Source organism: Brevibacillus fortis (assembly GCF_046196545.1).
GTDB classification, from domain to species: Bacteria; Bacillota; Bacilli; order Brevibacillales; family Brevibacillaceae; genus Brevibacillus; species Brevibacillus fortis_A.
This window is the reverse complement of sequence record NZ_CP176370.1, coordinates 4099264-4212003: the sequence shown is the minus strand read 5'-3', so window position 1 is coordinate 4212003 and position 112740 is coordinate 4099264. Positions and strand designations below refer to the sequence as shown.

Below are 112740 nucleotides of genomic sequence, written 5' to 3'. Positions count from 1 at the left end.
TTCACCAACCTTTGATGCTGAACGGGCACTGCGGGAGCACCGCGAGAAGCTCCTGGAAAGGCGAGCGCAATTGGATGCGTTAATCGCCAATGTCAATTTGACCTTAGCACAAAGAGAGGGGACCAAAACGATGAGTGACAAGCAAAAATTCGAAGGCTTCAAGCAAAAGTTGATTGATGACAACGAGGCTCAGTATGGAGAAGAAATTCGTGCAAAATATGGAAGTGAACAGGTTGACAAATCCAATCAGAAAATTAAAGGAATGACCGAGCGGGAGTACGCTGCACTTGAGCAGTTGAATGAAGAACTGCATGAGACGTTGGCACAGGCTTTTGCGACGGGAGATCCTGCTCATGAGCTTGCCCAAAAAGCAGCGGATCTTCACCGTCAATGGCTTAACTTTTATTGGGACAGCTACAGCAAAGAAGCGCACGCAGGTCTTGCCCAGATGTACGTCGATGACCCGCGTTTTACCGCTTACTATGACAAGGATCAGCCTGGTGTAGCCGAGTTTCTCAGAGATGCAGTGGTCATTTATACGAGCAAGTAAAGAGATTTCAAAAAAAAGAAGCTGCGAGTAGGGCAGCTTCTTTGCGTTTTACTTTTCGTTATCCCCTCCTACTGCGGGAAAAAGCTTTTGTCCCAATGGGGTTGGCAATCCATCCATGCTTACTACATTGTTTTCCTTTTGATAATCAAGCAGTTCTTGTTCGTCTTTAGCCAAGGTCCATTTCTGAAGGGTGTCTCGTTCTTTTGAAAAGGAATAGAAGGGGATAGCCCAGCCGCAAGAGGTCTTTACTTCCTGTATGTTGACGGTAATGATTTGACGAGCACCGGGCAGAAGCGGGAAGTCTTTTACGAGTTCATCCCACCGAGGCGTATCTGGGAGAATAACCGTTCCTTTGCCGAATAGGCGCATGATGAGAGGGGGGCCTTCAAATGCACAGAACATGAGAGTTATCCTGCCATTTTCCTGGAGATGAGCGCTGGTTTCGTTTCCACTTCCAGTCAGGTCCAAATAGGCGACCTCGGTAGGCGATAATATGCGAAAAGAATCGTATCCTTTCGGCGAAAGATTCACGTGACCATCTGTGTCCATAGGAGCAGAGGCAACAAAAAACATATGTTGCTTCTTGATGAACGCCTCATGCTCAGGTCGTAATTCAGAAAAAAGCTTCCCCATTTTCGCACTCCTCCAGATAATGGAATTGTTTTTGCTGCCCTCATATTATCATGAAAATATGAAGATTTTGTGTTATGCATTCCCAACCCGTCCAAAATAGATGGTAAAGTGTAAATATTCACGCAACACAATAACTACACGAGACTTTTGAAAAGGAGGAGTATTTACATGCAAGCAACAGAGCCAATTTATTTAGGGGAACGCATCCATTTAATAGACGGTTTCGATATGGGCTGGGCGGAACGTACGGGGACGTATGTGATCGCGGAAGAGGAGCTCACATTGGTAGAAACAGGGCCAAGCCCCTCCGTCCCATACATCAAGGCCGGTCTCGCCAAGCTCGGTTATACACCGGAACAAGTAAAATACATCATCGTGACGCACATTCACTTGGATCATGCAGGAGGAGTAGGACTGTTTCTGAAGGATTGTCCGAACGCAAAGGTCGTTGTCCACCCGAAAGGTGCACGCCATCTCATAGATCCGAGCCGACTGATCGCAGGTGCGAGAGCGGTGTATCATGATGATTTTGATCGATTGTTTGATCCGATTGAGGCAGTTCCCGAGGAGCGGATTTTGATTCGCGGGGACGGTGATACATTAAAGATCGGAGAGAATTGCGTATTGGAGTTTCTGGACTCCCCAGGTCACGCCAATCATCACTACAGCATCTACGATCCCGTAAGCCGCGGCATGTTCACAGGTGATACGGCAGGTGTGCTCTATCCACAGCTTAAAAAGGATAGCATACACCTTGTGCTGCCATCTACTTCGCCGAATCAGTTTGACCCTGATGCCATGTTGGCGTCTTTAAGCCGCTTTGAAGCGCGCAAGCTGAGTCGAATTTACTTTGGTCATTTTGGGATGTCAGAGCAGGTTGACGACGTGTACCGCCAATTACGTGAGTGGCTCCCCGTATTTGTGGCGGAAGGAGAATCAGCGATTTCAGCTGGACAAACATATGTTGAGCTGTCTCATAAGTTATTTGGACAAGTCTCGGATCATCTACAGTCACAAGGCGTTAATGATGATCACGAAGTTTTTGAAGTACTCAAGCTCGATTTACAAGTATGCTCCATGGGCATTCTAGATTATTTGCACAAACGAGGGGAATAGCTTGCCAAAGCTTTACATTTGCCTGAACCTTTTGTTCAGGCGTTTTTCATTTTTAGCAGGCAAGAAAGTATTGGCTTATGTGTTTGTCATTCTTTTTTCATCCAAGGAATGCTATGATGTAGGATGAGTCATGGACTGTGACAATTTCAAACGTAACAGCAAATAGGTGCCTCGTCTTTTTAACAAAAAGATCGGGTGAAAAGGGAAGTCGGTGAAAATCCGACGCGGTCCCGCCACTGTAAATCGGCTCGTTCCTCAGCCGTAAGCCAGGAGACCTGCCTGTTTGTTTTAGTGCCTGTTGCCTTCGCGGAAAGGATCGGCCTATTTCAGGAAGCAGACCATCTTTGTCTGTTTGCCCTGAGGTGCCGACCCTTTGATTTCCGAATGGAAGCAAGGGTCGATTTTTTTATTGGAAGGAACAGTCAATCAGACATGCAGAAAGGAAGTTCTACATATGAAACGTTCATTGCGATTCATGATCCCACTACTAGTTGCGGCAAGCCTCGCAGGTTGTGCGGGTAACGATAACAGCCAGCCAGCACCAGGTGGACAAACAAGTGCACCGCAGACAGCACCGCAAGAGAATGCGGCCGAGCAGCCTGCAAAACAAACAACGTATCCCTTGACAGTCACGGATGCGACAGGAAAGGAAGTAACCTTTGCAAAAGCTCCTGAGCGAATCGTCTCAACATCACCTGCCGAGACAGAGATTTTGTTCGCATTAGGGTTGGAAAATCGGATCGTAGCTGTCTCAGACTATGATGATTATCCAGATGCGGCGAAGGCAAAACCGAAAATTGGCGGAGTCGTCAAACCAAATGAAGAAGCCATTCTCGCTCAAACGCCGGATATGGTCGTCGGTGGGATTTCGATGGAAAAGCCAGTAGCTGACAAGCTCAAATCTCTCGGAATGCCAGTCTATATTACCCATCCGACAAAGATGGATGACATCCTAAACAATGTTTTGGCGATGGGAGTTATCACGAATAAACAGGAACAAGCCGAAAAAGTCGTTGCGCAAATGAAGAAAGATATCGCGTACGTTCAAGAAGCAGTGAAAAATGTAAAACCGGAAGAGAAGAAGAAGGTATACCTGGAATTTTCCCCAGGCTGGACAGTCGGAAAAGGCGAATTCATGGATGAACTCATCACACTGGCTGGAGCGACAAATATTGCCTCCGACACCGAAGGATGGAATCCGATCAGTGAAGAAAAGATTTTGCAAAACGATCCAGACGTCATTTTGTATGCGAGCGGAATTACCGATGAAAAGACTGGCGTCAAGCTGGAGGATATGATCGCGAATCGCAATGGCTGGGATAAAATGAAGGCGATCCGTGAAAAACAAATCTTTGGCATGGACCAAAATATTTTGTCCCGTCCTGGTCCGCGTATTACTCAAGGCTTGATCGAAGTAGCCAAGGCGATTTACCCTGACTTGGTGAAGTAAAATGAAGAAACAATTGTTCCTATGGGGAGGAGTCAGCTGTCTCGTCCTTCTGGCATCGATAGTCATCAGCATCTCGATGGGGGCGGCACAACTCCCCATTTCGCAAGTATGGCTCATCCTGCTCCATCAAATCCCTGGCTTGTCTGAATGGGTCACCGTAACGTGGCCGGAGTCATCTGAGCAAATCGTCATGAAGGTTCGTTTTCCACGCGTTGTATTGGCTGTCTTGATTGGCGCCTGCTTGTCACTTGCGGGAGCGGGCTTTCAGGGAGTTTTGCGCAATCCGCTCGCCGATCCGTTTACGATGGGCGTGGCATCGGGTTCTGCTGTAGGAGCAGCCTTCTTGATCCTTTTTGGCTTGCAAATCACCTTTTTGGGTGCATGGAGCACACCTGTCGTCGCTTTTCTTACAGGGCTGCTCAGTTTATGGATCGTACTCGGACTCGCGAATACGCAAGGAAAGCTGCAAACGGAGACTCTGATTTTGTCTGGTGTCGTGGTACAGGCTTTTCTCGGCTCGCTCGTTTCGTTTATGGTGTCACTATCCGACCAGACGGTGAATGAGATCGTGTTCTGGCTGATGGGTAGCCTGTCATTTCGCGGCTGGGCCTTTACGTACGTCTTGATTCCGTACTTGGTCATAGGTGGAATGGTACTTGTGAGCTATGCGCGTTCCTTGAACCTATTTGCGTTAGGGGAGCGGCAGGCTGCGCATCTCGGCGTCCATGTGGATCGAACGAAGCTGGTGGTTCTGGTCGTCTCGACTCTTCTGACTGCAGCGGCGGTTTCTATCGCGGGAATTATCGGGTTCGTTGGCCTGGTGGTACCGCATCTCGTCCGATTGCTGGTTGGTCCTGACCATCGTATTTTACTGCCGATGGCTGCGATCTGCGGTGGTATTTATGTGCTGTGGGCCGACACTCTTGCCAGAATGCTGCTGAGTCCAACGGAAATCCCGCTCGGTGTCGTGACAGCATTTCTGGGAGCACCGTTTTTCGCCTATTTATTGAAGCAAAATAAACGCTTTAGGAAGAGGTAACGTAAGCAATGATCAATGTGCGCAACTTGCAAAAATCGTATCAGGATACGCCAGTTTTGCACGGCATCGATTTTTGCGTGGACAAGGGAGAATTTTTTGGCATCATCGGACCGAATGGAAGCGGTAAATCTACCTTGCTGAAAATGATTTCAGGTGTCATCAAGGCAGATGCAGGAGACATTTTGCTTCAAGAGAAAAAGCTTCATTCCTATCCACGCAAAGAGCTTGCCAAAATACTGGCTGTATTGGAGCAAGAGGGTCTGCCGCCAGTGGGCTTTCGTGTCCGAGAGGTGTTGGAGATGGGGCGTTTTCCTTACCAAAATTGGCTGGGGGAAGAGAAGCAGGATGTCGCATCGCTCATTGATGAAATCGTACAGATGCTCGGTCTTGAACATTTGGAAGAGCGCACACTGGATCAGTTGAGTGGTGGGGAAAAGCAGCGCGTAGCTTTGGGGAAGGCATTGATCCAAAGACCTCAGGTGCTGTTGCTCGATGAACCCACGACTTACCTCGATATCGGGTACCAGATTCAACTCATGGACATCGTGCGAAAATGGCAAAAGACGACGCAGGTGACGGTCATTGCTGTGCTGCATGATCTGAATCTGGCCTCCCTATACTGCGATCGTATCTTGATGCTGCATAAAGGAAAGCAGATAAGCGTCGGCGCACCAAAAGACATCTTGCAAAGTGACAGAATAGAGGCTGTATACGGAACCAGACCGATTGTCATGGAGCATCCTGTCCATCATTTGCCGCAAATTATTTTGCAATCGCAAGTATAAGAAGTTGGTTTAAGGAGACAGAAGCATGATCGTACTCATTACAGGCGGAGCACGCAGCGGAAAAAGCACGTTTGCCGAAAAATATGCGGCACATTTGGGCTCCTCGGGTGTTTACATCGCGACCGCACAAATCACTGATGAGGAAATGGAAGAGCGGATCTTGCACCATCGAGACCGCCGCTTGCAGTCTGGCTTCCTTTGGCAAACGATCGAGGAGCCGTACGCATTGACAGAGTGGCTTGCGAAGCTCGGAGCACAAAAGGACATACAAGAAGAACAGACAGTGATTTTGGTTGATTGCTTGATCCTTTGGGCGTCCAATTGGCTCTTGCATTATGAAGAGGAGCAGCCGTTTGAGCAAGTGCTCCAGCAGGTGGATATGCTGGTCAAAAAGTTAAAAGACTTCCCAGGGACGGTTTTGCTGGTGACAAACGAAGTAGGCGACGGACTCGTCCCACAACATCCGTTGGGCCGTATGTTCCGTGACTTGGCGGGCTTGATGAATCAACGCGTGGCAGCCGTTGCTGATCAAGTTTTTCTTGTCACAGCAGGGATTCCGGTGGAGCTAAAAGGACAAGCATTCCGATTTTAACTCGGTGAAAAGACGGTTTCGAGTCGTTTTTTCACCTTTTTTATGATATAATACAAGAAAAGCCATGGAAGGGATCAGGATACCATGCGTCCCCATAGGACGATCTGGAAACGTTTTGACCTCTCCTACATCTAGCTTCGTAGTAGTCGATCGTCACTGAAGACGACTAACCTACTACGAAAGCGAGGCCCTTTGTATGAATAGCGACTTATACTTGCGATGTTCCTCGGTAGTCGGTTGGTCGTCTGTGCCTAAACCGACAAAATTGCGAGGAAACCATGATGAGGAGAGCGCTGCAGTTATCTAAGCGTTACAGTATGATTTTGTTTGGAGCTTGTTTACTTGCTTTTGCGTATTATCACATTAACTTTCAGAACCATTTGTCTGAAGGTGGGTTTGTTGGCTTGGGGTTATTGGCGAAATACGCCTTTGACTTGTCGCCAGCGATGGTGATGCTTTTGCTGGATATCCCACTGTTTTTGGTTGCCTGGTTAGTAAGAGGCCGCCAGTTCATTTGGGACACGATCTTTGCATCACTTGCTTTTACCGTATTTTACGATTTGTTTGAACGATTTTCACCGATTGTCATGGATATGAGCAGAATGATGCCGCTGGCGTCTGTCTTGGCCGGTGTATTGACCGGACTGGGTACCGGATTGGTTCTGCGCTATGGAGCTGCGACAGGTGGAGACGATATTTTCTCCCTGTTGATCAGTAAGTACACGGGATTGTCCATTGGTACGGTCTTTCTTTTACTAGACGTCATTGTGCTTTGCATGTCGTTCTGGTTCGTACCGATGAAAGAGATGATGTATACCATTTTGGCCGTTGTCATTTCCAGCCAAGTCATCACCTGGACCGTCAATCATGGTGCAGGAATGGAGGTCATGGAAGAGGAGCACGGGCATGGAAGCGTCTCGATGACCCACCGGTAATGAGTAGATATTCAGTTGAAAAACATGCCTATACAAAAGCAAGCAAAAGGCCAAGTCGGTTTTCATGTCGACTTGGTCTTTTGAACGTTTATGACCGTTTTTGTACATAATATCCTGCTTTCCTAGTGGATACTAACCAACACAGATACTATCGATGGAAAGGACCTGCCATGAGCGATCCGTTTTTTAGCAACTACAAAGCATTCGTTGTCATACCAGCGGATGAGAAGCAAATGGGACCGGAGCCTTTTGACCCGAAGGATTACGCCAGCCATTTCATCCTGACGTTTTCGTTGTACGATGCGGTTATTTCCTCTTGGAGGGAAGCGACAAAGTATAAAGTGCAGGCAAAAAAGGGTTTGTTGAATGTGATCGATGGTTTCAACGCCAAGCGCCGTGGTACAGCCCGTCTGCATTTGTTGGAAATGGAAGAAGACCAGGCGTATTTCGTCCTGGCCTTGTCGTTGAAAATCCAAAAAGACAATGAGAAAGCGGTCATGGAGATGATCACGAATCTGCTGGAGAAAGATTTCGCAACCGACTTGTTGATCGGAGAGACCTGGTATCAAATCATTGGTGCCAAAGGGAAATTCGAGCGGAAGCTGTTCTCCTACAGCGTCCAGCCCTACGATTATCGACCGAAGTAATCAGCTAGTGCTTCTGTAATCGCCTGCGCAGCTTTGTCCTGATAGGACGATGTACGGACGATGCCTTCATCTTTTGGATTCGATAGGAAGCCAAGCTCAATTAAGACGGATGGATCATTGTTTTCGCGCAGGACGTGATAATTGCCGAATGAAATGCCATTGCTTCTTAAACCGATGCCACCCGCCAAGCGAGACTCAATTGCTCGAGCTAACGGCTCGTCTTTGTCTTGCGAATAATAAAACGTGAGGGTACCGCTATTTGGCTTCACAGAAGAATTGTAATGGATGCTAATGAAGGCATCCGCTCCCTTTGATTCGCTAAAAGTGACACGCTGTGCTAGCGAAGGTTTTTGTGTGTCACTTGTCCTCGTCATGAAGACTTGCGCACCGCGTTGTCGCAGTTTGCTGGCGAGCAGCATGGACGTTTTGTAATTCAACGTTTTTTCCATGCTATTCCACTTGGTTCCCTGTGTCCCGACATCGGAGCCACCATGTCCTGGGTCGATGACGATGACTTTTCCTTTTAAGCCTGGGGTTTTGGAGCTTTTGGACACCGGAGCGTTGGCCTTGGCATCGCCAATATACGTCGCAGACACCCAGCCTGTTTGTCCGTTGGAAGTTCTCGCTTGGATCCAGTCTCCTTGCTTTTTCAAAATGTCTAAACGGGTTCCTCGGGGCAGCGAAAGGATAATCTCATGGCTCGTGCTTGGTCCTTTTCGCATTCGAAGCGAATCGGCCAAAACCGTGCCTTGCTTGCTTTTGACAGTGGCTGTATTGGCTGATGAAGAAGCGGAACCCGCACTCGTTACGGCTCCTTTTTGCAAGTAATACCCCGCGACCCAGCCTACCTTTTGATTGTATCTAATTTTTGCCCAACCGTATGCTTCATCGGTAATCGTCACGACCGCTCCATACGACACGGTAGCGACAATAGAAGCATTGGGGGCTGGTTCACTGCGAACGTTCAGAGAGGTTGCGACCACTTTTGCCTGAATGACACTTGCTGCTTGCGTCGGCTCCGTAATAAACGGCCATGACAGACTAAGCCATAGCCCACATATGAGAGACGCCTTTTTACATGTTGTTTTCATCATTTCTACCTCTGACTTAGATTAGCTACTATCTCACCTGAACTATCATAAGGGAAATGCAGGAAATCGAATAGGGTATGATTTCCTGATTTTTTGGGACAATCAAAGTGGCGTTTCGGTATATCTTGCCAAGGCGTTCGTTGCTGACTCTGCCATTCGCTGTTTGAGTTGATCGTTTTCTATTACTTTTACCCGCAGGCCGAGAAAACGAATGCGCGATAAAATAAACTCCTGCTCGTCAGATAGAAAGTGCAGGGTGATCGTATACACCTGTGATTCGGGATCAAAAGCGACCTCTTTGTCAAAGCAGGAAAAGGCGTACAATATGCGCTGGAGCTCAGCGTTGTAACGTCGGATGATCACAATTTTTGCCATCTGCTTGCGCTGTTGGATCTGTTCCGAAATGGTCGGTAAAAAACTGTCATACCATACATCTTCTATGAAAAGCTCATCGACGGAGCGAATGAGATGCAGCGGAGTCGTGATCAGGCGATTGGAAGTCATATTCAGCCAGATCAGGTACCAGGCCTTCTTGGCAAGCGAATATTCCAGCTTGTAGGGAACCCCTCGCTGATTGCGAAAAACCGGGCCTTTGTTCGTGGCTGCGGTTATTTTTATGTGATTCTTGCCGAGAATGATTCGTCGCAGGGTGCGCACGAGTGGACTCCAGAGCTGTTTGGCCTGTGTTTGCGCTTTTTCCACGAATCGTTCTTGTTCGGTCGATTCACTTTCTGGTATGTGTGTCAAACGGCGAAGCTTATCGAGTGTAGCTGGCTCGAAAATTTCTGCCGCAGATGGATTCGCCAGCATCAGGGCGAGCCATGCTTTTTCGTGTGAGGTTACCGGATAAACACCTGCTTCATCCAGCCGCGTCACTAGCTGGTAATTATGTATCTTATCAAACAGATTCATAGTAGGCGAGCAGCTCCTCCCATTCTTTTTGGAATTGCTTGCGAAGAAACAGCGGTTCAAGAACTTCGACGCTTGAACCGAAGCTGCGAATCCACGGTGTAATTTCCATCGTGCTGTTCACGGTTATCTCGTACACAAAGCTCTCCCGTGATTCCTCGGTCACAATCCCCCATTGCCCTTGTGCCTCCACTCGCTCTTGGATAAAGGAATGGGGCGTGTTGCGAGGCTGAAAAAAGCGAAGGCGTACGGTTACGAGTTTTCCGGTATCAATCAGCCAACTATGGGCAATGCGCTCATCCGCACTTGCTTGCAAGGAAGAGAAGATTTCCGGAGTAACGGACCTGCCTGTTACGAGCTTGGTCATGCCTTCCACACGGTATTTGCGCAGCGGACCATTGCCGCATCCTTGTGCCAGCAAGTACCATCTGCCGTATTGATGATCAAAAATAACCCGGAGAGGAATCACTTTTTGATGTAGTCCCGATGTATCCCGCTGGAAAGTCGGATTCGTATTTTGGGAATCGTAAAACTTTCTGCGTTTGGGCGTGTAGTAGTGAAATTCAACGGTTTTTCGCTGGCGAATGGCTTCCGTGAGAAGCAAAGCTTGATATTCATCGAGAATACGTGAGACGAAATGATATTTATATAAAAACGCAGATGCATCGGTCAGCTTCAAGCGAAATTTGAGATAGCGCTTCACTTTTTCTTGCAGAAGATAACCAGGGACAGCCGGCAGTTGTGTATTGGCCATGAAGTCGATGAAATCATACAGATCCAATAGCTCGTCGTCTGTCAGCGAGTCCAGTAGCTCACCGTCGAACTGATAGAGGTACGGTCTGACCTCACTAACATTTTTTATCACGCCAATTTCTTCGAGGTACTTCATGTCCTGGCGAATTGTTTTTTCATCGGGCTCTGTATCCACAAACGTATCCAGCAAGTCTTTAATGGAGAGAGGATGTTGTCTGAGCTTTTCCAAGATGTGCGACAGTCGCTCTACTTCCGAATCCTTCAATGATTTTGCATGGTACAAAAACATCAAGAAATTGTCCGTCACCTCAAAATAGTTGTAACGAAGCTGCGCGTAATACTCTTTTTTCTCCTCATCGCCGACATGCTGATAAAAGGTTGATTGGATGTCCTTCAGCTTTTTTATCGTTTTATCAAGCGTATGAACGGAGATCCCGAGCCGCTCGGCTAACTGGTGCCGATTGTAGGCACCAGCGGTCAAAAACAGGAGACGGAGCAATTGCAGCTCTTTGTCAAAGCTTTCGCGTGCCATTACATTCATCCTTATTCATTCGTCATTTATTTCCAAATTAGTCCTCATATTACGAAGAGGCTGAAGAGAAGTCAATGATAAAAAGAGGTTCGTAATACTTTTACCATGTTCAAACCACATGCGCGGATGGAAAATAAGGGTATGAAAAACAGCGCAGGCTGTGAGAGACAGGAGAAATGGATGATGAAAACAATTTTGCATGGAAACAACCATCGTGAAGTGAAGCTGGAGCATGGAGATGTGCACGTTTTTGCGAATGACGAAGTCTTTGCGAGCTTCGGGGAACGCGTATATCAAATGGCAGACAATAATTTGCGTATTCCGCGAAATGTTTATTTTTCGTATACTCCCGATGCGCATGTGGGCGTTGGGACCTGCATTGGGACGACAGCGGTTTGGAATCTTGCCGATGGATTTGTCTCGCCTTCCATCGTCGGATCAGATATTGGATGTGGAATGCGTGTGCATCTGACTCCGTTGCATCGAGACGACCTCAAAGACAAGAGCCTAAAACGTGCATTGATTGAAGCGATCGAAGCGTACGTCCCGACAAACGAACGGGGAAATACGCATTTTACAGATATTCGCTTGGAGGAAGTAGTGAAGCATGGTTTAAAAGGACTGCCTGGCAACTACATTCCGGATGCAGAAGAAGCGCCTGACACCCTAAGTCGTTCTTTCTCGCATGTGGAAAAGTACACATTTGAATTCGACCATTCCTTCCTGGAGCAAATACCGCAAAAAGCTTGGAGTCGTGCGTGGGGCCAGTTGGGAACATTGGGGGGCGGTAACCACTTTATTGAAATCCAGCATATCGAGATCGCGGAGGAGAACAGGGAGATTGCGAAAGCGTGGGGACTGTTCGACGGTCAGGTTGTCATCATGATTCATTCCGGTTCGCGGGCGTGGGGGGCAATGCTAGGGCGGGATTACACCAAAAGCTTCAAGGAAGCCATGTACAAATGGGGGATTCATAATCCCGAGCCAAGCCTGGTATATGCTCCGATTCAAAGTGGGGAAGGGCAACAGTATTTGAATTTGATGTACTCCGCGCTGAACTTTGCGGTAACGAATCGGCATATGATCGGATTTTCAGTGGAGCAGGCGTTTCGGGATATTTTCGGTAGTGAGATGCGTACACCAGTCCTGTATGATTTGATGCATAATTACGCCTTGAAAGAATTCCATCGCAACACACCGATGCTCGTCCACCGCAAAGGAGCGACGAAGGCGTTGCCAGCAGGCCATTTCCAAAATCCGAAGGCTTACCGTGAAACAGGACACCCAGCTTTGATTCCAGGTTCTATGGGAACATCGTCCTATATCATGGTCGGATCGGACACCGGAGCCAAAAACTTTTACTCGATCTGCCATGGTGCAGGGCGTGTTCGTTCCCGCAAAGCAACGAAGGAGCTTGTGACCATCGATCAATTCGAGCAGGCAATGCGCGTGGGACAGGAAGACGAGATCATGGTGAATCACCGTTCGCTTGCTTCTATCCTTGATGAATGCCCACAAGCCTATAAAGATGTGGATCAAATCATCGATTCGGTTGTGGGAGCAAATCTTGCATCTGTCGTAGCAAAATGTAACCCTCTTATTGCCATAAAAGGAGTATAATGAAGAGTGGCTTCCTGAAAAATTAGGGGGGCCACCTTTTGTGATTTAACTTACACTAAATAATAAAAATCAATTGTGAACAAATTGCGTGAGAAGTTTCAAAAAATAGGTTCGAATGTAACATAAATTGCTTCGCTTCCTCAACCGATACCAAAAGAGAGACAAAATAGGGGAGATAGGGGAACAGATATGCCTACATACTATTACTTCACCTGCCTAAAATGCCGAACCCGGGGGGGAGTTTTCGGCGAACAGGCCTGGGGCTGGGGAAACTTTGACATGATCGAGTCCTTCAAATACCTGGCTCACCACATCCGTACATGCGGAGAGGATTCGATTCGCGTGATTTCTGAGGATGTAGATGATTATGTAGATCAGCTGCACGGAGAATACAACACCTTCCTTGAGCAAACGAAGCATATATTTCCACATTCCAAAGATTGGGAGTTCCTTGATCGATGGAAAACATTAAAAGTAGACGAAATGAAGCTAAAATGGGTCGAGGAAAACCGGATCATGCATCCAGATGATCGGATAAAAATATGCGGAGTCCTTGATGCCGTAAACATCTTGAAAGAAGGGGCGGGAAGAGTCTCCTTCAGTGCTAGCGTGACGGATGATGATGGGAAAGTGTGGAAAATTGTAGCTGACATGCGCGAATTACCTATCATAAAACACCCGTATATCATCATTGGTGTCATGCAAGAGCATTCTATATTAGGGGAAGTCATCGAGGTGTACAAGATGATTCCACGAGTCGCCGTCCAAGACGAAAGGGGTAACGATCATGATTCTGGAGACAATCGGGCAATTACTAATTAAAGTGCGCGAGGAAAATCCACTTGTACATAACATGACGAACGTAGTTGTCACGAACTTTACAGCGAACGGCTTGTTAGCCCTTGGTGCATCACCTGTCATGGCGTACGCCAAACAAGAGGTGGCAGACATGGCAAAGATCGCCGGAGCACTTGTATTGAATATAGGGACGTTGAATGAGCATGAGATCGAAGCGATGCTGATCGCAGGAAAATCGGCGAATCAGCATGGCGTGCCTGTTTTGTTTGATCCAGTGGGAGCGGGAGCAACATCGTACCGAACTGAGACAAGTCAACATCTTGCAAAGGAACTCGACCTTACCCTCATGAGAGGAAATGCTGCCGAGATTGCCAATGTCATCGGGGAGCGATGGGAGATTAAAGGTGTAGATGCGAAGGAAACGGGCGGAGATGTCGCGGACCTAGCGAGAGCAGCAGCGAAAAAGCTAAGGACAATCGTCGCGATTACAGGCAAGGTCGATGTGATTTCGGATGGAGAAACGACTTACTCGATCCGTAATGGACATCCAATCTTAACGAAGGTGACCGGAACTGGCTGTTTGTTAACGTCTGTTATGGGAGCGTTTGCAGCCATTGCAAATGACAAGCTGATCGCAGGAGCTGCAGCATTGGTATGCTACGGTGTTGCTGCGCAGATGGCAGCAGAGAAAACAGCAGGAGTAGGTCCAGGTAGTTTCCAAGGCGAATTTTTGAATGCCTTGCATAACTTGACCGCAGACGATGTTCGCCGTTTTGGGTACATCGAAAAAAAAGAATAAAAATTCCCCTTTAAAAAAGGGGAGGAAAATGGCCGTAGAACGATTAAGCTAGATATGTTAGACAGTAGCTGTAATTTCGCAGTGAATAAGACAGCAGCTTCTTCTGGTGCTCTGATAGTGCTAGGAATATAAATTCTACTTGATCATCATCGTATGGACGGACATAAAAACGGGAAATACCATGACAAATAATTTCTCTCTTTAACGTCAGCGCCACATTGGCGTCTGTTCGTATGTGCAATTCCACGCTGCGTACCCTCCTTGGACATTCAATAGAGTACCAAAAAAAACCAAGGAAAAACAAGGGAATTATGTCTGATTCATGTCCAAGTTGTTACCACTTTTTGTATGAAAACTGACAAGGAGAACGATTCAGAAAAACTAGCGGGGATTGCTGGGAAAGCACCTTGTTCGAGAGAAAAAATTCGAGATGATTCCGGCCATTCTCCCTTTTTCCGTTGAGTTATTTACTTTATTTCGAAGGCAGCGTACGAGCTCCTGATCGCAATGACAAGAAAAATAGCCGTGCTTTCGATAGCAATCATCATGCCTCTTGCAGCATCTGTCGATGTCATCTATCGGAGCACCTGGCCCGGAGCATCCAGGCCCACACCAGTTTCCGTACAAACAGGGGAAACCTACTGATCGGCGTTTTCTTTTTGACAACTGACATCACTCCGTCTTGTAAAGGAATACTACTTGTATCATATTGAACAGAAAGTGAAGTTGCTTTAGGCAATCTCCCTTTTTTCGTTTCGATAGATATTCGCCTGATACGAATGGCACGGAGGTCGACTGAGGGGAAAACTTTCAAAATATCACTTGAAATCATGTTTTGAATATGATAGATTAATTCTTGCCGAAGCGAACGCTTGCAGGCTCGATGGATGGATGTCCGAGCGGCCGAAGGAGCACGATTGGAAATCGTGTAGGCGGTGTCGAACCGTCTCGTGGGTTCAAATCCCACTCCATCCGCCATCAAACTTGGCCCGTTGGTGAAGCGGTTTAACACAGCAGCCTTTCACGCTGTCATACAGGGGTTCGAATCCCCTACGGGTCACTTACACCCCACGAAGTGAAGTGAATGCTTTGTAGCAACACGAGTACTTTGCAGGGGCCCCAACAACTGGTTTGGGGTATGGAGGCTTAGCTCAGCTGGGAGAGCATCTGCCTTACAAGCAGAGGGTCGGCGGTTCGATCCCGTCAGCCTCCACCATTTTTATATGCGGTCGTGGCGGAATTGGCAGACGCGCTAGATTCAGGTTCTAGTGGTGGCAACACCGTGGAGGTTCAAGTCCTCTCGACCGCACCAAGCAAACCCTATACATGGCGGTCGTGGCGAAGGGGTTAACGCACCGGATTGTGGCTCCGGCACTCGTGGGTTCAAGTCCCATCGATCGCCCCATATATGTTTAAAATGAAATAGCCCAGCGGTGGCTCCTGTAAAGGAACTCCGGCTGGGCTTTCTTTGTATTCGTCTACGAATGAGCAACAGGCTGATAAAAGTGAAGGCGATTGCCAAAAGGATCGGTCACGCTCACTTCACGCGTTCCCCACGGCGTCTCCTCTAAACCGGGACAAGCGTACTTGTATCCTTGACGTAGCAGTGACTGATGAAAAAGCTCAATGTTCTCTACCTGTACGCGAATCGCTGAGCCAGGACAAGCATCCCCGTGATGCTCGGAGAGATGAAGCGTGCAAGATGGAGAGGAAATTTGCATGTACAAAGGAAAATGATCCTCGTAACGATGCTCCCAATCAATCTGAAAACCTAGAAACTCCACATAAAACTCTCTTGCCTTCTCAACGTCAAACATGCGAAAAATAGGTGTTATGATCTGATTCATTTACCCAAAAACCTCCGGATTGTATTGATGGATGCGAGGTGCACCCCTTCGTGAAAAATCGTTCGGACAAGCACTTGTGCAATCGTATGCATGCCGGATTCAGTTGCGGGAAACTCTTCTTCTAATCGATCCTTGTAAGCGGCTTGTATCTTCTGAGGTTGTTCTTGTAATAAGGAGACGAGCACTGCGAGTTTCGGTGGCGGTGTATCCCAGTCAGCAGGCTTTGTCCCAAAGTTAAACCATTCGTTGAAGCCAGGGGGGATTGGGACCGTTTCTTTTGTAAGGTGAGCGATCCATAAATACTGATCGAGATAGATGTGCCCCAGATTCCACAAGATATTGTTGGAGAAACCATCGGGTATGAGATTCACCTCTTCATCCGTCAAACCTTCAATTGCTTTTAACGTCTCCTGTCGATAATCCTCTAGCTGCTGGAATAACACCCTATGCCGCTTTTCCATACTTTTCCTCCTTGAGTGGCAGTCTTCGCAAATAGATTCGAGTCAAAGAATCTACCTTCCTTCTATAAGAAGGGGTGTACCAACAAAAAAAGCGTACAGAACCAGCTCGTCTGCACGCGATTTATATGCTGTTTAAAGGAAACGGAAATGGCGCTACATTCTTTCCCGCTCGAGGGCGTGAGAAGGGGAGAATAGTTTCCGCCATTTTACTTGCGGTACGCAAATGGCAGCGAGGATCATAAATACGCCACCCCATTGAGGGAGAGAAACAGTCTCTTGAAGCACGAAGCTCGACAAGAGCACGACTGTGGGTAGCTCGACTGCACTTAAAATGGTAGCCAGTCCATTTCCGATCCGCGGCACACCGACAGCTAAGCAGAAGATCGGGATGACCGAACCGAAGATCGCAACCAAAAGACCGAGCGGCAGCAATCCTTGCAGAAGCTGACCATTTACCAGGAAAGTCGGTGGATAAACGATCGAGAGCATCAGGGCAGCCATACTAATCGAAATCGCGCTTCGCAAGAATGGGTCCATTCCAGGGAGAATTCGCCCGCTGAAGAAAATGACCAGGGCAAAGGTCGCGCCTGACATCAGACCGAAGATCAGTCCGACCATGTCTACACTCTGAATGCCACTTTCGCCAAGTCCGCTTGCAAGAACCGTCCCTGCTCCAAGCATAACCAGAGACACCCATTTTTCAGCGGTCGGCCATTTGCGATCCACAATCGCCTCCAGCAAGACACCGATCCAGGTAAACTGAAAGAGGAGAACGATTGCGAGCGAAGCAGAGACTCGGCTAACAGCCTGGTGGTAAAAAAGACTGGTTGAGGCCATCATGAGGCTGGCTGGTGCCAAAAGCAACAAATACTTGAACGAAAACCGTTGCTTGGAGAAAAAGATGGCCATGACCGTCATAATCAAGCCGCCAAAAATCAATTGGCTTCCGCTCATTTCAAATGGCGTAAAACCGAGTTGAAAAGCATGCTTCATGAAGATCGAGAGGACACCGTAGCTGCACGCACCGAGTAAAACTAATAAGATAGATCGCCAGTATGTCATAAGTAAAAGTTCCTTTCGTATGACTAAACTCGGAAGAATAATGACTATTGTACTACAGGTCTAAAAGTGGTACAATAAAATTTTTGTCTACTCTTTAGTGTGCTACTAAGGTAATTAGCTAGCTGCATGCATTGGTAATATGGTAACGGATGAAAGTGTAGGGAACTGCTTATTCTTCGTGAGAATACATAGCTGATTTTTCATATTTCCGTTACACTACTCCATAGAGAAGAAGTTCAAAAAGTCGTCTATAGAGAAAGAGAAGGCGAAACACATGGAGGAGCAAGGATGAGACAGGGGATTATTTACGCGATGGTGGCGTATTTGGCTTGGGGGTTACTCCCGCTCTATTGGAAGCTGTTTCAGGCAATGGGGGCATGGGAGATACTCGCTCACCGAATCGTCTGGTCGATTATTTTTGTCGCAATCATTATTCAGGTAACGAAACGCTGGCGCAGTATGTGGGGAGCGGTTACTGGTTTTAAAATGCTCGGAGCATTAGCGATATGTTCACTGCTAATCAGCGCAAACTGGCTCATTTTTATCTGGGCAGTGAACAACGATCAAGTCATGCAAACGAGTCTTGGCTACTATATGAATCCTCTCATCACCGTACTGCTCGGAGTCATTTTCTTAAAAGAGAAAATGCATGCTGGGCAATGGCTCGCCCTTATACTCGCGGCTTTCGGAGTCGTGTTCATCACCTTCCAATACGGTGAGATTCCATGGGTCTCTCTATCGCTTGCCCTGACCTTTGCTTTTTACAGCTTGGCGAAAAAGCTCGTCCGAATGGAGGCGATGATCGGACTGGCGTGGGAGACGCTGTTTGTGGCGCCTATTGCTTTCGGTTATCTGTTGATGCTACAGGTCAGTGGGACGGAGACGATGACATCCTTAGCGTGGTGGCAACTTTTGTTGCTGACGCTTGCGGGGTTAGCTACTGCCATGCCGCTCTACTGGTTCGCCCAAGCAACGACTAGACTCCCACTTTCCGTTGTGGGCTTCATTCAATACTTGGCGCCTACGATATCGCTCCTATCAGCTGTTTTCTTGTTTGGAGAGACTTTCACCCAAACACATCTCATCAGCTTTGGATTCATCTGGTCTGCGCTCATCGTATTTACGGTGTCTTCTGTACGCATGAAACGAAAAGCTACCCTAATCAATACCGAGGTCGCTATCAAAAAACAAGCGTAAACATAAGAAAACTCCTGACCCACCGAGATAGACTCGGATACGGTCAGGAGTTTTTGTTTACAAGGATGTCATTAGCAAATCGCTTCGCCGTGTTTTTTCATGCGGTACGCACCGTGATTCGTAGGTCCCACATATTTATTGAGCGCAAACGAGTGGCGAATCGCTTCGGTGATAAATTCTTTGGCAACAGCTACTGCGTTGTGTACGGAGCTTCCTTTTGCCAATTCAGCACAGATTGCAGCTGAGAACGTGCAGCCGGCACCATGAGTAAAGCTCGTTTCAAAGCGCTCTGATTCCAAAACCTCGATCGTTTTCCCGTCATAAAAAACATCTACGGCATTGCCGCTTTGAAGCTTGCTGCCGCCTTTTACAACGACATAAGAGGTGCCGAAGTCGTGGATGCGTTTTGCCGCTTCCTTCATGTCATCGACACTTTTCAGTGCGCCCATTTGGCTGAGAATACCAGCTTCGAACAGGTTAGGAGTCGCAACTGTTGCGTGTGGGAGCAAGACTTCACGCAGGCTGACTGCAATTTCTGGATGGAGTGCTTCATCTGCACCCTTACAGATCATCACAGGGTCAACGACAACATTTTTCAAATCGTATTGTTTTATTTTACGGGTAGCGAGGTCAACGAGTTCAGTGGTTCCGAGCATCCCTGTTTTTACAGCATCTACGCCAATTCCTGCGAGTACGGTTTCGATTTGTTTTTCCAGGATCGCAACATCGATCGGAAACACTTCGTGAAACCATTCGTTATGTGGATCTTGGGCTACGATAACGGTGAGGGCGGTCATCCCGAAAACACCAAGCTCCTGAAACGTTTTGAGGTCTGCTTGCTGACCAGCTCCGCCGCTGGTGTCGGAACCTGCAATGGTGAGTGCTTTCTTCATGGTCATTGTGATTATCTCCCTTTGTATACCGCTGCACAATCGAAGCGGATCTATACTGTCATGCACTGTAATGCCTCTCTCTATATTAAAGAGGAAGAAATCAGTGCTGTCAATAATATCCCCAAAATATAAAAACCGCCTCCCGTAGAGGGCAAGCGGTTTATGTATGTGTGCATTTATGCTTGAGAAGCAGCGTGGTGAAAAGAGAAGCTGATGGTAGTAGACATGGACTTGGAACGCTTGGTTGCAAGCTGTTTGGCTTGCTTTGCTGCCTCAAACATACTGGGTGCCTTGATGATTTCAACCCATCTGCGTGTTGCTGTTTCAAATAAAAAGCGATAGATAGTCATCTTCTTCGACCCTCCATGGTTTGTTGACATCTACATTGTATTACGTAACAGCCTGCAAAAGGTTACACAGCTGTTACATATTTTTGAAGAAAATATGGTTATTCTGTAAATCGTAAATTGTTTCCGAAATAAGCGTTACGTTTTGCGAAATGTTACGTCTTTAGTATGTGATGTTTACGAAAGCTTCCATTTTGAAAGAACGAATGAGGTGCGACAAACGATGGTCAATTCAACAGGAGAGCTGACGGTGACAGGGGTCAATCACAGCTACGGAACAGGGAAAATCAAAGTGCCCGTGCTGTATGATATCAACCTTCATATCAACAAGGGTGAATTCGTGGCTCTGTGCGGCTCGTCGGGATCAGGCAAGTCTACGCTCTTGAATTTGCTTGCAGGTTTGACCAAGCCGGAGGAAGGGAGTGTCACGGTTAGCGGAGCACAGATTTCCAGCTACAGCGAAAACGAACTATGCATGTTTCGCCGTAAAAATATGGGCTTTATCTTCCAGTCATACAATCTGCTCCCAAATCTGACAGCGTTGGAAAACGTAGAACTTCCCTTGATTTTTGCAGGCGAAAGCAAGAAAAAACGTCGGGCTAAAGCAACGGAAATCCTACACCGCGTGGGGCTGGAAGGTCGTATCGACCACAGACCCAATGAGCTTAGTGGTGGACAGCAGCAGCGTGTCAGTATTGCGAGAGCGCTCGTCAATCAGCCTGGCATCATCTTGGCGGATGAGCCGACGGGGAACCTGGACTCGAAGACGGAACAAGAGATTCTCCTTTTAATGAGAGAAATGAACAAGGAAAATGGGACTACGTTCATCATCGTTACCCATGAGCAGGAAGTAGCGGAACAGTCCGACCGGGTCATTTATCTACAGGACGGACGGGTTGTACAAAAAAGGACAAGACCAGCGTAGGCGAGGGTATGAGGTGAACAAACAGTGAAGGTAATGGATTCTTTTCGCATCGTCTGGAGGAATCTGTGGCGAATGAAGCTGCGGACAGCCCTCACGTCGGTTGGTGTCATGATCGGAACGGCTGCAATCGTTGCGATGATGGCACTTAGTTTAGGGCTTAAGGAAAGTGCGGTAAAAAGCTTGGAGAACTTCGGGAACTTGACAGAGATGGACGTCGATGCATTGCGCTGGTACGAGGAAAATGGCGAGTGGATTGATGTCCCAGAGGATAAGGTCAAGAAGCTGAATATGCAAGCGGTGCAGGATTTAAAAAAGATTCCTGGCATTCAGGCAGTTATGCCGATAAAAGAATTACGAGAGCAAGCGAAGCTTAAGGTAGGTAGACGAGAAGGTTACGTACAGCTTATTGGGGTGGATGTGAATGAGTCGGCTGCCTATCGCAAAAATGACGTTGAAAAAGGAAGCTATCTGACAGGGGCGCCACAAGAGATAGTGGTTGCTTTCGATGTATCCAGAGAATTGCGTGACGTAGAAAAGGAAAAGCGCGAGGAACGGCGAAGAAAAGCCGGAGCTGGACGGAATGAAATGTCCCAGATGCCACCTCCTGATATAGGGGGCGGAGATGCACTGACCTTCAATCTCGTAGACAGAGCAGGGACTCTGATCTTGTCACGCGAATATCGCATCGACGATGAACCGAAATACGAGAAAAAAGAACTGCGTGTGAAGGTTGTCGGTCAATTAAAAAAGTCAGAAGAACGTAACTCGTCAGCCGCGGTTTATGTACCGATTAACGTAGTGAAAGAGCTGAACGAGTGGGTCACGCGCAGTCGAGGTGACGAAGTCGAAGAGGGAGCATCGCGCAGATCACGCGATAAAGCCAAAAAGGATACCTTTGAATTTGACAGAATTACAGTCAAAGTAGAATCTCGTGAAAAAGTCGAGAGTGTAGTCAAAGCGTTGAAGGAAAATGGCTTTGAAGTATATTCGCCTGCACGTGAGCTGGAAACCATCAATAACTTCTTCTTCGTGATTCAGATGGTCCTCGGAGGAATTGCAGCAATCTCCTTGCTCGTCGCAACCATTGGAATCGTCAATACGATGATCATGTCGATTTTAGAGCGAACCAAAGAGATTGGTATCATGAAAGTAATCGGAGCCACTGTGTTGAATATTCGTTGGCTGTTCTTAATGGAATCAGGCTTTATTGGTTTAATAGGTGGACTAGCTGGTCTCGGCATGGCGTGGGGAGCGGTTGAGCTCGTGAATTACTTCGGAGCGTCTGGAGGTCTCTTGGATAGTCTGAACATGGGCTACGGCGGTGGAGATCCAGAGGCTGAGCCAACAAAATTGGCGGTCATTCCGAGCTGGCTGGCATTCTTTGCGATTGGCTTCTCCTTTATTATTGGGGTGTTGGCGGGAATCTTCCCGGCGATCCGTGCGTCTCGTTTAAGTGCGCTGCAAGCGATTCGATCTGAATAAGTGATGAAATGTGAGGAACGTAAGATGAACAAGAAAAAATGGATCATTATCGCCACGATCGTGGCCGTTCTTGGAGGGGGAAGCTATTACGGCTATTCGTACTTCAAGGGCGAAGAAGTTACAGAAGAAAAGCCAGAAGAAAAACCGAACTTCCCGATAGCGCTCGTGGAACGTGGTGACGTCAAGAAGACGATCAACTCAGCAGGTACAGTGGAAGCGAAGGCGCGTGAGGAAGTCAAGCCAGAGCTCAGCGGCAAGGTGCAACGTGTGTTAGTTAAGGAAGGGCAGTCCGTAAAAAAAGGCGATGTCTTGTTCACGATAGACAGCTCGGATGCACAGCTGGAAATTCAAAAGCTGGAGCTGGACATTTTAAAGGCGAAAAAAGAGCTAAGTGAAATTAAACAAAAGAAAGACAAGATCACGGCTACTAAAGAAGGAAAAGTGGTTGAGGTCCTTGTAGAAGAAGGGCAAGATGTAAGACCGGATCAGGTAGTAGTCAAGCTTGCTAATACCGACTATTTGAAAATAATTGGGCAATTTACCTCCTATGAGTCTGAGCGATTCAGTGTAGGTCAAAAAGTGAAGGTATTCATTCCGACTTCCATGTATTTTGTGGATGGTGTTGTCACGGAAGTGGATAGAATAGGTGAAAAAGTAGAAGGTGCTGGCGGAATTCACAATGTCGAGGTATTGGTCAAGAAGCCTGGGGCCATTTATGTTGGGGACAAGGGTGAGGTACAGTATACGGATGATAAGGGCCTCTTATATGTAAGCCGAAATCAGAAAGAATTCCAGTTGCCAGATGAAATAGAAATTTTGGCGGGTACTCACGGAAAAATTGGCAAGATCGACGTGAAAAAGGACGATGTAGTCAAAGTAGGGCAACAACTGTTCAAGATGGATATGGAAGCGTCCGGTATGGAGCTGATGGAAAAAGAGCTCGCGCTAAAAACGTCCTTATTGAACATGGAGCAGAAAAAGCGTGAAATTGCGAAGAACCAAGTAACAGCGCCAATTAGCGGTGTCATCACCAAGCTAGGTGTAAAAGAAGGCGAAGCGCCAGGATCAGATCCTGCAGCCATTATTATGGACACGACTTCTGTTTACTTTGTGGCAGCCGTTGGAGAGCTTGATATTCCTGAGATTAAAATCGGACAAAATGTCGATGTTTATGTGTATGCATTTGGTACCGAGCCGTTTAAAGGCAAAGTTATAGAGCTCCCTAAAGAAGGAAAAAAAGAAGACAAGGAAGTTCGTTTCGCGGTTAAAGTGGAACTGCTAGACAAGGCTGATTTTAAGCATGGGATGACGGGAGACAACGATATTATCGTCGCCCAAGCACAGAATGTCCTGCGCTTGCCAAGCAATGCGGTTGAAATTCTGGGGCCAGGTCAGGGAACAGTTATGGTGAAAGATCCGGGCACCGGAGATCCAATGCCGAAAGACGTAGAAATCGGTATTGAAGGATATGATTTTATTGAAATCAAAGGCGGCTTGAATGAGGGAGAAGAGGTTCTGGTGACCAACTCCGAAGGCATGTAAAAGCCAATCGAATTCGTTTATAGCGATAGCCCCGTTGCCACTGGCCAAAGACCTAAGCAAACGGGGCTGTTTTTTTACACGCATACGCTTTTCAACTCTTTGAACGTAAGCGTAACGTTGCGGACATTTGCGACGTCAAACTATGTAAAGGATGGGAGATTGTACAGCCGTTTTCCTTTGCAAACTGATCGGCAACAGGTGCCATGGAGAGCTGTGCCACTGCAATAGGTTGGTCTGGAAACGTTTGATGGAGCTGAGACAGGGCATCTTTTATCGCTTCTCTGTACGCTTCTTGCTTGTTTTCCATGAGCAGGGCAAAAGCATTTTCGACGATGTGTACTTGTAGCTCTGGATGAAGGTTATGGGAATGGGCGTGTTGCACGAGACGCTCCATCGTAGGTTGGACAGTAGCCGGATTGGAGAACAGCAGGACTTGTGGCTCAATATATCGTGCAAGCTCATGAAAAAAAGGTCCATCGATTGTGAAGATTGGGACAGTAGCAAATTCCTCATCCTCTGGTGTTACCAGTGCGGCATACTGCGTGCAAGTGATCACGATTGCATCGACCGCGCAGCTCTGCATCCAGCTTAGTTGCTCACGTAATTTGGCATGCGATTGTTCCTTGGTATGGACATGGGTTCCCGCGTTTTGCAGGAGTAAACCTGGATCAACAAAATGAATCAGCTCAACGTCAAAGGCTGCGAACGCATCTGATAAGAGGGAAATATTCGAATAATGTCCATGGAGACAGGCAATACGGGTCATCGTGCAGCTCCCCTATGTAGAGTATCATTCTCTGAATTCTTTTGGGCAAGGACGCGAATGCGCTTGTAATCGAGCACCCAGTGACCCTCTTGAAACAGGGCAGGACGCAGTAAGTCAGTGACTTCCCTACATACTTGCTGGATTTCATCTGAGGACAGACCCGCAAAAAAAGGACTGCAAAAAGAATGTAGCCAATGCGAAAGCCCAAGTTCCCCATCAGCCATGATTGTCGGACGATCAAAATGGGAGGCAAGTACGACGTGGAAGCCTTGCTTCTCCAAAAGAGTCGTGTACTCTCCAATGCTCGGAAAATACCAAGGTGAGCGCTCATCCGCGGATATTCCTTTTCGTGCCAATACAGTCCGTAATGCTTTTGTGATTTGTCCGCAATTGCCGTGTCCTCCAAATTCGGCAACAAAGCGTCCACCGGGAGCAAGAGCCAACCAAATGGTTTCAACGACTTTTGCAGGACGTTTCATCCAGTGGAGCGCGGCATTGGAAAAGACAGCGTCGTAACTGACATCTGTGCGATACGTATGAGCATCGGCTACTTCAAAGGCAAACTGCGGATATTTTTGGCGAGCAGCCTCAATCATGGCGGCAGAAAAGTCGATTCCTGTCACATATGCTCCTGCAAGCGATAGTTGCGCACACAGGTCGCCTGTTCCACAGCCTAAGTCAAGAATGCTTTCTCCTGGAGCCGGCTGTAGCCAGTCCACTAACCCTTTGCCGTATTCAGAAACGAAATTCATCTTGGCGTCGTACAGCCCGGCATTCCATTGATCGGTTTGAACCATCTAAATCCCCTCCCTTTCATCCATTTTTACCGACTGAGGAGGTATAAGTCAAATCTATAAAAATTATAAACGGCATAGCATTTAACTATATCTAGCGCACAAAAAAGCTCTACGATCGTAGAGGATATTTTGCCGTTTTTGTCGAATGATCACAGTTGAAAAATTGTAAGGAAGAAAGTAGGAGGACAATTCGTGAAAAAATGGGTTGTAAAAACACTTCTAGTGTGTTTGGCAACGGGCACCTTATTGTCAGGTGTGTCAGTACCGCCAGCCATAGGGGCCGGGGCAACAGCATCCATGAAAAAAAACAGCCAAGTATCTAAGCCGATCCGGCAGCAGCCTGTTCACGATATGGTTATCTTTAACGATTATCAGGTTGCAGGACTAGATTCAAATGGTTGGAACTGGGTGAAGAACGATGAATTTATTCTTCCTCCCGAGACACCACTTGATATTGACGTGATACAGACCACTTATGGAACGGAAACCAACCTCAATCGGAAGCAAGTTTTATTGGATGGCGTAGAGTTATCGGAGTATGAATCCGAAAATACCTCGTCACAGACTTCTTTCAAATGGCAAGTACCTCGGTTTACTATTCCAGCACAAAAGCTGTCTGCTGGCTCACATACCTTGACCTTTATTGTAACGGATGCCAAAGGGAAGAGCAGTACAGTGCATGTGCGGTTTCTGGTAGAGGCCAAAAATTACCCGAGTATATTTAATGGGGAAAAAGCAGAGGGAGAACCAGTACCAAGTGGCGGGCAAACATCGATTTTTGGAATGATGGGTTCACACGACTTTACCAGTTCTGTACCGGGCACATGGAAATTAACAAATAAGTCCACGAATACAGAGATGAGGTCTGTTCCTGCGACGACAATTTTTTCGACGGGGACATTGTTGACGGGGCAGTATGAGCTCCTCTTTGTTCCGGATGATACAACCATGTCACCTTGGATGACGACGATTCAAGTAGGCGTTGCAGAGCTGTACATGGGAACGGATACAAGCGGTCAAAAGCTGACGCAAGATCAGAAAATAACAGCTCCAGCAGCACCAGGGAAGGTTCCATTGTATTCGCCAATCCCAGGAAGATGGTCAGTGAACGGAACAGGACAAACCTTGGCAGATGCGCAACATTTTGAGGTGGACATTCCTGAGAGACTGGCTGGAATCACAATCGCTGTTACCTTTGAGCCTGTTTCGGTGCAAAAAGAGACATCGTCTATGTGGGGCGATACTTCGGCGACAACCGTTCAAATACAAGTTCCAGGTGCACCAAATGCCTGCGGCCCTGCTGGTGGAAATGTCACGATGGATGTGTTGATGAAGCAGAACGAACAATCAACACCGACGGTAGAAAAGATGAACCTGTATTCCTCTGATAATACAGTCAAGCTGTATCAAAATCCTGTTCATTTGATCTGGCTGGCAACTGCAGCCGAGCACATTGAATATGGAAGCGAAGCGGATGATGATGAGGGGCCGGGAGTATGGGCGATCGATAACGTCATTGTCGATGAGAGCAAATTGAATTGGGATCATACGGGATTGCTGTTGTCCGGCTATAAGCCAGGTCGCTACAAAGTCAACTACTATAGCAAAAGAGACCCGGCGCAAGTATGGTGCGGCTACGTTCAAGTGATAGAAGATTTGCCTCCAATCAAGACGTATCCAGCATGTGAGCCGGATGATACAGGTGTAAATCCGCCAAGTTCGCCACTTCTTCTTCGAAGTGAGAGCGGTAAGGAATACCGGGACGGACAAAAGATTACCGTGAACGCAGGCGATGATCTCGAAGAATGGGAAGACCTAAGGCTGATCGCTACTCATGCTGAGCTTGTCGGATCCAAAAAGATCAGGGATAAGAGCGAAAAGAAGGCCTACTATATGCCGAAGTTTGAATGGAAACATGGCGAAATCGGTATTGGTGCCAGTCGGAAGCACAATAACGGTACCATTTCCTCAGAAAATCGGATCGAGATCTTTTCAGGGGAGGAAAAGATCTCCAGCATCAAGCCTAGCAAAGGTGATGACGACGATGGCGAGGGACTTGAATCACTGAATTTGAAAAGGTATATCGATACGGATAAGCCTGGAGAATACAAGATCAAGGTAACGAATACGCTCACAAACAAGACCTGCACGGTTATCAACTCCAAAAGAAAGTACAATAAGAAAACCGATGTAAATGAGCGCAATGAAACATTGACGATTACAATTGAAGTGAAGTAGGTAGGTGGACCCCCTTGCATTATGGCATGGGGGTTTTCGACTACAAGGGGAGGCAATCCTGTGACAAACGAGCAGAAGGCGATCCTGGAAAAGTTCGGCTTTCGGATCGAAGGAGAGCAAGTGAAACATTTGAAGCTGGGAATCGTAAGAAATAAAAAAGAATTCGTCTGTCACGCCACGTCAGAAGAGTTGCAGGACTATATCAAGTCTATCTTGCGCAACCAGTGTCAGTGGAAGCGAGGAGAATCTGAGTGAGCAGCCAGGGAGGTTGTTGAGGTTGAAAGAGTCTAGGGAAACATTAGTTACGGCATTACGCGAAGTGGAGGCTTGGGAGAAGGACCAGAACGACTTGTGGTTCTGGGAAAAGCTTGGCAGACTTCCTTTTGTTCTGTTGGATCGGATTACGCCTGCATTCGTTCAAGAAAAGCTAGGAAAAGCCGTAGATGAAATGGCAGCCTTTCTTGAGACAGGTGGAACTTATTTGGTGCAGGATGAACCGATTTACAAGCGGTTTGGCAAACGGTTAGAGGGACAGGGCACGTCTGTGATTGGCAAGGAGGAGATTGCTGCTGTACCGCTTACAATCATGAATGATGTCGCAATGGAACTAAAGGATTCACGTGCGAATTTTGCCACGGTACAAGGTGCGACGACTGGCTTCGGGGGGATTTTCACCCTCGCGATTGATATCCCGTTATTGATGGGGACATCCCTCAAAGTATTACAAGAGATGGCTCTTGCCTATGGCTATCGTCCTGAAGAGAAGAGAGAGCGGCTGTTTGTCGTCAAATGCTTGCAGTTTGCTTCATCAGACATCGTAGGGAAAAAAGCGATACTCGCTGAGCTCTCCCGCTTTGATGATCCAAATGCGCAGAGAGAGGTAATGGCGCAATTGCAGGGATGGCGTGAAGTCGTGGTAACGTACACAGAAAACTATGGATGGAAAAAGTTATTTCAAATGGTGCCCATTGCGGGTATTTTGTTCGGGGCGTATTTGAATCGCTCAACCGTACAGGATGTCGCCGAAGCGGGGATGATGCTGTACCGCAAACGGCGCATCCTGGAGCGGCTGCGTGAGAGCGAAAAGAGCGGTAAGAGCGGGGAGATTACGGAGACCACTCCTCAGCAGTAAGAGCGCAGATGAGATGGTCCTCCCATACACCGTTAATTTGCAAATAGCGCAACGAAAGGCCTTCCTGGCGAAAACGGTTTTTTTCCAAGACGCGAATGGAAGCTTGATTGCGAGGCATGACAGCCGCTTGTACCCTGTGCAGCCCAGCATCCGTTAAAGCAAAGCGGAGGGCGAGATTTACTGCTGATGTCGTATAGCCTTTGCCATTCCACGTCTGATCCATGAAGTAGCCAATCGTCGCATTTTGCCATGCGCCACGTGCGACATTCGACAACGCTACACGTCCAATCATCTTTCTGGGTTCCCGGGAGAATACGCCAAAAGCATAGGCAGTGCCACGTTCGAAATCATTCTGTGCTTGTAAAATTTGTTCTTGCTGTCCTGTGAGGGTCAGAAATGAAGCGGGGCGGATCGGTTCAAATGGTTGGAGAAAGTCATAATTACGCAGCCGAAGCTCTAGGAGCTCGGCTGCGTCTTGTTGTTGGAGAGGCCGTAAGAGAATCTCGTCCGTAAGTAGTGACATGAGATCAATCCTCCTTAAAAAGTTGGATTGATAGTATAGCATGTGCCAGAGTATTTGGGAAACATCAATTAGCCGAGCAATTCAGCAAACGATACCCCAAATGCTTTGCAAGTTTCCACTTCTTTAGCAGTAGGAGAAAGCTCGATTTTCAATCCTTCCAGAGGAGTTTCCGCGCCTCGCTCGCTCGCTTTTTTCAACAGGATATCAACAGCTGCACCGACATGCTCATAAGCGGAGTCGCAAGAGCCAAAAGCAACAACCTTTTTCCCGCTGAGGTCAATATCGTCCATTTCCTCATAAAAATCTAGGCATTCGTCTGGCAGTTCGCCATCGCCCCATGTGTAGGCGCCAAGCAAGATTCCGTCGTAAGCTTCGAGTTCTTTTGCGTTCGCGTCCATTACTTCTTTTATCTCCAGCTCAGCACCAGTTGAACGAATACCTTCTGCAATTGCTTCAGCAATTTCCTGTGTATTCCCTGTCATGCTCGCGTATACCATCAAAATGCTCATAAAACGTAAACCTCCATTTAGATAATGAGTATCATTCTCACAAATAAAATTAATGAAAATGAGAATCGTTGTCAACAACTTTTTTCTTATTGCCACGTTTCGTTGATTTTGGTAGAGTTAAATAAAATTATAATAATGTACTCTAAATAGAGGTGCGCCGAAGAAGAGTAAGTCTTTTCGCAATCTGCCAGGGGGCAGGAGAAGGAAGAAAGGCTAAAGCGCCGAAGCTTATGCTATGCCCCTACGTAGCACAGGCTGGGGTGTCTCATGAAAAATGAACATCCTGTCACAAGGGACCTTACGTCTTTTTGTGGAGCGCTATTTATGATTTGCTTATGTAGTATCAAGAGCAATGAGATAGCGAATGCACTCATTGCTTTTTTTGATTTACCATGCTTTTATTTTGAGGAGGATGTAACGATGAACATGATGGATGCCAACGAAATTATCGCGTTTATTCAAAAAAGCGAAAAGAAAACACCAGTGAAGGTATATGTGAAAGGGAACCTGGAGGGAATCGACTTCGGTGCGAGCTCCAAAGCCTTCATTACGGGTCCTACTGGCGTTGTTTTTGGTGAGTGGAAAGAGATTGAGCCAGTGCTCGCTGCTAACGCAGACAAAATTGAAGATTATGTAGTAGAAAGCGACCGCCGCAACTCCGCCATTCCTTTGCTGGATACAAAAGGGATTCAAGCGCGTATTGAGCCAGGCGCAATTATCCGTGACCAAGTGACAATCGGTAACAATGCGGTCATCATGATGGGTGCTTCCATTAACATCGGTGCAGTTATCGGTGAAGGTACGATGATCGACATGAATGTTGTGATAGGTGGACGTGGAACCATCGGGAAAAACTGCCACATCGGCGCAGGATCGGTTATCGCAGGCGTTATCGAGCCGCCATCTGCACAGCCAGTTGTTGTCGAGGACGATGTTGTCATCGGAGCAAATGCTGTCATTCTGGAAGGTGTACGCGTAGGAAAAGGTGCTGTCGTTGCAGCGGGTGCTGTCGTGATTGAAGATGTACCTCCATACGTAGTAGTTGCGGGAACGCCTGCACGCGTGATCAAGCAAATCGATGAAAAAACTCGTTCCAAGACAGAGATCAAGCAGGAGCTACGTCAGCTGTAAGGGAGAGAGTGCAAATGGACTGGCGTTCGCTCGATGAACAATATATCGTCTCCTCTTATAAAAGACTTCCGATTGCCATAGAAAAAGGCGAGGGAAATTACTTGTACGATACGAACGGGAAGAGCTATCTCGACTTGTTTACTGGACTCGCGGTAAACGTTCTGGGGCATTCTCATCCGCGCATTGTACAGGCTCTGCGTGAGCAGGGAGAGCGCTTCTTGCATATTTCCAATGTATTTTTAAACAAGCCAGCTATTCGTTTGGCCGAGCGTTTGGTTGCGAACAGCATTAGTGGGAAAGTGTTTTTCACCAACTCTGGTGCAGAGGCTACAGAGTCTGCGATCAAGCTGATTCACAAATGGACGAAGAACGAGGGAGCAGATCGTGAAGGCATCGTTGTCTTACGCAACAGCTTTCACGGGCGAACACTCGGAGCAGTGCGTTTGACGAGACAGGCTCACGTCTATCAAGACTTTCCTCAGCCGGCTTTTCCTGTTTATGAACTAGATGTGGAAGACACGGATGGATTGCGAGCGATTTGTCAGGAAGCAAGACCCGCTGCGGTCCTCATGGAGCCAGTCTTGGGTTCTGGCGGTGTCGTGCCGTTAACGGAAGCGTTCTTGCGAGAGGTAGCTGCGATCTGTGAACAAGAAGGCATGCTATTCGTCATGGACGAGATCCAGACAGGAATGGGCAGAACAGGAAAGCTGTTTGCTTATGAGCATGCAGGCGTATCGCCAGACCTTATCCTTTTCGCCAAAGGTATAGGGGGAGGGCTTCCACTCGGCGGTGTCATCGCTGGTCCAAAGCTGATGAACCAGTTCAAACCGGGGGATCACGGAACGACGTTCGCACCGTCACCACTGTCTGCTGCCCTGGGGAATGTCGTGCTGGATGAATTGCTTGATCCAGCCTTCATCGCTCACGTAGAAGAAGTCATTGCGTACCTGTGGTCGAGCTTGGAAGCGTTGCGAACGCGTCTTCCCGATCAGCTGCAATCCCTTCGCGGAAAAGGCTTGATGGTTGGAATTCCGCTCTCTTCCACCCCGGAAGAGGTAAGCCACTTGCAGCAAGCATTACTTGACGAAGGAATACTCGTTGACGTGACGCAGAAAACGATTGTTCGTCTGCTTCCGCCACTGACGTTGACAAAAGCCGATGTGGACCGTTTCCTTGCGGTGTTTGAGGAGCAGTTAATAGCAAGTACAGGTACGAAAAAGGAGGCGTAGGCCATGACGACTTCTTTGTTTACACAAATTCGCCGAGAATTGCACCAAATACCGGAGCCAGGCTTCGCTGAAGTGAAGACGCAACAATACTTGCTCGATTATTTGAAAAAGCTGCCCCAGGACAGAATCGAGATCAAAACGTGGCGAACAGGCATTTTGGTCAAGCTGGCAGGAACAAAGCCAAAACGATTAATTGCTTGGCGGACGGATATGGATGGCTTGCCGATCGTAGAGGAAACGTCCTATCCGTTTCGCTCGCTTCATCAAGGATACATGCATGCTTGCGGGCATGACATGCACATGGCAATTGCTCTTGGCCTTCTGACGCATTTTACCGAGCATCCGATAGCAGATGATTTGCTGTTCCTCTTCCAGCCGGCAGAAGAAGGTCCTGGCGGTGCGGAGCCGATGATGGAAAGTGAAGAGTTTGCAGGGTGGCGACCGGACTGCATTTTTGCCCTGCATATCGCGCCAGAATATCCAGTTGGTCATATTGCGACGAAGCCAGGCATTTTGTTTGCCAACACTTCTGAGTTGTACATTGATTTGGTTGGGAAAGGAGGGCATGCAGCCTTCCCCCACAAGGCGAATGACATGGTGGTTGCAGGAAGCCATCTTGTGACACAGCTGCAATCGATTATTTCGCGGAATATAGATCCATTGGATTCGGCCGTCGTAACGATTGGCAAGCTGGAGAGCGGGACGAAGCAAAACATCATCGCGGAGAAGTCCAGGCTAGAAGGGACCATTCGAACCTTTTCGATGGAATCGATGGCACTCGTCAAGAGCCGCATTGAATCTCTCGTAAAGGGAATAGAAGCGGGCTTTGAGTGCCAGGCAACGATTGACTACGGTGTTGGCTACTGCCAGGTTTACAACGAGGAGCAGCTAACGACAGAATTCATGCAATGGGTACAGGAACAATGTGAAGAGGTAACTCTCATCACATGCAAGGAAGCCATGACTGGCGAAGATTTCGGTTACTTTTTGAAAGAAATTCCCGGCTTTTTGTTCTGGCTGGGAGTGCAAACGCCGTACGGCTTGCACCATTCCAAAATTGAGCCGAATGAAGACGCGATCGAGGTTGCCATTCGACTGGTCTCCCGGTATTTTACATGGCTTTCGCAACAGGAGTAGCAGGTATCAGGAGCAAAAAAGAGTGGCTGGATAGCCGCTCTTTTTTCTGTGTCGGTCCCAACCGTATTCTCGTCAAGAGTAAGAAGTAGTTGCTAACATCTCTGTGCATAAGTCTTTCTTCCTAAGGTTTTTGTGCCTGTGGATAATGTGGATATTGTTGAAAAAACTTATCAGGGCAGCACAACTATTTCCTTTTCCAAACGTATAAACTAGAGAGAAGAAAATTCCGGAAAAACAAGCGCTGCCGCGCACACATACAGGAGGATTATTGACATGAAAAAAGCATGGTTATCGGCCTTGTTGGCGTTGACTGTAGCAGCAGGGGTGGGGAGCACTACTGCGCTGGGAGAGGGTGCGATGCGCGTATTTTTCGGTACGGAAACCGTAGCGAGTGAAATGCCAGCATCCAAGGCCGAATCGGTAGAATCAATAGTGAACAAGCTCGGTGGTTTCGCCGATTACGATCAGCAATCTGGCAAATTGCAAGTGATTAAGCCAAACGTAAATATTATTGTGGTCGAAGGGATTCAGCAGACCCGCAATAAAAATGTCGTTTTCAGCAACCCTGTCAAAGGATACAGCGATAAAAATGTGCCTCGTACGTTTAACGTATTTGTAGAGGTTGATGACGCGCCTGTAGCCAAAGACTTGCGCATGCAACTCGTGTTGATCGGACCGGACGGCAAAGAAGTGTCAAAAGGGAAAGAATGGAAATACTCCACACAAAATGCAAACAGCTTCTATTTTTCTGAGCCTTTTGTATCTACGAAACTCGAAGCATACGGCACTTATAAAGTACAAGTTCAAATGAAATCCGAGAAATTCACTTCTTATGTAACCGTCGGTGAAAATACATTTACAGTTGGGCGTTAAAAATTATGGCTTGGATGCGTTTCCAGTTTGCATGTCCCCGTGCTATAATATACGGAAAAGCCAATATACTTGGTGATAGCAAGTACATGAAAGAAAGGAACGATGGGAGCGAATGGAGACAAATCCCCCGCGATCGTCCACGGATGTAGAAGGCCCGAGTATACGCATTGCCTGGAAAGATGAGCAATCCATTCAGGCAGAGTGGAGCATGACGAAGGAGTTTGAGCAAGAAATAGAGCGAAAGTTTGCTATTCCGTTTGCTGAACTGCCTTTTGTCCTACGCCTTTTTGATGTGACGTACCGCAAAGAGATCCGAAATGATGGCACTGACCTTTACACTGATTTTGATATCAACCACCGTTCTTCCGAATGGATTTTGTACGGAGTGACGCAAGGATTGGAATATTGCGTCGATCTGGGAATTCGGATGGTGGACGGAAGGTTTTACTCGCTGTCCAGGTCTCAAATGATTTGATCAACGTGCTCAAGCAACGTACGACTGAGGCAACTGCATTTTTATACGAAACAGCCCCATTATCCACGAGATTTACTTGTGGCAATGGGGCTTTTGATTTTTATTCATGGACTTATGGCTTCTCTCGCTGTTTGTCCAGCAGTCGCAGGGCAACCGCTAAAACAGCCCATACTGGCATTGGTTCGTCTAACTTATTTAGCCATTCAGTCGAGGTCAGCAAGCCCTCCTGTAATGCGCGATTGCCCAGCTCCAATTTCCAGGGAGGAAACGCTTGTGGCCCTTCTGAGGTGAATTGATCGTACTGAGACAAGTTGTACGTCTGAATGAGGCGCGTCAGCTTTTCAGCGTACGCAGGATCGGTAGCGTATCCGGCTTCTTCTAATGCTTGTGCGGCTTGTGCGGGAGTAGCGGCTGCCAGCACGTTTTTGTATGCGGGTTTACTTAAAAACTGGGCATGGTCTTCCATGGATTGCTGGTAATTTTCATAAGCGCGGAACTGGGAAGTACGTGTGACTGTCTTTCCGTTTTCCACCTCTTTGCTTTCGATAGTGACAGAGCCGGCAGGGCCCGTTCCCTTAATTCCAAAAAGGTTGTACGAGGATGTCCCAGTGGCAGGGTCAACAGGTACTTTTTTCCCCCAACCTGACTCGAGTATGGCTTGCGCTATGATAATGGAGGGGAAGATACGATAGCTCAGATAAGTCTTCCTGGCATGGTCAGCAACCAACTGAATAAAAGCTTGCGCATCCATAAGCTCACCCCTTTCCACTCTTTGTTATTCGTATGAGAAAAAGAGGTCAGGGGGAATAGGCCTGAACATGAAAAAACAGTCGATATTTCTCGACTGTTTTTCCATTTTTCTTTATGGCTTTCGAGGTTGAAAGTATTGAATCCGCTTGTTGAAGAGATGGAGCTCTGCTTTATAATCACGTGCCAAGTATCGACAGTACTCATTCGCCTTGTTTTTATCGCCATGTGTGGCCGATTCAGGGAGGGACACTTGTATGTAGTGCTTTTCGGAACCGTTTTCATTTTTGCTCCCGACTCCAACAACGATGGCTTTATACAGGTTTGGATCTTTTCCTTTGAGAAGGAACCATGAGTCCTTTCCTTCAGGGCGTTCTTCTAGGGTGTAAGGGAAAGCGGCGTCAGCATAGGTCCAGCCCAACTGCTTTCCTGTTTTTGAAGTCATGTCAACGTATCGCGTAAACTTGGCTTTCACGTCGTCAATACTTACAGATGCTGCGGTAGAACCATCAACGAAATAGATGTAGGCCGATTGAAGTTTCACGACTGCACTCACTCCTAGTACCGGTATTCTGTGCGTTAAGTGTAGCATTGTCTTCCACTCTTTGGCAATGAGGCAGTTGGCGACCGAAAACAATTGCGCGTTTTTTCTGAAAAGTGTAAAATATATATCATATTTATATGCCATTAGATGAACGATAAAGGATCATGGAGGAATATACGCATGCAGGAGGCCTCAATTAGACACGTATTCGAAGCTTTAAACACCATGCGCGCCATCGATGTGGTGAACAAAGAAGACTGGGAGCGGGCAGCGAAGGAAGCCGAATTGGATTCCTCTGTACAGTTAAACATTCTCTGGATCATCTACTGTTATGAAGGTGTACGCGTCACGCAAATTGCAGATTGGACCTTCTGGCATCCCTCATCGATTGTCATTCATATCAAGAAATTAATGGAGAAAGGCATGGTGACGATCGAAAAGTCGGAGTTGGATGGGCGTGTGGTCCACGTATACCCGACTGAAAAAGGAAAAGAAGTATTGGAAGCCAGTCGAAGAAGTGTACCAGATATTTTTAGATTGACGTATGCATTGGAGAAAATGGAGGAACGATACAGTACAGCAGTAGTTGAACTGTTCTTTGAATGTCTCTCCTTTGTCGCGCAATCGTTGCATGGTGCAGAAAAAGTGAGATGGATTCAAGAAGGGGAAGACAGGGTCATTAACCCGACCCGTCTGGTAAATGATGCTATTTAGGTGGCAAAAACGTAGTTTTTCGCTTATACTAGTGAATAATCCGAATATTTCACGAAATTCGGAGGCCAAAATACTGTTGAGGAGGGATTGCTGATGGAGCACTACGACCACTTATACGACGTTTCGGAGAATGCTAATGTACGTTTCCTTGGGTTTATTTCAGAGGGAACACGCTACGACTTTGGCATGGTATTTACACACAAGTTTTATGGGAAGCCGTTGGTGATCTGTATGCAGACAGGGCAATCGACTCTTCTCAGTTCTGAAGATGCGGTGAATCCAGGATACCTGCAAAAAATTTTCAGGCTGGATTCAGAGAACGAGGCACTCGCGCTTGCTGAGTTTTTCCAGGAGCATTTACCATCCATTCCATTTGAAGAAAATCAGTATTAGGGAACGAGCAGAAGTTTATCTTCTGCTCGTTTTAGTTTTTCTCTAAAATACGGCCTTCCTGTTTTTTAGTATAATCGAAAGAAATCAAGCTGTAGGAGGAACAGTGAGAATGGGTGTACATAAATGGTCGGCCAAAGATTCTCGGGGAGCGATTGTTCTCGTCCATGGAACAGGAGAGCATCATGGGCGCTATGAGCATGTAGCGGCTTATTTCAATCAGGCAGGCTGGGACGTATATGCGGAAGATTTGCCGGGATGGGGGCGTTCTCCTGGGAGACGGGGGCATATTCAATCATTCGAAGACTATTTGTCCCGCGTACGTGAGTGGACGAGTACCGCTCTTGCTGATGCGTCAGGCGAGAAGCCTGTATGTTTGATGGGTCATAGTCTGGGGGGCCTCATCGCGACTCGCTTTATTCAGACGGATGAACGGAGCGAAGAGTTGGCAGGGTTAATTCTCACCTCTCCATGCTTGAAACTGAAACTGACTGTACCAGCATGGAAGGAGCAATTGGCACAGTTTCTCGATCGTGTCTGGCCAACACTTGTCATGCCTAATGGAATAACTCCCGACATGGTATCGCGCGACGAAGCTGTTCAAGCTGCTTATCAGAACGATCCGCTCAATTATTCCAAGGTAAGTGTCAGATGGTTCACGGAATTGAACCGCTCTATGGAAAAGGCGTGGGAGGAAAGACATCGAATCAAGCATCCTGTCCTTGTTTTGCAGGCTGGTGCTGATACACTGGTTGATGCGGATGCAGTGGAGAAGTTTATAGCTGGCCTTCCAGACAGCCAAACGTTTGAACGATTCGCAGGCTTGCGGCACGAAATTTTGAATGAGCCTGAAAAGGAAGAAGTATTGCAAAAAATCGTGAACTGGTTGAATGACAATATTTCAATTTAATGTGACATACTAATTATCAACAAATGCATCTTGACTCCGAATGACGTGGCATATTAAGATGAATGTAACATAACATTTGTAGTAATATGTGAATCAATTGAATGCGGAGGGGACATAGATGGGAACTATCGTATGTCAGACTTGCGGAACCATCATCGAGCATTTTGAATGTAATTCAGTGAAAACGCTTTATGCGGTGTGCAACTGTGACTGCCGACCTGGTGACAGACAGGAAAAAGAATAAAAAAATAGTCAACAGGCCTATGTTGAGGCCTGTTTTTTTTGACAACCTTTTCCGTATGGAGGATAATGGAGAAGTGTGAAAATCGTTGTAAAAGGAGGAATTGTTTCATGAAGCGAAAACCGATGCAGGGAATGCTGGCCGCTGCACTTTTGGTCACATCTCTGTGGAGCGGGACACCGGCGCTTGCCTACAGTATTGGTGATGAAGAAAAAATCGACGCAAGCAAGCCTGAAATTTCCGGAGCCGGTTATGACATTTCCAAAAAATATGCCGTGTGGATGGTTGAAGGGGAAGAAGCCGTAACCCTTTACAATCTCGATAAAGGTACGCAAACTCAAATTGGCGACAAGGAATCTGAGAAGACGAATCCAAAAGTCGATGGTGAGTATGTCGTGTGGATCGATTCTCGTGACGGAGGTTCGGACGTTTACTTGTATGACATCGCGAAGCAAAAAGAAACCCGTTTGTCTGACGGGTCAGCTTCTGTCGATGGAGTAGAGATAGGGGATAAAAACGTTGTCTGGACAGATAACGGGGATGTTTATCTGCACAAAATTTCTACTGGAGATACAGAGATCGTATCTGCGAGTGGAAAAGCAAGCAACCCAGTGGTAAGCGATGCATATGTCGCATGGGAAGATGATCGTGATGGCAACGGCGATATTTACTATTACGATATCAAGAAGAGAGAAGAAAAGGAGGCTGTCGTCCAAAAAGGTGATCAAGGGCGTCCTACTCTTTCCTCGAATAAAATTTTGTACGAGAATCGCTCCTATAATCAAATCTACGTGCATACCATCAGCAATGGCCGAAACAAAGAATTGACGAACGGTTCGAATGACAAAGAATTTGTACATATGTACAAAGACGATTATGTGTATGCTGAAGATAATAATCTGATGTATCGTACCGTCGATAAATCGTCCAAAAAGAAACTTGACTCCAACCTTTATGGAAATGTAGGGCCGAGAATTTATGGCGACTATGTTTTGTACGCCAAAAAGGACAGTAATAAAAGGCTCCAGCTTCACCTGTATGATCTGGACGAGAAAAAGCAAGTTCCGCTAGGGAGTGTAGGTGGCGATCCTATTGATCCAAGTGGTCACGATCGTTATGTCGCTTATGCATCAAAGTCTAAGAATAACAATTCCATCGTTCTTTACGATATGGTAAAAGGAACGAGCAAAGCCATCAGCGACCCAGATCACGATGCAGCTCGCCCTGTCGTAAGTTCTCGTTATGTTGTCTGGTATGATCAGCGGGAAGACGCACTCTTCTCCTACGATATTCGTAAAGGCGTCCAAACGCAGATTACGAACGAAGATGATGATCAAAAGCCGAGTGAGAAGTTTTATGAAATCGACGGAGAGCGTCTTTTGTGGGTCAATGTCGATCGCAGAGCAGAAGTGATCATCACAAATCTGTCCACTGGAAAGCATACGGAGGTATCAAGGCTGAAAAGTGAACCGTTAAGCGTTGATATTTATCAAAACTATGCAACCTGGGTAGTCGAAGAAGGTAAAAAGAATGCAGCGATCGTTCTCTACGATATCGAAGATGATAAAGAGAGAGAAATTCGTGATAACGTAAAAATCGAGAAAGCAGAGCTTGGCGACAATTTCGTGGTTTGGAGCGAAGATACTGGCAATTCCAAAACGGGTTGGGATTTGTACTATTACAACATCGACCGTCAAAAAGTCAATCCGTTGCTGCGCTATACGGAAGGTGACCAGAAAAATCCACAGGCTTCACGCAATATGATTTTGTTCGAAGACAATCGTCTGTCCGGGAAAGGCAAACAGTTCTATTTTGAGCTGTATGATTTCGAAGAGGGGTCATTTAGCGATATCGAGTGGGATGATGATGCGGAAATGGAAAACCCGCGCATGGGTGGAAATCGCATTGTCTGGGTAGATGATCGCGACAAAGATCCTTACGTCTACACGTTGGCTTTCGCTCAGGGTGATGATGACGAAGACGACGAAGACGAAGACGAAGATGATGATGAAAAAGACGAGGACTGATTCTGAATAAATAGAGTCAGGCTCCATGAAAAAAACAGACGAAAGGAATTCTTTCGTCTGTTTTCTTTTATGTCCGGCATAAATACGGCTTCAAAAGTACGAGTGCTACGAGAAATAAAATGACTGCGACATAAGCAGGCAAGAGATGAATAAAATCAACATAGCCAACAGTAAAATGTATGCCTATGCCAGAAACAAAGCCAGGAATCCCTGCTAAAAACAATGTCCACCAAATCCACGCTTCTCCTCGCCTGATCCCCCAAAGGCTAATCAGCAAGACGGCAAGGCCATTCGAAACTAATGCCCCGCCAAAGCCAGCACGGTCATGAGCAATCACCGGAATTAATCGCTCATTGTAAGACTGCAAGGTATCAGCAGACACACAGAGAAAGACAAGATCGGAAGGAACGAAGACACCTGTGACGCCGATGAGCGAAATGATGATACCAGCCCCTGTCAAACCAAATCCGATGATGACAAAGAGCAATTGTCCCCATAGAGCCATTCGCCAATCCTGATCGTTGTGAAGCTGAGGCGGTAGGCGAGTCAAATGAACCTTTGCAGGTGTTCGTAATGCGAGCAAAAACATGGGGAACAGCACGAGCGCTAAAATCGCGTGCAAGTAATCGAAGTACCCGTATCCGATAAATAAAAAGAAGCTGGAAAATCCAACAGCACCGGAGACGAGCAAGATGGTCCGCGTCCAGTGAATGTCTTTGCGCAGGCCATGGTAAGCCAGTTGGCTATACAAAATTCCTATGGATATCATCGTTCCTGCCAGACTAATCCGATCGTGTGACATAAACGAGAGGATTTGCTCATTTAAGAGCGCAAGCTGGTCGGCTGACATCCCAAGAAAACGTTCGTCGTAGGGGAGGACGACGGTTGTTGCGGCGACCAGCCAAGCGATTGCCCCACCGATAATCATGCCCACGCCCAACAAGATTCCCCATATCCAAGAAGGAAATAAAAAAGCAGGTCGCTTTTCTTGAGGTGGGTTAGGGTCAGTATCTGGTTGTGTTTGCAAGATGGCTTCGTTAATTCGTTTTGGCAAACCGGGGCCAGAATAGACCAAGCCACTGTGCAACTGCACAAAATTGGCACCCGCTGCAAGAAAAGTCAGAGCATCGTGTGGCTCCAGAATGCCGCCTGATCCAATGATAAGAGCATCTGACCACTGTTCCCGTGCCCAAGAGACAAAATTGACGGCTTGCTCGTGTGAACTCCTCCCCGTGATGTAAACAGAGTGGTTCGCGCATAGTGGATCTTCCTGAATCGTGCCTCCGGCGACAACTAAGCCGTTGAGTCCTGCTTCTTTTGCCGAGGTAAGAATCGGGAGTGCTTCCGCTTCTGTAAGGCTTGGAGGGATCGCCAGCAAGAGTGGCATATCCGTCTTGTTACGCAAACTGGATAAATATTCTCTCCAAGCTGTATGGCTCCATTCTGGCTGCCCTATATTTGCCCGCGTATCTATTGTGAAAAACGAACAAAAACGCTCCAATCTGACGATTAGCTCCTGGAGCTCTTCTGTGGCTTCTCTCAGGCTGGCTCCTGGTCGGCAGGCCAATCTGACTCCGATAGGAATTTGGATGCCAGATGCCCCCTTCAGGCGCCTCTCAAGGGCATATATACCATTATTTACCAATGGACTGGAATAGTGGATATTCATCGCGGCAATGTCACGTTGAACGGTGCCGTAGGAATCAATCGGTTCTTTTGACACAGGTCCCAGCTCTAGAAACCCAAAGCCGAATTTGGACAGCGCTTGAATGGCGATACATTCCGGGTCCAATCCGGCACCCAACCCGACTGGAGTAGGGAACGTGACTGGACCAATTGTTTTGGAGAGCTGTGAGGGAGGCTCCATATGTCCCATCCATTCGATGATGACCGAACCACCCGGAATTTTTGCCAAAGTGCCGATTGACTGCAAGGTAATAGACCGGGCCCGTTCAGGTGGCATGAGAAAGAGAAGTGGCCGAAACATCGTTTGATACGACCAGTCTGGCATGGCAGCATCGCCCACCTTTCCTGATTTTTTCCATTTCCATCTTAACTCAAAATGTTTGCATAAAAAATAAAAAAAGCTGCTCTCTCGTGAAAGAGGCAGCCGTTTTTTGGTTCGGATCGCTTAGCCAGAAATGGCGGTTTGTCTTTTTACGACCTTGATCGTTTTCAATGTCTCATCTTCAGGACCTTGTACGGGTAACCCGACTCGAATGTTTTCCTGGATGTACGCGATATTTTCCTCGGTGATTACCTCCCCAGGGAGGAAGATCGGGATGCCTGGAGGATACACCATGATGAACTCAGTAATGACTCGACCTGCTGCTTCCGCCAACGGAATCGTCTCTGTTTCTGCATAGAATGCTTCTCGAGGAGTGGTGGACAGCACAGGGATATTCGGCAGTGAGATGGTTGGCTTCTCTTCTGCTTGTACGTGCGAAAATTCAACGGACAGATCGCGCAAGCCATTTACCAGCGTACGGATGGATTCTTCCGTATCCCCCGCAGTAACGAAGCAGAGGATGTTGTACAAATCGCTCATCTCTACTTCAATGTTGTACTTGTCACGCAGCCAGTTCTCGACTTCCCATCCAGTGATTCCGAGATCGCGTACGTGGATGAGGAGCTTGGTTGGGTCCATCGCAAAAGTCGCAGGCTTGCCAAGAATCTCCTTGCCAACGCAGTAGATGCGCGGGATTTCGTTAATCATATCGCGTGCTTTTGCTGCCAGTTCCATCGCTTGGTCCGCGAGCATTTTCCCGTTGAGGGCCAAATGCTGACGCGCCATGTCCAACGACGCGAGGAAAATGTAAGAAGTCGAAGTCGTCGTGAGCATACTCATCACGGTTTTCACCCGATCGACATCAACGAGGCCTTCCCGTACATTCAAGATCGACGTTTGGGTTAACGAGCCACCCAGCTTGTGTACACTGGTAGCTGCCATGTCAGCACCTGCTTGCATGGCCGAAATTGGCAATTCCTCATGAAAATGAATATGCACACCATGCGCTTCGTCTACCAATACAGGAATTTCATAGTTATGCGCAGCCCGCACGATCTCACGCAGGTCACCTGCAATACCGAAGTATGTTGGGTTAATCACCAACAGGGCAGCAGCATCAGGATGGGTTTCCAGTGCTTTTTGCACGGCTTTCACTGTGATCCCGTGAGAAATACCTAGACGCTCGTCCATTGCAGGGTGAATAAAGATTGGGATGGCTCCAGCGAAAATAATCGCCGACATAATCGATTTGTGTACGTTACGCGGTACGATAATTTTGTCACCGGGACTGCATGTCGCCATAATCATCGCCATGATGGCACCGCTTGTACCTTGCACAGAAAAAAATGTATGGTCAGCGCCGAATGCCTCGGCTGCCAAATCTTGTGCTTCTTTAATCATTGCCTTCGGGTGATGTAAATCATCCAATGGCGCAATGTTGATGAGGTCTATCGAAAGAGCGTTGTCCCCGATGAACTCGCGAAATGCCGGATGCATACCCATACCCTTCTTATGGCCCGGAATGTGAAATTGAATCGGGTTCCGGTTGGCGTGCTCCAACAACCCGCTGAACAAAGGAGTTTTCATTTGTCTCACTACGATCGCCTCACTTTACTAATCAAGAATAATAAGGGGAAAAACAAACAAATTGAGTATAGCAAAATAGGGGGGGAAAGCAAGCGAATTTTTATTCAGGTTTACGAGTGGTGGCAGGAGTTTGGCCTGTAAGCCGAGAAGGTCATTTACACGAGGTGATAAATGGATGAAAACGAGAGTAACGGAGCTACTTCAAATTACATATCCGGTAGTTCAAGGCGGCTTGGCTTATTTGGCTTACGCAGACCTGGCTGCGGCTGTGTCAAATGCCGGAGGACTCGGTCAAATTACGGCTATGTCTTTGCCATCGGCGGATGCACTGCGGGAGGAGATTCGCAAGGTCCGTGCATTGACGGATAAACCATTTGGTGTGAATTATGCCATTGGCCAACACGGTCGGCCGTATGAAGAAATGCTGGATGTGGCGATTGAAGAAGGAGTGGCAGCTGTTTCGGTAACAGGAGGCAATCCAGAGCCGCTGCTGCGCAGACTCGATGGTCATCCCATCAAAAAGCTTGTATTGGTTGCGTCTGCCCGCCAAGCACAAAAAGCAGAATCGATTGGCGCGGATGCTGTGATGGCTGTTGGTCAAGAAGGTGGGGGTCACCTGGGACGAGATGATATCGGGACGTTTGTTTTAATTCCGCGTGTGGTGGATTCTGTGAAAATTCCGGTATTGGCTAGCGGTGGCATCGGCGATGGTCGGGGAATTTTGGCAGCGCTTGCACTTGGGGCAGAAGGTGTGGAGATGGGGACGCGATTTATTGCGACGCAAGAATGTGTCCATGCGCATGCTGCTTACAAAGAGGCGTTGGTTGCTGGAACAGAGCACGATACCGCCGTTATCAAGCGCACACTGGGGACACCTGCCAGGGTCGTTCGTACACCAGGCTCTGATCATATTCTCCAATTGGAAAAAGAAGGGGCAGGTTACGAGCAATTAAAGAGCTTCATCAGTGGAGAGAACAATTGCACATTTATTTATGAGGGTGACAGCCAGCGTGGCTTTGGTTGGGCTGGTCAGGTTATTGGATTGATTGATGATGTACCAAGTGTCCAAGAATTGTTTGGCCGCATGTTTGGCGATGTGAACAAGTCGTTGGATCGACTGCGGTCTTTTTCCTAAAACAAAAGAACAGGCCTGCGTTTTTCAAATGAAAGCGGACCTGTTCTTTTGCATATAACTTAACTAAAGAAAGCGGGAGGCGGTTTATCCGCGAGAATTTCCTAACGTATAGAGCTTACTCAACACGCCAAATGTTTCTTCGAGACGACCAACCAAAGCTACTCCGTCTTCAAGGATTGGATCAAGACGGTCAATGGTAATTCCGCAGAGCAACTCCGCTTTTTTTACCTGTGCCAGCCTGTCCACCAACTTTTTCACGCCAGCCGTGCCCAGCTCCTTTTGAGAAGTGCTTGCTGGTTGCATATGATCTGGAGACCAGTGAAAATGCTCCGGAACCATCGCGATGACGTCCTCTAGACGCTTGTTAAACGCATTACTGATGATCTCTTTGGAAGGAGACTCGTAAATTACCGCGTACCAAACGAACAAATGTGTTCCCCACAAGCCGATTTGAAAGTGCGGATGTTTTTTGTAACCGCGTTTATCATTAGCCCAGGCAACCCACGTATCAGCTGGTGGGTTCACCGTACGGCGTGCGTGTTTTGCTATGTGCGTAAACATTTCATCACCAGTTGCAACGGAGAGAAAAGGCGCAAAGTGTTGGCTGAGTACTTCGAATTTGGGACGGATATTGGTTTTGATCGCGTCCATCCGAGCATCCAGTCCATCAATGGCAAAAACATCAAAATCTTCTTGACGAAAGCCTGGAAACGTTGGCATGTAACAAACACCTCTTTTAAGCATCATCGAACCCCACTGGAAAGAAAAGGGCGATCGTCCCCGTCAAGGGAGCTTGGAATCCTCCATATGATATCATACCATCCAGGAAAAAAATACATGCCGAGTTTATGAATAGCAAAACCAAAGCCTGAATAATATGATATACCACTCACTCCCTTACGGCGAAAACGATATCTGAGTATTCTGTCAACGGGAGGGGCCTGTAGAAGATGAATCTCGGCATGGAGTTGGAGTATTTTCATTTGGCAGTTTGGTTTGACCGCAAAACATTGCACGCGATGGTGCAGGCCCTGGTGGAAGCAGGGGTGAGCGTCACGTGGAAAGAATCTCCCGAGCAGTTTCACCTCCTCGTGAACACCACAGATGGCCGATCCGACTGGAAAATGCAGCGTTTAAACGGGTCCTATAAGCTGCACATTGCAGGCATTCCTGTCAATGATTCTCGGGTGGCACTCGTACTGTACCACTTCGTAGAGCGGGCAAAAGGGCATGCCATGATCAAGGTCACTTTTGAAGAGTGCGTCTTGCTGAAGCAAATCCAGTACGGAGAAGTTGTCAGAATAGTGGAATTAAAAGGAGCTGAGAAAAAAGTGATCTATGAAAAATTTTGCAATGTAACGATGGATCAGGTAATTGCCGCGATGAAACGACGTGATTCGGAAGAACGCATCCCGGTGCTGCGTCTGGAGTTGGATTATGAACTGGCGACGCTGTACGACGCGATGCAAGCCAAAGACCAAAGTCAAATGAAGCAGTCCACAGAGCGATTAAAACAGCTCCGTAGGGAAATGTTGCTTTTGGAAGCGTAGGCAGACTGGAGGATAGCCAAAGGACGATGAGTTTGACACAAACCAATACGGAATGAAAAAGCGACATCTCAAACAAATGAGGGTGTCGCTTTTTTTGGTGTGAAAGCCGCTTCTTAAGTAATTGATGTTTTTATGAAAGACTTGTTTGAATGGGAGGCCCGGCGGTTGTACAATAAAGAAGGTTTTTCACAGCATATTTACGCACGCGCCAGAAAGGAAGAAAAGTTTTGGAAGCATTCCTATCACAAATCCCCAATGTAGCCATCCTGCTTTTAGCCGTTATCGCATTGACACTGATCCTGATATGGATCGTGATTATGCAGTCCGTCCGGATTAGTCGATTGAGGAAATCAATCAACCGGATGATGACAGGAACGGGAGGAGCCAATCTCGAGGAAGGCTTGCACAGACTGCTGGATCAGGTAGAGGAAATGAAAAAGCAGCATAGCGATCAGCAGTTTGCCATCAATCGTCTGTCACAGCGAATGGCAGCGCAATACGGCAAAGTAGCGATTATCCGTTACAATGCCTTCGGGGATGTCGGCAGTGATCTTAGCTTTTCGTTGGCGATAACAGATGACGCTGGGAACGGCGTCGTGATCACCAGCATTTTTGGACGAGAAGAATCTCGCGTGTACGCCAAGCCGCTTGAGCAAGGGACATCGAGCTACCATTTGTCTGAAGAAGAACAGGCTGCGATCAAAAAAGCGATGACCTCAACGCCAGGGATATAAGTTCCTCTGAATTTCTTTGAAACAGCAAGAATTTGAATGAATCAGGGAGTTCTTTTCACTTCCCTGCGGCTGATTGCGGATTTTCCTGTTTTTTGCTAAAATTCATCGCCATTTTGCTCAAGACTTTTGGTGGCATCTGAGATATAATAAAGATGTCAAAAATGGCTTTTTTGCGAAAAACAAAAAGTAGGTGATCCGCCTTCATTACCCAAATCGATTTTCGATTCGCGGGGCAAGGCCAGGTTCTACAGCGTTCCTTTGTTGATACTTAGCGTATCTCCTCTGATTTGGATAACTGTTCGGTCGTACTCGACCCATGCAAACCAAAAGAATTGAGGAGATATTTATGGCACAGCGTTTAGCAACTAATTACGCCAAGGCCTATTTTACGGTGAATGAAGAAGAGCTGAACCAGTTCGTTTCGCTTTTCACCAATGAACACATTTCAGTCCAAGTCAAAGTGTGTGACAATGGCGACCGTGACGTAATCTTGAATGACAAGAACGGCGAAATTCAATTGAGTTTTTGTCGGGTTGGCAGCCGCTACTCATGCGACAGCTCGTATCTGATCCAAGATCGGCAGCTGGCAAATGCCATGAGAAAAGCAATGAAAGCGTTCCGAGGCTATGGAATTGTCCACCGGATTTATGACGGCTTCACAATGGTGTATCACTACGATCAAGGATCGGTTGTGAGCATCCAGGAGCTAACCGGAGACGAAGAAGTGTCCATCTTTGAAAATAACTCTCTGCACATGGCCAATGAGCTGGAGGCTTTGTTCCAGCAGGACGGCAGCGAGCAGGAGATTGAGTCCTTACGTCAAGAAACGGACCGATGGCTGGATTTGCGTAATTGGGCAAAGAGAACTGCCCCGGAAAAACTTCCAGCAATTGATGTTCGACTAGCAACGTTATCGCGACGTCTATTTGAATTAGAAGTGTAGTGAAAAAAGGGTGCCTGGGGCGCCCTTTTTTATGTGTGTGATCACACAGCGAATAACAAAAAGCGGGTTTCCTCCTAACAAGAGGTGCCCGCTTTTTCTTTTTGCCCTTCAACTTAGCGCAAATGTAAGGGTTTGCTCATATTGTACCAAATAGCTCCAGCATGATCTGAGCTGGAAACCCCGTTGTTGAGGTAATCATGACTTTCATAGTAGCCAATCAAATTTTCCTTACACGTAAGCGTAATCGTCTCACGACCGGCCTCTCTGGCTGATGCTTCCAAGTGCGTAAGGAGCATGGAGGCAATGCCTCGTTTTTGAAAAGCGGGAGAAACCGCTAATCCTAAGATGGTTTGATGCCCGCCCGATGCCGAATTTTCTTTAATCTCTTGAAATAAATCATCCGTAATGAAGGGGGATTCGATAACGGGCCCATTCACCAACCCCGCAATGACGCCATCCTCTTCCGCTACAAAAAAACTGTCTGGAATCAATCGAATGCGTTTCTCAAATGCTTCCTGTGTCGCAGCCTCTTCTGGTGAAAAGCAAAGCTGCTCGATGGCGATCAGTGCTGGCAAATCTTCTGCTTTGGCATTGCGGATAGTGATCATGTGTTCCGATCCTCTCCATTCTTGTTCGTTTTCCTTTCTCGAAAAGTTTAGAACCTTAACTATTTGATGTCAACGAGAGCCACTTGTAGCAAGGGGGTGCCTTCATTCTATGGGGCAATTGATCAATTTATTTTTATAGTTCTTGTTTAATCTTGAAAAAGGGTATTGTCAAACTAGGCCGATGCATGGTATTGTTGTTTTCGTTGGAAACAGGATTAGGAACCAGGATTCACTTTAAAGGGTGGATAACAACGGAAACCGCCCCCGTTAGTGAATGACGCAGGTCCTAGCGATGTTTAACATTACACTCGTTAGGAAGGGGGAACCGAAAGATGGAATATTCGACTTTCGGAAGACACGTTGCTGTTGACACATGGGGAGTTCAGTTTGATTTGTTGAACGACGCAGAATTTTTGAAAAAGGAAATGATTGAGGCTGCTGAGGCATGCGGTGCTACGGTACTGAGTGTGCAAGCGAAGCAGTTTTCTCCTCAGGGTGCTACCGTACTAGTTCTTCTCTCGGAAAGCCACCTGTCCATTCATACGTATCCTGAGCGCGGCTTTGCTGCTCTGGATTGCTACACGTGTGGGGAAACCGTTGATCCGCAAATCGCCATCGACTACTTGGTATCCGTGCTGAAGCCGGAAAAAACTTACGCGAAGAAATTAGTTCGTGGTTTGGGTGAACTACAAGTTGTTGAGCCAGAAATGAAACTGGTTGAAGCGGCAAAGTAAGTAACAAATGGAAAAGTTTTCAAGAGGTGCGGGCTAATTCCGCACCTCTTTTATATGGAGCTTTGATTTCTATTTGTCATCATGGAGTGACGGTAGGAATTCTGCGACCAATATCGTGGAGCAGAGAACGAAATTCCGTAGATGTATTGGTGATCTGGCTGTTCATGTCGGGTCTCACATCAACTTGATTGGTCCGCTGCGTCGCTTCTTCATAAATGTCTGCATGGATGGCACGAATCCGGTCAAATGTCCCTGTGTCGGAGGCTACCTGGATCGAGAAGTTGGGAACACGTGAACGAACGGCTGAGTGGACTTGCTGTTCGATTATGCGCGTTTGCTCAGGACCAAAATTTTTCCGAACACGAATTCCGATGACGGCATCTGTACCGCTCACGAGAACAGTAGCACGTTCCACACCAGGCACGTCATCTGCGACTGTGGTGAGCTGTTCAGCCAAATCCTGATTAAAACCATTGACCGTATATCCGTTTCGATAATTGCGGGCATTGATTCCGCCAGTGTAGGCATGATAATCATGAGCGAGGCTTATTCTTGCACCTGGGGCTTGCTGATAGGTGGTACTTTGCGTGTGCGCTTGATTTTGTGGATGGCTGCTCGAGCTGGCGCATCCGGTCACCATGGTTGCAATCATAAGCAAGCCAACCAAACATTTTGGGCCGTTCCGTTTCATACGTTGCCACCTCCATTTTCCTTAGTATGACGAAAATAAAGTCCCTTACTCAGGAAGTGGCTCCCGTAAAAAACTGCCCATTGTGCCGCGTTTCACTACCTGTTAATATGGAAGGTATGCATAATAGAGGAGGTTCACATGAAGCGTCTTGACATACGCAACATTGCAATTATTGCCCACGTTGACCACGGAAAAACTACGCTGGTTGACAAACTTTTGATCCAATCGGGCACATTCCGCTCGAACCAACAGGTAGAAGAGAGAATGATGGACTCTAACGACCTGGAGCGCGAGCGTGGAATTACGATCCTGGCGAAAACCACTTCTGTCAAATACAATGACTTTACGATTAACATCTTGGATACACCAGGCCATGCTGACTTCGGTGGCGAGGTTGAGCGTATCATGAGCATGGTGGATGGCGTTCTGTTGATCGTCGACGCCTTCGAAGGCTGTATGCCACAAACGCGCTTTGTATTGAAAAAAGCGCTGGAAGCAAAAGTTACCCCTATCGTTGTCGTGAACAAAGTAGACCGCGACAATGCACGTCCTCAAGAAGTTATCAACGAAGTGTACGACCTGTTCATTGATCTGGATGCGACGGAAGACCAACTGGAATTCCCAATCGTTTATGCTTCCGGTCTGCAAGGTATTGCAGGACTTGAGCCAGATAAGCTGGAAGGCGACCTTCGCCCACTGTTTGACACCATCGTAGAGCATATGCCTGCTCCTGACGCAGACGAATCTGCTCCGCTCCAAATGCAAGTAACCATGCTGGACTACAACGACTTTTTGGGTCGTATCGGGATTGGCCGCATCTATCGCGGAACCATGAACCTGAATGAAATGGTATCTGTCACTACGCGCGAAGGCGAAGTGAAAAAAGCACGGATTCAAAAGCTGTTCGGATTCTCCGGTCTGCAACGTGTTGAGCAAAAAACAGCAAGAGCAGGAGATATCGTAGCGATTTCTGGTATTGACGATATCAACGTAGGGGAAACCGTTTGCCACGTTGATCATCCCGAGGCATTGCCACTCTTGAAAATTGACGAGCCTACTCTGCAAATGACGTTCCTCGTGAATAACAGCCCGTTTGCTGGTCGCGAAGGTAAGCACGTGACTTCCCGCAAGCTACGTGATCGTCTGATGTCTGAGCTGGAGACAGATGTATCTCTGCGTGTAGATGAAACAGATTCGCCAGATGCGTATGTGGTTTCTGGACGTGGTGAATTGCACTTGTCCATCTTGGTAGAGAACATGCGTCGTGAAGGCTTTGAGCTGGGTGTGTCCAAGCCTGAGGTTATCATTCGTATGATAGATGGACAAAAAATGGAACCGGCTGAGCTGTTGATTATTGATGTACCTGAGGAATACACAGGGCCGGTTATGGAGACATTGGGTCAACGTAAAGCCGAGATGGTTAACATGATCAACAACGGCTTCGGACAAGTTCGTCTGGAATTCATTATTCCATCCCGTGGTTTGATCGGATATCGTACAGAGTTCTTGACGATTACACGCGGTTACGGTATTCTCAACCACTCCTTCGACAGCTATCGTCCACTTGTACCAGGAGCGGTAGGAGGACGTCACGCAGGGGTACTTATTTCCCACGAGACAGGAACAGCTACCACGTACGGCTTGATGTCCGTAGAAGATCGTGGAACGATGTTCATTCACCCAGGTACAGAAGTATACGAGGGTATGATCGTGGGCGAGCATAACCGTGACAACGATCTTGTTGTTAACGTATGTAAAGAAAAGCATGCGACAAACGTACGTTCTGCGACCAAGGATGAGACTGTCAAAATGAAGGCTCCTCGCATGTTGTCTTTGGAAGAGGCATTGGAATATCTGAACGACGATGAGCTGTGCGAAGTAACACCTCAATCCGTTCGTCTGCGCAAAAAATATCTGAACAAATCAGATCGTGAGCGCTATGAGAAGCAAAGACGCTATGAAGCACAACCGCAAGCGTAAGATTGAAAAGAAAAGAACGCCACTTGATCCTGTTGGGGATGAAGTGGCGTTTTTATTTGGGCTTGTCCTTACAACAGACTCTCGATATCAGAGCTGAGTTCCTCAGGTTGAGTACGAGCACTGATGCGTTTTGCGACATGACCGTCTTTATCCACGAGGAATTTGGCGAAGTTCCATTCGATATCTGGATTTTCTTCGCTAGTAGCATGTTCCTTCAAGTATTGATACAACGGGTGAGTACCAGGACCATTGACATCGATCTTTGCAAAAAGCGGGAACGTCACGCCGTAATTGCGATCGCAGAACGTTGCGATTTCTTCTTCTGTTCCTGGCTCTTGTCCAGCGAACTGGTTGCAAGGGAAGCCGAGAACGACGAGACCCTTATCCTGATAACGCTCATACAGTTCCTGTAGCCCTTTGTATTGAGGGGTAAGGCCGCATTGGCTGGCGACGTTCACGATTAGCAGTACATGCCCTTTGAAGGCGTCCAATGTCTTTTCTTCACCGGAAATCGTTTTGACGGCAATATCATACAAGCTCATCTTATTCCCACCTTTTTCTACTGACATATCCTCATCATAGCATGTACGGCGAAAATCATGCCAGCAACATGGAAGGGACTACCGTTTTTTGACACAGAATCCACCACCTGATAAAGTAAGAAAGATAGCGTTTTCCTAAGAAAAAAGGAGTGACTATTCGCTTCATTCCGCCTATGAGGTGGCATATGAAGCGGTAGGAGTTTCACCGCTTGAAGACAGGAGAGATAAGTGATGGACTGGATACAAATCGCATCAACCTATGTGCCAACGAATCCAGATCAGCTCACAGCATATGACAGCTTTCGCATATGGGCTGATAAATACCGGGCTTGGATTTTGTTTGTGGAATTAATTATCGTCTATTATCTTGGCTTTGCTACCCGTATCCGTATGCCTATTTTGAAAACCTTGCTCTTGTATATTCTTTTGTTTGCTGGAGCTCTCATTTTCGCTATTTTGGATGTGCAGCTACCTGTGAAAAGTGCAATGCTGGTGGCGATCGCGATTCTCGTGATTGTAAAGGTACGGATCAAGCCGGAGCAAACTGGGCGAAAGTGAGGAGAACCGCGTGAAGCGTGAAGATGCACTTATTAATTGGCTCCAAATTCAAGTGGTTGCCGACGCGCGACCAGAAGATCGCTCTGCTTTGGATACAGCTGCTTTTTTCTTGCAATTGCTGCACGAGGATCATCAAATGATCGATATTGGCTATCGTCAGGAAGGCAGCTGGTACGTGCTATTTGGGAACGCTGATTCACAGTCCGTGGAAGTGCGATACCCTGCTGAATTAGTCGAATCTTTATTGGTCGCGATTGAAAGTGAGCCCAAGTACAACTGCAACTAACGGGACAAAGACTCCCCTCCACTTGCCGAAATGATTCGGAAGTTGGGTGGAGTTTTTTTGTATTAAGCGCTTTTTGTAGGTAATAAGACGCGGTTTCTTGGATGATGCAACTTTTGAAAATGATTTCCCGTCAATATTCATGCCCCAATCAAGCAGGGGGATTTTGGCAGACTAGAAGGGGGAACTACCATTGAAAAAGTACATGACCAAACCCGTATTAGCGGTGGTGACAGCTGCAGGTATTCTTGGCTGTTTGACACCAATTTTTGCCGATGCAAGCTCGATTGCAAGTCCAAGTGCCACAAAGGTAGTCATGAATGACGAGGGAAAGCAAGTCACACGCTACAATCTGAAGGAACTTGCCCAAAATGATCCAACCACACTGAACATGCTCTTGAAAAATCAAGCGGATCACTTGTACATCATTGTAGAAGAAATCAACTTGAATACGAAGCTCCAAACGTTTATGGAAGAAAACAAAGCGGAGTGGGAGCGTATTTACAACGAGTACTACAGCGATATTTGGCTGGAAGTGCGCTTAACAGACAATGATGAAGAAATCGTAAGTGTAAATGCCAAGACTGAAGATAACAAGGTGTACATAAAGGGGATTGTGACTTCGGATGTCACCAAGGTGGTTGTGAAAAAGCCGAATTCCGACATTATTGAAGTCGTTCCGACCAACGAGCACTCTTTTACGGTCAGCTTTGAGGCTCCGGATGCATCCTATGAACCGTATGTAACTGTGAGTGCCTATGAAGGCAGCGAGCTGGTCGATAGCGAAAAAGTAAAGATCGTACCAAAAGCAGAAGAAGATAAAGAAATGATCATCCATACCATGTCTGTATTGGATGCGAAGAAAAAGGAATTAAAAGTAAAAGGAATTGTCAAGCAGGGGGCAGACAAAGTAACTGTCACCTATAATGGCGTGAAAAAAGACGCAAACGTGAAGAAGCTATGGGATGGCGTAGGCAGCTTTACGGTTTCAATAAAGGATGTACAAGAAGCAAAAGATCAAAAAGCCTTGATCGAGGTTTACGAGGATGGCAAAAAGGTTGATTCCGAATCCGTTCAGGTAGAAATCGTTAATGCTCCTGACAAGGATCAAGCGACCGTATATGCCATCAAGGCGACTGCTGTAAACAATCCTGCCGCCAAGTCCATTCAGGTGAAGGGGACAGTAAGCGGCTGGAATAAAAAGGACGATACTGAATTGTTCGTGATCGCTCCAGACGGTCAGAAAAAAGAGATTGAACCGAATGACAAAGGTGAGTTTTCTTTGACGTTGTCTTACAAAAATCGTTCCTTTAGCGCCAAATCGATTCAATTCGCATTGTATGAAGACGATAAGCTGGTTAAGAAAGCGGACGTTGCATTAAGCACAAAAGTCATTGTCGAGCCTGTGAAGCCAACAGACGAGGATGAAGACGATGATGATGACAAAAAGAAAAAAGAAAAAGGGAAGCAGAAAGATAAGCATCCCAACGGCAACGCGTATGGCTATTGGAAAAAGCATGACAAACATCATGATGACGATGATGACCAGGACGATGACGACGATGATCGTGACGAAGACAGAGACTAGACTCTATCGTTAAGGCCGCTGCTTGTAAGTCTCGACGTACTCCACCAATTGTCTGATGTAATCCCCTAAAATGGGGATCGAAAGAAATTGCGTCAAGAGGGAGCCGAGGAAAGCCAAAACGATAGCAGTACCAATCGTCAACCCCAGACCCCGGGCAAGACCTGCGAGGAAATTGATCCAGAGCAGCTTGCGCGGGGCTGTGTAATTTTGGATCACATCTGCTAGTCGGATATCTTCCAGGAACATCGCAATTTTATGCATCCGCTCATTTACCTTCCGAACTTCCTGGAGCTCTTCAAGAACTTGATCAATTTGCTGCATGAGGCGGTCTGTAGGCGACAAGCTGTCCATCCCCTTCCATCTTCCGGTATCGTTACTACCAGTCTAGGGAAAAAGACAACCAGAATCAAGGTGGAGAGGAAACATTTGCCTATCAGCTAGGCGAAGGGTAAAATGAACGTACAAAACGTTTGTTAGGAGGCTTTGAAATGGCTGAAACTGTTTCCCAATCTCTTTCCGAAGATTTATTTAAGCTCTTGCAAAAGGAGCGTTTTGTTACCTTGGGCACAGTAGACCATGAGTCAGGGGCACCATCACTCAGCTCCTTGTCCTGGACGTATGCTGTCAGCGCCGATACGATTCGTTTTGCCGTGGATAATCGCTCACGTATTTTGGCTAATATTGCGAAGGAACCGCAAGTTGTCCTGCATTTGATCGGTGCCGGCTCGTCTTTCGCCATTAATGGTCGTGCTTCCGTCAAAACAGACCGACTGGAAGGTGTTCCGCTCAAGCTGGCCATGGCAGAAATCAAAATTGAGGCTGTTCGTGATATTATGTTTTACGGTTCCCGCATTTCCGTTGAACCACAATATGAAAAGACGTATGACAAAAACGCGGCAGCGAAGCTGGACAATCAAGTTATGACCGCCTTGAAAGATGCAAATTAACGGGTGGAAATAAATTGTTGACAAGAATCCTGCCGATCCTTTAGTATTAGGGTCAATCGAATTGAATAGCAATCTTCTTATCCAGAGCGGCGGAGGGACTGGCCCGATGATGCCCGGCAACCAATCACCTGTATTTTAACAGGGAGATAATGGTGCTAATTCCTGCAGAGTTATCAAACTCTGAAAGATGAGAAGGATTTGCTTACGGTGACGTAAACAAAGCCTTCTTTCAGAGGAAAGGGGGCTTTTTTGATGCCCTCGTACACTATTGGAGGGAGAGAAACAGACATGAAATTGGAAACAAAGTTGATTCAGGCGGGAGTAGGCAGAGACGAAAAAACAGGGGCGGTGAGCTTTCCTGTTTACTATGCAACGGCTTATCGTCATCCTGCCTTGGGCCAGAGCACTGGATATGATTATACGCGCACAGCTAATCCGACTCGCACCATTTTGGAGGAGACCATCGCTGAAGCGGAATCAGGAGATGCAGGATTCGCTTGCGCCTCAGGAATGGCTGCTGTTCATACCGTCATGGGCTTGTTTTCCCAAGGGGATCACCTGATCGTTTCACTCGATCTGTACGGGGGAACCTATCGACTGTTCGAGCAAGTGCTCTCTCGCTATGGTCTGACGTTTTCGTACGTGGATTTGCGTGACATTGGTGCACTTAAAAATGCGATTCGCCCAGATACAAAGGCGATCTTCGTCGAGACACCAACGAATCCGCTCATGCAGATCACCGATATTCGAGCAGTAACGCAATTGGCGAAACAGCACGGGCTCCTTACGATTGTAGACAACACATTCTTAACCCCATATTGTCAACGCCCACTGGAGCTTGGTGCAGATATCGTCTTACATAGTGCAACCAAGTATTTGGCAGGACATAACGATGTACTGGCTGGACTCATCGTAACAAAAGGGGAAGAGTTGTCGGAAAACACCCGGTTTTTGCACAATTCAATCGGCGCTGTACTCGGCCCACAAGATTGCTGGCTTCTCGTTCGCGGGATGAAAACATTGGCATTGCGGATGGAGCGCCATCAATCCAATGCCTTGATTGTAGCGGAAAAGCTGCGTGAGCATCCGGCAGTAGCGGAGGTATTTTATCCAGGTCTGCCAGAGCATCCGGGGCATGAGATTCAGGTGAATCAAGCGACTGGGCATAGTGGGATGGTATCGTTCCGCGTACGCGATGCAGAGCAGGTGGGATTGTTCCTGCAAAATCTGCAAATCGTGTCCTTTGCGGAAAGTCTGGGTGGTGTCGAGTCATTGTGTACGTATCCGGCGACGCAGACTCACGCCGATATCCCGCAAGAAGTGAGAGAGCATGTAGGTGTTTGTGATCGATTGTTGCGACTGTCGGTTGGCATCGAGCATCCAGATGATGTCGTAGCCGATTTGTTTCAGGCATTGAATGCTAGTTTGGTCGTTGGGGGGAGTGTACGATGAATTTTGCAACCAAGATCCTCCACGGTTCGACTTGCATTGATCCGTTCACAGGTGCGTCGTCGGTTCCGATTTATCAAGCTTCCACGTTTCATCAGGCTGATATCGATCAGCCAGGTACATTCGATTATGCCAGATCAGGCAATCCAACAAGGCAGGCTTTGGAGGAAGCCATTGCGTCTCTGGAAGGAGGCGCGCGCGGTTTCGCGTTTTCATCTGGCATGGCAGCCATTTCCAGTGTGTTCATGTTGTTTTCAGCTGGAGACCATGTTGTCGTGGCGGAAGATGTATACGGTGGCACGTTTCGGTTTTTGACCAAGGTCTTGTCGAGAATGGGCATCTCCGTTACATTCGTGGATGCAACAGATACAGAAGCCGTTCGTACGGCCATTACACCGGCAACAAAAGGGGTTTACTTGGAGACCCCCTCCAATCCCACTTTAAAGGTGACAGATATTGCAGCGGTTTCTCGTATCGCGAAGGAGCACAGCTTGCTCGTCATTGTCGATAATACATTCCTTACCCCGTATTACCAGCGGCCATTGGAACTTGGGGCAGATGTGGTCATTCATAGTGCAACGAAGTTTATCGGAGGGCATAGCGACGTCGTGGCAGGTCTGGCGGTAACTAGGGAGGCTGCGTTGGGGGAGCAGCTCTACTTTATCCAGAATGGCATGGGAGCGATTTTGGGTGTGCAGGACTGCTGGCTGGTGATGCGTGGGCTCAAAACATTGAAAGCCCGACTGGATGTCAGCACGAAAACAGCCGCGAGCTTGGCTGAATGGTTGTCATCGCATCCACAAGTAAGCCGAGTTTACTATACAGGACTGGAGGGTCATCCCGGTCATCTGATTCAAACACAACAAGCGACTGGACATGGGGCTGTTCTTTCTTTTGATGTAGGGAGTCGCGAGCGAGCAAAAGCGTTGTTTGATCGTGTAAAATTGCCGATTGTAGCTGTCAGCCTCGGGGCAGTGGAAACGATTCTCTCTTACCCAGCTACGATGTCACATGCTGCGATGCCTGCTGAGGAAAGAGCTGCAAGGGGAATCACAGATGGTTTGATTAGGCTGTCAGCTGGTTTAGAGGATTTCGATGACTTAGTGGCAGATTTGAAGCAAGCATTGGATCAGTTGCCATTTGAAGCACCAGTCCATAAAGAAAAAGAGGTATTCTCCCGGGCTTAAAATCCGGGGAATACCTCTTTTCTATTAAGGTGTTCCTGTACGATTTGCGTTGATCTTGTTCTGTCCTTGCGGTTCTTTATGCATGCGTTTTTCTTTTACTTGAGCAGGGGTTTCTTCGGGAGGCTGCACACTGCGCGGCAGCTGCGGCATGATCCGACCTACGATATCCGCGAGCTCTTCAGTAATTCCTGAAACAGGATGACCACGACGAATATCTTCTCCCATTTCTCGTAATCGCTGTACGATGGCAGGGTCAGCGGTTACGACGGCATTCGCTCCTTGAGGATCTTCCTTCAGTGCTTCTGCAACTGTGTACTTAATGACGCCAACTTCTGGGCGATCCAGATTTGGATCTACTGTAATACCGACAACGGCAAATTTACCCAACACCACAGCAGTCGCGTTCTGTACCCTTTTCACACGTGTTGCCAATTGAACGAGACGATCGGCAGTGGCTTGGGAAGATTGATTATAAGCAGGCTCAGGAGCTGTTTGCTGAACGCGTTGAGTATGAGTGGCATGCTTGGGCTGTTGTTCAGCCTGATTCGCCGGTGGATTATTGCCCGACATGCATGCTGTAAGCAACAAGCTAAAACCGAGGCAGCAGATCATGATCCGTTTCACAGGCATTCTCCCTTTCCCAGTATTGCCTTCCTTCGTGAGGAGGGCAGGGTTACAAGTATTTTGTTCTGGGCTGCCCTTTTTCATTCTGCCAATGGGTCGTCTATCTCTGTCTACCTGAACATAGACTGTAGTACATCACGTCGCCGCACTTGAGCATCCCTCCAAAAATTGCATAGGGTATATAAGAAGGGTAATAGGAGGCGAGATTTTGAAGAAAATCTACGTACTGGACACCAACGTACTCCTGCAAGATCCAAGGGCGATGTTTTCTTTCGCTGACAACGAAATAGTCATACCAGCTGTCGTATTAGAAGAAATCGATTCCAAAAAGCGGTACATGGATGAAATTGGCCGCAACGCTCGGTACGTATCTCGGCTCTTCGACAGTTTTCGTGAGCTGGGGCAATTGCACACTGGCATTACCCTAGAAACAGGGGGATTGTTTCGGGTGGAACTGAATCATTCCTCTTTCCACCGCCTTCAGAAGCAATTCACGGAAATGAGTAATGACAACCGCATTTTGGCGGTCGCACTAAACTTACAGGAGGAGGAAAACGGAAAACCACAGCCAAGACCAGTCATTTTGGTAAGTAAGGATGCACTCATGAGAGTCAAGGCTGATGCATTGAATATTTCCGCAGAGGATTTTCTTTCGGATCGAGTTGTGGGGGAGTTCTCCAGTATTTACCCGGGGTATCAGAAGATGATGGTAGCGTCCGACATCATCAAGAATTACTACGCGACAAGAAAGCTGCAGCTGGCCTCCTGTTTTCCACGCTATCGCTTTTACCCTCATCAATTTTTAGTGCTGAAGGACGAATGCAACCCATCTATTTCAGCGATTGGAAAAGTCGACCCGGACGGAAAAATGTTAGAAATGCTTGTGTCAGATGATGATCCGATTTGGGGCATCCGAGCCCGTAACGTGCAGCAACGGATGGCAACCGAATTGCTGCTACGAGATGATATTCCTTTAGTAACCATGACCGGCAAGGCCGGTACAGGAAAAACCTTGCTGGCATTAGCAGCGGGCCTGCTGCAAATCGAGGACCAGCAAAAATACAAAAAACTGTTAGTGGCAAGACCTATCGTTCCGCTTGGAAAAGACATCGGTTATTTGCCCGGCGAAAAAGAAGAAAAGCTTCGACCGTGGATGCAACCGATTTATGATAATTTGGAATATTTATTCAACACGAAGCGCCCAGGTGATCTGGATAAAATTTTGGCCGGCATGGGTAGTTTGCAGGTGGAAGCTTTGACGTATATTCGGGGGCGCTCCATCCCAGAACAATTTATTATCATTGATGAAGCCCAGAACTTGACAAAGCATGAAGTGAAAACGATCCTGACGAGGGTGGGGGACGGCTCGAAAATTGTGCTAATGGGCGATCCTGAGCAGATCGATCATCCTTATTTGGATGAGAGCAACAACGGTTTAACCTACGTGGTGGAAGTATTTAAAGACCAAAAGCTGGCTGGACATATCCGGTTGGAAAAAGGCGAACGGAGTGTGCTCGCACAGTTGGCCGCAGATTTATTGTAAAGATGGATGAATGAAAAACATCGAGGGGGTCATACTAATTTTGTCGAGCCCGTTGATTCATGTAAGTAAACGGCGAAATGCCTTGCAGGAGGCGAAGATCCGTGGATAATCATGATCAAGCAATCGACGAAAGTCGTATGGAGATAAACCGATTCCTTTAGCTACTTTTCTCTACGATGGAGGTTGAAGAGCCAAAGAGAATAACCGGTAGAACCCCATAAGCAATTCGGGCTCGACAAGGACCGCTCCTCATTGGAGCGGTTTTCATTTTTGCAGATTCGGAGGCAAAAAGAAAAACGCGGATAAAAAATTCCCGCGTTTTTGTCCGATTTTCCTTATTTAGCAGCTGCGATCGCTTTTCGCAATGACGAAATACACCCGATGTGCATTCCTTCATGGAATAGAGTGAAGACCATCATTTCCCCATAAGTATGCATAGTGCCTCTGTCTCCTAGCTCAAATGGTTTTGGCAATGGTTCATGCAATCGGGAATGCAATTCTTCTTTGATACGCAGATGCTGTGCTTTTAGCTCGGCAGCAAAGGTTTCGAGGGAAGGACCTTCTTTTTGCCAATCAGCAGGCTTGGTTCCTGGAGCGAACATGGCTCCGTAATACGAAGGACATTTCATTCCTTCAGGTCCGAAGAGCAAGTAATCTTGTGTCAGAAGAATATGACCAATATTCCAACGAATGTTGTTTGTAAAGCCAATTGGAACTACGTCTGCTTCTTCCTCGGTTATTTCCGTCAATCTCCCCAAAAACATTCCGCGAATCAAGTCGTACTGATTCCAAACAAAAGAAAAGTCCTGCATAGCAATCCCTGCCCTTCCTCATATTTACATGCACCAACATGTTACCGCATAAACAGCAAAGGGGAAATATACAAACTGCAAAAAAATTTGCAAGTTGTCCCTCCATCTCCATACATATGTACAAAGGAGGGAAGCATGATGGTTACGTTGGATTCATCTATTTCTTTTTTGATTTATATAACAGCGGTGTCCAGCGCGGCAGCAGGTGTCACGGAAGCTTTTAAATCAGTCGTTCCCTTTTTGGCTACGGACTACGAGGCGAAAGAAAATTGCTGGGAGGATCAGTATCATGCTGCTCGATTGATGCACTACAAGCGCTTTTTCAATTTGCTAATTTCCGTATTGGCTGCTGGTGTCATTTTTGGCATGCTTGGTCTGGATCCGGCCCTTATTTTAACGGGTGCAGAATCCGCTTATGTAAAAAATTCGTGGCAGTTAGGAACTTGGATGTGGGGAATTGTTGCGGTGTTCGGCTCGCCTTTTTTCGCATCACTTCTCAAAATACTAGAGAGCTTCAAACAATCGGTGGACAGCAATCTGCCACCTAATCGACCGCGCCGCAAAGTCAGCGGAACACGAGAATAAGCTCGTCTCCCTAAGGTTGCCCGATGCTTGCCGGATACGCTAAGATAACCAAAAGAGCGGTAGCAAAGGTGGGCACAGGTGAATGATGTGGAAATGCTTGCGAATGACTGCGTTTTGGGTGTTGACAGTAATTGTCTTGGTGGCGTGTTCGGCCCAGTCGGAACCAACTGCTACATTTGACCCTGAAAACCAAAAGGAATACGGAGTAAACGGTATTTATCTCGGGCAGAACATAAAAGAAGCGATGGATATTTTGAAGCCGACGAAAGCTGATTTTATGGATATGGTGACAAGGCAAAGCTACACGGTAGAGCAGATGGCACAGGGTGCGGGAGATGCAGTGATGGGCATGCTGCTGGTTGATCAGACCCAGATGATGATCAAAGTCCACAAAGGTGAATTGACATCGATCATGCTGGGAGGAGTTCCCAGGGAGGACGCGCAAAAATTCAAAACATATCGAGGACTCGCCATGTTTGATAGTGCTGAGCAGCTAGAGAAGCTGTACGGCAAAGGAGCAGGCGAACAAGAAGTGGTATATGAAGGCAGCAAATACACCGCCAATTTTGGTCTTGTGGACAATCAAGTAGCGTGGTTCCGATTTGATCGTAAATCATCGTAAAAGGAGAAGGGAGTTCGCTTATCAGGAACTCCCTTTTTTTCATGTAAAGGATTCATTTAGTAGAATGGAGCCAAACGAGCTTCACTTGATAAGCCTTTGCGATTCCCTCTGCCAATGGAATCAAGCTTTGATCGATCAGGTAGGCTTCGGGTTGTTGGTTTGTTTCAGGTATGACACCCAAGACATGCTCGCGGATTTGCTCCATGGCAGCCCACTGATCTTCTGATTGGGATGGAGCCCCGAGCGTTACGATGGCAACTTGATCTGCATATACATACAAATGTTCATTTTGGGAGACAAAACCGATATCATCGAGTTGAGCGATTGTGGTTGCTTGCGGGAGCAGCAATAGCGAAAAGGCATCGCCTAGCATGTTGGACTTCTCCAGAATGGTTTCCAGCTTCTCCTGTTCGATTTGATTCTCTACAATAAAAAGCAGTTTGTCCCGATCAAAGACATTGACATGATCTCCGATTTTATGTATGACTTGAGCATAGAAGCCAGGGAGTTTCCCAGCTGGTACATTCAGTTCAATTCCGTACATATGGCGCATGTCATACCCCCATGTTTGCAATCGTGTTTCCTCTATCGTATCAAATAATCCAGGAGGTTTCCTATGATGAATCAAAATCTTGCCATTGAATCCTATGCGTTGGGAGCATTTCAAACCAATGCGTATGTGGTGACAAACACTGATACCAACCAAACCATTGTGATTGACCCGGGCATGGAGCCAGATCAGTTGCTTCGCGCTCTCGCGAATAAAAACGTCGTTGCTATTCTTTTGACACATGCCCACTTGGATCATATTGGTGGTCTCAACCAAGTAAGAGAATTGACAAAAGCACCGGTTTACATTCATCCACTAGAGCAGGAATGGCTCACAAACCCTGATCTCAACGGATCTCGACGCTGGAATCTGCCTGAACTTATCGTATGTGAGCGGGCCGAGCACGAACTGGAGGATGGTCAGACTCTAGAACTGGCAGGTTTTCACATTCAGGTGCTGCATACGCCAGGTCATTCACCAGGCAGCTGTTCCTTTGTAATTGGCCAACACTGCTTCGGTGGCGACGTTCTGTTTAATCAAAGCATCGGGCGTACGGATCTCTTCGGAGGAGATTACGAAACGCTGATGATCAGTATCCAAGACAAGCTATTTGAGCTCGATGATGAAACTATTGTGTATCCAGGACATGGACCGAAGACGACGATTGACTACGAGAAAACGTGCAATCCGTTTGTTACAGGCATGCTTCGTTAGTCGCTTCATCATTCTTTATAAAGGTTGGGAGAGGATTTTGTCAGGCGGTGGCGAAAAGGAAGGGGTTACCATTTACTAAAGGAGCTATTCATTATGAAGCGAACATGGAAATGGGCACTCCTTCTCGTTATCGCCTGCACGAGTCTGGTTGGGTGTGCGGCACCCATCGCCCAAGCAGATAAGACGAACCAAGCTCCCAACGTGAAAGAGCCTGATCCCGAAACACCACCGCAGACAGCACCCAATCATCAGGAGACACAACCTCCGACACTGCCATCAAGATTTCCGGAACAGCGGATCTCCCTTCTTGCCGTTGGGGATATCATGATGCATCAGGAGCAGTTGGATGCCGTCTGGGACCCAGCGACGAAAAGCTATGATTTTAAACGATTCTTCCCGAATGTCATCCCGATGTTCCGCGAGGCAGACTGGGTCATCGGCAATCTTGAGACAACGTTGAGCGGTAGCAAGGCCAAATACTCAGGCTATCCGATGTTTAATTCTCCTGAGTCGCTTGCACATACGTTGAAGGAAATTGGATTTACTGCGGTATCGACAGCGAATAACCATTCGATGGACCGCAAAGAACAAGGGATTCTGCAAACCATCAAATATCTCGATGAAGCAGGTCTTCCGCACACGGGGACGTTTGCAAGTCCCGAGGATCGAGATGAGCCCTTGTTGTTGACCAAGGACGGATTCACACTAGCCTTGCTATCGTATACGTACGGAACGAATGGAATCGCGATTCCAGAAGGCAAGCCGTATCTGGTCAATCTGATTTCGCCTGCGCTAATGAAAAAAGACATCGCACGGGCAAGAGAAAAAGGAGCCGATCTGGTTGCAGTGGCGCTTCATTTCGGAAATGAGTATCAACGCATGCCGAGTCCTGAACAAATCAAGACCGCCGAGCAAGCTCTAACATTTGGAGCGGATTTGATTTTGGGTGCGCATCCACATGTGGTACAACCTTACGAATGGAAGACGGTTACCCTCGAAGATGGACGCCAACACAAAGGACTGATCGCCTACTCTTTGGGCAATTTCATCTCTGCGCAGCGATGGGACTACAAGGATGTTGGTGCAATCCTGAAGCTCGTGCTGTACAAGAATGAGTCAGGAGAGGCCAGCATCGAAAGTGCTGAAATGATTCCGACCTACGTTCATTTTTATCGGAAAAATAACAAGCGCCACTATGTCATTTACCCGGTGTCAGAAACATTGGAGAAACTGAAGCAGGGACAGAAATACCCTACGCTGACGAAAGAAGCGATCCAGTACATGACACAATTGCAGAAGGAAATACCGGCTCATGTCAATAAGGTTGTTTCCAAGAAAAAAGCCAGCTAACGAATAGCTGGCTTTACTTCTTTCCAAATCCAAATGGAAGATTGAATTGTAGCTGGAGTTTTAATTCTTCGTCCATCAGTGTGATACCTTGCACTTGGATATTGGGGGAGATCAGCTCTGGATAAAATCCGAGATCGTACGCTTCCTCCATTTCCTCCACGGTCGATTGAGGCAAGGCAAAGCCGTCAAAGTACAGCTCGGTAATGTGGAATTTGAGATGAGTAGGAGAGACGAGCTCATAGTTACCAACGAGCTTTAGCTCCATCTGATCATACGTGCCTTCCACGGTTAGCTTGTTATCCTCAAAAGAGAAATGGGATTGTTTAAACAAGGCGTCTTTCTCTATCAAAAAATTGTTGAAGTCAGTCTGGTTGATGGTTAACGTATGCTTGAGGAGACCTTCCGACTGAATTCGATCCGGCGTCGCCAACTCTGGAACTTGTACCATGACCTGCGCGAGCATTCCGAAGAAGGTCTGGAAAGCGGGCAAACCACGTTTTTCCCAGTCTAAAATCAAGTGATTCATCATGGATTCTACAACCGTCGGGTCATCCAGTTTTTGTACGTTTTTTTCTTTTTCAGCGGCAACGGCGAACATTTCTGCTAATTGAAGCTCGTATTTTTTTCGCAGCGTTTGAAGTTGGTCCAATCGATTCTTTTTGTCGGTTTGCATCGCGGTGAGCTTGGTGCGCTCAGTATGATAGGACTCTAGTCGAGACATGTCACGCTCGTACAAGATCTCGTAGAAGTCGTACATCAATAAGAACTGATTGAAATTTTCCGCATTTAGTAGTAACGTCAGAAGATTAGTACGCTCGCCCATGTAATAGGCCCGCGCTACCTCACCGGCCCGGCGTTGTGTCGCTTCCATCACCAGCTTTTGTCGTTGCAAATCGAGATCCATTTGGGCGATTTCCCCGTATGTCCGCGTCTCTTCTTCCTTGAGTAAGGTGAGGGTTCGCTCCAGCTCTTTTTGTGTAAAATGCTGCTGCAGGATGAGCTGCTCCAAAGGAGTAGAGGGCTCTTCCTGGGCGAACACCGTCAGTGGACATACAAGTAGGAACAAGACGAGAAGAAATTTACGCATGATTTCACCTTTTGCTTTTGCCTTTCCATATTGTATGCTTCTTTTCGTATTATAGCCTTATCTAGTTGAATTTGGATAGCAGGAGAAGAGCTTATGACGATGATCGAACTGATTCGCGAGGAAATAGCAAGCCAACCAGGGAAAGCGATTACGTTCGCGCGCTTTATGGAGTTGGCCCTCTATCATGACACTTATGGATATTATATGGTCGAACAACCCAAAGTAGGCAAAGCGGGAGATTTTTATACGAGTGCATCGGTGCATCCTGTCTTTGCGGAAACAATCGCAGATGCAGTCTTGGCATTATGGGAGAAGGCGGATATCACTTCGCCTGTGCTCGTTGAGATAGGTGGTGGAACCGGGGCTGTTTGCCGTCACATGCTTGAGCGCATCCGAGAGAGCAAGCCAGAGGTATACAAAGAGCTGACGGTCATTTTGATAGAGGCGAGTCCGTATCACCGGAAAATGCAACAGGAGGCGCTCCAGTGGCACGAAGGCCCAAAGCGCTGGTATTCTTCCGTGAATGAAGCTGCCAAGCATGAAAAAATAGAAGGGGTTATTTTCTCGAATGAATGGCTGGACGCATTTCCCGTACATATTGTAGAGAAAACCAGAGCCGGCTGGCAGGAAGTATGGGTGCGTGTTGGCGAGGACGGGTTGGAAGAGAGTCTGGGGGAGATGACACCAGCGCTAGGGGAATATTTACACGGGCTGAACTTGAAGCTGCCAATCGGCATGCGGATCGAGATAAATATGGCGATGGAGCAAGCCGCACAAGAAGTTTCCAGCCTATTGAAAAAAGGGTTCGTCATCACGATTGATTACGGTGATCTGCAAGAAGAGCTTTACCATCCCAGTCGAAAAAACGGAACACTGATGTGCTACCATCGTCATCAAGCGCATACAAATCCGTATATCAACATAGGTGAACAAGACTTGACGACACATGTGAATTTTTCTGCGTGGAAGCAGTATGGAGAAAAGGTTGGATTACGGGAAATAGACTATATGAGACAGGATCGGTTTTTGATGCGGAATGGCTTGCTTCATAAAGCCGTCGCGCATATGGATACAGACCCTTTCACGAGTGTTGCGATGAAACGGAATCGGGCGATCCAGCAGTTGATTGATCCTGCTGGCTTGGGTGGGCGTTTTTGGGTCATGGTCCAAGGGAAAGGCACCGGGGAGTAAGCGAAGAGGAGAACATAAAAAAAGATGCTCATGGCGAGCATCTTTTTTCTTACATGATCAATTGTAGCAAAGCGTGTTCTTGTGGGCCAACAGGCATCACGAAGAACGTGTAATACGTGAATCCAACAAAAGACAGGAACATGAAGCCGAAGAAAATGTTTAGGTATACTCGTTCAGTCAGATTCATGTAGCTCAACGCTACGAAGAAAGCAGTCAAACTGAAGAAGATGAGCGCCATCGGGTACAATTCTGCCCAAAACGCCATCAACGCGATCACGATGGTCCAGAAACCAAGAACGCGATACATACGATCCATTTTAGTCCCCCCTTTTTGCCTCGATCGGTAAGATTTACAAGATTCCTCCCCCATTATATAGGACAGGTGAACACGTGTAAACGATAAAGGTATGACGGATTGTTGTCACCCGGGGAGGAGAGACTGGACTTGCGGTGCTAATACTGAATCACCGTATAGTTGCAGGATTGGCATCCGCGAATTTTGGAATCATCCTCACGTAATTCAATGTTCCCCAAGTACGTTTCGAATATTCCCATCAACAGAGCGTTGTGCATCTGGCATACGGCATTCGGATATTTTTTTGCGCTGTCAGAGAAGGTGCAATTATTCACGCGAAAACGCAGTTTTCCTTCATCCATTGCTTCGATGTCTGGTTTCAATCCCTGAGCCACGACAATCCGATGGACCAGGTCCAATTTTTCTTCCATAGAGGCTATTTCTAAATTGATTCCGCTTTGGACAACCGCCCGTTTTGCCATCTCTGTTCCAATGCGATGTCCCATTTTAATTAGAGCGGCTTCGCCAGCTTCGCCGAGCGAGAGCAGACTTTCAATCGCGATATCGGCCAACAGCTGATAGTCACGAGGTGGGAATTGCAGACTCACAACCTGTTCAGACAGTGAGTACAACCGACTGGGACGTCCTCCCTTACCACTTTTGTCTGTAACAGCAGTGAGTAAATTCACGTCCTCTAGCTTCGTCAAGTGCAAGCGTGCCACATTAGGATGGATAGAGAAGTGATCAGCTATATCCTGAACCGTGATGGGATCTTTACTGTAGGCGACAAATTGGTAAATGGAAAAACGGGTGGGGTCAGCTAAACAACTGGTTAACTTTTGCGCATCGTGGTCCATGCCGATACCCCTTTCTCAAAACAATCTTCATAAGTGTATCCCATTTTGTGTTACTTGTTAAGGTAGCAGTGTGCTACAACAGCATATCGCATAAATTTTCGTCTAGTTTTTAGATTAACTACTATTGACATAGTGTTAATGAAGCAGTAAAATCCAAAGTAAGGAAAGAAAATTTATTGGCTAACTTTTTGTAAGAGCTTAAACAAAACATCAAGAGCTGCAAATAGTAAGAATTTTATAGATGAAATCATTCGTGATAGATAAGATGGAGGGGTAACCAATGGCCGTTGCTGAACGTACACAAACACAAAAATTAACGTTTTTCACTTATCCGAGCTGCACATCCTGTCGCAAAGCGAAGGCATGGCTAGCAGAAAACGGAGTGAATTACGAAGAGCGTCACTTGTTCAAAAATCCACCGACAGCAGAAGAGCTGCTTGATATTATAAAAATGACTTCAAATGGCTTGGATGAAATCTTGTCGACGAGAAGTCAGCGTTTTAAAAACCTGGATGTCGATATTAATGATATGTCAGTGAAGGAACTGCTCGAAATGCTAAGCGAAGAGCCTCAGCTTTTGAAGCGTCCGATCCTGACTGACGGTGAAAACCTGATCGTCGGATTCAATTCTTCCGCCATGAAAAATCTGCTGTCCTAATGAAGAGGGGGTAAAGACCTCCTCTTTTTTGTTTGTCCATCGAAAGGTAAAATAAAGCCACAAGCTGATAAAGAGGTGGGAGTTCTTATGGAGACCTTGCTTTTGCAAAAACAGAACGGTATCGCCACAATCACATTAAATCGACCGCATGTACATAATGCCATTAGCGTGGAGCTGGTTGATGAACTACATCAGGTCTTGCGAGACTGCCAAGCCGATCCTGAGGTAAAGGTTCTGATTGTGACGGGGACAGGCAGAAGCTTTGTTTCCGGAGGCGATTTGAATCAGTTTATTGCAGCGCGCGGCTATGAACAGGCGCATCCTTTGCTCAGTAAAGTGACGGGGCTTTTGTCCACGATAGATCAGTTTTCCAAACCGGTGATTGCCATGATTAACGGTGCAGCGGTCGGAGGTGGCTGTGAGTTTGCGGGCGCATGTCATTTTCGTTTTGCAAGTGAGCGGGCGACCTTCGGGTTTGTACAAATCAGCATGCACATTACGACAGGCTGGGGTGGAGGAAGTCGGCTGTTGGACTTGCTGCCAGAGTCAAAAGCACTCGCTCTCCTGTTGACTGGTGACAGATTGCGTGCAGAGGAAGCCAAGTCCTACGGTTTTGTTGACGAGGTATACACAGAAGAAAAGCTGCATGAGGAAGTATATCGTTTTGCTCGAAAAATCGCTGCCCAGCCGCTAGCTGGCATTGAGGCGTACATGAAGGTTTTGCAGTGGAAGCGTAAGGGCATTCCGCAAGAAGAACGAATCCGGCGCGAAGTGAGTCAATGTGCGCATCTTTGGGGTAGCCCTGAACACGTCGCCGTAGTGGAAAGCTTCCTGACTAAGCGACCAACGTCCTGATCGATGGGGTTCCCTCCGTTTAAACATTTATTTGCTTGGACATACTTTTTCTAGTAGAAAGCGATTCTACAAGAGTAGGGAAAAGCATAGGATGAATTACATCATCCTTTTTAAAGGTAACGGGAGGGACTCATATATGGTAGCTTCCAGACAAGACGCATGGACCGAAGATGACGATCTAGTGTTGGCGGAAGTCACCTTGCGCCACATACGCGAAGGCGGCACACAGCTTGCTGCATTTGAAGAAGTGGGTCAAAGGTTAGGAAGGACAGCAGCTGCGTGCGGCTTCCGCTGGAACAGTTGCGTGCGTAAACGGTACGATGCGGCCATTTCGATTGCGAAAAGCCAAAGGCAGCAGCTGAAAAAGCTTGGGAGGATTCAAGCACCGCCTCCTGTGGTGGCTGAGGTCGAGGTCGTCACGTTGCACACAAAACGATCTGAAACACCAGTAGCAGAGGTACAAAAGTACGCAGATGTAGAGGAGCAGCAGATTGAAGCAGTCATTCGCATGCTCGTCAATCAAAAAGAAATGACTCGTCGTTTGCGACAATTGGAACAAGAGTTGGAAGGAAAAGAATTGGAGTTAAAAGAATTGAAAGAAGCCCACGAACGCGCTAGAAAAGAGCTGGATCAGGTTCAGGGTGTCAATGATGACTACCGTGCGTTGGTACAGATCATGGAACGTGCGCGCAAGCTGGCTTTTTTACAGGAAGAGGATTCCAACAAAGCGATCTTCAAAATGGATGAGAACGGAAATTTGGAGCGCGTGGAAAAATAAGCGCAAGGCATGAAAAAAGAAGCGGTCATTGATCGCTTCTTTTTGTTTACGCATTCATCTGTCATTCATGTTGGTAAAGGGAGAGCTAGTCTTGCAGCTCTACGCTCTCTGGCAACCATACGTATGGGTTTTCACCACGATCACGCATGAGATTGTATTTCACAGGCGTGAAGCCCATTTTCAACCAAAAATCGTCTGCGCGACAGCGGGAGTTGGTTTTAATAGGAGCTCCGAAGCTCTTCGCGTGGTTAACCAAAGCAGTTCCGTAATCTTTATGACGGTAGTCGGGCAGGACTTCGAGCTTCCACAGCTCGTAATAGTCTTGCTTAGGTTGGAAGTAACGGTCGTATTTCCCGTCAATTTTGTAGAGGCTCATACGTGCTACCAGAAGATCGTTGTCATAAATACCGTAAAATGGAGATTCCGAATCGTTTTCCACGATGTTCGCCTCCAGGTCTTCCTTCATAGAAAGCTCCTCCAGGCCAAATTCGCGAAACTGCTGGAATTCCTCCAGTGTCTTATAGTTGATTTGCAAACGTCTTACTTCAAACATGGTTAGCCACTCCTCTCACAGCTCTTTGCCTTGGCCACCTTTTGGCCCCGCCCCTTTATTATACACGATGATTGGCTTTTCCGAAGTGTTTTTCTTTTTTTATTGGAGGGATTGTCAGGAAATGATTTCGCTTCCTTGGAAAATTTTAAAATTTCATCCTAGAACTATGATCATTCTCGTGGCAAAATAGAAAGTAGCATCACATGATACAAACCAGGCAAACAATTTGGAAGCGCTTACGGTTGTAGTCGGTTTGTCAAAGAGGGGAGCGTTGCCATGCGTAAGGTATTAATCGCAAACCGTGGTGAGATTGCCAGACGAATTATCCGTACATGCAAGGCAAGAGGAGTGGCTACGGTTGCTGTCTATTCGGATGCGGACAAGAATCTGCCGTTTGTTCGTGAAGCAGATGAGTCAGTCCATATTGGTCCACCGCCTGTGCCACACAGCTACCTGAACGTAGAGGCCATTCTTGCAGCAGCAAAAAGCACCGGTGCCGATGCTATTCATCCAGGCTACGGTCTTTTGTCAGAAAACGAAGCTTTTGCCCGCCGCGTTCTGGAGGAAGGTCTTCTTTTCATTGGTCCAACCCCGGAGGTCATCGGTCAAATGGGTGACAAGCTGACTGCTCGTCATATGATGGAGGCTGCGGGAGTACCAGTCGTTCCAGGATGCGAACAGGCTATCGATTCACCAGATGAAGCAGCTGTCATCGCGATGTCCATCGGATATCCTGTAATGCTAAAGGCCAGTGCTGGCGGCGGAGGAATCGGGATGCACATTTGTCGAGACGAGGCTGAGCTGCGTCAAGCCTATCAATCGGCGAAAGGTCGTGCAAAAGCGTATTTTGGTAACGATGCGATGTACATGGAGAAGTACGTGGAACGTCCGCGCCACATCGAAGTGCAGGTCGTTGCCGATCAGCATGGAAACGTCATCCACTTATTAGAACGGGAATGCTCCATACAGCGCAGACATCAAAAGGTGCTCGAAGAAAGCCCATCGCCCTTTTTGGACACAGCAACGAGAGAGCTTCTGTGCGATGCAGCGGTTACAGCAGCGAAAGCAGTGGGCTACTCAGGTGTAGGAACGGTTGAATTTATCGTAGATGAACAGAAAAACTTTTACTTCTTGGAAATGAATACACGATTGCAAGTGGAGCATCCCGTGACGGAAGAAATGACGGGCATTGACCTCGTATCGCTCCAACTGGACATTGCCGATGGGCACCCGCTGTCGATCAAGCAAGAGGGCGTCAAGGCTCTGCGCCACGCGATTGAGCTGCGTGTCTATGCGGAAGACCCTGTCACCTTCCTGCCATCATCAGGGACGATTACGTTGTACCAGCCACCTGCATTTGAACATGTACGAATTGATGATGGGGTAGAGACAGGTACACAGGTGACTCCTTTTTACGACCCGATGATTGCAAAGGTCATTGTATCTGGGGCGACCAGACAAGAGGCTGTGCAACAGGCGCAGAAAGCTATGGATCATTTTCTGATTACTGGCATTAAAACGAACATTCCGTTTTTGCAAGTAGTATTACAGGACGAACAATTCCGAGCAGGTAACTATACGACATGGTTTGTTACTGAGCGCGGAGCTGCGTCAAACACGGAAAAACGCTAAACTAATAAAAATGATATGTAAGGGAGAGGGCCATCCATGAAACAAGTAGCAGCCAATATGGCAGGAACTGTTATTAATGTCCTGGTGCAGCCAGGTGACGAGATCAATGAAGGACAGGACGTTCTTGTACTGGAATCGATGAAAATGGAAGTTCCTGTACAGGCTCAAGCCTCAGGCAAGGTTGTGGAAGTAAAAGCGAATATTGGCGATTTTGTCAACGATGGCGATATCATTGTCGTTTTGGAATAGGATTAGAATACTTCTAAACTGAGCGACCGCTAGGCGAGGAGGTGGCTTGTAGTGCGTGTGCAAATCGTGGAGGTCGGTCCTCGTGACGGGCTGCAAAATGAGAGCGGGATTGTTCCAGCGGCAGCAAAAATCGCGCTGATTCATAAGCTGATGGAAGCAGGCTTGAAGCGGATCGAGGCAAGTTCGTTTGTGAATCCGAAATGGATACCGCAATTGGCGGATGCAGATGAGGTCTTGCAGGGAATCAATCGCAGCCAAGAGGTAACGCTTAGCGCATTGGTTCCAAATATTCGCGGGCTGGAGCGAGCGCGCCAATGTGGACTGACAGAGATTGCCCTGTTCATGTCTGCCTCTGAAACGCATAATCAAAAAAACATCAATAAACGGATAGAAGACACGTATCCGATCCTGCGGGAGGTTGCCCAGGAAGCGCAGGCTCTCGGGATGAAAGTTCGCGGATATATCTCAACGGTGTTCGGTTGTCCGTACGAGGGAAACGTTCCGCTGGACAATAGCCGCAGGGTGACAGAGGCTCTTTTGGAAATGGGAGTGTACGAGATTTCTCTCGGGGATACGATCGGGGTTGCAACACCGAAGCAGGTTCATGAGGTTTTTGGAGAACTTGTGAAAGATGTTACGAACGAGCGCTTAGCCGCCCATTTTCACGATACGAGAGGAACTGGATTGGCGAACGTAGCAGCAGCGTTAGATGAAGGAATCCGGATCTTTGACAGCTCAATTGGCGGCCTCGGTGGATGCCCGTATGCCCCAGGAGCTGCAGGCAACATTTCGACTGAAGATTTGGTTTACATGCTGCATGGAATGGACTATGAAACGGGCGTCGATCTCGAGAAGTTGATTGAAGCTGGTGCGTATATTGGGCAGCAGTTGGACAAAGAGCTCCCCTCAAAAGTGCTGCGGGCATCGCTCGCAAGCAAACCAGCTGGATGATCTGTATGGTTCCACACATTCGCAAAGAGGGGATAGAATATGACGGTTTCCCTGCAAAGAGAGGGCGCAATCGGCGTACTAACGCTGCAACGGCCAGAAGTTTTTAACTGCCTCAATCTTGAAACACTCGTGACATTGCGCGGCTTAATCAGTGAAATCAGCCATGATCGTGACATCCGAACGGTCATTGTGACAGGGGCTGGCGACAAGGCATTTTGCTCTGGTGCGGATTTAAGAGAGCGGCGCTCCATGTCACCACAACAGGTCGATGTATATATTCAAACGATTCGAGATACCTTCACAGAGCTGGAAAAGCTACCGAAACCAGTCATCGCGGCAATTAACGGGCTGGCGCTGGGGGGCGGGACAGAATTGGCTTTGGCGTGCGATTTGCGGATCATGAGTGAGCATGCCCAGATGGGTTTAACGGAGACATCGCTCGGGATCATCCCGGGTGCTGGCGGAACACAGCGTTTGCCCCGGCTAGTTGGAAAAGGCGTCGCCAAGGAACTGATTTTTACGGCAAGGCGTGTATTTCCAGAGGAGGCACTGTCTATTGGGTTAATCAATCGGATTGTTCCCGCTGATCAACTCGTGGCGACAGCGATTGCTTTGGCCGAGCAAATTTCAGCGAATGCTCCACTTGCCCTAGCCCAAGCCAAGTTTGCCATCGATTGTGGAGTGGAAGTCGAGCTAGCTAGCGGACTTCAGATTGAGAGCAATGCGTACAAGCTGCTCGTCCCGACGAAAGACCGCCTAGAAGGACTCGCAGCCTTTCAGGAAAAACGAAAACCGATATACCGCGGAGAGTGACGAGGGGGATTACGCTGATGACCAAACATTTGGAAGACACATTGCACGAAAAAATCGCCCAAGTAGTGCAAGGGGGCGATGCCAAGTATCATGACAAGCTCAAGGAGCAAAACAAGCTGTTCGTTCGCGATCGCCTCAAGCTATTGTTCGATGATGAGTTCATCGTCGAGGATGGGCTGTTCGCAAATGTCATGGCAGGCGATCTGCCGGCGGATGGAGTTGTCACCGCAATTGGCAAGGTGAACGGGCAAACTGTCTGCGTGATGGCGAATGATTCGACAGTGAAAGCCGGGTCTTGGGGATCGCGGACCGTCGAAAAAATTATTCGCATTCAAGAGACAGCTGAAAAAATGCGCGTTCCTCTTCTTTATCTCGTCGATTCAGCAGGAGCGCGCATCACTGACCAATTGGAGATGTTCCCAGGCCGACGGGGTGCTGGGCGAATCTTTTACAACCAAGTGAAGCTTTCCGGCAAAATTCCACAAGTGTGCATTTTGTTTGGACCTTCTGCTGCTGGTGGCGCTTATATCCCAGCTTTTTGTGACATTGTCATCATGGTCGACAAAAACGCGAGCATGTACTTGGGCTCTCCGCGCATGGCGGAAATGGTGATTGGAGAAAAAGTGAGCTTGGAAGAGTTGGGTGGCGCACGCATGCATTGCTCCGTCAGCGGATGCGGTGACGTACTGGCTGCTAATGAAGAAGAAGCGATTCAAGCAGCGCGCAGCTATCTTCGTTTCTTCCCGGCGAACTATACGTTGACGCCGCCGACTGCACTGGCGAAAGCCCCTGTGTCTACTGCGAAGGAAATCACGAGCATCGTGCCGGAGAACCAAAATGCAGCTTTCAATATGCATGATGTCATTACAGCATTGGTCGACGAGGATTCGTTCTTTGAAATTAAAAAATTATTTGCCCAAGAGCTGATTACCGGATTGGCACGTCTGGATGGCAAGCCGGTCGGTATCATTGCCAACCAGCCGCGTGTGAAAGGAGGAGTCCTGTTTGTCGATTCGGCTGACAAGGCGGCTCGATTCATCACGTTGTGCGATGCGTTTTCGATCCCACTCCTGTTCTTGGCGGATGTTCCTGGCTTTATGATCGGGACAGCAGTAGAGCGGGCCGGCATTATCAGACACGGGGCAAAAATGATCTCCGCCATGGCGGAAGCCACGGTACCGAAAATATCCGTCATTGTACGCAAGGCGTATGGTGCCGGCTTGTATGCAATGGCCAGCTCTGCATTTGAGCCAGATGCTTGCCTCGCACTGCCTGGTGCCCAAATCGCCGTAATGGGTCCAGAAGCGGCGGTCAATGCCGTCTACAGTAACAAAATTCAAGCGATTGAGGACCCGGCAGAGCGTCAAGCGTTTATCCAAGAAAAGCGCAGAGAGTATCAGGAAGACATCGATCTGTACTTACTGGCGTCCAACTTGATTGTAGATGCTGTTGTGCCTCCAAGCGAACTGAGACGAGAATTAATCCAGCGCTACGAGGTTTACAAGGAAAAGCGTCACGTTTTTTCGGACAGAAAGCATGCAGTTTATCCCGTATAAATCAGGGTTCAGGCTGTCGTCAAAAGGCGATGGCCTGATTTTTTTTACAGAAAATGTGTGGTAACCTAGGAATATTTCGATAATTTCGATCTTTTTTTGTGTCAATCAATTGAACAATCCCGAAAACTCTGTTATTCTTGAAAAATAAGCATTGATTAATGTGGGTGAACAAATGCTGCTAGAACCAAGGACGTGTCAGGTGGTAGTCATAGGTGGAGGGTCTGTCGGGCTGCTGTATGCAGCAAGGCTCGCACTCGCTGGACAACCTGTTACGATTGTTACACGCAGTTCACTCCAGGCGAATCAGCTAAATGAACGCGGGCTCAGCTTTCAAAAGCTTAATGGCGAGACAGTCACTGTTCCCGTTACCGCCAGCCCCATTGAAGAAGGCTTGCCTGAAGGGAATCTGTATTTGTTAACTGTAAAGCAGCCAGATTTGCATAGCTTGCTTCCAGCCTTACAAGGGGTAACCCTTGAGGCAAGAGTGATTGCTTTGCAAAATGGCATGGGTCATTACGAATTGCTTCGAACCGTTTTAACGGAGACACAGTGCTTCTTTGCGATTAATACGGAAGGAGCAAGGAGATTGTCGCCTACAGAAGTCGTGCATACCGGTACTGGTACATTGCGCGTAGGTTCTTGGGAGACTTCTGATTGCAATGATCCGCTGATTCGGACATTTGTCGAGTGGGCAATATCAACAGGTATGGAGGCTGTCTATGAAAAGGCAATACAGCCCTTTGCTTGGCGCAAGCTCATCGCAAATGCGCTGATCAATCCGTTAACCGCGCTTTTTGAAATCCCAAATGGTGCTCTCCTCGAAAATTCACATACGCAACAGCTCATGCGTGCTTTATTTGTGGAAGCAGCTGCAGTGGCTGCGTATGCCGGACAAAAAATCGAGGATGCAGACTTGCAGGAAATTGTCTCCATTTGCCGAAATACTTCCCGTAATCTTTCCTCCATGCTGCAGGATATAAAGAAGCGCAGACCGACGGAAGTGCAGTCTATCAACGGCTATCTTGTCCAAGTAGGAAAAGAGGCCGGGATTCTGACTCCGCTGCACGAAACCTTGCTTCGCGTTATCCTTCTGAAGTCAGACATGGGAATACGGAAGGAGGGAGGCGACAGTAGATGACCATTTTGGCGAATGTCTGGGCCTATTTGTGGGGGACGCTGACGGTTGTGCCGTTTCTCGGGTTTCCGATCGTTTATTTCATCTTGTATGGGACGACGCGGAACAAGAAACTGGCAGGCCGCTTCGCGATAAATATCACGAATCTTTTGGTGATTCGTTCTGCTGTTTCCGCTTACGAACTGATCTGGCCCGAGGCTTTTTCCGCTTGGTGGTGGGTATTCTGCTTTTACCTGGTGGTAACCGTGCTCCTGGGGTGCGTACAGATGAAGTGGAAGGGGCGGCTCTCCCTCAAAAAGGTAGGATTTTCGGCCTGGCGTTTGTCGTTTCTCTGGTTTGGAATCGTCTACATAGTGCTGTTTACGACCGGAATTATCAAAACGATGGGTGTCGTGTAAAGCACTGTTGATACATATCGTATTTATTCCGATAAGAAAGAAGGTTGGAACTATGCGACTTCCCATCGAGACCATCGGTCATAAGATTCGAATGATTCGGAAAGAACGCGGCTTTACCTTGGAAATTATGGCTGGCAAGACAGGGTTAAGCAAAGGTTTGCTGAGCCAAGTAGAGCGTGGAATTTCGCAGCCGTCGCTAGATTCGCTGTGGAAAATCACCAAAGCTCTGGAGTCACCCATCATTCATTTTTTCGAAGATATTGATCAAAAGCAGGTGCATGTGACTCGCTTGCAAAAACGCAGACAACTGGTCTTTCCTGAATCGACGGGCACTTATTCGCTGCTTTCGATGGGAGGTAGTGCCAAGCTGGGGATGCTGGAAGTGCGACTGATGCCTGGAGAAATGGCTGTCGACAAGTTCGTACAGTCAGAGGGAGAAGAATGTTTTACGGTCATTACCGGCAGTGTGACAGCGCGCTTCAACGATGAAGAGCATGTATTGGAAGCAGGAGACAGTATTTCATTTGACAGCAGCAAAACACACGCAATCGAAAATACAGGGGAAACGGAAGCTTTGTTAATCTGGTCCGTCACCCCTCCACAATTTTAATGCAAGCGCGAACAAGCCTGTATTACACTTTGACAACCCATTAAAGTGGGTTGTCTTGTTTTTTGTGGCTGTGGAGCATGTTATAATTTTGGTTGACCATGGCCCTAAGAAAGGTGAGCTAGCATGAATGTTGAATGTCTCGCGCTTCCATTGGCGAATCCGCTGGCACAGGAGTACCAGCAGCAAAATGCCTCTGCATTACAGTTTTTTGCGCATAATCCCTACCGTGAACAGTCCTACCGAGAACGCGTGGAATGGCTTCAAAGTCAATCCTATCCTCACCGGAACCAGCTCGTGGAAGGTTTATATCGTTTTAATAAAGAGATGGGTACTCACCCTGAAGCACTGAAAAATATCGAGTTGCTCAAACAGCCAGACACATATGTGGTCATTGGCGGTCAGCAAGCAGGGATTCTGGGTGGACCACTCTATACGGTCAACAAAGCTGTTCATCTGATCCAGGCAGCGAAAAGGCTGTCTGCCGAGCTACAGGCGAACGTCATTCCGGTGTTCTGGATTGCTGGCGAAGACCATGACATCGATGAGATCGATCATGTGTACTGGGGAGCGGACGATGGGAAGCGCCTGCACAAAGAGCGACTGGCTCTGAACAAAAAGGGTCGCCAATCGGCAAGTACCCTACCCTTGGACCCTGAACTGTGTACGCAGTTCCTGGATAAGTTTTTCCAGGGACAGACAGAGACTGCCGAAACCAAACAGATTCGTGAGTTGCTGACGCAAACCGCGGCTGATTCGCGTACAGTCGCAGAGTGGTTTGCCCGCTTGATGGCAAAACTGTTTGGCAAGCACGGTCTTGTTCTGGTTGAATCCTCGTTGCCGTTTGTTCGTGATCTGCAGCAACCAATTTTTTCACAGATCATTGAGAACAATGAGCAATTGACGAAGGTATTGCTACGGGCAGCGGATCGGATTTCAACGGCTGGCTATCCGCTTCAATTGCAAGTGGAAGAGCATCAAGCCAATCTGTTCGTCTATGAGGGCGATAATCGATTGCTGTTAGAACGTCATGGGGAGCGCTTTATCAATCGGAGACGTTCTTACAGTCGCGATGAATTGCTCAAGCAGGTTGCAGATTCCCCAGAACGTTTTAGCACAAATGTTGTTACTCGTGGGTTGATGCAGGAGCATCTGTTTCCTACGCTTGCCTTCATTGGAGGTCCGGGAGAGATTGCTTATTGGGCGTTTTATCGGGAGGTATTCGAGCTTTTCGGGATGCAGATGCCGATCGTATTGCCTCGTATGTCCATTACCCTTGTGGAGGGTGCTCAACTGAGACTGCTGGATAGCCTGGGGCTGTCTGTTGAACGAGTCTTGACTGATTTCACCGCTTGGAAAACCGAGTGGTCCAAAAACCAGGCGCCACATCCGCTGGAGCAGCAATTCACATCTGCACGGGAGTCGATCATGTCGATCTATCGTCCGCTGATAGAGGAGGTCGTTTCTCTGGATGCCGGATTGCGTGGTCTGGCTGAGAAAAATAGTAAGCTGCTGTTAGAGCAAGTATCCTTTTTAGAAGAGCGTCTGATTCGTTCGCTACAGCAAAAAGATGACGTGGAGCATGTGCGCGTCCAACGAATTGAGACCGCATTGGTGCCCGAAGGTGGGCTGCAAGAAAGAAAGCATTCGTTTTTCCCATTTGCAAATAAGTATGGTCTTGGCTTGATTGACCGATTAGTAGATGCGCCATTCGCGCATGATGGTACTCATCAACTTTATTACCTGTAAAATGCAGTGCAAAATAGTCGGATCGTCCTAGAAGTGGACCCGGCTATTTTTTTGTTGTTTAAGCTGATGGAAAACTTTTCTTCAAATTATGCCGAAACTTTTCCGACAAATTCTGCGTATTAGTAGTAATGGATTGTTTTTGGGGAAAGGTGGTACTCGGGATGCAGATTACATTACAACAAATCGGGAAAAAAGCCACTCTACTAGTTGTTAGCTTGTCGGTTTTATTGACGGGCATCGCAACCGCAGGATTGAAGACGGCCGAAGCACGGGAAGAATACGTGGCCAATTCACCTGCATTTATCGACACCAATGGACATTGGGCAGCAAAAGAAATAGGGATTGCTACCAAAAAGGGATTGATTAAAGGCTTTCCCGACGGGACCTTTAAGCCAGAACAAACAGTGACGCAAGAACAGTTTTTATCCCTGATTGAACGCGTCATTCCTTCCTTTACAGGTCATGAGCCTGACAGCTTTATCAAAGAGACCTATTTGCAGGCTGCTGCGGGACGTTGGTCGGAAAAAACCTATCACCATTTGGTTTCAGCGGGTATCATGCCATCCGGGAAACCGAAGGATAGCATGACGCGGTTGGAAGCGGCAAGAACCTTGCTGGCAGCCATCGGGCATCAATCAGAAGGGGAAAAATATCGGGGAACGACTGCGAAATTTTTCACGGATCTTACGGTCGAAAATGAAACACAAGTGATGACGGTCTACCCTGCCTACAAAATGGGGATTTTGGCTGGCTTTCCAGATGGAAGCTTTCGTCCTGATGACAAAATCAACAGAGCACAGGCAGTCGTCCTGTTAAATCGTTTGGAAACAAAAATCGACGAGTTGTACCCTGGCAATGTAACAGAGAGCGAGAAAAAGGCAATGACACAAGCCGTCTCGTCATTTGTAGGTGACGTAATGGATAAGCAAAAGATTCGTCGCTTTGATGATTTGGTTGCGTATGTAAAGAAAAACAATCTGCCTGTCAGCGAATCGTTTTTACGCGAGCATTTTTCGTTTATGCAATATGAAGTGTATGATTATGTCCGGTTTCCGCAGTTTAATGAGCTGATGTACTTTGCAAAAATCGGCATGAATAAATACAGAATGACGGTTCAGTATTACGCAGGGGAATTGGGCGGAAGCGTCGATCGCACGTTTTACCTTTCCTCGAGCGATGGCAAAACGTTTCGACTGATTGGAAAAGATGAATAAGAAAAAAGGCTGGGAAATGACTCCCAGCCTTTTTTGTGTCAGGCATGACGTTTTTGCCAGATAAAAAGGACGAATGCAATTACGAGGGGATAGAGAGCGGACCACCCCAAAAAAGGATAGAGTCCTACTGTACATAAGAGAGAAGTCCAGGAAGCGATTCGGCCTACGCGACTATTGCGCAAGAGTCGGACCCCAGCTAGACACCCGCCGATGTAAGTCGCAAAAAAGGTTGCATTGGGTAGCTCGATGAGTCTGGACAAGTCGATCACATCAAAATAGAGTACGCCGAGAACGACGACAAAACAAAGAGAGAGAAACAATAGTCCGCCGGTTGGTGTCCGGTATTTGGCGTGGAGGATGCCAAACCAGCGAGGAGCGATCTTTTCTTGCGCCAACGAATAGGCGATACGTGAAGCAGCACCAATGTAAGCGTTGGCTGTTGCGATACAAATGAACAAGGCGGTTACGGCTACAATCCATCCGCCGATCGGACCCAGGGAGAGTTGAACCATGAAACTGAGAGAGGCAGCGGAGATACCGACCCCGTAGCTATGCGTAGCCACGGTCATAAAGGCCACGGCAAAATACAAGAGAGCAACGATTGCCGCACTCCACAAAACACCGCGAATCGCGTTTTTCGCAGGATCAACGAATTCCTCTGAGAGATGCGTCACGGCTTCCCACCCAATGAAGCACCAGAACATCAGACCTGCTGCTTGCATGACACTCAACCAACCGTTTGGCATAAAAGGAGTAAAGTGAGTAACAGATGCATGCGGGATGCTTGCGACAACGGCCAAAATCAAAATCGTCATAATCAGCGAGACAACAATCGTTTGGACACGTGCAGCTACATGCAAGCCTACAACATTCATCATAAGGATAGCGAGAAGAAGCAGAGCAGCAGCCGCATAAACTTGCGACTCACTCCAGTTCAGCAGGATCGCAATGTAGTTGGCCCCTGTAACACTCAGAATCGGTGCGCCAATCGGGACGGACAGGAGAAAGAACCAGCCTACCATGTTTCCGAATCGATCTCCGTACGCTGTCCGTACAAATGTAGAGACTCCGCCTGAGCTCGGATAACGAGCAGATAACAGCCCCATCGTAATGGCCATGGGCAGGACGAGAATAGACATGACGAGCCAAGCTAAAATGGAAGCAGGACCAGCCTTTTGCGCTGCGAGTCCGGGGATGAGCAGTACGCCGGAACCGATCACAGCCCCGATGTATAAGGCGACGATCTGCGGAAGTCTCAGTGTTTTGGCTAGACCGGGGGCTTGCGTGGATGATTTCCCCATAGGTAGATCCCTCACTTTTTTTACGTACCTTGTCGTTGGTAACTGAAGTGTAGCATAGACTTAATCATCGGAGTTATCTATAATATTAGATAATTCTAATCGATTTTTTCGATGAAATGAGGGGGAAATCTGGATACTCGTTATTTGCAAACATTCCGTGAAGTAGCAAAATGCCAGAGCTTTACTCGTGCAGCAGAAATTTTAGGCTACGCGCAGTCGAGTGTGACGACCCAAATTCAAAATCTGGAATCGGAGTTCGGTGTCAGCCTATTCGAGCGTTGGGGCAAAAAAATCAGGCTTACCCATGCAGGTGAAGTGCTTCTCGGCTACAGCGAACAGCTGCAAGCCGTATTAGATGAAGCAAAAGCGAATTTGTCAGAGCAGGCACATCTGGCGGGAACGTTGAGTATCGGAACAGTAGAGTCATTGGCAGCCTTTTATTTACCCCCTTATTTGCAAAAATTTCGCTTAGAGCAGCCGCGTATGCGGATCATGCTTGCACCGGGCATCTGCCAAGACTTGAGACAGGGGGTAAAGGAAGGGAAGTTCGATTTCGCCTTTGTGCTCGATTGGCTCCAAGATCAATCAGAGCTGACAAATGTCGTTTTAGGTGAGGAAAAACTAGTTGTTGTTGCTGCACCTACCCATCCGCTGGTGAAAAAAGCGAAGGTAGAAACTCACGATTTTAGCGGGGAAACCTGGATTTTTACAGAAAAGGGATGCAGTTACCGAGGGATGATGGAATCGGTGTTGCGTGAAGCAGGAGCCACCGTGGAATCTTCTTTTGAATTTGGTAGTCTGGAAGCGATAAAACAATGTGTTGCCTATGATTTAGGAATTGCGTTACTTCCGAAAATTGTCGTACAAGATGAAGTGAAAAATGGTACACTTATGATACTCTCGTTTTCCCATCCGGATATCCGTGTTTTCCGACAGTTGGTCTACCATAAAAAGAAATGGATGCCTCAGGCTTTGTTACGCTTTTTGGAGCTGCTTACGGTAGAAACCGCAGAGCGTAAATTGCCGATAATAGGAAAATAATTGGAAAAACTGATGATGGTTTAACTTGCGTATGATATGATAGACAAGGTTGCTTTATGAGATAAAAGGAGGTCCATCCGTACATGAACACAGTATCTGAAAGCATCGTAAAGGATATGTCGTTGGCGCACAACGGCCATCTGAAAATTGATTGGGTAAAAGAACACATGCCTGTCCTGAACCGCATTCGCGAGCGCTTTGAAAAAGAGCAGCCGTTTGCAGGACTGAAAGTTGCGATCTCCTTGCACTTGGAAGCAAAAACGGCTTATCTGGCTAAAGTAGTTCAAGCTGGTGGCGCTGAAGTAACCATTACTGGTTCCAACCCGTTGTCCACGCAAGATGACATCTGCGCAGCATTGGTGGAAGACGGTATTCGCGTATTTGCGAAATACAATCCAGATCCTGCTGAATACAAAGAGCATCTGATCAAAACACTGGAAACTCGTCCTGACCTGATCATTGACGACGGTGGCGACCTGATCACTATTTTGCACAGCGAGCGCCGTGATCTGTTGTCTCAAGTACGTGGTGGTGCAGAAGAAACGACAACAGGTATTCTGCGTCTGAAAGCGTTGGAAAAAGAAGGCAAGCTGGAGTTCCCGATGGTTGCCGTAAACGATGCATTCTGCAAATACTTGTTCGACAACCGCTATGGTACGGGTCAATCCGTATGGGATGGTATCAACCGTACAACGAACCTCGTAGTAGCTGGTAAAACTGTTGTGGTAGCTGGCTATGGCTGGTGCGGTAAAGGTGTAGCGATGCGTGCAAAAGGTTTGGGCGCAAAAGTAATCGTAACCGAAATCGACCCAATCAAAGCGGTAGAAGCTTACATGGATGGATTTGAAGTAATGCCAATGCTCGAAGCTGCGAAGCATGGTGACTACTTCGTAACAGTGACAGGTAACCGCGATATCATCAGCAAAGAGCATTTTGCTGTGATGAAAGATGGCGCAATCTTGTCCAACGCGGGTCACTTCGATGTCGAAGTAAACAAGGTCGATCTGAATGCAATGTCGACTTCTTCCCGCATTGTACGTAAAGATATTGAAGAATTTGTCTTGGCTGATGGTCGAAAAGTGTATCTGCTCGCAGAAGGCCGCCTCGTGAACCTCGCTGCTGGCGACGGACATCCGGCTGAAATCATGGATATGACTTTTGCTCTGCAAGCGGTATCCTTGGCTTATGTCAATGAACAGTACAAAAACATTGGCAAAAAAGTGCTGAACGTACCATTCGAGTTGGATCAAATGGTGGCTCAGTACAAGTTGGAAGCTCTGAACATCGGAATCGACAAATTGACAAACGAGCAAAAATCCTACCTGGAAAGCTGGGTCGAATAGTCCCTCGAATCCCGTCTTTTCCCGGCAAAAAAATATGCGAAAAAATCCTGCATACAAACGCAGGATTTTTTTTTATAATAACAAATAGGTACTAGGTGGGGAAAAGTGGGGGAAAGTGGAGCCAACCGACAGGAAAGTGGGGGACCAGGGCGTGTTCATGGGGGAATATCAGCACAGCATCGACGAAAAAGGCCGCCTAACGATCCCAGCCAAATTCCGTGAAGGGCTAGGCACTTCCTTTGTTATTACCCGCGGGCTGGACCAATGTTTGTTTGCTTATCCGCAAGATGAGTGGAAACAACTAGAGGAAAGACTCAAGTCTCTCCCATTTACAAAAGCAGATGCTCGTGCATTTACACGATTTTTCTTTTCAGGTGCCACCGAATGCGAGTGGGACAAGCAGGGAAGGGTAAACATACCACCCAATTTACGTGAGCATGCAGGCATGCAAAAAGAATGTGTGATCATTGGGGTGTCAAACCGTGTAGAGGTATGGAGCAAGGAACGCTGGGAAGATTATTTTGCTCAGTCAGAAGGCTCTTTTGGAGAAATTGCCGAAAAACTGGTTGATTTTAATTTGTAGCAGCGAGAAGAACAGGAGTGACGACATTGTCGTTTCATCACGTAACCGTTTTGATGGATGAGGCTGTCGAAGGGCTAAATATTCGTCCCGGAGGCATTTATGTAGACTGTACACTTGGCGGAGCTGGGCATAGCAGTTTGATTGCTTCCAAGCTGACGGAGGGCGGTCGCCTTATCGCCATCGATCAGGACGACTGGGCACTGGATAATGCCCGCGAAAGACTCGCTTCCTATATGGATAGAGTCACGCTGGTAAAGAGTAACTTCCGTCATATCAAAGACATTGTGAGAGATTTAGGGTTGGCTGGTGTAGACGGGATATTGTTTGACCTCGGGGTATCCTCTCCGCAATTGGACGAGGGAGAGCGCGGCTTCAGCTACAACGCCGATGCGCCCTTGGATATGAGAATGGACCAACAAGCGCCATTGTCCGCCTATGACATCATCAATGAGTGGGATGAAGAAGAGATTGCCAAGATCATTTGGCTGTACGGAGAAGAGAAATTTTCCCGGAGAATTGCCCGGCAAATCGTTCAACAACGGAAGAAGCAGCCGATCCAAACAACAGGAGAACTCGTTGAGTTGATTAAGGAAGGAATTCCTGCCGCTGCGCGCCGTACCGGACCCCATCCGGCGAAGCGTACCTTTCAGGCAATTCGGATCGCAGTCAATGATGAACTGGATGCATTCAAAGAGGCCGTCGTCGATGCTATTGAGGTTTTGAATCCAGAAGGTCGCGTAAGTGTCATCACGTTTCATTCGTTAGAGGACAGAATCTGCAAGCAAATTTATCAAGACTTTTCAAAAGGGTGCACGTGCCCGCCAGCTTTTCCGATTTGCACATGCGGAAATAAAGCGGTTGTAAAAGTCATTACAAAGAAGCCGATTTTGCCATCAGAAGAAGAATTGGAAGCAAACAAGCGTGCACGATCAGCTAAACTACGGGTAGCGCAGAAGCTGTAGGCCGGGATCGACGAGAAAGGGGAGGGAGAAGCGATGAGTTATTACTACCGAGGAAATCTAGCTATGGAGTTGGAACAACAATCCCGCTCTGTAACGAAAACAACAAAGCGCACGGTTCGAATCAAGCCAACGATTCCGACCGGAGAAAAATTGCTGTATCTCTTATTTATCTCGTTAACCGTCGTCGGCTTGGGTCTAGTGGGTGTCCGCTACTCGCAAATTTCCCAGTTGAATTACGAAATCCAAAGCACCAAACATGAAAACCGTGTGACGACAGAAAAAAATGCAACGCTGAAATTGCAAATTGAGCAAATGACCAACCGGGATCGCCTGCAAAAAGAAGCAGAGAAGCAGGGGATGGTATACGATCCAGCAGCTGTACATACGATTGGGAAGCCAGAAGTACAGGCGAGTTCTCTGCCACAAACACAAACCAAAAAACCTTAAATGTTACTGCTCTTACGTGCGGTAACATTTTTTCTTAGCTGGGCCAGAGTCTGCTCCTGACTCGGCTAGGTTGCGTTCGTCTCCCCCAGCAGCCTTTGTTGGGGGGCGGGCGATCTTAGATGCGACGGAGTTGAATGGAGATGGAATGGAAGCGAAAAGTAAATTGGCGAATTCTCGTGGTAGCCTTATGCCTGATCTTGATCTTTTCGACGTTGAGCTTTCGAATTTATTGGATCCAAACAGCAAACTCCGCCACAATCATGCAGACTGCACAGAAGCAGTGGGATAGGGCGCATGTCTTGAAGCCGAAGCGTGGAGCGATCTATGATCGAAACGGAGAGATTTTGGCGTATGATGGTAAGGCATACACGGTAAATGCAAGGCTGAAGCCACTGGATGCGAGAGACGAAGATGTGGTGAAAGACCCTTACTACACAGCGAATATGCTGGCTCCTATTTTGAATGCGCCTGTTCAAGAATTGGTAAAGAATTTGACCAAGCCGAACAAAGTGGTGGAATTGGGACGCTACGGGCTAAAGATCAGTGAAGAGCAAAGGAACCGAATTCTGAATTTGCAATATCCGACACTGCCAAGTGGTGAGAAGCTCAAAAAGAATCAGCTCCCAGGCATCTATTTGACTGAAACGACCCGCCGGGTTTATCCGAATAACGCCTTCGCTTCCCATGTGATCGGTTATCTTGATTTGTATGATGAACCGAAAATGGGGATCGAGCTGCAATTGAACGAAGAATTGGCTGGCAAAAAGGGACATATTGCCTACCAAAAGGATCGCGCAGGCTACCAGCTGCCAGACGGAGAAGGGGAGTACATTCCGGCAAAGGATGGTTTAGATGTTTACCTGACAATTGACCGGCAAATCCAGAATTATGTAGAGCAAGCGCTTGACAAGGTGGAACAGCAGTACAAGCCGCAGGGCATGACGGTTATTGTGGCCGACCCACAAACGGGTGAGGTATTGGCGATGGGCAACCGCTCGCAGTTTAATCCGAATACGTACTACAACGGGATTGATAACTACAATAACCATGCTGTTACCACAATGTTTGAGCCGGGCTCTACGTTTAAGATTATTACGCTTGCGGCAGCGATTGAAGAAAAAATGTTTAATCAGAATGAAACCTATCAATCAGGTGCATATACCATCAAGGGGCAGATTCCGATCCGTGACCACAACAATGGTGCCGGTTGGGGAACCATCAGTTTTTTGGAAGGGGTTCAGCGATCCAGTAACGTATTGTTTGCTAAGTTAGGGTATGAACGGTTGAAGCTGGAAGGTCTGAAGAAATACTTCAAAAAATTCGGGATGGGTGTAAAAACCGGAATTGAGCTTCCCTACGAGAAAGAAGGAAATTTGATCAACCTGGAAAAACCTCGGTCACCACGTGACTGGGCTGCAACAACATATGGACAAGCAGCGACGGTTACGGCGATCCAGCAGGTTGCGGCTGTGGGGGCGATCGCGAATGGAGGAGAGCTTCTAAAACCTCATATTTTAAAAGAAATGCGTGATCCTCACACGGGAGCAGTCGTCAATCGCACGCAACGTGAGGTTGTGGAGCGGGTTGTAAGTGAAGCGACTGCGAAACAGACCCGCGATATTTTAGGTAAGGTTGTCTCAGAGAAGCCCGGGACCGGTACGCTATATCAGATCGAAGGGTACCAAGTAGCGGGTAAAACGGGAACTGCACAAAAATATGATCCCAACACAGGGAAAATCATGGATGGCCGCTACGTGGGTTCCTTCATCGGTTTTGCGCCAAAAGACAATCCGAAGCTGTTGGTTTATGTCGTCATTGACGATCCGCAAACAAATGCATGGTATGCAATGTGGGGCCAAATGATGCTTGCTCCCATGTTTACAACCATCATGGAACGCAGCTTGCAATATTTGCAGCAACAGCCTGATCTGTCGGTAGTCAAGAATAAACCGAATGAAAAGCCGAAGCCGAAAAAAGAAGCGCAGGCAGCGCTGGCATCCTCACCAGCTACACCGAAGACATTGCCAAAGTTTGAAGGCATGTCCACGACAGCCGCACAAATGCGGGCGAAGCAGGACAATTTGACGGTCACGGTAGCCGGAACAGGTACGAAAATCGTCAAACAGTACCCGGAAGCCTATGATCAGGTCGTTCCAGGTGAACAGATCATCCTTGTAACTGACAGGGTAAAAGGAACGAAGATGCCTGATTTCAAAGGAAAATCATTGCGGGACGTCATGGAGTTCAGCTCTTTGATCAATCTCGAAATGAAATCGACTGGAACTGGCTTCGTCACTCAACAAAGTATTCCTCCGGGAACCGTGCTCCAGGGTACAGAGCTGCTTCAGGTGACGCTGCAATCCGTGTCGGAACCACCTGTACCGACAACACCTCTTCCAGGTCAGGAGGGCAGCACAGTGCCTGCTACAACGACGCCAAACAATCCAGGGACGAATACTACTACTAACCCAACAGGTGGAAATAACCCGGCTCCGCCATCTTCCGGTCAGCAAACTGGGCAAGGTGGGGCAACACAGCCGCCAGCATCTGGACAGGCACCTCCTCCTGATAAACAAGAAGACCATTCAACGCAAACACCGACAACTCCATAGTTCTAACTAGTCCCCCCTGCGAATAAGGTTAAGAAGAGACAACCTATTTGAGGGGGGACTCGCTTTGCGGGTATCCAATGCTACTGTACGCCGTCGCATTTTTATCATCTTGATTGTAGGAGTCGTTTTGTATTCGGCACTTGTCACCCGATTGGGGTATGTTCAATTGATAGAAGGACCGAAACTCTCGCAAATGTCAGATGAACTGCTCAAGCGGGAAATTAAGTTTCAACCCAATCGTGGTCGCATTCTAGACAGAAGCGGCAATGAGCTCGTGACGAATATGACCGTCCCTACACTGGTATCGGTAGGGGCGCAAATCAAAGACCCTAAAGAAACAGCAAGACAGCTCGCCATCATTTTGGAGCAAAAAGAAGAAGATGTATTTCGTGCCATTACGAAAAAAGAAATGAGCAACAACCAGATTCCAGGTGGAAGAAAACTGTCTGTTGAAAAGGCGAGAAAAATACAAGAATTGAATTTGCCAGGGATATACTTGGCAGGGGATACGAAGCGTTTTTACCCGAACGGAAATATGGCTGCCCATATTCTTGGTTTCACAGGCATTGACAATCAAGGGTTGACAGGGCTTGAAAAAATTTATGATCCTTTCTTGATGGGGACCGAGGGGCATATCTCATTTCCGTCAGATGCCAAAGGGCGCGTACTGCCAGGTGGAACCGAAGACTACGTAGCACCCGTGAATGGCATGGACATGTATTTAACACTCGACAGTACCATCCAATCGTTTATCGAACGCGAGCTGGATCAGGCGGTGGTCGCTTATCAGCCAGATGATGTTCTGGCGATTGCCATGAATCCAAAGACAGGTGAAATATTGGGGATGGGAAGTCGCCCGACTTTTCAACCGGATGCGTACAGGGACTATCCTTCAGAGGTGTACAATAGAAATCTCCCGATCTGGAAAACATACGAGCCTGGTTCCACATTCAAGATTGTGACACTGGCTGCCGCTTTAAACGAAGGGGTCATCAATCTGAACGAGGGCTTTTACGACCCGGGATTCATAAACGTGGCAGGGAAGCGATTGCGTTGCTGGAAGCGCCAGGGGCATGGACAGGAAACGATGCTGGAAGTGGTAGAGAATTCTTGTAACCCTGGCTTCGTAACGATGGGTCAGCGACTGCAAAAAGAACGACTATTTGACTACATCAAAAAATTTGGCTTCGGACAAAAGACAGGGATCGATTTGATCGGCGAAGAAAACGGGCTGTTATTCAACTTGAATAAAGTGGGACCAGTAGAACTGGGTACGACTTCTTTCGGTCAAGGGGTATCGGTAACGCCGATTCAACAAATGGCTGCGGTCTCAGCTGCTATCAATGGTGGCAAACTTATGAAGCCGTTTGTCGCCAAAGAATGGCGGGATAGTGTGACACACGATGTCGTAGCGAGGACCTTGCCTACGGAAGTTCGACAGGTGATTACCCAGGAGACCTCCGCCAAAGTTCGGCATGCGCTGGAAAGTGTGGTCGCGCAAGGAACGGGTAATAAGGCATATATTGAAGGGTATCGGGTAGGAGGAAAGACGGGAACCGCACAAAAAGTAAAAAATGGCCGTTACGTCGATGGGGAATACATCGTGTCGTTTATCGGTTTTGCGCCAGCTGATGATCCACAGATCGTTGTATATTTCGCCGTAGACAATCCGAAAGCACTGGCATTTGGTGGATTGATCGCCGCTCCGAGTGTAAAAAGTATCATGGAATCCTCCCTTCAACATTTGAATGTACCCAAACGAAAAGATGGCATCCCCAAGGAGATTAACAAAGCACTTGGTGAAAGAGCACCAATTGAGGTGCCAAACATGGTCGGACAATCCATGAGAGACGTAGTGACAACGTATGATACTCTGCCGCTAGTCGTTTCAGGTAAAGGTCAGTTCGTCATCCAGCAGTCCCCTGCCCCCGGAGTAAAAATTGATGAGGGCGGAAAAATTCGCATATACCTTGGTGACAAATCGAGCAATTAGCTATAAAATGAGATTTCGAAGGCGGAGGGGAGTAGGCTTGTCTACGTTCGCTCTGCCTTTGTTCGTCAAGACTGCGCCTAAATGATCGGCGTAGCCAAGTACAAATGTTCAAATTTCTGTCTATACTAGTTGGAGAATGGGGTGCCTGTTTCATGTTTCTACGGGATCTGCTCATGCCTTTGTTGCCAGTAACGGTTTCGGGGGATGACAGCATGGAGATTACGGGTTTGACAGCAGACTCGCGCCAGGTAAAGCCCGGCTACTTGTTTGTCTGTCTGACTGGATATACCGTGGATGGACATACGTTCGCGGCCCAGGCGGTGAAGAATGGTGCCGTTGCCGTGTTATCCGAAAAAGATCTGGACGTGCCAGCGACTATTGTCAAAGTACCGGATACCCGGCGGGCAATGGCTATGCTGGCTGATCGTATTTTCGGATCTCCTACGAAAGAAGTAAAAGTCATTGGCGTAACGGGGACAAATGGCAAGACGACCACTACGCATCTGATCGACAAAATTTTGCGCGATCAAAGCAAGCAAACAGGCTTAATCGGAACGATCCATATGAGAATTGGAGACGTAACGGAGGAAGTCAAAAATACGACTCCGGATGCCATAGATTTGCAAAGAAGCTTTCGTCGCATGTGCGATGTAAACACAGACTATGCGATTATTGAGGTTTCCTCTCATGCACTGGAGTTGGGAAGAGTCCGGGGTTGCGAAATCCATACAGCGGTTTTCACCAACCTGACGCAAGATCACCTCGACTATCATAAAACGATGGAAAACTATCGCTACGCCAAATCATTGTTGTTTTCTCAGCTGGGCAACAGCTATGACACAGACCGTCTAAAAACAGCTGTACTGAATGCGGATGATGAGGCGTCCGAATTATATGCTACCGTTACACCGGCGCGAGTCATTACATACGGCATTGATCAACCAGCAGATGTAAGGGCGAAGCAAATCGAAATCACCAGTAAAGGAACTTCTTTTACAGTCGAAAGCTTCGCTGGCAGTGCGCGTCTGAACTTGAAGCTGATGGGAAAGTTCAATGTGTATAACGCTTTGGCAGCCATCGCGGTTACACTCGCAGAAGGGATTCCGCTAGAAGCGATCAAAGCGAGCCTGGAAGAGGTAGCGGGTGTAAATGGGCGATTTGAAGCAGTAGATGCTGGTCAGCCGTTTGCGGTGCTCGTCGACTACTCCCACACGCCAGACAGCTTGGAAAATGCATTGATGACGGTCAAGGAATTTGCCCGTGGCAACGTATTTTGCATTGTTGGCTGCGGAGGCGACAGGGATCGAACCAAACGCCCAATCATGGCGCAAATTGCAACGAAATACGCTGATCTGACCGTCTTAACATCAGATAATCCGCGCTCGGAGGAGCCGCAGGCGATTCTCGATGACATGCTGGCTGGCTTGTCGGAAGTGGCACCTGATCGTTATGTGGCACTGACAGACCGTCGCGAAGCAATTGCGCATGCGGTCTCGCTTGCAAAGCCGGAAGATGTGATCTTGATTGCCGGAAAAGGACATGAAACGTATCAAATGATTAAAGACCAGGTGTTGCCCTTCGATGACCGTGAAGTTGCGCGCGAAGCGATTGCCCGGTACAACCAAGAATAGAACAGATGCTACACACTGCATCGAAAGAAAGGAGGCTCGGGCATGTTCGTTGACAACGTCCTAATCGTCACGATCGTCGCTGCGTTTCTCATCGCCGTACTCATTGGCCCATTGTTTATTCCCTTCCTTCGCCGCCTGAAATTTGGGCAGGCAATTCGTGAGGAAGGGCCGCAATCCCATTATAAGAAGGCTGGAACTCCCACCATGGGAGGCACCATCATTCTTTTGGCACTCATATTTACCGTGTTGAAGTTTGCCAATGCGAAAATGGAAATTTACTTCCTGTTATTGGTGACTCTCGGATACGGTTTAATCGGGTTTCTGGATGATTTCATCAAAATCAAGAAAAAACGCAACCTCGGGTTGACCGCCAAAGAGAAGTTTGCTGGTCAGATTGTCTTGGCAATCGGCGCTTATATTTTGCTGCTCATGATGGGGCATGACACGTCCATTCATCTGCCAGGTACACCGTGGAAGCTGGAGCTCGGCTATTTCTACTTCCCATTCCTGTTGTTCCTCTTGGTAGGTACAACGAATGCCGTTAACATCACAGATGGAGTGGATGGACTATTGGCAGGGACGGGAGCAATTGCTTTTGGTGCTTATGCGATCATCGCATGGTTTGGTCAAGATTATGACACCGCTATTTTTAGTGCGGCTGTTGTAGGTGCGCTACTTGGCTTCCTTGTCTTCAATGCCCATCCGGCACGTGTGTTCATGGGTGATACCGGTTCACTCGGACTTGGTGGAGCGCTGGCGGGAATTGCAATCATGACCAAGACGGAATTGCTTTTGGCTATTATCGGTGGGGTATTTGTTGTCGAGACGCTCTCTGTTATTATGCAGGTAGTCTCCTTTAAGACACGTGGAAAGCGTATTTTCCGTATGAGTCCCCTGCATCATCATTTTGAATTAACAGGCTGGTCAGAGTGGCGCGTGGTTGTCACGTTCTGGCTCGTCGGTATGTTCTTTGCTGGATTGGGTGTATACCTTGAGGTGGTGACAATCAGATGATGCGTTTTCATAATAAGCATGTCGTCGTTATTGGTATGGCAAAGAGCGGTGTCGCAGTGGCAAAACTGCTACACCGCTTTGGTGCTCATGTCGTCGTAAATGATAAAAAGCCACGTGAAGAAGCAGTGGGGATAGAAGAGCTGGAAACGTTGGGGATTCCGGTCATTTGCGGCTATCACCCAGATGATCTCATTCATGAAGGCATATCCCTTGTCGTCAAAAACCCGGGGATTCCGTATGAAGCAGCACCCGTCAAGCAGGCGCAGGCATTAGGTATTCCTGTTGTGACGGAGGTGGAGCTGGCCTCCCAGATTGCCAAGGCACCGATTATCGGCATTACAGGCTCTAATGGCAAGACCACGACTACTACCCTTATCGGACTCATTTTCAAAGAAGCGGGTCTGGATGCGAAGGTAGGTGGCAACATTGGTACCGTGTTGTGCGGCCTGGCGGAGGAAGCTGGTCCTGACGAATGGCTCGTTGCCGAATTGAGTAGCTTCCAACTGATGGGGACGAGGGAATTCCGCCCGCGTATCGGTGTTTTGCTCAATCTGTATCCTGCTCATCTGGATTACCATCACACAATGGATGATTATTTGGCAGCCAAACTGAAGATGTTTGCCAACCAAACGGCAGATGACGCAGCTATTTTGCCGTATGACCAAACAGAAATCGTAGAAAAATGCAAAGACCTTCCTGCAGCCATCTACTACTTTAGCAAGAGTCAAGAGGTGCCAAAGGGAGCCTTTGTCAAAGATGGTTTGATCCTGTTTGCGGATGGGAATGGGAATACAGAGCCAATCGTTGCGGTAGCGGACATTACCGTTCCACATCTGGACAACGCTCTGGCAGCGATTCTCGTTGCGAAGCTCGCAGGCGCGGACAAGCAATCGATTATACAAGTTCTTACTACCTTCCCGGGGGTAGAGCACCGGATGGAGTTCGTGGATTCGATTCGCGGTGTCAAATACTTCAATGATTCAAAAGCGACCAACCCGGAAGCGGCATCGCGTGCCTTGCAAGCGTGCAAGGAGCCGGTCGTTTGGATTTGTGGCGGGCTGGATCGTGGTGTTGATTTTCGGGAACTGTTGCCCGTGATCCAAGGGCGGGTAAAAGCAGTCATCGCTCTCGGGCAAACGGCACCGATTTTACTGGAACGTGCTCAGGAAGCAGGGATTAATGAGCGTATCCATGTCGATACTGTGGAAAAAGCCGTTCTTGCTGCTTCCCAGTTGGCCGAATCAGGTGATGTGGTCTTACTGAGCCCTGCTTGTGCGAGTTGGGACATGTTTCCTTCGTTTGAGACAAGGGGGAGCATGTTTAAGGACGGCGTGCATAGACTTAAAACAAGCCTAGCATAACGTCCCACTGTATCATCAAGAATATGACAAAAGCGGGACGGCATGAGAAAGGATGACCTGGCATAATGAGCAAGGTACGCTCTGCCCCCGACTTCGTAATTATTTTTGCAACACTTTTTTTATTGGGAATTGGCATCGTGATGGTATACAGCGCCAGCGCGATCGTGGCGCAAAAGCCGCCATTTTCCGATCCGTATTTTTTCGCCAAGCGGCAACTGATTTTCGCTCTGTTAGGGATTACATCCATGTACATTACGATGAATATCGACTACTGGGTGTGGAAGCACTGGGCCAAGCCAGGGTATTTGGTGAGCATCGGTTTGTTGATTCTGGTTCTGATCATTGGCATTGAAGTAAATGGTTCGAAAAGCTGGCTTGGTTTTGGAGCCTTTGGTATTCAACCGGGTGAATTTGCAAAGCTTGGCGTCGTTGTATTTCTGGCGAAGTGGCTCTCCGATAATCAGAAGCAAATTGTCTTGTTCCGAAAAGGTCTTATGCCTGCCTTGGGAATCCCAGTTCTTTGTTTTGGCTTGATCATGCTGCAACCGGATTTGGGTACAGGTACGGTTTTGATGGGAACTGCCGTGGTCATGATTTTTGCGTCAGGTGCGCGGATCAGTCATTTTGTTGGATTGGGAATGATTGGGGTTGTTGGCTTCATCGGCTTGGTTTTGTCAGCACCTTACCGAATCAAAAGGATTACGTCCTTCCTCGATCCGTGGTCTGACCCTCTTAATACTGGCTATCAAATCATCCAGTCTCTATACGCAATAGGTCCCGGCGGTTTGTTGGGTCTTGGTCTAGGGCAAAGCAGACAGAAGCATTTGTACCTGCCTGAGCCTTACAATGATTTTATTTTCTCGATTGTCGCGGAGGAGCTTGGCTTCATCGGAGGCACGCTCATTCTCCTGCTTTTCCTCCTCTTGTTGTGGAGGGGAATGCGAACGGCGATTACGGCTCCAGATTTGTTCGGAAGCCTGCTTGCGCTAGGGATCATCGGCATGATTGCCATCCAGGTAGTCATTAATATTGGTGTTGTGACAGGGATGTTCCCGGTGACAGGGATCACGTTGCCGTTCTTGAGCTACGGTGGTTCATCATTGACACTGATGCTCACTGGTGTAGGTGTCTTATTGAACATCTCTCGTTTTTCTCGATAATAGAAACCTCAACGGGGAGTACGCAATAAGCAAGTAAATCAGCCTATTGCTACTCCTTCTCAAAAAAAGGGTGTGAACGTATGCGTGTCGTCTTAACAGGCGGTGGCACAGGTGGACATATTTATCCGGCGCTTGCGGTGGCGAGGGAAGTTTCCCGCCAAAATCCGCAGGCTGCCTTTTTGTATATTGGCAGTAAAAAAGGCTTGGAAGCAGGTTTGGTTCCGAGATCAAATATCCCTTTCCAATCGGTGGAAATTAGCGGATTGAAACGCAAGCTGTCGTTGGACAACCTGAAGACCTTGTGGAAATTCGTCCGGGCGGTTGGCGATGCGAAGAAAATGCTGCGCGAATTCAAACCGGATGTTGTAATTGGGACCGGTGGCTACGTATGTGGTCCGGTCGTATATGCAGCTTCGCGATTGGGAATTCCGACTCTCATCCATGAGCAAAACGTAGTGCCGGGCTTGACCAACAAGTTTCTTTCTCGTTCAGCTACCCGGGTGGCCGTTTCGTTCAAAGAATCGCTTGCCCATTTTCCCCCGTCCAAAACAGTACTAACCGGAAATCCGCGTGCAACGGAAGTCATGCATGGTAATGTAGAGGCGGGTCGTAGCTTTTTGGGCGTGGACAACAACAAAAAAATCGTCCTGATCTTTGGTGGCAGCAGGGGAGCGCGCGCAATCAATGAGGCGGTCCTTTCCGTTGTTACGCAGTTGGGCAAATATGCCGATACTCATTTTGTATATGTGACAGGCGACGTTCATTTTGAAACGATTTCGGCACAGCTTCGTGAACTGGGAACAGTTCCAAGTAACATTTCTGTGCTTCCTTTCGTCCATAATATGCCGGATGTTTTGGCGGCTACGCATGTATTGGTTGGTCGTGCAGGGGCATCTACCTTGGCGGAAATAACGGCACTAGGTGTGCCTTCGATCTTGATTCCGTCTCCATATGTCACGAACAACCATCAAGAGAAAAATGCAAGGGGATTGGAGCGTGCAGGGGCAGCTCATGTCATCGTAGAGCGGGAGCTTACTGGAGAGAGCTTGTTACTTTCCTTGGAAAATATCCTTGCCAATCCAGCAAAATGGGAAGAGATGAAAAACAGTGCTCTTTCCTTGGGGATGCCGCAAGCTGCGACGGAGATTGTCCGTCAATTAGAGGCGATTACACGAAAAAAATGATCAGATGGGCGATTGTCACGCCGATCTGGGCGAACGCATAGTATGGAGCAAACACGTGAGAAGACTAGGTCCGACCTAGCAAACGTATCAGGAGGTTCACAAATGAAAAAGATCGCAGATGAACTCATGCAAGCAGGAATCGAAAAAGTGTGGACCGATGAACCCCTTGCTAATCATACAACTTGGCGGATCGGGGGTCCTGCTGATTTGTTAATCCAACCCAAGGATAAAGCATCCTTGCAAAAAGCCTTGCAGATCATCCATCGTCATGAAATTCCTTGGAGTGTAATCGGGCGCGGTTCAAACCTTCTGGTGAGGGACAGAGGGATACGTGGAGCCGTGCTTAAAGTGGCCGAGGGCTTGAGCCACTGTGAGTTCAGGGGCGAAGAGGTGTGTGTGGGTGCCGGATATTCCATGATCCGCCTGGCGGTGGAGACAGGCAAGATGGGATTAACAGGTATGGAGTTCGCAGGAGGTATTCCTGGTACGGTAGGCGGCGCCGTCTATATGAATGCGGGGGCACACGGATCTGATCTTTCACGTATTCTTATTGATGCCGAGATCCTTTTCGAAAACGGCGAAAGTAAAGTGTTGAGTAACGAGGAACTGAGCTTTAGCTATCGGACTTCTCTTTTGCAAAAGCAAAAAGGGATCGTGCTAGAAGCCCGTTTTCAATTGCGGACGGGCGACCGCGAGGAGATTGCGGCCACGCTCGCTGCCAATAAGGAACGACGGCGCAATACGCAGCCACTGCAGATGCCGTGTGCCGGCAGCGTGTTCCGAAATCCGCCAAATGACCACGCAGGTCGTCTGATTGAGGCAGCTGGGCTGAAGGGCTATCGGGTCGGAGGAGCTCAGGTTTCAGAAAAACACTCCAACTTCATCGTGAATTGCGGAGGAGCAACGGCTGCCGACGTCCTCACCTTGATTGATCACGTTCGGAGCACCATTCTCGAGAAAAATGGGATTGACCTGCATCCGGAAGTCCTAGTGGTGGGCGAGGGGTAACACGGAGGTGAAAGTTTGGAGACTTTTGCGATCGAAGGCGGAAGACCTCTGTCCGGTTCGCTTCGGATCCAAGGTGCTAAGAACGCTGCTCTTCCCATTCTTGCCGCTGCTGTGCTCGCGGAAGGGCAATTCTATATCTATGACGTCCCCCATCTAAAAGACATTAAAGTCATGCTCGAAATCTTGACGTTGCTTGGGGCGAATACGAAGCATGAGGACGGATGTGTCAATCTGGATACAACGTCTGTCTGTGTCCCGCAGGTGCCGGATGATTTAATGAGCCAAATGCGATCTTCAATTTTTTTGGCGGGACCACTCCTTGCACGTCTGGGTGAGGTCACGATTTCCAGGCCAGGTGGATGTGACATTGGAGAGCGCAGGATTGACTTGCACTTGGCTGGATTGACTGCGCTTGGAGCCAAGATCGAAGAATCGGAAGGCTACATTACATTTCGGGCCAAACAATTGCGTGGGTCCAATATCTTTCTTTCCTTCCCCAGTGTGGGCGCGACGGAAAATATCATGATGGCGGCTGTGCTGGCAAAAGGCACGACCCGAATTTGTAATGCAGCGAGAGAACCGGAAATCATCGACCTCCAAAATTTCCTGAATGCAATGGGCGCACGGATCAGAGGGGCAGGCACCGATACGATTGAGATCAGTGGTGTACCTCGCTTGCGTTCCGTCAGTTACCGGATCATACCGGACAGGATTGTGACAGGAACCTATCTGCTGGCTGTCGGTATTTCACAGGGACATATTGAGTTGACCAATACACTGCCTGATCAATTAATGGCATTGATTGAGGTCGCTCGTAGCTGCGGTGTTGAAATCAAGACCCGCCATGATATAATGGAAATCAAAAGCACCTCCCGTCCACGTGCCTACGACCGGATCATCACCTCGCCATATCCAGGGTTTCCAACCGATTTGCAGGCGCAGCTGATGGTGTTTCTGTCACAGGCTAGGGGAACGAGTGTCATCAAAGAGACTATTTTTGAAGGAAGATTCAAACATGTGAATGAATTGGCGCGAATGGGCGCCTCTATATACGTAGATCTTGGCTCCGCAATCATTCGGGGTGTCAACAAATTGACCGCTACGAATGTCGAAGCTACCGATCTTCGAGCAGGTGCTGCCTTAGTCCTCGCAGGGCTTGCTGCAGACGGTATTACCACGGTGAACCAGATCCATCATATCGATCGTGGATACGATCGGCTGGAAGAGCAGTTGCGCCAATTAGGAGCCGATATATCACGCGTATCGATTTAACCGAGGGAGAGTGGGCGGCATAATGTTATGCCGCTTTCCCTGTTTTGTTTAATGACATTTATTCGAAAGACATCCAGTAATTTACTTTACTCTGGGCAATGAGCCTAAAAAACATGAGGAAGGGTACGGCCATGGCGGTATATGAGGAACGCATTCCGCAAGTCAAGCAACAACGCCCCAGAAGAAGGGGCAACCGCAAGCTGGTCATTCTACTGGTGTTGTTTTTTCTTACCATTCTCATCATCGTTTTTATCCGTTCCCCTTACAGTAAGGTGCAAGAGATTCGAGTGATTGGTAATGATATTTATACGACCGAGCAAATCATTGCACAATCTGGCTTAATAAAGGACATGCAGTTTCTGAACGTATGGGAGAACAGTGTACGAAATAACTTGAAACCGTTAGAGGCCATTAAAGATGTGACGGTGAGCCGCTCTTTCCCCGGATTGATCACGCTACATATAACCGAACAAAAGCGCGTCGCTTTTTGGAGTGGGCAGGACGGAAGCCGTTATGCTTTACTGGACAATGGCTATGTGCTCAAACAGGTTAATTTCGCCAAGCGCGTAGTGGACAGGCCATTGATTAGCTCGTGGGCCTCACCTGAGCTCCTTCCCCATCTCGCCAAGTCGCTCTCGAAATTATCGCCAGATGTACTCGCGGAAATTTCGGATATTACACTGACGCCAACGGTTTACGACAAGCAACGCGTCACGCTGTACATGCGAGACGGGAATGAAGTAAGAAGCGTCATCTACAAGCTCGACAAGATGATGAACTGGTACCCGGCGATCGTGAGAGAATTGCCGCCAGATACAAAAGGGGTGCTCTCTTTGTTTGAGCAGCCGTGGTTTATTCCATACGGTGCTCAAGGGGCTATTCCTATTCAGGAAGGACAAGAGAAGCCACAGCAGTAAATGAAAAAGGGGAAAGTAGACAATGAGTCGTCGTCGCAAATTTCATTTGTATTTAACCATCGTGACGTTTTCAACCGGCTTTCTAGTGGCCACTTCCTTCGAAACGAACAAGCTTACGCGCAAAGAACGGATGAATGATCAGCTGTTCCAACAGGAAACGCAATTGAATGACCGGATTTTGGCTGAGAAGGAGCAAAATCGGCATCTGGAAAATCAACTGCTCGATTTGCAGCGTCAGGTGGGAAAAGTGGAAGAAGCGATGGCGGAGCGTAAATCGGAGGCTGCAGAGACACTCAGTCAACTGGATGCAGCGCGGATGCTGGCAGGGGTAGTCGCTGTCGCAGGGCCGGGTATCGTCATAACGATGCAGGATAGCCAGAATGCAGCGAACAGTGCAGATATCGCGAACTACATCGTACATGAGCAGGATGTGCGCCTGGTCGTCAATGAACTGCGTGCTGCAGGAGCAGAGGCGATCAGCATTAACGGACAGCGAGTGGTGAGTAATTCCGAGATTCGTTGCATTGGACCAACGATCATCGTCAACGGCATCAAGTCGGCTGCTCCGTTCGTTGTAACAGCGATCGGAAACCCCGACACACTAGACAGTGCTTTGAATTTGCCGGGAGGTGTTTTGCACTCCTTGCAAGATTTTGTCCAAATAAGCGTAGCCAAAAAAGAGCGGGTTGAGCTGCCTGCCTTTGTTGGTGATGCGAAAACGAAACACTCCTAAATAAAAGGATGCGTTTACCTATGTTACAAAAAAGCCGTAAAATCACATTTATTCTTGCCATTATTAGTGCTATCATAGGTGTGATGTTGACTGTGCAATTACGAAGCAGTCTTCATCCTATTCATAAAGAGTCTCGCAGCATCGCGGAACTTCGGACCACGTTGCAAAAAGAACTGGAGAAACACAAAAACCTGCTCGCAGACATTTCAAAGTATAATCAGCTGTACTACCAATACGAAACCTCACTCAGTGAAGATGAGAGTATCTCCGTTATGAAAGAGGAGTTGGCACGGACTCGCCGGATGGCTGGTATGGTAGGGATGGAGGGAGAAGGCATCGTTATTGATGTTGTCGATGCCCATACGCCTGAACAACCAGTTATGGATGAACATATGCCTGTGCCTGTTGTAGGAGACTATACGATTGACGATGAAGATTTGCGCTGGTTGGTAAATATCCTGTTTGCAAACGGAGCACAAGCTGTTTCCATTAATGGCCATCGACTGATTGCTACCACTGCGATCCGCAATGTGGGAGACGTCATCCAAATCGATACCAGGACAATCAGGGCTCCGTATGAGATAAAAGCATTGGGGGAACCTGAAGTATTGTTGTCCGCATTGAAGCTGGAGGGCGTAGAAGAGAACTTCCAACTGGGGAATAAAAAGGTGCTGGCAGAAAAACGGGACAAGCTGATGATTTCAGCGAATAACGAAACACGTGTCATTCAATTTATGAAACCTGTGAAAGAAAAAGGAGATTCGTAACCATGTGGCTCCCGCTTATCGGACTGATTGTCGGTCTTGTTGTCGGCTTCCTGCTGGATTGGCGTGTGCCCCAGGAGTATAGCAGCTATCTATCAATAGCCCTCTTGGCTGGATTGGATACGATCTTTGGGGGGATTCGTTCGTTTTTAGAACGTACTTTTAACGTTCGTATTTTCATGTCTGGATTCTTTTTTAACACACTTTTTGCAGCAGGCTTGGCCTTCATCGGAGGGTTCTTGGGGATTGATCTGTATTTGGCTGCGATCGTGGCTTTCGGGGTCCGCTTGTTCAACAATCTCGCTGTCATTAGGAGAATTGTTCTATCCAAATGGATCAATCAGCAAGAGTAACGCGAAGAAAAATGGGAAGATGGTCATTTTTTTACAAAAAATCAATAAGAAAAAAAGGGAATGGTTATCCTGTGTGGAATAATTTATGCAGGTGTTCTCACTTTAGCAAGAAAAAAGACGTAGCAGGGGAGGTGTCACAGGTTTGGTAAGCAATGAACTCATAGTCAGCCTAGACATTGGAACATCCAAAGTACGCGTCATGATCGGCGAGATCAACAACGGTTCCATCAACATCATCGGCGTCGGACAATCACACTCAGAAGGCATCAAGAAGGGCGTGATTGTAGACATCGACCAAACCGTGCATGCCATCCGGGAAGCGGTTGATCATGCGGAGCGCATGGTTGGCGTTTCAATCGAAGAAGTGTATGTGGGGATCACTGGTAACCATATCGATCTGCATGAAACCCAAGGGGTTGTCGCTGTATCCAGCGAAGACCGTGAGATACGAGAAGAAGATATTCAACGCGTAATTCAGGCAGCGAAGGTCGTGGCTATTCCTCCAGACCGTGAAATCATCGAGGTAGTCCCAAAGGAGTACATCGTTGATGGACAAGGGAGCATTAAGGACCCGCGTGGGATGATTGGTGTCCGCCTGGAAATGGAAGGGACCATTGTGACCGGGTTGAAAACGGTCGTACATAACATCGTTCGCTGTGCTCAACGAACCAATCTGCGTGTAGCTGGAATATTCTTGCAACCGCTTGCGGCTAGCACTGTTGCTCTATCCAAAGATGACAAAAATATGGGTGTCGTTCTAGTCGACATCGGTGCGGGTTCTACCACGATCGGTGTATTCGAGCAGGGGAAACTGGCAGCGACCACCGTGATCGGCATCGGTGGCGACCACATTACGAGCGATATTTCACTGGGACTACGCACGCATACAGATGTGGCAGATCGTGTGAAAACCAAACACGGCTGTGCTCTTATTGACGAAGCATCCGAAGATGTGAAGTTCAAGGTGAACCGGATTGGCAGCGAAGTCGAAAAGCAATTTACGCAAGTGGATTTGGCCAATATTATCGAGCCGCGCGCTGCGGAAATATTCCAATTAGTCGAGGATGCTGTATACAAATTGGGCTACCGCGACGAAATTGCAGGGGGCTATGTTCTTACGGGTGGTACCGTAGCCATGCCGGGCATGTTGGAATTGGCAAAAGAAGAATTGGACGCACCTGTTCGAATTGCGATTCCTGATTACATCGGAGTGCGAGATCCTGCCTACACCACCGGGGTAGGTTTGATTCAATATGCCTTGCAGTTGATGGAGCGCCGCAGCATTCGCGTCACCCCCTCATTCAAGGGCACTCAGAAGCAAACCGTCTCGTCTAAGCCAAAAGAAGGCGGCGGTTTGATGGAAAAAGTGAAAAACTGGTTTAGCGAATTTATTTAAGGGAGTTCGCTTACCGAGCTTAACTACAATGGCGAAGATGAGGATTGATTCGTTCCATTGTGTTTAGTTGACAGGCTTCTGTAGCCACGAAGTTTTCTTATGTTGAATTGGGGAGGACTAGCAATATGCTGGAATTTGATATGGATTTGGAATCCTTTGCACGAATTAAAGTTATTGGTTGCGGGGGCGGAGGTAGCAACGCAGTAAACCGCATGATCGCAGGTGGAGTAAAGGGTGTAGAATTCATCACTTTGAACACCGACGCGCAAGCACTTCAGCTCTCTAGTGCAGATATCAAGCTGCAAATCGGGGAAAAGTTGACACGTGGACTTGGAGCAGGTGCGAATCCTGAGATCGGTAAAAAAGCGGCGGAAGAAAGCCGTGATTTGATTGAAAACGCTCTGCGTGGAGCTGACATGGTATTCGTAACTGCCGGTATGGGTGGTGGTACGGGTACAGGTGCAGCACCTGTTGTTGCAGAGATCGCTAAGGAAATGGGCGCTCTTACCGTTGGTGTAGTAACCCGTCCGTTCTCCTTCGAGGGTCGCAGACGCTCCCAGCACGGAGAGATCGGTATCGCTGCTCTGAAAGAAAAAGTAGACACACTGATCGTGATTCCTAACGACCGCCTTTTGGAAATCGTTGACAAAAATACGCCAATGCTCGAAGCGTTCCGCGAAGTTGACAACGTACTGCGACAAGGGGTTCAAGGTATTTCCGACCTGATTGCGGTACCTGGACTGATCAACTTGGACTTCGCTGACGTGAAGACGATCATGACTGAGCGCGGTTCTGCTCTCATGGGAATCGGTGTAAGCAGCGGCGAAAATCGTGCGGCTGAAGCAGCTCGTCGCGCTATTTCCAGCCCACTGCTCGAGACTGCGATTGATGGTGCACGCGGTGTTCTCATGAACATCACGGGTGGTACTAACCTGAGCTTGTACGAAGTAAACGAAGCAGCCGACATCGTATCTTCTGCATCGGACCCAGATGTTAACATGATTTTCGGTGCGGTGATTAACGAGGATCTGAAAAATGAATTGGTAGTGACCGTAATTGCTACAGGCTTCGAGCATAGTCAACGCGCGGCGGAAGCTCCTCGCCGTCAACAACAGCCGATCAACACGCCTGGCAATCGTCCGACACCAGTTTCCAATACGAATAACAGCCGTGCGAAGGAAGAAGAGGAAGATAAGTCCTTCTTCTCCATGGGCAACCTGGATAATCTGGATATTCCAGCATTCCTGCGCAATCGCCGCCGCAACAAAAACTAAAGCGATAAACGACTGTCAAAAGCCTTGTTCCCGTCAGTGGGGACAAGGCTTTTTTTGTTGATTGGATGAAAAATGTTAGACAAAAAAACCAAAAAAACACCGTCAAGAATTGACAGACTTTACATACACATTGATATATACTGCTTTTACTGATAGAAGTCGTCCTACTATTTACCATTTTTGCTAGGACACATGCTTGCTGCCAAGTCGGTCAAAAGATGAGGGGGAAAGCAAGTGGTTGTGTATCTTGATATCATTCTACTCCTGAATGTGGCTATTGATACCTTGTTACTCTGGTTTACTGCTTATTTTCGTAAAGAGCGCATGGTGTGGTGGAGAATGATATTTGCCTCCCTGTTTGGCTCCGCGTATCTGGTCTTTTTCTTTTTTCCTGTGTTCTCACCGATGTATCAATGGTGGGTGAAACTGCTCTTTTCTGTCATCATGCTGTGGATTGCTTTTGGGAACAGGAGGTTGCTGTCCTTTGCGCAAAACTTGATCATCTTTTACTTTGTCGCATTTGTGTTCGGAGGGGGAGTGCTTGGACTACAGTATTTTTTGGCACCGCAGAGTGAAATTGTGAATGGACTGGTTGTCACGCATAATGATGGGTTTGGCGTTGGTTTCAAGCCAACCTTTGGGATTGTCCTGATCGGTTTTATCCTGATTTTTTTCCTCGGGAAAAAGAGCTACCGTGCGATCCAGGAGCCGCGAAGAATCGAAACCTTTCTCGTCGACGTCGTCGTTACGGTGGCAGGGGAAAAAGTCATTTGCCGTGGACTTGTGGATACAGGAAACCAGCTCCACGAGCCGATTACACGCATACCCGTCATGATTATGGAGAATCGGATGTTCGCACATTTGCTTCCGCCGTCGCTTCTCCGACAAGCCGATGAAAACGGTGGAGTGTGGGAGAAGCTGGACGGATCTTGGGACCATCTGCCGCTGGAATGGCAGTCTCGGGTACGCTTGATCCCGTATCGCAGCGTGTCAAGAGGTATGGATTTTTTACTCGCAATCAAACCAGACCATGTCATGGTCGTGCAAGACGGCATTCGTTTTGAAACAGAACGGGTGTTAATCGGGCTTAACCCGATCCCATTGGCCGCTGACGGCAAGTATCAGGCCATCGTGCACCCAGCCATGATGGAAACCTATGAAGCGGAAGTTCAAAAAGTCAACTTTTGATCACGAAGAAGTCAAGAGAGTTGAATCGGCATCGAAAGCGACGTTCATCTTCGAAGTCCGGTGCTCATGTAGGTTCCCTACACTCTGCTCCTCCTTCTTCAGATTCTCGCCGCTTTCTCGGTGCTGAAAAGACGACTTTTGAACAGGAAATAAGAGAAGAATCAACCTTTATTCTCAAACAGGAGGGCTAATCATGTATGTAAAACTTCGCCTACAACTCCAATTGACCTGGTACCGAATCTTGCTCTGGCTTGGTGTACGCGCCGAAGAAGTCTATTATATTGGCGGGAGTGAAGCATTGCCTCCACCGTTGACCAGAGAAGAAGAGGAGCTGCTGCTCGGACGACTGCCGTCTGGTGACCCGGCTGTCCGCGGTATGCTAATTGAACGCAATCTTCGTCTGGTCGTATACATCGCCCGCAAGTTTGAGAATACGGGAATTAACATTGAGGACTTGGTCAGCATTGGCACCATCGGCTTGATCAAGGCAGTGAACACCTTTGATCCAGACAAGAACATCAAGCTGGCAACGTATGCTTCTCGTTGTATCGAAAACGAAATCCTCATGTATCTTCGCCGCAATAATAAAATTCGTTCAGAGGTATCTTTTGATGAACCGCTTAACATTGATTGGGATGGCAATGAGCTGTTGCTCTCAGATGTTTTGGGTACGGAGAATGACACGATTTATAAAAACATCGAGGACCAAGTGGATCGAAAGCTTCTGAAAAAAGCGCTGGATAAGCTGTCTGACCGAGAACGAATTATCATGGAGCTGCGCTTCGGCTTAGCGGGAGAAGAGGAAAAGACACAAAAGGATGTAGCGGATTTATTGGGTATCTCACAGTCCTATATTTCGCGTTTGGAAAAGCGAATTATAAAACGGTTGCGAAAAGAATTCAACAAGATGGTCTAACGCATATTTTCCCAGCTTGGGGGGATACTGTTCCTAAACCGAAACAGATGGTGGTTTTTGCCACCTTCTTGGTCGGCTACGCGTCAGTTACGCGGCCTTTCAAGACAACCGGGTTAGGGACTTTTTTCTTGCTTCGAGGAGGGAAAGACGTGACGCGCAATAAGGTAGAGATATGCGGGGTAGATACCTCCAAGCTTCCGGTGTTGACAAACAAAGAGATGCGGGAATTGTTTGAGCGCCTGCAAAGTGGGGAGCTGGCTGCCCGCGAGAAGCTGGTCAACGGCAACTTGCGACTGGTGCTTAGCGTAATCCAACGGTTCAACAATCGCGGAGAGTTCGTGGATGACTTGTTTCAAGTGGGCTGCATCGGATTGATGAAAGCGATCGACAACTTTGATCTCGGACAAAATGTGAAGTTTTCCACGTATGCCGTACCGATGATCATCGGAGAAATTCGACGCTATTTACGGGACAACAATCCGATTCGTGTTTCCCGCTCTTTGCGAGACATCGCGTACAAGGCTTTGCAGGTGCGTGACAATCTGACCAACAAACATTCGCGAGAGCCTACCATTATCGAGATTTCTCAGGAATTGAACGTAGCCAAAGAAGACGTCGTGTTTGCACTCGATGCGATCCAAGATCCGGTTTCATTGTTTGAACCGATTTATCAGGATGGCGGCGATCCGATTTACGTCATGGATCAGATTAGTGACGAGAAGAACAAAGATGTCACGTGGGTAGAGGAAATTGCGCTTCGTGAGGGAATGCAGCGGCTAGGTGACCGAGAAAAAATGATATTATCCATGCGCTTTTACGAAGGAAAAACGCAGATGGAAGTAGCAGAGGAAATCGGTATTTCACAGGCACAGGTCTCTCGATTAGAAAAAGCGGCAATTGCCCATATGCAAAAGCATGTTCAATCGTAAGGAGAAACCAAATAGGTGACCCGGCGGTCTTGTACCGTCGGTTTTTTTGTACGAGCGGAAAAGTTAGTTTTCATTCACCTTACTTTTTGACAAAAGAGCGGACATATTCCTCTTTGGACTCATATACTGAAAGTAACGGAGAAAAGAAGGTGAGGAAGAATGGTAAAAATCTCTGACTTCCAGACCAAAGAAGTGGTAAATATTCTCGATGGGAAACGGCTTGGGCAAATTTCAGATTTGGAGATCGATCTGCGTCACGGTCGTGTAGAGGCTATCGTGGTACCGGGACCAGGCAAGTTTCTCGGCTTCTTTTCTGCCGGGAACGATTATGTCATACCCTGGCGCAATATTGTGAAGATCGGGAAAGATGTGGTGCTTGTTCGGATGGAAGAAGCACTTAAAGTTGAAGTAAAAACTTCAGGTGGAGATGAATACTAACGAGGAAAGGGAGAAAGGCACGGATAGCCTTTCTTTTCTTTTCGGCTATGGTATGATTAGCCATATGAGGAAGGTGACAACATGAGAGAACCATTTGTCAGGGTAGAGGATAAGTCAATCTTATCGTTAACAGAATGGGAGCAACAATTTCCTGGCTTAGTAGCGGGGTTTACGATTCGCTCAGGCGGGGAAAGTGAACAACCGTACGGGTCTTTTAATATGGGGCTGCATGTGGGTGATGAATCTGCAAACGTAGTAGCCAATAGACGCAAGCTGGCAGAACAAGTCGGGATGTCATTTACGGAGTGGACATGCGCCGATCAAGTGCACGGTAATCGGGTATGCCAGGTCACGGCAGGCGGTGCGGGGAAAGAAAGTCTGGAGGACGTCATATCTGCAACGGACGGCTTGTTTACCCTTGAAAAAGGAGTCATGCTGACCTCGTTTTATGCAGATTGTGTTCCTCTCTATTTTCTAGATCCCCAATCGGGAGCAATCGGTCTTGCGCACGCAGGCTGGAAGGGAACAGTGGGCCGTATTGCCGAGGAAATGGTGAAGGCCATGACGAAGCACTATCAGGCCAAGCCAGAGTTCATTCGCGTCGCAATTGGCCCATCCATTGGCGGCTGTTGCTATGAAGTCGATGAGCGAATCATGACGCAAGTACGCACTTGTGCAGCCGATTGGGAAAAAGCAGTCATCTCCTCCACAGGGGAGCGGTATATGCTGGACCTTCGTCAGCTGAACACAGAGATATTGCTCGAAGCAGGAATTTCTTCAGGGAATATTGTATCCACAGATTGGTGTACAAGCTGCAGAACAGACTTGTTTTTCTCTCATCGCAAGGAAGCCGGGATACAAGGAACTACCGGACGTATGGCTTCCTATATCGGTTGGAAGGAAAACCTGTAGAAGAAAGGGAAGGGTTCGTTATGACCAAGGAACAAGAACTGTTAAAAGAACGACTGCAATCCATCGAAGCTAGAATTCAGGCTGCTTGCGATCGGGCGAACCGCAAACGTGAGGAAGTAAAAATTATTGCCGTGACCAAGTATGTCGATGCAGATGCCATTGGGGACTTGCTCGCTGTAGGCGTAGAGAATATCGGGGAAAATCGCGTACAGGATGCCCTCCCTAAGCACCAGCTACACGGCGATAAAGGGATCTGGCATTTTATCGGGCACCTCCAGACGAACAAGGCAAAAGAAGTTGTAGGACGATTCCCGTACATCCATTCTCTGGACAGACTTTCTTTGGCACAAGAGCTGAATCGACGCGGTGAAGCGTTGGATCATGTCGTAAAATGCTTTTTGCAGATCAATATATCCGGCGAAGAGACAAAATTTGGGCTTAGTCCCAATGACGTATTGGCTTTTTTGCGCGAAACCAGTAATATGAAACATATAAGTATCGTTGGATTAATGACGATGGCGCCTGTTGTCGAAAATCAAGAGGAAGCCAGACAGGTGTTCCGTGGCCTCTATGAGTGGAAGCAACGGATTAACGAAATGGCATTCCCGCACGCACAGGTGAAAGAGCTGTCCATGGGCATGTCTAGTGATTTTGAAGTGGCCATTGAAGAGGGAGCTACATATATTCGTTTGGGATCGGTATTGGTCAAGTCGGAGTAAAGGAAAACAGACCAAACCACGGAGTAAGAGAGGAGGAAGAGTATGGGTGTTATGAACAAATTGATGGGGTTTCTGGGGTTAGAAAACGAGGAATACATCGAAGAGACAACAACGGTTGAAGAGGAAAGAGAAGAGCAGGAATCCTCGCACAAACGCCAGCCGATGGGCCGAGCTAATAACGTGGTACCGTTTCAAGCACGGGAAAAGGAGGGAATCCGTTTGATTCTCTGTGAACCCCGTCATTACAGTGACGCACAGGATATCGCTGACAACCTGCGTCATCGTAGACCCGTTGTGGTCAACCTCCATCGTGTGGAAAAAGACCAAGCCAAGAGAATTATCGACTTTTTGAGCGGGACGGTCTACGCATTAAACGGCGATATCCAAAAGGTCGGAGACACGATCTTCGTGTGCACGCCTGACCATGTAGATATTCAGGGTACGATCTCCAGTGTGTTGGAAGAGTAGCCAATTAAGACGAAATTAAAAGGGTGAGCAAATGATTGCTGTCTTTTCGGTTTTAAATTTTGCCTTTACGGTATATCAATACATGATTATTGCTTACATTTTGATGTCGTGGGTCCCTCAAATGAGAGGTACAGGCATCGGACAGTTACTGGAAAGACTGGTTGAGCCTTATTTGGCTCCATTTCGCCGGTTTATCCCACCGCTGGGCTTCATCGATATCTCCCCCATTGTCGCATTGATTGCACTGCGCTTTGCCCAATCTGGCCTGTTCGCCATTTTGCAACAAATCATGTTCTAGGCGAGTGAAACGATGAGCATATTTAACCATTTTTCAAAAGAAGAACGTCCCTTTGTTGAACGGGCGCTGGAAATGCTGACGCAAGTAGAGCGGAAGCAGGCCATGCGCCTTACTGATTTTGTAGACCCTAGGCAGTTGATGATTTTTCAGAGCCTATCTTCACAAGTAAGCGATGTGAAGGTTTCTCCTTATGGAGGCTACGAGGGTGCCGAGCGTGTTCGGATTATCATCCA

At 47.7% G+C, this 112740-nt stretch carries 118 protein-coding genes, 5 tRNA genes and 3 riboswitches (2 of these 126 cut by a window edge); of the genes, 93 read left to right on the top strand and 30 right to left on the bottom strand.

The window, feature by feature from the left end; all coding sequences use genetic code 11:
- A protein-coding gene (locus ACKKE8_RS20985) for a MerR family transcriptional regulator (RefSeq protein ID WP_409174730.1) crosses the window boundary here: on the top strand, nt 1-550 show its 3' portion. Its footprint begins 209 nt before the window's first position; only the last 550 of its 759 coding nucleotides appear in the window; its start codon lies beyond the left edge, outside the window; the stop codon is at nt 548-550.
- 48 nt (nt 551-598) lie between these two features.
- Here ACKKE8_RS20985 and ACKKE8_RS20980 read toward each other — a convergent pair whose 3' ends face one another.
- The gene (locus ACKKE8_RS20980; protein ID WP_409174729.1) at nt 599-1183 is read right to left on the bottom strand and encodes a pyridoxamine 5'-phosphate oxidase family protein; all 585 of its coding nucleotides are present in this window, start codon (nt 1181-1183) and stop codon (nt 599-601) included.
- Nucleotides 1184-1351: 168 nt separating this feature from the next.
- Between ACKKE8_RS20980 and ACKKE8_RS20975 the strand changes: the two genes are divergently transcribed.
- The 7 genes from ACKKE8_RS20975 to ACKKE8_RS20945 all read left to right on the top strand — a co-directional run bounded on the left by ACKKE8_RS20975 (nt 1352) and on the right by ACKKE8_RS20945 (nt 7747).
- The gene (locus ACKKE8_RS20975) at nt 1352-2299 is read left to right on the top strand and encodes an MBL fold metallo-hydrolase (RefSeq protein WP_409174728.1); all 948 of its coding nucleotides are present in this window, start codon (nt 1352-1354) and stop codon (nt 2297-2299) included.
- A gap of 147 nt (nt 2300-2446) precedes the next feature.
- A riboswitch (cobalamin riboswitch) is annotated at nt 2447-2597 on the top strand.
- A 156-nt stretch (nt 2598-2753) separates the two neighbouring features.
- On the top strand, nt 2754-3749 hold the full coding sequence (locus ACKKE8_RS20970) for a helical backbone metal receptor (protein ID WP_409174727.1): 996 nt from the start codon (nt 2754-2756) through the stop codon (nt 3747-3749).
- Between the two features lies 1 nt (nt 3750).
- Entirely contained in the window at nt 3751-4788 is a 1038-nt protein-coding gene (locus tag ACKKE8_RS20965; protein ID WP_409174726.1) for a FecCD family ABC transporter permease, read from the top strand.
- Nucleotides 4789-4796: 8 nt separating this feature from the next.
- Nucleotides 4797-5573, top strand: a complete 777-nt coding sequence (locus ACKKE8_RS20960; protein ID WP_409174725.1) for a heme ABC transporter ATP-binding protein — start codon at nt 4797-4799, stop codon at nt 5571-5573.
- Nucleotides 5574-5598: 25 nt separating this feature from the next.
- Nucleotides 5599-6165, top strand: coding sequence for a bifunctional adenosylcobinamide kinase/adenosylcobinamide-phosphate guanylyltransferase (cobU, locus tag ACKKE8_RS20955; protein ID WP_409174724.1), 567 nt, complete (start codon nt 5599-5601; stop codon nt 6163-6165).
- Nucleotides 6166-6443: 278 nt separating this feature from the next.
- A complete protein-coding gene (locus ACKKE8_RS20950; protein WP_017250233.1) occupies nt 6444-7100 on the top strand; it encodes a YitT family protein in 657 nt (218 codons plus the stop codon).
- A 170-nt stretch (nt 7101-7270) separates the two neighbouring features.
- Nucleotides 7271-7747 carry a hypothetical protein gene (locus ACKKE8_RS20945; protein ID WP_409174723.1) on the top strand — a complete coding sequence of 159 codons (477 nt, stop codon included), beginning with the start codon at nt 7271-7273 and terminating at the stop codon, nt 7745-7747.
- Here the strand turns inward: ACKKE8_RS20945 and ACKKE8_RS20940 are convergent.
- The 3 genes from ACKKE8_RS20940 to ACKKE8_RS20930 form a co-directional block, all read right to left on the bottom strand.
- Nucleotides 7732-8838 carry an N-acetylmuramoyl-L-alanine amidase gene (locus ACKKE8_RS20940; RefSeq protein ID WP_409179175.1) on the bottom strand — a complete coding sequence of 369 codons (1107 nt, stop codon included), beginning with the start codon at nt 8836-8838 and terminating at the stop codon, nt 7732-7734. The genes ACKKE8_RS20945 and ACKKE8_RS20940 overlap by 16 nt on opposite strands.
- Nucleotides 8839-8940: 102 nt before the next feature.
- Nucleotides 8941-9750, bottom strand: coding sequence for a WYL domain-containing protein (locus ACKKE8_RS20935; protein WP_409174722.1), 810 nt, complete (start codon nt 9748-9750; stop codon nt 8941-8943).
- Nucleotides 9737-11032, bottom strand: coding sequence for a helix-turn-helix transcriptional regulator (locus tag ACKKE8_RS20930; protein WP_409174721.1), 1296 nt, complete (start codon nt 11030-11032; stop codon nt 9737-9739). Before ACKKE8_RS20930 ends, ACKKE8_RS20935 begins: the two co-directional genes overlap by 14 nt.
- 183 nt (nt 11033-11215) lie before the next feature.
- On the opposite strand from ACKKE8_RS20930, the gene ACKKE8_RS20925 reads away from it, so the two are divergent.
- From ACKKE8_RS20925 to ACKKE8_RS20890, 8 genes are all read left to right on the top strand, one after another.
- A complete protein-coding gene (locus ACKKE8_RS20925) occupies nt 11216-12652 on the top strand; it encodes an RtcB family protein (protein ID WP_409179174.1) in 1437 nt (478 codons plus the stop codon).
- A 279-nt stretch (nt 12653-12931) separates the two neighbouring features.
- The gene (locus ACKKE8_RS20920) at nt 12932-13474 is read left to right on the top strand and encodes a hypothetical protein (RefSeq protein ID WP_409174720.1); all 543 of its coding nucleotides are present in this window, start codon (nt 12932-12934) and stop codon (nt 13472-13474) included.
- On the top strand, nt 13440-14249 hold the full coding sequence (gene thiM, locus ACKKE8_RS20915) for a hydroxyethylthiazole kinase (RefSeq protein WP_409174719.1): 810 nt from the start codon (nt 13440-13442) through the stop codon (nt 14247-14249). Before ACKKE8_RS20920 ends, thiM begins: the two co-directional genes overlap by 35 nt.
- Before the next feature lie 885 nt (nt 14250-15134).
- Nucleotides 15135-15227, top strand: a tRNA-Ser gene (locus ACKKE8_RS20910).
- 8 nt (nt 15228-15235) lie between these two features.
- Nucleotides 15236-15309 (top strand) — tRNA-Glu (locus tag ACKKE8_RS20905).
- A gap of 80 nt (nt 15310-15389) precedes the next feature.
- Nucleotides 15390-15465, top strand: a tRNA-Val gene (locus ACKKE8_RS20900).
- A gap of 9 nt (nt 15466-15474) precedes the next feature.
- Nucleotides 15475-15561 (top strand) — tRNA-Leu (locus tag ACKKE8_RS20895).
- A 17-nt stretch (nt 15562-15578) separates the two neighbouring features.
- Nucleotides 15579-15654: transfer RNA gene (locus ACKKE8_RS20890), tRNA-His, on the top strand.
- Nucleotides 15655-15727: 73 nt separating this feature from the next.
- Here the strand turns inward: ACKKE8_RS20890 and ACKKE8_RS20885 are convergent.
- The 3 genes from ACKKE8_RS20885 to ACKKE8_RS20875 form a co-directional block, all read right to left on the bottom strand.
- Nucleotides 15728-16096 (bottom strand): glyoxalase superfamily protein, encoded by a 369-nt coding sequence (locus tag ACKKE8_RS20885; protein ID WP_392430148.1) that lies wholly within the window; start codon nt 16094-16096, stop codon nt 15728-15730.
- Nucleotides 16093-16557: a DinB family protein gene (locus tag ACKKE8_RS20880; RefSeq protein ID WP_409174718.1), complete on the bottom strand. Its 465-nt coding sequence runs from the start codon at nt 16555-16557 to the stop codon at nt 16093-16095. The genes ACKKE8_RS20885 and ACKKE8_RS20880 overlap by 4 nt, the downstream gene beginning before the upstream one ends.
- Nucleotides 16558-16710: 153 nt before the next feature.
- Nucleotides 16711-17619 carry an EamA family transporter gene (locus ACKKE8_RS20875; protein ID WP_409174717.1) on the bottom strand — a complete coding sequence of 303 codons (909 nt, stop codon included), beginning with the start codon at nt 17617-17619 and terminating at the stop codon, nt 16711-16713.
- A gap of 288 nt (nt 17620-17907) precedes the next feature.
- Here ACKKE8_RS20875 and rarD point away from each other — a divergent pair, with 288 nt between their 5' ends.
- Nucleotides 17908-18816 (top strand): EamA family transporter RarD, encoded by a 909-nt coding sequence (rarD, locus tag ACKKE8_RS20870; RefSeq protein WP_409174716.1) that lies wholly within the window; start codon nt 17908-17910, stop codon nt 18814-18816.
- A 71-nt stretch (nt 18817-18887) separates the two neighbouring features.
- Here the strand turns inward: rarD and pdxK are convergent, their stop codons facing one another.
- Nucleotides 18888-19715, bottom strand: coding sequence for a pyridoxine/pyridoxal/pyridoxamine kinase (gene pdxK, locus ACKKE8_RS20865; protein WP_007723175.1), 828 nt, complete (start codon nt 19713-19715; stop codon nt 18888-18890).
- Between the two features lie 170 nt (nt 19716-19885).
- Nucleotides 19886-20059 (bottom strand): hypothetical protein, encoded by a 174-nt coding sequence (locus ACKKE8_RS20860; protein ID WP_007723176.1) that lies wholly within the window; start codon nt 20057-20059, stop codon nt 19886-19888.
- Between the two features lie 220 nt (nt 20060-20279).
- Between ACKKE8_RS20860 and ACKKE8_RS20855 the strand changes: the two genes are divergently transcribed.
- The 3 genes from ACKKE8_RS20855 to ACKKE8_RS20845 are packed head-to-tail and all read left to right on the top strand — an operon-like array spanning nt 20280 to nt 24005.
- A complete protein-coding gene (locus ACKKE8_RS20855; protein WP_017249629.1) occupies nt 20280-20981 on the top strand; it encodes an ABC transporter ATP-binding protein in 702 nt (233 codons plus the stop codon).
- Nucleotides 20982-21005: 24 nt separating this feature from the next.
- Nucleotides 21006-22463, top strand: a complete 1458-nt coding sequence (locus tag ACKKE8_RS20850; protein WP_409174715.1) for an ABC transporter permease — start codon at nt 21006-21008, stop codon at nt 22461-22463.
- Nucleotides 22464-22487: 24 nt separating this feature from the next.
- Nucleotides 22488-24005, top strand: coding sequence for an efflux RND transporter periplasmic adaptor subunit (locus tag ACKKE8_RS20845; RefSeq protein ID WP_409174714.1), 1518 nt, complete (start codon nt 22488-22490; stop codon nt 24003-24005).
- A gap of 91 nt (nt 24006-24096) precedes the next feature.
- Here the strand turns inward: ACKKE8_RS20845 and ACKKE8_RS20840 are convergent, their stop codons facing one another.
- Nucleotides 24097-24771 (bottom strand): hypothetical protein, encoded by a 675-nt coding sequence (locus ACKKE8_RS20840; protein WP_409174713.1) that lies wholly within the window; start codon nt 24769-24771, stop codon nt 24097-24099.
- The gene (locus ACKKE8_RS20835) at nt 24768-25568 is read right to left on the bottom strand and encodes a class I SAM-dependent methyltransferase (protein WP_409174712.1); all 801 of its coding nucleotides are present in this window, start codon (nt 25566-25568) and stop codon (nt 24768-24770) included. The genes ACKKE8_RS20840 and ACKKE8_RS20835 overlap by 4 nt, the downstream gene beginning before the upstream one ends.
- 192 nt (nt 25569-25760) lie before the next feature.
- Here ACKKE8_RS20835 and ACKKE8_RS20830 point away from each other — a divergent pair, with 192 nt between their 5' ends.
- The 3 genes from ACKKE8_RS20830 to ACKKE8_RS20820 are packed head-to-tail and all read left to right on the top strand — an operon-like array spanning nt 25761 to nt 28938.
- Nucleotides 25761-27806 carry a hypothetical protein gene (locus ACKKE8_RS20830; RefSeq protein ID WP_409174711.1) on the top strand — a complete coding sequence of 682 codons (2046 nt, stop codon included), beginning with the start codon at nt 25761-25763 and terminating at the stop codon, nt 27804-27806.
- A gap of 60 nt (nt 27807-27866) precedes the next feature.
- Complete coding sequence (locus ACKKE8_RS20825) at nt 27867-28061, top strand: hypothetical protein (RefSeq protein ID WP_233220580.1); 195 nt, start codon at nt 27867-27869, stop codon at nt 28059-28061.
- Nucleotides 28062-28074: 13 nt separating this feature from the next.
- Nucleotides 28075-28938 carry an EcsC family protein gene (locus tag ACKKE8_RS20820; protein ID WP_409174710.1) on the top strand — a complete coding sequence of 288 codons (864 nt, stop codon included), beginning with the start codon at nt 28075-28077 and terminating at the stop codon, nt 28936-28938.
- Here the strand turns inward: ACKKE8_RS20820 and ACKKE8_RS20815 are convergent.
- Entirely contained in the window at nt 28913-29461 is a 549-nt protein-coding gene (locus tag ACKKE8_RS20815; RefSeq protein WP_409174709.1) for a GNAT family N-acetyltransferase, read from the bottom strand. The two genes, ACKKE8_RS20820 and ACKKE8_RS20815, sit on opposite strands and share 26 nt — an antisense overlap.
- A 68-nt stretch (nt 29462-29529) precedes the next feature.
- Nucleotides 29530-29970, bottom strand: coding sequence for a flavodoxin (locus tag ACKKE8_RS20810; protein ID WP_007723194.1), 441 nt, complete (start codon nt 29968-29970; stop codon nt 29530-29532).
- Nucleotides 29971-30109: 139 nt separating this feature from the next.
- Nucleotides 30110-30299: riboswitch (Lysine riboswitch) on the top strand.
- Nucleotides 30300-30390: 91 nt separating this feature from the next.
- Between ACKKE8_RS20810 and dapD the strand changes: the two genes are divergently transcribed.
- The 5 genes from dapD (at nt 30391) to ACKKE8_RS20785 (ending at nt 34815) form a co-directional block, all read left to right on the top strand.
- Nucleotides 30391-31101 carry a 2,3,4,5-tetrahydropyridine-2,6-dicarboxylate N-acetyltransferase gene (gene dapD / locus ACKKE8_RS20805; RefSeq protein ID WP_409174708.1) on the top strand — a complete coding sequence of 237 codons (711 nt, stop codon included), beginning with the start codon at nt 30391-30393 and terminating at the stop codon, nt 31099-31101.
- Nucleotides 31102-31115: 14 nt separating this feature from the next.
- Complete coding sequence (locus ACKKE8_RS20800; protein ID WP_409174707.1) at nt 31116-32330, top strand: aspartate aminotransferase family protein; 1215 nt, start codon at nt 31116-31118, stop codon at nt 32328-32330.
- A 3-nt stretch (nt 32331-32333) separates the two neighbouring features.
- On the top strand, nt 32334-33467 hold the full coding sequence (locus ACKKE8_RS20795) for an N-acetyldiaminopimelate deacetylase (protein WP_409174706.1): 1134 nt from the start codon (nt 32334-32336) through the stop codon (nt 33465-33467).
- Nucleotides 33468-33740: 273 nt separating this feature from the next.
- Nucleotides 33741-34340, top strand: coding sequence for a hypothetical protein (locus tag ACKKE8_RS20790; RefSeq protein ID WP_409174705.1), 600 nt, complete (start codon nt 33741-33743; stop codon nt 34338-34340).
- A gap of 112 nt (nt 34341-34452) precedes the next feature.
- Complete coding sequence (locus ACKKE8_RS20785; protein WP_007723202.1) at nt 34453-34815, top strand: DUF4912 domain-containing protein; 363 nt, start codon at nt 34453-34455, stop codon at nt 34813-34815.
- Nucleotides 34816-34927: 112 nt separating this feature from the next.
- On the opposite strand, the gene ACKKE8_RS20780 is transcribed toward ACKKE8_RS20785, so the two are convergent.
- Complete coding sequence (locus ACKKE8_RS20780; RefSeq protein ID WP_409174704.1) at nt 34928-35566, bottom strand: glycoside hydrolase family 73 protein; 639 nt, start codon at nt 35564-35566, stop codon at nt 34928-34930.
- 111 nt (nt 35567-35677) lie between these two features.
- The gene (locus tag ACKKE8_RS20775) at nt 35678-36106 is read right to left on the bottom strand and encodes a DUF1885 family protein (protein ID WP_409174703.1); all 429 of its coding nucleotides are present in this window, start codon (nt 36104-36106) and stop codon (nt 35678-35680) included.
- Nucleotides 36107-36286: 180 nt separating this feature from the next.
- On the opposite strand from ACKKE8_RS20775, the gene ACKKE8_RS20770 reads away from it, so the two are divergent.
- The 5 genes from ACKKE8_RS20770 (at nt 36287) to ACKKE8_RS20750 (ending at nt 40388) form a co-directional block, all read left to right on the top strand.
- Entirely contained in the window at nt 36287-36820 is a 534-nt protein-coding gene (locus tag ACKKE8_RS20770; protein WP_409174702.1) for a MarR family winged helix-turn-helix transcriptional regulator, read from the top strand.
- Nucleotides 36821-36913: 93 nt separating this feature from the next.
- A complete protein-coding gene (locus ACKKE8_RS20765) occupies nt 36914-37213 on the top strand; it encodes a DUF3055 domain-containing protein (protein ID WP_409174701.1) in 300 nt (99 codons plus the stop codon).
- A 109-nt stretch (nt 37214-37322) separates the two neighbouring features.
- Nucleotides 37323-38120: a lysophospholipase gene (locus ACKKE8_RS20760; protein WP_409174700.1), complete on the top strand. Its 798-nt coding sequence runs from the start codon at nt 37323-37325 to the stop codon at nt 38118-38120.
- Between the two features lie 118 nt (nt 38121-38238).
- Entirely contained in the window at nt 38239-38364 is a 126-nt protein-coding gene (locus ACKKE8_RS20755; RefSeq protein WP_376897612.1) for a GapA-binding peptide SR1P, read from the top strand.
- A gap of 107 nt (nt 38365-38471) precedes the next feature.
- Nucleotides 38472-40388 carry a hypothetical protein gene (locus ACKKE8_RS20750; protein WP_409174699.1) on the top strand — a complete coding sequence of 639 codons (1917 nt, stop codon included), beginning with the start codon at nt 38472-38474 and terminating at the stop codon, nt 40386-40388.
- A 67-nt stretch (nt 40389-40455) separates the two neighbouring features.
- On the opposite strand, the gene ACKKE8_RS20745 is transcribed toward ACKKE8_RS20750, so the two are convergent.
- Together ACKKE8_RS20745 and ACKKE8_RS20740 are read right to left on the bottom strand one after the other, a co-directional pair.
- Nucleotides 40456-42399 carry a dihydroorotate dehydrogenase gene (locus tag ACKKE8_RS20745; protein WP_409174698.1) on the bottom strand — a complete coding sequence of 648 codons (1944 nt, stop codon included), beginning with the start codon at nt 42397-42399 and terminating at the stop codon, nt 40456-40458.
- A 120-nt stretch (nt 42400-42519) separates the two neighbouring features.
- Entirely contained in the window at nt 42520-43992 is a 1473-nt protein-coding gene (locus ACKKE8_RS20740) for an aminotransferase class I/II-fold pyridoxal phosphate-dependent enzyme (protein ID WP_409174697.1), read from the bottom strand.
- Between the two features lie 166 nt (nt 43993-44158).
- Here ACKKE8_RS20740 and ACKKE8_RS20735 point away from each other — a divergent pair, with 166 nt between their 5' ends.
- A complete protein-coding gene (locus tag ACKKE8_RS20735) occupies nt 44159-45118 on the top strand; it encodes an NAD(P)H-dependent flavin oxidoreductase (RefSeq protein ID WP_409174696.1) in 960 nt (319 codons plus the stop codon).
- An 84-nt stretch (nt 45119-45202) separates the two neighbouring features.
- Here the strand turns inward: ACKKE8_RS20735 and ACKKE8_RS20730 are convergent, their stop codons facing one another.
- The gene (locus tag ACKKE8_RS20730; RefSeq protein ID WP_409174695.1) at nt 45203-45838 is read right to left on the bottom strand and encodes a YktB family protein; all 636 of its coding nucleotides are present in this window, start codon (nt 45836-45838) and stop codon (nt 45203-45205) included.
- Nucleotides 45839-46068: 230 nt separating this feature from the next.
- Between ACKKE8_RS20730 and ACKKE8_RS20725 the strand changes: the two genes are divergently transcribed.
- The 3 genes from ACKKE8_RS20725 to ACKKE8_RS20715 all read left to right on the top strand — a co-directional run bounded on the left by ACKKE8_RS20725 (nt 46069) and on the right by ACKKE8_RS20715 (nt 48345).
- Nucleotides 46069-46668, top strand: a complete 600-nt coding sequence (locus ACKKE8_RS20725; protein ID WP_106653188.1) for a hypothetical protein — start codon at nt 46069-46071, stop codon at nt 46666-46668.
- 227 nt (nt 46669-46895) lie between these two features.
- A complete protein-coding gene (locus ACKKE8_RS20720) occupies nt 46896-47402 on the top strand; it encodes a DUF4446 family protein (RefSeq protein ID WP_409174694.1) in 507 nt (168 codons plus the stop codon).
- A 346-nt stretch (nt 47403-47748) separates the two neighbouring features.
- The gene (locus tag ACKKE8_RS20715) at nt 47749-48345 is read left to right on the top strand and encodes a hypothetical protein (RefSeq protein ID WP_376897605.1); all 597 of its coding nucleotides are present in this window, start codon (nt 47749-47751) and stop codon (nt 48343-48345) included.
- A 113-nt stretch (nt 48346-48458) separates the two neighbouring features.
- On the opposite strand, the gene ACKKE8_RS20710 is transcribed toward ACKKE8_RS20715, so the two are convergent.
- Entirely contained in the window at nt 48459-48953 is a 495-nt protein-coding gene (locus ACKKE8_RS20710) for a GNAT family N-acetyltransferase (RefSeq protein WP_409174693.1), read from the bottom strand.
- 332 nt (nt 48954-49285) lie between these two features.
- Here ACKKE8_RS20710 and speD point away from each other — a divergent pair, with 332 nt between their 5' ends.
- A complete protein-coding gene (gene speD, locus ACKKE8_RS20705; RefSeq protein ID WP_007723244.1) occupies nt 49286-49687 on the top strand; it encodes an adenosylmethionine decarboxylase in 402 nt (133 codons plus the stop codon).
- Nucleotides 49688-49766: 79 nt separating this feature from the next.
- Here speD and ACKKE8_RS20700 read toward each other — a convergent pair whose 3' ends face one another.
- Entirely contained in the window at nt 49767-50378 is a 612-nt protein-coding gene (locus ACKKE8_RS20700) for a YhcN/YlaJ family sporulation lipoprotein (protein ID WP_409174692.1), read from the bottom strand.
- A gap of 138 nt (nt 50379-50516) precedes the next feature.
- Here ACKKE8_RS20700 and typA point away from each other — a divergent pair, with 138 nt between their 5' ends.
- Nucleotides 50517-52358 carry a translational GTPase TypA gene (gene typA / locus ACKKE8_RS20695; RefSeq protein ID WP_017249600.1) on the top strand — a complete coding sequence of 614 codons (1842 nt, stop codon included), beginning with the start codon at nt 50517-50519 and terminating at the stop codon, nt 52356-52358.
- Nucleotides 52359-52426: 68 nt separating this feature from the next.
- Here typA and ACKKE8_RS20690 read toward each other — a convergent pair whose 3' ends face one another.
- Nucleotides 52427-52900 carry a glutathione peroxidase gene (locus tag ACKKE8_RS20690; RefSeq protein ID WP_409174691.1) on the bottom strand — a complete coding sequence of 158 codons (474 nt, stop codon included), beginning with the start codon at nt 52898-52900 and terminating at the stop codon, nt 52427-52429.
- 231 nt (nt 52901-53131) lie between these two features.
- On the opposite strand from ACKKE8_RS20690, the gene ACKKE8_RS20685 reads away from it, so the two are divergent.
- The 3 genes from ACKKE8_RS20685 (at nt 53132) to ACKKE8_RS20675 (ending at nt 55329) form a co-directional block, all read left to right on the top strand.
- On the top strand, nt 53132-53458 hold the full coding sequence (locus ACKKE8_RS20685) for a YlaH-like family protein (RefSeq protein ID WP_173617182.1): 327 nt from the start codon (nt 53132-53134) through the stop codon (nt 53456-53458).
- Between the two features lie 10 nt (nt 53459-53468).
- Nucleotides 53469-53744 carry a hypothetical protein gene (locus ACKKE8_RS20680; RefSeq protein WP_409174690.1) on the top strand — a complete coding sequence of 92 codons (276 nt, stop codon included), beginning with the start codon at nt 53469-53471 and terminating at the stop codon, nt 53742-53744.
- A gap of 190 nt (nt 53745-53934) precedes the next feature.
- Nucleotides 53935-55329, top strand: a complete 1395-nt coding sequence (locus ACKKE8_RS20675; protein WP_409174689.1) for a hypothetical protein — start codon at nt 53935-53937, stop codon at nt 55327-55329.
- Nucleotides 55330-55338: 9 nt separating this feature from the next.
- Here the strand turns inward: ACKKE8_RS20675 and ACKKE8_RS20670 are convergent, their stop codons facing one another.
- Nucleotides 55339-55680 (bottom strand): DUF5665 domain-containing protein, encoded by a 342-nt coding sequence (locus ACKKE8_RS20670; RefSeq protein ID WP_007723262.1) that lies wholly within the window; start codon nt 55678-55680, stop codon nt 55339-55341.
- Nucleotides 55681-55817: 137 nt separating this feature from the next.
- Here ACKKE8_RS20670 and ACKKE8_RS20665 point away from each other — a divergent pair, with 137 nt between their 5' ends.
- The 3 genes from ACKKE8_RS20665 (at nt 55818) to ACKKE8_RS20655 (ending at nt 58912) form a co-directional block, all read left to right on the top strand.
- Entirely contained in the window at nt 55818-56276 is a 459-nt protein-coding gene (locus ACKKE8_RS20665) for a pyridoxamine 5'-phosphate oxidase family protein (protein ID WP_017249595.1), read from the top strand.
- 74 nt (nt 56277-56350) lie between these two features.
- Nucleotides 56351-56470, top strand: a riboswitch (SAM riboswitch).
- 94 nt (nt 56471-56564) lie between these two features.
- Nucleotides 56565-57728, top strand: a complete 1164-nt coding sequence (locus ACKKE8_RS20660) for an aminotransferase class I/II-fold pyridoxal phosphate-dependent enzyme (protein WP_409174688.1) — start codon at nt 56565-56567, stop codon at nt 57726-57728.
- On the top strand, nt 57725-58912 hold the full coding sequence (locus ACKKE8_RS20655; protein WP_409174687.1) for a trans-sulfuration enzyme family protein: 1188 nt from the start codon (nt 57725-57727) through the stop codon (nt 58910-58912). Before ACKKE8_RS20660 ends, ACKKE8_RS20655 begins: the two co-directional genes overlap by 4 nt.
- A 24-nt stretch (nt 58913-58936) precedes the next feature.
- Here ACKKE8_RS20655 and ACKKE8_RS20650 read toward each other — a convergent pair whose 3' ends face one another.
- Nucleotides 58937-59542: a YhcN/YlaJ family sporulation lipoprotein gene (locus tag ACKKE8_RS20650; RefSeq protein WP_409174686.1), complete on the bottom strand. Its 606-nt coding sequence runs from the start codon at nt 59540-59542 to the stop codon at nt 58937-58939.
- 202 nt (nt 59543-59744) lie between these two features.
- Between ACKKE8_RS20650 and ACKKE8_RS20645 the strand changes: the two genes are divergently transcribed.
- Complete coding sequence (locus ACKKE8_RS20645) at nt 59745-61079, top strand: PhoH family protein (protein WP_047068397.1); 1335 nt, start codon at nt 59745-59747, stop codon at nt 61077-61079.
- A gap of 335 nt (nt 61080-61414) precedes the next feature.
- On the opposite strand, the gene ACKKE8_RS20640 is transcribed toward ACKKE8_RS20645, so the two are convergent.
- Nucleotides 61415-61891, bottom strand: coding sequence for a DinB family protein (locus ACKKE8_RS20640; RefSeq protein WP_409174685.1), 477 nt, complete (start codon nt 61889-61891; stop codon nt 61415-61417).
- A 138-nt stretch (nt 61892-62029) separates the two neighbouring features.
- On the opposite strand from ACKKE8_RS20640, the gene ACKKE8_RS20635 reads away from it, so the two are divergent.
- Entirely contained in the window at nt 62030-62476 is a 447-nt protein-coding gene (locus ACKKE8_RS20635; protein ID WP_174230363.1) for a hypothetical protein, read from the top strand.
- Nucleotides 62477-62558: 82 nt separating this feature from the next.
- Nucleotides 62559-63098, top strand: a complete 540-nt coding sequence (locus ACKKE8_RS20630; protein ID WP_409174684.1) for a hypothetical protein — start codon at nt 62559-62561, stop codon at nt 63096-63098.
- A 52-nt stretch (nt 63099-63150) separates the two neighbouring features.
- Here the strand turns inward: ACKKE8_RS20630 and ACKKE8_RS20625 are convergent, their stop codons facing one another.
- Complete coding sequence (locus ACKKE8_RS20625) at nt 63151-63651, bottom strand: hypothetical protein (RefSeq protein ID WP_409174683.1); 501 nt, start codon at nt 63649-63651, stop codon at nt 63151-63153.
- 63 nt (nt 63652-63714) lie between these two features.
- On the opposite strand from ACKKE8_RS20625, the gene ACKKE8_RS20620 reads away from it, so the two are divergent.
- Together ACKKE8_RS20620 and ACKKE8_RS20615 are read left to right on the top strand one after the other, a co-directional pair.
- Nucleotides 63715-64362 carry an MBL fold metallo-hydrolase gene (locus ACKKE8_RS20620; RefSeq protein WP_409174682.1) on the top strand — a complete coding sequence of 216 codons (648 nt, stop codon included), beginning with the start codon at nt 63715-63717 and terminating at the stop codon, nt 64360-64362.
- Nucleotides 64363-64455: 93 nt separating this feature from the next.
- Nucleotides 64456-65712 carry a CapA family protein gene (locus tag ACKKE8_RS20615; protein ID WP_409174681.1) on the top strand — a complete coding sequence of 419 codons (1257 nt, stop codon included), beginning with the start codon at nt 64456-64458 and terminating at the stop codon, nt 65710-65712.
- Nucleotides 65713-65725: 13 nt separating this feature from the next.
- On the opposite strand, the gene ACKKE8_RS20610 is transcribed toward ACKKE8_RS20615, so the two are convergent.
- Nucleotides 65726-66799 (bottom strand): hypothetical protein, encoded by a 1074-nt coding sequence (locus ACKKE8_RS20610; RefSeq protein WP_409174680.1) that lies wholly within the window; start codon nt 66797-66799, stop codon nt 65726-65728.
- 93 nt (nt 66800-66892) lie between these two features.
- On the opposite strand from ACKKE8_RS20610, the gene ACKKE8_RS20605 reads away from it, so the two are divergent.
- Nucleotides 66893-67990, top strand: a complete 1098-nt coding sequence (locus tag ACKKE8_RS20605; RefSeq protein WP_409174679.1) for a class I SAM-dependent methyltransferase — start codon at nt 66893-66895, stop codon at nt 67988-67990.
- A gap of 49 nt (nt 67991-68039) precedes the next feature.
- Here the strand turns inward: ACKKE8_RS20605 and ACKKE8_RS20600 are convergent, their stop codons facing one another.
- Entirely contained in the window at nt 68040-68306 is a 267-nt protein-coding gene (locus ACKKE8_RS20600; RefSeq protein ID WP_007723294.1) for a DUF2626 domain-containing protein, read from the bottom strand.
- Nucleotides 68307-68443: 137 nt separating this feature from the next.
- Entirely contained in the window at nt 68444-69142 is a 699-nt protein-coding gene (locus ACKKE8_RS20595) for a helix-turn-helix transcriptional regulator (RefSeq protein ID WP_409174678.1), read from the bottom strand.
- 280 nt (nt 69143-69422) lie between these two features.
- Here ACKKE8_RS20595 and ACKKE8_RS20590 point away from each other — a divergent pair, with 280 nt between their 5' ends.
- From ACKKE8_RS20590 to ACKKE8_RS20580, 3 genes are all read left to right on the top strand, one after another.
- Complete coding sequence (locus ACKKE8_RS20590) at nt 69423-69800, top strand: Spx/MgsR family RNA polymerase-binding regulatory protein (RefSeq protein WP_016740704.1); 378 nt, start codon at nt 69423-69425, stop codon at nt 69798-69800.
- An 87-nt stretch (nt 69801-69887) separates the two neighbouring features.
- A complete protein-coding gene (locus ACKKE8_RS20585) occupies nt 69888-70655 on the top strand; it encodes an enoyl-CoA hydratase/isomerase family protein (protein ID WP_409174677.1) in 768 nt (255 codons plus the stop codon).
- A 136-nt stretch (nt 70656-70791) separates the two neighbouring features.
- The gene (locus tag ACKKE8_RS20580) at nt 70792-71433 is read left to right on the top strand and encodes an RsfA family transcriptional regulator (RefSeq protein WP_047068386.1); all 642 of its coding nucleotides are present in this window, start codon (nt 70792-70794) and stop codon (nt 71431-71433) included.
- Nucleotides 71434-71518: 85 nt separating this feature from the next.
- Here ACKKE8_RS20580 and ACKKE8_RS20575 read toward each other — a convergent pair whose 3' ends face one another.
- A complete protein-coding gene (locus tag ACKKE8_RS20575) occupies nt 71519-71986 on the bottom strand; it encodes an N-acetyltransferase (protein WP_409174676.1) in 468 nt (155 codons plus the stop codon).
- A gap of 276 nt (nt 71987-72262) precedes the next feature.
- Here ACKKE8_RS20575 and ACKKE8_RS20570 point away from each other — a divergent pair, with 276 nt between their 5' ends.
- The 10 genes from ACKKE8_RS20570 to ACKKE8_RS20525 all read left to right on the top strand — a co-directional run bounded on the left by ACKKE8_RS20570 (nt 72263) and on the right by ACKKE8_RS20525 (nt 82290).
- Nucleotides 72263-73618, top strand: a complete 1356-nt coding sequence (locus ACKKE8_RS20570; protein ID WP_409174675.1) for an acetyl/propionyl/methylcrotonyl-CoA carboxylase subunit alpha — start codon at nt 72263-72265, stop codon at nt 73616-73618.
- A 36-nt stretch (nt 73619-73654) separates the two neighbouring features.
- Nucleotides 73655-73867 (top strand): biotin/lipoyl-containing protein, encoded by a 213-nt coding sequence (locus ACKKE8_RS20565; protein ID WP_015892116.1) that lies wholly within the window; start codon nt 73655-73657, stop codon nt 73865-73867.
- A gap of 51 nt (nt 73868-73918) precedes the next feature.
- Nucleotides 73919-74818: a hydroxymethylglutaryl-CoA lyase gene (locus tag ACKKE8_RS20560; protein WP_409174674.1), complete on the top strand. Its 900-nt coding sequence runs from the start codon at nt 73919-73921 to the stop codon at nt 74816-74818.
- 39 nt (nt 74819-74857) lie between these two features.
- A complete protein-coding gene (locus ACKKE8_RS20555) occupies nt 74858-75631 on the top strand; it encodes an enoyl-CoA hydratase-related protein (protein WP_409174673.1) in 774 nt (257 codons plus the stop codon).
- Nucleotides 75632-75648: 17 nt separating this feature from the next.
- Nucleotides 75649-77187, top strand: coding sequence for an acyl-CoA carboxylase subunit beta (locus tag ACKKE8_RS20550; RefSeq protein WP_409174672.1), 1539 nt, complete (start codon nt 75649-75651; stop codon nt 77185-77187).
- A 172-nt stretch (nt 77188-77359) separates the two neighbouring features.
- Entirely contained in the window at nt 77360-78325 is a 966-nt protein-coding gene (locus ACKKE8_RS20545) for a ketopantoate reductase family protein (protein ID WP_409174671.1), read from the top strand.
- Nucleotides 78322-78720, top strand: a complete 399-nt coding sequence (locus ACKKE8_RS20540; RefSeq protein WP_409174670.1) for a DUF3397 domain-containing protein — start codon at nt 78322-78324, stop codon at nt 78718-78720. The genes ACKKE8_RS20545 and ACKKE8_RS20540 overlap by 4 nt, the downstream gene beginning before the upstream one ends.
- Before the next feature lie 52 nt (nt 78721-78772).
- Nucleotides 78773-79330, top strand: coding sequence for a cupin domain-containing protein (locus ACKKE8_RS20535; protein ID WP_106653218.1), 558 nt, complete (start codon nt 78773-78775; stop codon nt 79328-79330).
- Between the two features lie 123 nt (nt 79331-79453).
- Nucleotides 79454-81076, top strand: a complete 1623-nt coding sequence (gene bshC, locus ACKKE8_RS20530) for a bacillithiol biosynthesis cysteine-adding enzyme BshC (protein ID WP_409174669.1) — start codon at nt 79454-79456, stop codon at nt 81074-81076.
- A gap of 161 nt (nt 81077-81237) precedes the next feature.
- Entirely contained in the window at nt 81238-82290 is a 1053-nt protein-coding gene (locus tag ACKKE8_RS20525; RefSeq protein ID WP_409174668.1) for an S-layer homology domain-containing protein, read from the top strand.
- Between the two features lie 38 nt (nt 82291-82328).
- On the opposite strand, the gene ACKKE8_RS20520 is transcribed toward ACKKE8_RS20525, so the two are convergent.
- Complete coding sequence (locus tag ACKKE8_RS20520) at nt 82329-83591, bottom strand: APC family permease (protein ID WP_409174667.1); 1263 nt, start codon at nt 83589-83591, stop codon at nt 82329-82331.
- A gap of 144 nt (nt 83592-83735) precedes the next feature.
- On the opposite strand from ACKKE8_RS20520, the gene ACKKE8_RS20515 reads away from it, so the two are divergent.
- The 29 genes from ACKKE8_RS20515 to ACKKE8_RS20375 all read left to right on the top strand — a co-directional run.
- Nucleotides 83736-84632, top strand: a complete 897-nt coding sequence (locus tag ACKKE8_RS20515; protein ID WP_409174666.1) for a LysR family transcriptional regulator — start codon at nt 83736-83738, stop codon at nt 84630-84632.
- An 83-nt stretch (nt 84633-84715) separates the two neighbouring features.
- Entirely contained in the window at nt 84716-85975 is a 1260-nt protein-coding gene (locus tag ACKKE8_RS20510) for an adenosylhomocysteinase (protein ID WP_409174665.1), read from the top strand.
- 151 nt (nt 85976-86126) lie between these two features.
- A complete protein-coding gene (gene mraZ / locus ACKKE8_RS20505; protein WP_007717680.1) occupies nt 86127-86558 on the top strand; it encodes a division/cell wall cluster transcriptional repressor MraZ in 432 nt (143 codons plus the stop codon).
- Between the two features lie 17 nt (nt 86559-86575).
- Nucleotides 86576-87520 (top strand): 16S rRNA (cytosine(1402)-N(4))-methyltransferase RsmH, encoded by a 945-nt coding sequence (gene rsmH / locus ACKKE8_RS20500; protein WP_409174664.1) that lies wholly within the window; start codon nt 86576-86578, stop codon nt 87518-87520.
- A gap of 33 nt (nt 87521-87553) precedes the next feature.
- Nucleotides 87554-87967, top strand: a complete 414-nt coding sequence (locus ACKKE8_RS20495) for a cell division protein FtsL (RefSeq protein WP_409174663.1) — start codon at nt 87554-87556, stop codon at nt 87965-87967.
- Between the two features lie 140 nt (nt 87968-88107).
- Nucleotides 88108-90579, top strand: coding sequence for a penicillin-binding protein (locus ACKKE8_RS20490; RefSeq protein WP_409174662.1), 2472 nt, complete (start codon nt 88108-88110; stop codon nt 90577-90579).
- 64 nt (nt 90580-90643) lie between these two features.
- A complete protein-coding gene (locus ACKKE8_RS20485) occupies nt 90644-92572 on the top strand; it encodes a stage V sporulation protein D (RefSeq protein ID WP_409174661.1) in 1929 nt (642 codons plus the stop codon).
- A 152-nt stretch (nt 92573-92724) separates the two neighbouring features.
- Complete coding sequence (locus ACKKE8_RS20480) at nt 92725-94203, top strand: UDP-N-acetylmuramoyl-L-alanyl-D-glutamate--2,6-diaminopimelate ligase (RefSeq protein WP_409174660.1); 1479 nt, start codon at nt 92725-92727, stop codon at nt 94201-94203.
- A 42-nt stretch (nt 94204-94245) separates the two neighbouring features.
- The gene (gene mraY / locus ACKKE8_RS20475; RefSeq protein WP_409174659.1) at nt 94246-95217 is read left to right on the top strand and encodes a phospho-N-acetylmuramoyl-pentapeptide-transferase; all 972 of its coding nucleotides are present in this window, start codon (nt 94246-94248) and stop codon (nt 95215-95217) included.
- On the top strand, nt 95214-96578 hold the full coding sequence (gene murD, locus ACKKE8_RS20470; RefSeq protein WP_409174658.1) for a UDP-N-acetylmuramoyl-L-alanine--D-glutamate ligase: 1365 nt from the start codon (nt 95214-95216) through the stop codon (nt 96576-96578). Before mraY ends, murD begins: the two co-directional genes overlap by 4 nt.
- Before the next feature lie 65 nt (nt 96579-96643).
- A complete protein-coding gene (gene spoVE / locus ACKKE8_RS20465) occupies nt 96644-97738 on the top strand; it encodes a stage V sporulation protein E (RefSeq protein ID WP_409174657.1) in 1095 nt (364 codons plus the stop codon).
- Between the two features lie 80 nt (nt 97739-97818).
- Nucleotides 97819-98922: an undecaprenyldiphospho-muramoylpentapeptide beta-N-acetylglucosaminyltransferase gene (murG, locus tag ACKKE8_RS20460; protein WP_409174656.1), complete on the top strand. Its 1104-nt coding sequence runs from the start codon at nt 97819-97821 to the stop codon at nt 98920-98922.
- A gap of 102 nt (nt 98923-99024) precedes the next feature.
- The gene (gene murB, locus ACKKE8_RS20455; RefSeq protein ID WP_409174655.1) at nt 99025-99930 is read left to right on the top strand and encodes a UDP-N-acetylmuramate dehydrogenase; all 906 of its coding nucleotides are present in this window, start codon (nt 99025-99027) and stop codon (nt 99928-99930) included.
- A 15-nt stretch (nt 99931-99945) separates the two neighbouring features.
- The gene (murA, locus tag ACKKE8_RS20450) at nt 99946-101202 is read left to right on the top strand and encodes a UDP-N-acetylglucosamine 1-carboxyvinyltransferase (protein WP_409174654.1); all 1257 of its coding nucleotides are present in this window, start codon (nt 99946-99948) and stop codon (nt 101200-101202) included.
- Between the two features lie 131 nt (nt 101203-101333).
- On the top strand, nt 101334-102119 hold the full coding sequence (locus ACKKE8_RS20445) for a cell division protein FtsQ/DivIB (protein WP_409174653.1): 786 nt from the start codon (nt 101334-101336) through the stop codon (nt 102117-102119).
- 22 nt (nt 102120-102141) lie between these two features.
- Nucleotides 102142-102852, top strand: coding sequence for a DUF881 domain-containing protein (locus ACKKE8_RS20440; protein WP_409174652.1), 711 nt, complete (start codon nt 102142-102144; stop codon nt 102850-102852).
- A gap of 20 nt (nt 102853-102872) precedes the next feature.
- Nucleotides 102873-103619: a DUF881 domain-containing protein gene (locus ACKKE8_RS20435; RefSeq protein WP_409174651.1), complete on the top strand. Its 747-nt coding sequence runs from the start codon at nt 102873-102875 to the stop codon at nt 103617-103619.
- A gap of 2 nt (nt 103620-103621) precedes the next feature.
- Entirely contained in the window at nt 103622-103969 is a 348-nt protein-coding gene (locus ACKKE8_RS20430) for a small basic family protein (RefSeq protein ID WP_007717721.1), read from the top strand.
- 142 nt (nt 103970-104111) lie between these two features.
- Nucleotides 104112-105365: a cell division protein FtsA gene (ftsA, locus tag ACKKE8_RS20425; protein ID WP_106653236.1), complete on the top strand. Its 1254-nt coding sequence runs from the start codon at nt 104112-104114 to the stop codon at nt 105363-105365.
- A 125-nt stretch (nt 105366-105490) separates the two neighbouring features.
- Complete coding sequence (gene ftsZ / locus ACKKE8_RS20420) at nt 105491-106639, top strand: cell division protein FtsZ (RefSeq protein ID WP_015892088.1); 1149 nt, start codon at nt 105491-105493, stop codon at nt 106637-106639.
- 234 nt (nt 106640-106873) lie between these two features.
- Complete coding sequence (gene spoIIGA, locus ACKKE8_RS20415; RefSeq protein ID WP_409174650.1) at nt 106874-107827, top strand: sigma-E processing peptidase SpoIIGA; 954 nt, start codon at nt 106874-106876, stop codon at nt 107825-107827.
- Between the two features lie 193 nt (nt 107828-108020).
- A complete protein-coding gene (gene sigE / locus ACKKE8_RS20410; protein WP_007717727.1) occupies nt 108021-108743 on the top strand; it encodes an RNA polymerase sporulation sigma factor SigE in 723 nt (240 codons plus the stop codon).
- A 149-nt stretch (nt 108744-108892) separates the two neighbouring features.
- Entirely contained in the window at nt 108893-109672 is a 780-nt protein-coding gene (gene sigG / locus ACKKE8_RS20405; RefSeq protein WP_007717728.1) for an RNA polymerase sporulation sigma factor SigG, read from the top strand.
- Between the two features lie 159 nt (nt 109673-109831).
- On the top strand, nt 109832-110110 hold the full coding sequence (locus tag ACKKE8_RS20400; RefSeq protein WP_015892085.1) for a YlmC/YmxH family sporulation protein: 279 nt from the start codon (nt 109832-109834) through the stop codon (nt 110108-110110).
- Nucleotides 110111-110191: 81 nt separating this feature from the next.
- Entirely contained in the window at nt 110192-111022 is an 831-nt protein-coding gene (gene pgeF, locus ACKKE8_RS20395; protein WP_409174649.1) for a peptidoglycan editing factor PgeF, read from the top strand.
- 20 nt (nt 111023-111042) lie between these two features.
- On the top strand, nt 111043-111741 hold the full coding sequence (locus ACKKE8_RS20390) for a YggS family pyridoxal phosphate-dependent enzyme (protein WP_409174648.1): 699 nt from the start codon (nt 111043-111045) through the stop codon (nt 111739-111741).
- A 42-nt stretch (nt 111742-111783) separates the two neighbouring features.
- Nucleotides 111784-112209 (top strand): cell division protein SepF, encoded by a 426-nt coding sequence (locus ACKKE8_RS20385; protein ID WP_409174647.1) that lies wholly within the window; start codon nt 111784-111786, stop codon nt 112207-112209.
- A 31-nt stretch (nt 112210-112240) separates the two neighbouring features.
- Nucleotides 112241-112507: a YggT family protein gene (locus ACKKE8_RS20380; protein ID WP_409174646.1), complete on the top strand. Its 267-nt coding sequence runs from the start codon at nt 112241-112243 to the stop codon at nt 112505-112507.
- 12 nt (nt 112508-112519) lie between these two features.
- Nucleotides 112520-112740, top strand: the beginning of a protein-coding gene (locus ACKKE8_RS20375) for an RNA-binding protein (RefSeq protein ID WP_409174645.1). Its footprint extends 553 nt past the window's final position; 221 of the gene's 774 nt are visible here — the first part of the coding sequence; its start codon is at nt 112520-112522; its stop codon lies off the right edge, out of view.

Coding starts and splice junctions, on each gene's coding strand:
- ACKKE8_RS20650 (WP_409174686.1), bottom strand. CDS start 59,542: ATGCCTGTGAAACGGATCATGATCTGCTGCCTCGGTTTTAGCTTGTTG.
- ACKKE8_RS20945 (WP_409174723.1), top strand. CDS start 7,271: ATGAGCGATCCGTTTTTTAGCAACTACAAAGCATTCGTTGTCATACCA.
- ACKKE8_RS20600 (WP_007723294.1), bottom strand. CDS start 68,306: ATGGATCGTATGTATCGCGTTCTTGGTTTCTGGACCATCGTGATCGCG.
- ACKKE8_RS20565 (WP_015892116.1), top strand. CDS start 73,655: ATGAAACAAGTAGCAGCCAATATGGCAGGAACTGTTATTAATGTCCTG.
- ACKKE8_RS20640 (WP_409174685.1), bottom strand. CDS start 61,891: ATGCAGGACTTTTCTTTTGTTTGGAATCAGTACGACTTGATTCGCGGA.
- ACKKE8_RS20800 (WP_409174707.1), top strand. CDS start 31,116: ATGGACTGGCGTTCGCTCGATGAACAATATATCGTCTCCTCTTATAAA.
- ACKKE8_RS20860 (WP_007723176.1), bottom strand. CDS start 20,059: ATGACTATCTATCGCTTTTTATTTGAAACAGCAACACGCAGATGGGTT.
- ACKKE8_RS20480 (WP_409174660.1), top strand. CDS start 92,725: ATGTTTCTACGGGATCTGCTCATGCCTTTGTTGCCAGTAACGGTTTCG.
- speD (WP_007723244.1), top strand. CDS start 49,286: ATGGAATATTCGACTTTCGGAAGACACGTTGCTGTTGACACATGGGGA.
- ACKKE8_RS20925 (WP_409179174.1), top strand. CDS start 11,216: ATGAAAACAATTTTGCATGGAAACAACCATCGTGAAGTGAAGCTGGAG.
- ACKKE8_RS20595 (WP_409174678.1), bottom strand. CDS start 69,142: ATGGACCACGATGCGCAAAAGTTAACCAGTTGTTTAGCTGACCCCACC.
- ACKKE8_RS20685 (WP_173617182.1), top strand. CDS start 53,132: ATGGACTGGATACAAATCGCATCAACCTATGTGCCAACGAATCCAGAT.
- ACKKE8_RS20780 (WP_409174704.1), bottom strand. CDS start 35,566: ATGGATGCGCAAGCTTTTATTCAGTTGGTTGCTGACCATGCCAGGAAG.
- ACKKE8_RS20770 (WP_409174702.1), top strand. CDS start 36,287: ATGCAGGAGGCCTCAATTAGACACGTATTCGAAGCTTTAAACACCATG.
- ACKKE8_RS20745 (WP_409174698.1), bottom strand. CDS start 42,399: ATGCCAGACTGGTCGTATCAAACGATGTTTCGGCCACTTCTCTTTCTC.
- ACKKE8_RS20930 (WP_409174721.1), bottom strand. CDS start 11,032: ATGGCACGCGAAAGCTTTGACAAAGAGCTGCAATTGCTCCGTCTCCTG.
- ACKKE8_RS20690 (WP_409174691.1), bottom strand. CDS start 52,900: ATGAGCTTGTATGATATTGCCGTCAAAACGATTTCCGGTGAAGAAAAG.
- ACKKE8_RS20785 (WP_007723202.1), top strand. CDS start 34,453: ATGGAGACAAATCCCCCGCGATCGTCCACGGATGTAGAAGGCCCGAGT.
- murG (WP_409174656.1), top strand. CDS start 97,819: ATGCGTGTCGTCTTAACAGGCGGTGGCACAGGTGGACATATTTATCCG.
- ACKKE8_RS20385 (WP_409174647.1), top strand. CDS start 111,784: ATGGGTGTTATGAACAAATTGATGGGGTTTCTGGGGTTAGAAAACGAG.
- ACKKE8_RS20810 (WP_007723194.1), bottom strand. CDS start 29,970: ATGAGCATTTTGATGGTATACGCGAGCATGACAGGGAATACACAGGAA.
- bshC (WP_409174669.1), top strand. CDS start 79,454: ATGAATGTTGAATGTCTCGCGCTTCCATTGGCGAATCCGCTGGCACAG.
- ACKKE8_RS20665 (WP_017249595.1), top strand. CDS start 55,818: ATGGCTGAAACTGTTTCCCAATCTCTTTCCGAAGATTTATTTAAGCTC.
- ACKKE8_RS20885 (WP_392430148.1), bottom strand. CDS start 16,096: ATGAATCAGATCATAACACCTATTTTTCGCATGTTTGACGTTGAGAAG.
- ACKKE8_RS20605 (WP_409174679.1), top strand. CDS start 66,893: ATGACGATGATCGAACTGATTCGCGAGGAAATAGCAAGCCAACCAGGG.
- ACKKE8_RS20525 (WP_409174668.1), top strand. CDS start 81,238: ATGCAGATTACATTACAACAAATCGGGAAAAAAGCCACTCTACTAGTT.
- ACKKE8_RS20390 (WP_409174648.1), top strand. CDS start 111,043: ATGACCAAGGAACAAGAACTGTTAAAAGAACGACTGCAATCCATCGAA.
- ACKKE8_RS20510 (WP_409174665.1), top strand. CDS start 84,716: ATGAACACAGTATCTGAAAGCATCGTAAAGGATATGTCGTTGGCGCAC.
- ACKKE8_RS20520 (WP_409174667.1), bottom strand. CDS start 83,591: ATGGGGAAATCATCCACGCAAGCCCCCGGTCTAGCCAAAACACTGAGA.
- ACKKE8_RS20790 (WP_409174705.1), top strand. CDS start 33,741: ATGAAAAAAGCATGGTTATCGGCCTTGTTGGCGTTGACTGTAGCAGCA.
- ACKKE8_RS20670 (WP_007723262.1), bottom strand. CDS start 55,680: ATGGACAGCTTGTCGCCTACAGACCGCCTCATGCAGCAAATTGATCAA.
- ACKKE8_RS20700 (WP_409174692.1), bottom strand. CDS start 50,378: ATGAAACGGAACGGCCCAAAATGTTTGGTTGGCTTGCTTATGATTGCA.
- ACKKE8_RS20380 (WP_409174646.1), top strand. CDS start 112,241: ATGATTGCTGTCTTTTCGGTTTTAAATTTTGCCTTTACGGTATATCAA.
- murD (WP_409174658.1), top strand. CDS start 95,214: ATGATGCGTTTTCATAATAAGCATGTCGTCGTTATTGGTATGGCAAAG.
- ACKKE8_RS20935 (WP_409174722.1), bottom strand. CDS start 9,750: ATGAATCTGTTTGATAAGATACATAATTACCAGCTAGTGACGCGGCTG.
- ACKKE8_RS20435 (WP_409174651.1), top strand. CDS start 102,873: ATGTTACAAAAAAGCCGTAAAATCACATTTATTCTTGCCATTATTAGT.
- ACKKE8_RS20950 (WP_017250233.1), top strand. CDS start 6,444: ATGATGAGGAGAGCGCTGCAGTTATCTAAGCGTTACAGTATGATTTTG.
- ACKKE8_RS20965 (WP_409174726.1), top strand. CDS start 3,751: ATGAAGAAACAATTGTTCCTATGGGGAGGAGTCAGCTGTCTCGTCCTT.
- ACKKE8_RS20960 (WP_409174725.1), top strand. CDS start 4,797: ATGATCAATGTGCGCAACTTGCAAAAATCGTATCAGGATACGCCAGTT.
- ACKKE8_RS20535 (WP_106653218.1), top strand. CDS start 78,773: ATGCGACTTCCCATCGAGACCATCGGTCATAAGATTCGAATGATTCGG.
- ACKKE8_RS20555 (WP_409174673.1), top strand. CDS start 74,858: ATGACGGTTTCCCTGCAAAGAGAGGGCGCAATCGGCGTACTAACGCTG.
- ACKKE8_RS20920 (WP_409174720.1), top strand. CDS start 12,932: ATGATCGAGTCCTTCAAATACCTGGCTCACCACATCCGTACATGCGGA.
- ACKKE8_RS20615 (WP_409174681.1), top strand. CDS start 64,456: ATGAAGCGAACATGGAAATGGGCACTCCTTCTCGTTATCGCCTGCACG.
- spoVE (WP_409174657.1), top strand. CDS start 96,644: ATGAGCAAGGTACGCTCTGCCCCCGACTTCGTAATTATTTTTGCAACA.
- ACKKE8_RS20970 (WP_409174727.1), top strand. CDS start 2,754: ATGAAACGTTCATTGCGATTCATGATCCCACTACTAGTTGCGGCAAGC.
- pdxK (WP_007723175.1), bottom strand. CDS start 19,715: ATGACCATGAAGAAAGCACTCACCATTGCAGGTTCCGACACCAGCGGC.
- ACKKE8_RS20760 (WP_409174700.1), top strand. CDS start 37,323: ATGGGTGTACATAAATGGTCGGCCAAAGATTCTCGGGGAGCGATTGTT.
- ACKKE8_RS20835 (WP_409174712.1), bottom strand. CDS start 25,568: ATGGTTCAAACCGATCAATGGAATGCCGGGCTGTACGACGCCAAGATG.
- mraY (WP_409174659.1), top strand. CDS start 94,246: ATGTTCGTTGACAACGTCCTAATCGTCACGATCGTCGCTGCGTTTCTC.
- ACKKE8_RS20625 (WP_409174683.1), bottom strand. CDS start 63,651: ATGCGCCATATGTACGGAATTGAACTGAATGTACCAGCTGGGAAACTC.
- ACKKE8_RS20445 (WP_409174653.1), top strand. CDS start 101,334: ATGGCGGTATATGAGGAACGCATTCCGCAAGTCAAGCAACAACGCCCC.
- ACKKE8_RS20750 (WP_409174699.1), top strand. CDS start 38,472: ATGAAGCGAAAACCGATGCAGGGAATGCTGGCCGCTGCACTTTTGGTC.
- ACKKE8_RS20875 (WP_409174717.1), bottom strand. CDS start 17,619: ATGACATACTGGCGATCTATCTTATTAGTTTTACTCGGTGCGTGCAGC.
- ftsZ (WP_015892088.1), top strand. CDS start 105,491: ATGCTGGAATTTGATATGGATTTGGAATCCTTTGCACGAATTAAAGTT.
- ACKKE8_RS20630 (WP_409174684.1), top strand. CDS start 62,559: ATGATGTGGAAATGCTTGCGAATGACTGCGTTTTGGGTGTTGACAGTA.
- ACKKE8_RS20660 (WP_409174688.1), top strand. CDS start 56,565: ATGAAATTGGAAACAAAGTTGATTCAGGCGGGAGTAGGCAGAGACGAA.
- ACKKE8_RS20575 (WP_409174676.1), bottom strand. CDS start 71,986: ATGTTTGAAGTAAGACGTTTGCAAATCAACTATAAGACACTGGAGGAA.
- ACKKE8_RS20755 (WP_376897612.1), top strand. CDS start 38,239: ATGGGAACTATCGTATGTCAGACTTGCGGAACCATCATCGAGCATTTT.
- ACKKE8_RS20795 (WP_409174706.1), top strand. CDS start 32,334: ATGACGACTTCTTTGTTTACACAAATTCGCCGAGAATTGCACCAAATA.
- ACKKE8_RS20735 (WP_409174696.1), top strand. CDS start 44,159: ATGAAAACGAGAGTAACGGAGCTACTTCAAATTACATATCCGGTAGTT.
- ACKKE8_RS20730 (WP_409174695.1), bottom strand. CDS start 45,838: ATGCCAACGTTTCCAGGCTTTCGTCAAGAAGATTTTGATGTTTTTGCC.
- typA (WP_017249600.1), top strand. CDS start 50,517: ATGAAGCGTCTTGACATACGCAACATTGCAATTATTGCCCACGTTGAC.
- ACKKE8_RS20975 (WP_409174728.1), top strand. CDS start 1,352: ATGCAAGCAACAGAGCCAATTTATTTAGGGGAACGCATCCATTTAATA.
- ACKKE8_RS20655 (WP_409174687.1), top strand. CDS start 57,725: ATGAATTTTGCAACCAAGATCCTCCACGGTTCGACTTGCATTGATCCG.
- ACKKE8_RS20490 (WP_409174662.1), top strand. CDS start 88,108: ATGGAATGGAAGCGAAAAGTAAATTGGCGAATTCTCGTGGTAGCCTTA.
- ACKKE8_RS20710 (WP_409174693.1), bottom strand. CDS start 48,953: ATGATCACTATCCGCAATGCCAAAGCAGAAGATTTGCCAGCACTGATC.
- ACKKE8_RS20570 (WP_409174675.1), top strand. CDS start 72,263: ATGCGTAAGGTATTAATCGCAAACCGTGGTGAGATTGCCAGACGAATT.
- ACKKE8_RS20620 (WP_409174682.1), top strand. CDS start 63,715: ATGATGAATCAAAATCTTGCCATTGAATCCTATGCGTTGGGAGCATTT.
- thiM (WP_409174719.1), top strand. CDS start 13,440: ATGATTCTGGAGACAATCGGGCAATTACTAATTAAAGTGCGCGAGGAA.
- ACKKE8_RS20845 (WP_409174714.1), top strand. CDS start 22,488: ATGAACAAGAAAAAATGGATCATTATCGCCACGATCGTGGCCGTTCTT.
- ACKKE8_RS20585 (WP_409174677.1), top strand. CDS start 69,888: ATGGAGACCTTGCTTTTGCAAAAACAGAACGGTATCGCCACAATCACA.
- ACKKE8_RS20855 (WP_017249629.1), top strand. CDS start 20,280: ATGGTCAATTCAACAGGAGAGCTGACGGTGACAGGGGTCAATCACAGC.
- ACKKE8_RS20580 (WP_047068386.1), top strand. CDS start 70,792: ATGGTAGCTTCCAGACAAGACGCATGGACCGAAGATGACGATCTAGTG.
- ACKKE8_RS20635 (WP_174230363.1), top strand. CDS start 62,030: ATGGTTACGTTGGATTCATCTATTTCTTTTTTGATTTATATAACAGCG.
- ACKKE8_RS20840 (WP_409174713.1), bottom strand. CDS start 24,771: ATGACCCGTATTGCCTGTCTCCATGGACATTATTCGAATATTTCCCTC.
- murB (WP_409174655.1), top strand. CDS start 99,025: ATGAAAAAGATCGCAGATGAACTCATGCAAGCAGGAATCGAAAAAGTG.
- ACKKE8_RS20765 (WP_409174701.1), top strand. CDS start 36,914: ATGGAGCACTACGACCACTTATACGACGTTTCGGAGAATGCTAATGTA.
- pgeF (WP_409174649.1), top strand. CDS start 110,192: ATGAGAGAACCATTTGTCAGGGTAGAGGATAAGTCAATCTTATCGTTA.
- ACKKE8_RS20610 (WP_409174680.1), bottom strand. CDS start 66,799: ATGCGTAAATTTCTTCTCGTCTTGTTCCTACTTGTATGTCCACTGACG.
- rarD (WP_409174716.1), top strand. CDS start 17,908: ATGAGACAGGGGATTATTTACGCGATGGTGGCGTATTTGGCTTGGGGG.
- ACKKE8_RS20545 (WP_409174671.1), top strand. CDS start 77,360: ATGCTGCTAGAACCAAGGACGTGTCAGGTGGTAGTCATAGGTGGAGGG.
- ACKKE8_RS20550 (WP_409174672.1), top strand. CDS start 75,649: ATGACCAAACATTTGGAAGACACATTGCACGAAAAAATCGCCCAAGTA.
- ACKKE8_RS20590 (WP_016740704.1), top strand. CDS start 69,423: ATGGCCGTTGCTGAACGTACACAAACACAAAAATTAACGTTTTTCACT.
- ACKKE8_RS20815 (WP_409174709.1), bottom strand. CDS start 29,461: ATGTCACTACTTACGGACGAGATTCTCTTACGGCCTCTCCAACAACAA.
- ACKKE8_RS20980 (WP_409174729.1), bottom strand. CDS start 1,183: ATGGGGAAGCTTTTTTCTGAATTACGACCTGAGCATGAGGCGTTCATC.
- ACKKE8_RS20440 (WP_409174652.1), top strand. CDS start 102,142: ATGAGTCGTCGTCGCAAATTTCATTTGTATTTAACCATCGTGACGTTT.
- ACKKE8_RS20940 (WP_409179175.1), bottom strand. CDS start 8,838: ATGAAAACAACATGTAAAAAGGCGTCTCTCATATGTGGGCTATGGCTT.
- sigE (WP_007717727.1), top strand. CDS start 108,021: ATGTATGTAAAACTTCGCCTACAACTCCAATTGACCTGGTACCGAATC.
- cobU (WP_409174724.1), top strand. CDS start 5,599: ATGATCGTACTCATTACAGGCGGAGCACGCAGCGGAAAAAGCACGTTT.
- ACKKE8_RS20495 (WP_409174663.1), top strand. CDS start 87,554: ATGAGTTATTACTACCGAGGAAATCTAGCTATGGAGTTGGAACAACAA.
- ACKKE8_RS20430 (WP_007717721.1), top strand. CDS start 103,622: ATGTGGCTCCCGCTTATCGGACTGATTGTCGGTCTTGTTGTCGGCTTC.
- ACKKE8_RS20880 (WP_409174718.1), bottom strand. CDS start 16,557: ATGGAAAAGCGGCATAGGGTGTTATTCCAGCAGCTAGAGGATTATCGA.
- ACKKE8_RS20540 (WP_409174670.1), top strand. CDS start 78,322: ATGACCATTTTGGCGAATGTCTGGGCCTATTTGTGGGGGACGCTGACG.
- ACKKE8_RS20400 (WP_015892085.1), top strand. CDS start 109,832: ATGGTAAAAATCTCTGACTTCCAGACCAAAGAAGTGGTAAATATTCTC.
- dapD (WP_409174708.1), top strand. CDS start 30,391: ATGAACATGATGGATGCCAACGAAATTATCGCGTTTATTCAAAAAAGC.
- ACKKE8_RS20725 (WP_106653188.1), top strand. CDS start 46,069: ATGAATCTCGGCATGGAGTTGGAGTATTTTCATTTGGCAGTTTGGTTT.
- ACKKE8_RS20715 (WP_376897605.1), top strand. CDS start 47,749: ATGGCACAGCGTTTAGCAACTAATTACGCCAAGGCCTATTTTACGGTG.